Origin of the sequence: Paraburkholderia sp. RAU2J (genome assembly GCF_003634845.1) — a bacterium.
Lineage (GTDB): Bacteria > Pseudomonadota > Gammaproteobacteria > Burkholderiales > Burkholderiaceae > Paraburkholderia > Paraburkholderia fynbosensis.
This window is the reverse complement of record NZ_RBXG01000002.1, coordinates 1,261,802-1,375,366: the sequence shown is the minus strand read 5'-3', so window position 1 is coordinate 1,375,366 and position 113,565 is coordinate 1,261,802. Positions and strand designations below refer to the sequence as shown.

At 63.1% G+C, this 113,565-nt stretch carries 104 protein-coding genes, 2 tRNA genes, 3 rRNA genes and 5 pseudogenes (2 of these 114 only partly in view); 44 read left to right on the top strand and 70 right to left on the bottom strand.

Annotated elements, in window-relative coordinates; genetic code table 11:
- The 3 genes from B0G69_RS23680 to B0G69_RS23670 all read right to left on the bottom strand — a co-directional run.
- Positions 1–1,128, bottom strand: the 5' portion of a protein-coding gene (locus B0G69_RS23680) for a sugar ABC transporter ATP-binding protein (protein WP_121321522.1). The gene continues 498 nt to the left of window position 1, outside the view; only the first 1,128 of its 1,626 coding nucleotides appear in the window; it begins with the start codon at positions 1,126–1,128; its stop codon lies beyond the left edge, outside the window.
- Between the two features lie 196 nt (positions 1,129–1,324).
- A complete protein-coding gene (locus B0G69_RS23675; protein WP_121321520.1) occupies positions 1,325–2,311 on the bottom strand; it encodes an ABC transporter substrate-binding protein in 987 nt (328 codons plus the stop codon).
- 213 nt (positions 2,312–2,524) lie between these two features.
- Positions 2,525–3,124 carry an alpha-ketoglutarate-dependent dioxygenase AlkB gene (locus tag B0G69_RS23670; protein ID WP_121321516.1) on the bottom strand — a complete coding sequence of 200 codons (600 nt, stop codon included), beginning with the start codon at positions 3,122–3,124 and terminating at the stop codon, positions 2,525–2,527.
- 159 nt (positions 3,125–3,283) lie between these two features.
- On the opposite strand from B0G69_RS23670, the gene B0G69_RS23665 reads away from it, so the two are divergent.
- A complete protein-coding gene (locus B0G69_RS23665) occupies positions 3,284–3,868 on the top strand; it encodes a malonic semialdehyde reductase (protein WP_121321514.1) in 585 nt (194 codons plus the stop codon).
- Between the two features lie 58 nt (positions 3,869–3,926).
- Here B0G69_RS23665 and B0G69_RS23660 read toward each other — a convergent pair whose 3' ends face one another.
- Entirely contained in the window at positions 3,927–4,268 is a 342-nt protein-coding gene (locus tag B0G69_RS23660) for a hypothetical protein (RefSeq protein ID WP_121321513.1), read from the bottom strand.
- 373 nt (positions 4,269–4,641) lie between these two features.
- Here B0G69_RS23660 and B0G69_RS23655 point away from each other — a divergent pair, with 373 nt between their 5' ends.
- On the top strand, positions 4,642–5,805 hold the full coding sequence (locus tag B0G69_RS23655; RefSeq protein ID WP_121321511.1) for a metallophosphoesterase: 1,164 nt from the start codon (positions 4,642–4,644) through the stop codon (positions 5,803–5,805).
- A 29-nt stretch (positions 5,806–5,834) separates the two neighbouring features.
- Here the strand turns inward: B0G69_RS23655 and B0G69_RS23650 are convergent, their stop codons facing one another.
- Entirely contained in the window at positions 5,835–6,359 is a 525-nt protein-coding gene (locus B0G69_RS23650; RefSeq protein WP_121321509.1) for a hypothetical protein, read from the bottom strand.
- Between the two features lie 639 nt (positions 6,360–6,998).
- Here B0G69_RS23650 and B0G69_RS23645 point away from each other — a divergent pair.
- The gene (locus B0G69_RS23645) at positions 6,999–7,706 is read left to right on the top strand and encodes an MgtC/SapB family protein (protein ID WP_121321507.1); all 708 of its coding nucleotides are present in this window, start codon (positions 6,999–7,001) and stop codon (positions 7,704–7,706) included.
- Between the two features lie 163 nt (positions 7,707–7,869).
- Positions 7,870–8,124 (top strand): GlsB/YeaQ/YmgE family stress response membrane protein, encoded by a 255-nt coding sequence (locus B0G69_RS23640; RefSeq protein WP_111933499.1) that lies wholly within the window; start codon positions 7,870–7,872, stop codon positions 8,122–8,124.
- Between the two features lie 58 nt (positions 8,125–8,182).
- Here B0G69_RS23640 and B0G69_RS23635 read toward each other — a convergent pair whose 3' ends face one another.
- The 3 genes from B0G69_RS23635 to B0G69_RS23625 all read right to left on the bottom strand — a co-directional run bounded on the left by B0G69_RS23635 (position 8,183) and on the right by B0G69_RS23625 (position 12,451).
- Positions 8,183–9,697 (bottom strand): acetyl-CoA hydrolase/transferase family protein, encoded by a 1,515-nt coding sequence (locus tag B0G69_RS23635; RefSeq protein WP_121321505.1) that lies wholly within the window; start codon positions 9,695–9,697, stop codon positions 8,183–8,185.
- A 199-nt stretch (positions 9,698–9,896) separates the two neighbouring features.
- Positions 9,897–10,121 carry a hypothetical protein gene (locus B0G69_RS23630; protein ID WP_121321503.1) on the bottom strand — a complete coding sequence of 75 codons (225 nt, stop codon included), beginning with the start codon at positions 10,119–10,121 and terminating at the stop codon, positions 9,897–9,899.
- A gap of 152 nt (positions 10,122–10,273) precedes the next feature.
- A complete protein-coding gene (locus B0G69_RS23625) occupies positions 10,274–12,451 on the bottom strand; it encodes an FUSC family protein (protein WP_121321501.1) in 2,178 nt (725 codons plus the stop codon).
- 199 nt (positions 12,452–12,650) lie between these two features.
- Here B0G69_RS23625 and B0G69_RS23620 point away from each other — a divergent pair, with 199 nt between their 5' ends.
- Positions 12,651–13,646, top strand: a complete 996-nt coding sequence (locus B0G69_RS23620) for a LysR family transcriptional regulator (protein ID WP_121321499.1) — start codon at positions 12,651–12,653, stop codon at positions 13,644–13,646.
- 62 nt (positions 13,647–13,708) lie between these two features.
- Positions 13,709–13,966 (top strand): annotated as a pseudogene (locus B0G69_RS23615) (lipocalin family protein); the annotation flags it as partial.
- Positions 13,967–14,103: 137 nt separating this feature from the next.
- On the opposite strand, the gene rrf reads toward B0G69_RS23615, so the two are convergent.
- From rrf to B0G69_RS23540, 17 genes and pseudogenes are all read right to left on the bottom strand, one after another.
- A 5S ribosomal RNA gene (gene rrf, locus B0G69_RS23610) occupies positions 14,104–14,217 on the bottom strand.
- Between the two features lie 200 nt (positions 14,218–14,417).
- A 23S ribosomal RNA gene (locus B0G69_RS23605) occupies positions 14,418–17,298 on the bottom strand.
- Positions 17,299–17,682: 384 nt separating this feature from the next.
- Positions 17,683–17,758: transfer RNA gene (locus tag B0G69_RS23600), tRNA-Ala, on the bottom strand.
- Positions 17,759–17,812: 54 nt separating this feature from the next.
- Positions 17,813–17,889: transfer RNA gene (locus B0G69_RS23595), tRNA-Ile, on the bottom strand.
- 65 nt (positions 17,890–17,954) lie between these two features.
- Positions 17,955–19,487: ribosomal RNA gene (locus B0G69_RS23590) — 16S ribosomal RNA — on the bottom strand.
- Together the 16S, 23S and 5S rRNA genes with 2 tRNA genes alongside form the textbook arrangement of a ribosomal RNA operon.
- A gap of 545 nt (positions 19,488–20,032) precedes the next feature.
- A complete protein-coding gene (locus B0G69_RS23585; protein WP_121321497.1) occupies positions 20,033–20,593 on the bottom strand; it encodes a phosphonate degradation HD-domain oxygenase in 561 nt (186 codons plus the stop codon).
- Positions 20,594–20,597: 4 nt separating this feature from the next.
- A pseudogene (locus tag B0G69_RS42050) lies at positions 20,598–20,837 on the bottom strand (aldehyde dehydrogenase family protein); the annotation flags it as partial.
- A 9-nt stretch (positions 20,838–20,846) separates the two neighbouring features.
- Positions 20,847–21,188, bottom strand: a pseudogene (locus tag B0G69_RS42045) (aldehyde dehydrogenase family protein); the annotation flags it as partial.
- Positions 21,182–21,349 carry a hypothetical protein gene (locus B0G69_RS42040; protein ID WP_241991450.1) on the bottom strand — a complete coding sequence of 56 codons (168 nt, stop codon included), beginning with the start codon at positions 21,347–21,349 and terminating at the stop codon, positions 21,182–21,184. The pseudogene B0G69_RS42045 and the gene B0G69_RS42040, both read right to left, overlap by 7 nt.
- Before the next feature lie 89 nt (positions 21,350–21,438).
- Positions 21,439–21,696: pseudogene (locus B0G69_RS42035) on the bottom strand (alkaline phosphatase family protein); the annotation flags it as partial.
- A gap of 73 nt (positions 21,697–21,769) precedes the next feature.
- A complete protein-coding gene (locus B0G69_RS23570; RefSeq protein WP_121323846.1) occupies positions 21,770–22,531 on the bottom strand; it encodes a phosphonate utilization associated transcriptional regulator in 762 nt (253 codons plus the stop codon).
- Between the two features lie 78 nt (positions 22,532–22,609).
- The gene (phnV, locus tag B0G69_RS23565; RefSeq protein WP_121321495.1) at positions 22,610–23,473 is read right to left on the bottom strand and encodes a 2-aminoethylphosphonate ABC transport system, membrane component PhnV; all 864 of its coding nucleotides are present in this window, start codon (positions 23,471–23,473) and stop codon (positions 22,610–22,612) included.
- On the bottom strand, positions 23,463–24,413 hold the full coding sequence (phnU, locus tag B0G69_RS23560) for a 2-aminoethylphosphonate ABC transporter permease subunit (RefSeq protein WP_121321494.1): 951 nt from the start codon (positions 24,411–24,413) through the stop codon (positions 23,463–23,465). The genes phnV and phnU overlap by 11 nt, the downstream gene beginning before the upstream one ends.
- The gene (gene phnT / locus B0G69_RS23555; protein WP_121321492.1) at positions 24,391–25,491 is read right to left on the bottom strand and encodes a 2-aminoethylphosphonate ABC transport system ATP-binding subunit PhnT; all 1,101 of its coding nucleotides are present in this window, start codon (positions 25,489–25,491) and stop codon (positions 24,391–24,393) included. Before phnT ends, phnU begins: the two co-directional genes overlap by 23 nt.
- 141 nt (positions 25,492–25,632) lie before the next feature.
- The gene (phnS, locus tag B0G69_RS23550; protein WP_121321490.1) at positions 25,633–26,724 is read right to left on the bottom strand and encodes a 2-aminoethylphosphonate ABC transporter substrate-binding protein; all 1,092 of its coding nucleotides are present in this window, start codon (positions 26,722–26,724) and stop codon (positions 25,633–25,635) included.
- Positions 26,725–26,988: 264 nt separating this feature from the next.
- A complete protein-coding gene (locus B0G69_RS23545) occupies positions 26,989–27,213 on the bottom strand; it encodes a hypothetical protein (RefSeq protein WP_121321488.1) in 225 nt (74 codons plus the stop codon).
- Between the two features lie 282 nt (positions 27,214–27,495).
- Entirely contained in the window at positions 27,496–28,251 is a 756-nt protein-coding gene (locus B0G69_RS23540; RefSeq protein ID WP_121321486.1) for a DeoR/GlpR family DNA-binding transcription regulator, read from the bottom strand.
- A 198-nt stretch (positions 28,252–28,449) separates the two neighbouring features.
- Between B0G69_RS23540 and B0G69_RS23535 the strand changes: the two genes are divergently transcribed.
- Together B0G69_RS23535 and B0G69_RS23530 are read left to right on the top strand one after the other, a co-directional pair.
- Positions 28,450–30,009 (top strand): AarF/UbiB family protein, encoded by a 1,560-nt coding sequence (locus B0G69_RS23535; RefSeq protein ID WP_121321484.1) that lies wholly within the window; start codon positions 28,450–28,452, stop codon positions 30,007–30,009.
- Between the two features lie 127 nt (positions 30,010–30,136).
- The gene (locus B0G69_RS23530; RefSeq protein ID WP_121321482.1) at positions 30,137–31,006 is read left to right on the top strand and encodes a DMT family transporter; all 870 of its coding nucleotides are present in this window, start codon (positions 30,137–30,139) and stop codon (positions 31,004–31,006) included.
- Positions 31,007–31,160: 154 nt separating this feature from the next.
- Here B0G69_RS23530 and B0G69_RS23525 read toward each other — a convergent pair whose 3' ends face one another.
- Entirely contained in the window at positions 31,161–32,087 is a 927-nt protein-coding gene (locus B0G69_RS23525; RefSeq protein WP_241991449.1) for a L,D-transpeptidase, read from the bottom strand.
- A 569-nt stretch (positions 32,088–32,656) separates the two neighbouring features.
- Between B0G69_RS23525 and nadE the strand changes: the two genes are divergently transcribed.
- The gene (gene nadE / locus B0G69_RS23520; protein ID WP_121321478.1) at positions 32,657–33,517 is read left to right on the top strand and encodes an ammonia-dependent NAD(+) synthetase; all 861 of its coding nucleotides are present in this window, start codon (positions 32,657–32,659) and stop codon (positions 33,515–33,517) included.
- Between the two features lie 108 nt (positions 33,518–33,625).
- Here the strand turns inward: nadE and B0G69_RS23515 are convergent, their stop codons facing one another.
- The 6 genes from B0G69_RS23515 to B0G69_RS23495 all read right to left on the bottom strand — a co-directional run bounded on the left by B0G69_RS23515 (position 33,626) and on the right by B0G69_RS23495 (position 39,121).
- On the bottom strand, positions 33,626–33,889 hold the full coding sequence (locus tag B0G69_RS23515) for an RNA-binding protein (RefSeq protein WP_121321476.1): 264 nt from the start codon (positions 33,887–33,889) through the stop codon (positions 33,626–33,628).
- A 5-nt stretch (positions 33,890–33,894) separates the two neighbouring features.
- On the bottom strand, positions 33,895–34,053 hold the full coding sequence (locus B0G69_RS41465) for a hypothetical protein (RefSeq protein ID WP_199731324.1): 159 nt from the start codon (positions 34,051–34,053) through the stop codon (positions 33,895–33,897).
- Between the two features lie 270 nt (positions 34,054–34,323).
- Entirely contained in the window at positions 34,324–34,674 is a 351-nt protein-coding gene (locus B0G69_RS23510) for a hypothetical protein (RefSeq protein ID WP_121321474.1), read from the bottom strand.
- Positions 34,675–34,787: 113 nt separating this feature from the next.
- Positions 34,788–35,432 carry a hypothetical protein gene (locus tag B0G69_RS23505; RefSeq protein WP_121321472.1) on the bottom strand — a complete coding sequence of 215 codons (645 nt, stop codon included), beginning with the start codon at positions 35,430–35,432 and terminating at the stop codon, positions 34,788–34,790.
- Positions 35,433–35,670: 238 nt separating this feature from the next.
- Entirely contained in the window at positions 35,671–37,326 is a 1,656-nt protein-coding gene (locus B0G69_RS23500; RefSeq protein WP_121321470.1) for a peptidase S1, read from the bottom strand.
- Between the two features lie 235 nt (positions 37,327–37,561).
- Complete coding sequence (locus tag B0G69_RS23495) at positions 37,562–39,121, bottom strand: S53 family peptidase (protein WP_121321468.1); 1,560 nt, start codon at positions 39,119–39,121, stop codon at positions 37,562–37,564.
- 305 nt (positions 39,122–39,426) lie between these two features.
- On the opposite strand from B0G69_RS23495, the gene B0G69_RS23490 reads away from it, so the two are divergent.
- Positions 39,427–39,936, top strand: a complete 510-nt coding sequence (locus tag B0G69_RS23490; RefSeq protein WP_121321466.1) for a DUF1993 domain-containing protein — start codon at positions 39,427–39,429, stop codon at positions 39,934–39,936.
- Positions 39,937–40,001: 65 nt separating this feature from the next.
- On the opposite strand, the gene B0G69_RS23485 is transcribed toward B0G69_RS23490, so the two are convergent.
- Positions 40,002–40,322, bottom strand: coding sequence for a YnfA family protein (locus B0G69_RS23485; protein WP_121321464.1), 321 nt, complete (start codon positions 40,320–40,322; stop codon positions 40,002–40,004).
- A gap of 136 nt (positions 40,323–40,458) precedes the next feature.
- Between B0G69_RS23485 and B0G69_RS23480 the strand changes: the two genes are divergently transcribed.
- Positions 40,459–40,632: a DUF1289 domain-containing protein gene (locus B0G69_RS23480; RefSeq protein ID WP_121321462.1), complete on the top strand. Its 174-nt coding sequence runs from the start codon at positions 40,459–40,461 to the stop codon at positions 40,630–40,632.
- 54 nt (positions 40,633–40,686) lie between these two features.
- Here the strand turns inward: B0G69_RS23480 and B0G69_RS23475 are convergent, their stop codons facing one another.
- Positions 40,687–41,337, bottom strand: coding sequence for a LysE family translocator (locus B0G69_RS23475; RefSeq protein ID WP_121321461.1), 651 nt, complete (start codon positions 41,335–41,337; stop codon positions 40,687–40,689).
- A 155-nt stretch (positions 41,338–41,492) separates the two neighbouring features.
- Between B0G69_RS23475 and B0G69_RS23470 the strand changes: the two genes are divergently transcribed.
- Together B0G69_RS23470 and B0G69_RS23465 are read left to right on the top strand one after the other, a co-directional pair.
- On the top strand, positions 41,493–41,960 hold the full coding sequence (locus tag B0G69_RS23470; RefSeq protein WP_121321460.1) for an Lrp/AsnC family transcriptional regulator: 468 nt from the start codon (positions 41,493–41,495) through the stop codon (positions 41,958–41,960).
- 65 nt (positions 41,961–42,025) lie between these two features.
- Positions 42,026–42,259 (top strand): hypothetical protein, encoded by a 234-nt coding sequence (locus tag B0G69_RS23465; RefSeq protein WP_121321459.1) that lies wholly within the window; start codon positions 42,026–42,028, stop codon positions 42,257–42,259.
- 159 nt (positions 42,260–42,418) lie between these two features.
- Here B0G69_RS23465 and B0G69_RS23460 read toward each other — a convergent pair whose 3' ends face one another.
- Entirely contained in the window at positions 42,419–42,895 is a 477-nt protein-coding gene (locus B0G69_RS23460) for an OsmC family protein (RefSeq protein ID WP_121321458.1), read from the bottom strand.
- 99 nt (positions 42,896–42,994) lie between these two features.
- Positions 42,995–43,333, bottom strand: coding sequence for a hypothetical protein (locus B0G69_RS23455; RefSeq protein ID WP_121323845.1), 339 nt, complete (start codon positions 43,331–43,333; stop codon positions 42,995–42,997).
- A 159-nt stretch (positions 43,334–43,492) separates the two neighbouring features.
- Here B0G69_RS23455 and B0G69_RS23450 point away from each other — a divergent pair, with 159 nt between their 5' ends.
- From B0G69_RS23450 to B0G69_RS23415, 7 genes are all read left to right on the top strand, one after another.
- Positions 43,493–44,140 (top strand): HD domain-containing protein, encoded by a 648-nt coding sequence (locus tag B0G69_RS23450; protein ID WP_121321457.1) that lies wholly within the window; start codon positions 43,493–43,495, stop codon positions 44,138–44,140.
- 308 nt (positions 44,141–44,448) lie between these two features.
- Positions 44,449–46,452: a bifunctional DedA family/phosphatase PAP2 family protein gene (locus B0G69_RS23445; RefSeq protein WP_121321456.1), complete on the top strand. Its 2,004-nt coding sequence runs from the start codon at positions 44,449–44,451 to the stop codon at positions 46,450–46,452.
- 808 nt (positions 46,453–47,260) lie between these two features.
- Complete coding sequence (locus B0G69_RS23435) at positions 47,261–48,052, top strand: phytanoyl-CoA dioxygenase family protein (protein WP_121321455.1); 792 nt, start codon at positions 47,261–47,263, stop codon at positions 48,050–48,052.
- 87 nt (positions 48,053–48,139) lie between these two features.
- On the top strand, positions 48,140–48,643 hold the full coding sequence (locus B0G69_RS23430) for a hypothetical protein (RefSeq protein WP_121321454.1): 504 nt from the start codon (positions 48,140–48,142) through the stop codon (positions 48,641–48,643).
- Between the two features lie 438 nt (positions 48,644–49,081).
- The gene (locus B0G69_RS23425; RefSeq protein WP_121321452.1) at positions 49,082–50,398 is read left to right on the top strand and encodes a phospholipase A; all 1,317 of its coding nucleotides are present in this window, start codon (positions 49,082–49,084) and stop codon (positions 50,396–50,398) included.
- Between the two features lie 754 nt (positions 50,399–51,152).
- Complete coding sequence (locus B0G69_RS23420; protein ID WP_199731323.1) at positions 51,153–52,379, top strand: hypothetical protein; 1,227 nt, start codon at positions 51,153–51,155, stop codon at positions 52,377–52,379.
- A 16-nt stretch (positions 52,380–52,395) separates the two neighbouring features.
- Complete coding sequence (locus B0G69_RS23415; RefSeq protein ID WP_121321450.1) at positions 52,396–54,948, top strand: hybrid sensor histidine kinase/response regulator; 2,553 nt, start codon at positions 52,396–52,398, stop codon at positions 54,946–54,948.
- A 42-nt stretch (positions 54,949–54,990) separates the two neighbouring features.
- Here B0G69_RS23415 and B0G69_RS23410 read toward each other — a convergent pair whose 3' ends face one another.
- From B0G69_RS23410 to B0G69_RS40710, 5 genes are all read right to left on the bottom strand, one after another.
- The gene (locus B0G69_RS23410) at positions 54,991–56,121 is read right to left on the bottom strand and encodes a hybrid sensor histidine kinase/response regulator (protein WP_121323843.1); all 1,131 of its coding nucleotides are present in this window, start codon (positions 56,119–56,121) and stop codon (positions 54,991–54,993) included.
- A 439-nt stretch (positions 56,122–56,560) separates the two neighbouring features.
- On the bottom strand, positions 56,561–57,532 hold the full coding sequence (locus B0G69_RS23405; RefSeq protein ID WP_121323842.1) for an aliphatic sulfonate ABC transporter substrate-binding protein: 972 nt from the start codon (positions 57,530–57,532) through the stop codon (positions 56,561–56,563).
- 192 nt (positions 57,533–57,724) lie between these two features.
- Entirely contained in the window at positions 57,725–58,012 is a 288-nt protein-coding gene (locus B0G69_RS23400) for a CmcJ/NvfI family oxidoreductase (protein WP_241991448.1), read from the bottom strand.
- A gap of 18 nt (positions 58,013–58,030) precedes the next feature.
- Complete coding sequence (locus B0G69_RS23395) at positions 58,031–58,786, bottom strand: SDR family NAD(P)-dependent oxidoreductase (RefSeq protein ID WP_121321448.1); 756 nt, start codon at positions 58,784–58,786, stop codon at positions 58,031–58,033.
- A gap of 193 nt (positions 58,787–58,979) precedes the next feature.
- The gene (locus tag B0G69_RS40710) at positions 58,980–59,222 is read right to left on the bottom strand and encodes a hypothetical protein (RefSeq protein ID WP_147440762.1); all 243 of its coding nucleotides are present in this window, start codon (positions 59,220–59,222) and stop codon (positions 58,980–58,982) included.
- 172 nt (positions 59,223–59,394) lie between these two features.
- On the opposite strand from B0G69_RS40710, the pseudogene B0G69_RS42025 reads away from it, so the two are divergent.
- Positions 59,395–59,604, top strand: a pseudogene (locus B0G69_RS42025) (ABC transporter permease subunit); the annotation flags it as partial.
- A gap of 48 nt (positions 59,605–59,652) precedes the next feature.
- Here B0G69_RS42025 and B0G69_RS23385 read toward each other — a convergent pair.
- From B0G69_RS23385 to B0G69_RS23360, 6 genes are all read right to left on the bottom strand, one after another.
- Positions 59,653–61,308: a bifunctional aspartate transaminase/aspartate 4-decarboxylase gene (locus B0G69_RS23385; RefSeq protein WP_121321446.1), complete on the bottom strand. Its 1,656-nt coding sequence runs from the start codon at positions 61,306–61,308 to the stop codon at positions 59,653–59,655.
- 58 nt (positions 61,309–61,366) lie between these two features.
- Positions 61,367–63,109, bottom strand: a complete 1,743-nt coding sequence (gene aspT, locus B0G69_RS23380; protein WP_121321444.1) for an aspartate-alanine antiporter — start codon at positions 63,107–63,109, stop codon at positions 61,367–61,369.
- 202 nt (positions 63,110–63,311) lie between these two features.
- Positions 63,312–63,677 (bottom strand): RT0821/Lpp0805 family surface protein, encoded by a 366-nt coding sequence (locus tag B0G69_RS23375; RefSeq protein ID WP_241991447.1) that lies wholly within the window; start codon positions 63,675–63,677, stop codon positions 63,312–63,314.
- A 68-nt stretch (positions 63,678–63,745) separates the two neighbouring features.
- Complete coding sequence (locus tag B0G69_RS23370) at positions 63,746–65,512, bottom strand: SulP family inorganic anion transporter (RefSeq protein ID WP_241991446.1); 1,767 nt, start codon at positions 65,510–65,512, stop codon at positions 63,746–63,748.
- A 261-nt stretch (positions 65,513–65,773) separates the two neighbouring features.
- Positions 65,774–66,718 carry a DUF2950 domain-containing protein gene (locus tag B0G69_RS23365; protein WP_241991445.1) on the bottom strand — a complete coding sequence of 315 codons (945 nt, stop codon included), beginning with the start codon at positions 66,716–66,718 and terminating at the stop codon, positions 65,774–65,776.
- 25 nt (positions 66,719–66,743) lie between these two features.
- Positions 66,744–68,117: a DUF3300 domain-containing protein gene (locus tag B0G69_RS23360; RefSeq protein WP_121321438.1), complete on the bottom strand. Its 1,374-nt coding sequence runs from the start codon at positions 68,115–68,117 to the stop codon at positions 66,744–66,746.
- Positions 68,118–68,505: 388 nt separating this feature from the next.
- Here B0G69_RS23360 and B0G69_RS23355 point away from each other — a divergent pair, with 388 nt between their 5' ends.
- The 3 genes from B0G69_RS23355 to ydiK all read left to right on the top strand — a co-directional run bounded on the left by B0G69_RS23355 (position 68,506) and on the right by ydiK (position 70,936).
- Positions 68,506–68,931 (top strand): glycine zipper family protein, encoded by a 426-nt coding sequence (locus tag B0G69_RS23355; protein ID WP_241991544.1) that lies wholly within the window; start codon positions 68,506–68,508, stop codon positions 68,929–68,931.
- Positions 68,932–68,990: 59 nt separating this feature from the next.
- Positions 68,991–69,575 (top strand): hypothetical protein, encoded by a 585-nt coding sequence (locus B0G69_RS23350; protein WP_121323840.1) that lies wholly within the window; start codon positions 68,991–68,993, stop codon positions 69,573–69,575.
- Positions 69,576–69,790: 215 nt separating this feature from the next.
- Positions 69,791–70,936 carry an AI-2E family transporter YdiK gene (gene ydiK, locus B0G69_RS23345; protein ID WP_121321434.1) on the top strand — a complete coding sequence of 382 codons (1,146 nt, stop codon included), beginning with the start codon at positions 69,791–69,793 and terminating at the stop codon, positions 70,934–70,936.
- 54 nt (positions 70,937–70,990) lie between these two features.
- On the opposite strand, the gene B0G69_RS23340 is transcribed toward ydiK, so the two are convergent.
- The 16 genes from B0G69_RS23340 to B0G69_RS23270 form a co-directional block, all read right to left on the bottom strand.
- The gene (locus B0G69_RS23340; RefSeq protein WP_241991444.1) at positions 70,991–71,287 is read right to left on the bottom strand and encodes a hypothetical protein; all 297 of its coding nucleotides are present in this window, start codon (positions 71,285–71,287) and stop codon (positions 70,991–70,993) included.
- Positions 71,288–71,319: 32 nt separating this feature from the next.
- A complete protein-coding gene (locus B0G69_RS23335; protein WP_121321432.1) occupies positions 71,320–72,342 on the bottom strand; it encodes a hypothetical protein in 1,023 nt (340 codons plus the stop codon).
- Between the two features lie 17 nt (positions 72,343–72,359).
- Positions 72,360–72,617, bottom strand: coding sequence for an RNA-binding protein (locus tag B0G69_RS23330; RefSeq protein WP_121321430.1), 258 nt, complete (start codon positions 72,615–72,617; stop codon positions 72,360–72,362).
- Positions 72,618–72,681: 64 nt separating this feature from the next.
- The gene (locus B0G69_RS23325) at positions 72,682–73,278 is read right to left on the bottom strand and encodes a PqiC family protein (protein ID WP_121321428.1); all 597 of its coding nucleotides are present in this window, start codon (positions 73,276–73,278) and stop codon (positions 72,682–72,684) included.
- A complete protein-coding gene (locus B0G69_RS23320; protein WP_121321426.1) occupies positions 73,275–74,894 on the bottom strand; it encodes an MlaD family protein in 1,620 nt (539 codons plus the stop codon). Before B0G69_RS23320 ends, B0G69_RS23325 begins: the two co-directional genes overlap by 4 nt.
- Positions 74,878–76,170, bottom strand: coding sequence for a paraquat-inducible protein A (locus B0G69_RS23315; RefSeq protein WP_121321424.1), 1,293 nt, complete (start codon positions 76,168–76,170; stop codon positions 74,878–74,880). The genes B0G69_RS23320 and B0G69_RS23315 overlap by 17 nt, the downstream gene beginning before the upstream one ends.
- Complete coding sequence (locus tag B0G69_RS23310) at positions 76,167–77,708, bottom strand: efflux transporter outer membrane subunit (RefSeq protein WP_121321422.1); 1,542 nt, start codon at positions 77,706–77,708, stop codon at positions 76,167–76,169. Before B0G69_RS23310 ends, B0G69_RS23315 begins: the two co-directional genes overlap by 4 nt.
- A gap of 1 nt (position 77,709) precedes the next feature.
- On the bottom strand, positions 77,710–80,928 hold the full coding sequence (locus B0G69_RS23305) for a multidrug efflux RND transporter permease subunit (RefSeq protein ID WP_121321420.1): 3,219 nt from the start codon (positions 80,926–80,928) through the stop codon (positions 77,710–77,712).
- A 13-nt stretch (positions 80,929–80,941) separates the two neighbouring features.
- The gene (locus tag B0G69_RS23300; RefSeq protein WP_241991543.1) at positions 80,942–82,132 is read right to left on the bottom strand and encodes an efflux RND transporter periplasmic adaptor subunit; all 1,191 of its coding nucleotides are present in this window, start codon (positions 82,130–82,132) and stop codon (positions 80,942–80,944) included.
- Positions 82,133–82,262: 130 nt separating this feature from the next.
- Positions 82,263–82,655: a hypothetical protein gene (locus B0G69_RS23295; protein WP_121321416.1), complete on the bottom strand. Its 393-nt coding sequence runs from the start codon at positions 82,653–82,655 to the stop codon at positions 82,263–82,265.
- 211 nt (positions 82,656–82,866) lie between these two features.
- Positions 82,867–83,253: a response regulator gene (locus B0G69_RS23290; protein ID WP_121321414.1), complete on the bottom strand. Its 387-nt coding sequence runs from the start codon at positions 83,251–83,253 to the stop codon at positions 82,867–82,869.
- Positions 83,254–83,412: 159 nt separating this feature from the next.
- Positions 83,413–84,036, bottom strand: coding sequence for a response regulator (locus B0G69_RS23285; protein WP_121321412.1), 624 nt, complete (start codon positions 84,034–84,036; stop codon positions 83,413–83,415).
- Positions 84,037–84,053: 17 nt separating this feature from the next.
- Positions 84,054–85,487, bottom strand: coding sequence for an ATP-binding protein (locus tag B0G69_RS23280; protein WP_121321410.1), 1,434 nt, complete (start codon positions 85,485–85,487; stop codon positions 84,054–84,056).
- Positions 85,488–86,369: 882 nt separating this feature from the next.
- Entirely contained in the window at positions 86,370–86,537 is a 168-nt protein-coding gene (locus B0G69_RS41085; RefSeq protein ID WP_158608968.1) for a hypothetical protein, read from the bottom strand.
- Positions 86,538–86,851: 314 nt separating this feature from the next.
- Positions 86,852–87,439, bottom strand: a complete 588-nt coding sequence (locus B0G69_RS23275; RefSeq protein WP_121321409.1) for a YSC84-related protein — start codon at positions 87,437–87,439, stop codon at positions 86,852–86,854.
- Positions 87,440–87,866: 427 nt separating this feature from the next.
- Complete coding sequence (locus B0G69_RS23270) at positions 87,867–88,547, bottom strand: hypothetical protein (protein WP_121321407.1); 681 nt, start codon at positions 88,545–88,547, stop codon at positions 87,867–87,869.
- A gap of 203 nt (positions 88,548–88,750) precedes the next feature.
- Between B0G69_RS23270 and ppk2 the strand changes: the two genes are divergently transcribed.
- Positions 88,751–89,566, top strand: a complete 816-nt coding sequence (gene ppk2, locus B0G69_RS23265; protein ID WP_121321404.1) for a polyphosphate kinase 2 — start codon at positions 88,751–88,753, stop codon at positions 89,564–89,566.
- 240 nt (positions 89,567–89,806) lie between these two features.
- Here ppk2 and B0G69_RS23255 read toward each other — a convergent pair whose 3' ends face one another.
- A complete protein-coding gene (locus B0G69_RS23255; protein WP_121321402.1) occupies positions 89,807–90,328 on the bottom strand; it encodes a PH domain-containing protein in 522 nt (173 codons plus the stop codon).
- Positions 90,329–90,934: 606 nt separating this feature from the next.
- Between B0G69_RS23255 and B0G69_RS23250 the strand changes: the two genes are divergently transcribed.
- Positions 90,935–91,237: a helix-turn-helix transcriptional regulator gene (locus B0G69_RS23250; protein WP_121321401.1), complete on the top strand. Its 303-nt coding sequence runs from the start codon at positions 90,935–90,937 to the stop codon at positions 91,235–91,237.
- Positions 91,238–91,320: 83 nt separating this feature from the next.
- On the top strand, positions 91,321–92,382 hold the full coding sequence (locus tag B0G69_RS23245) for an alkene reductase (protein WP_121321398.1): 1,062 nt from the start codon (positions 91,321–91,323) through the stop codon (positions 92,380–92,382).
- A 169-nt stretch (positions 92,383–92,551) separates the two neighbouring features.
- Here B0G69_RS23245 and B0G69_RS23240 read toward each other — a convergent pair whose 3' ends face one another.
- Complete coding sequence (locus tag B0G69_RS23240) at positions 92,552–93,079, bottom strand: GNAT family N-acetyltransferase (protein WP_121321396.1); 528 nt, start codon at positions 93,077–93,079, stop codon at positions 92,552–92,554.
- A 113-nt stretch (positions 93,080–93,192) separates the two neighbouring features.
- Between B0G69_RS23240 and B0G69_RS23235 the strand changes: the two genes are divergently transcribed.
- The 4 genes from B0G69_RS23235 (at position 93,193) to B0G69_RS23220 (ending at position 96,426) form a co-directional block, all read left to right on the top strand.
- The gene (locus B0G69_RS23235) at positions 93,193–93,840 is read left to right on the top strand and encodes a VTT domain-containing protein (protein WP_121321394.1); all 648 of its coding nucleotides are present in this window, start codon (positions 93,193–93,195) and stop codon (positions 93,838–93,840) included.
- 124 nt (positions 93,841–93,964) lie between these two features.
- On the top strand, positions 93,965–94,417 hold the full coding sequence (locus B0G69_RS23230; protein ID WP_121321392.1) for a MarR family transcriptional regulator: 453 nt from the start codon (positions 93,965–93,967) through the stop codon (positions 94,415–94,417).
- Positions 94,418–94,442: 25 nt separating this feature from the next.
- Positions 94,443–95,006, top strand: coding sequence for an isochorismatase family protein (locus B0G69_RS23225; RefSeq protein ID WP_121321390.1), 564 nt, complete (start codon positions 94,443–94,445; stop codon positions 95,004–95,006).
- 67 nt (positions 95,007–95,073) lie between these two features.
- The gene (locus B0G69_RS23220) at positions 95,074–96,426 is read left to right on the top strand and encodes an MFS transporter (RefSeq protein ID WP_121321388.1); all 1,353 of its coding nucleotides are present in this window, start codon (positions 95,074–95,076) and stop codon (positions 96,424–96,426) included.
- 95 nt (positions 96,427–96,521) lie between these two features.
- Here B0G69_RS23220 and B0G69_RS23215 read toward each other — a convergent pair whose 3' ends face one another.
- Both B0G69_RS23215 and B0G69_RS23210 read right to left on the bottom strand, forming a co-directional pair.
- On the bottom strand, positions 96,522–98,045 hold the full coding sequence (locus B0G69_RS23215) for a CoA-acylating methylmalonate-semialdehyde dehydrogenase (RefSeq protein ID WP_121321386.1): 1,524 nt from the start codon (positions 98,043–98,045) through the stop codon (positions 96,522–96,524).
- A 280-nt stretch (positions 98,046–98,325) separates the two neighbouring features.
- Positions 98,326–99,282: a LysR family transcriptional regulator gene (locus B0G69_RS23210; RefSeq protein WP_121321384.1), complete on the bottom strand. Its 957-nt coding sequence runs from the start codon at positions 99,280–99,282 to the stop codon at positions 98,326–98,328.
- A gap of 251 nt (positions 99,283–99,533) precedes the next feature.
- Here B0G69_RS23210 and B0G69_RS23205 point away from each other — a divergent pair, with 251 nt between their 5' ends.
- The 3 genes from B0G69_RS23205 to aroQ are packed head-to-tail and all read left to right on the top strand — an operon-like array spanning position 99,534 to position 102,546.
- Positions 99,534–100,940 (top strand): MFS transporter, encoded by a 1,407-nt coding sequence (locus tag B0G69_RS23205; protein WP_121321382.1) that lies wholly within the window; start codon positions 99,534–99,536, stop codon positions 100,938–100,940.
- Positions 100,941–100,986: 46 nt separating this feature from the next.
- Entirely contained in the window at positions 100,987–102,054 is a 1,068-nt protein-coding gene (locus B0G69_RS23200) for a Gfo/Idh/MocA family oxidoreductase (protein ID WP_121321381.1), read from the top strand.
- Positions 102,055–102,108: 54 nt separating this feature from the next.
- On the top strand, positions 102,109–102,546 hold the full coding sequence (aroQ, locus tag B0G69_RS23195) for a type II 3-dehydroquinate dehydratase (RefSeq protein WP_121321379.1): 438 nt from the start codon (positions 102,109–102,111) through the stop codon (positions 102,544–102,546).
- Between the two features lie 73 nt (positions 102,547–102,619).
- Here the strand turns inward: aroQ and B0G69_RS23190 are convergent, their stop codons facing one another.
- The gene (locus B0G69_RS23190; protein ID WP_241991443.1) at positions 102,620–103,738 is read right to left on the bottom strand and encodes a hypothetical protein; all 1,119 of its coding nucleotides are present in this window, start codon (positions 103,736–103,738) and stop codon (positions 102,620–102,622) included.
- 227 nt (positions 103,739–103,965) lie between these two features.
- Here B0G69_RS23190 and B0G69_RS23185 point away from each other — a divergent pair, with 227 nt between their 5' ends.
- The 3 genes from B0G69_RS23185 to B0G69_RS23175 all read left to right on the top strand — a co-directional run bounded on the left by B0G69_RS23185 (position 103,966) and on the right by B0G69_RS23175 (position 106,794).
- A complete protein-coding gene (locus tag B0G69_RS23185) occupies positions 103,966–104,871 on the top strand; it encodes a LysR family transcriptional regulator (RefSeq protein WP_121321375.1) in 906 nt (301 codons plus the stop codon).
- 115 nt (positions 104,872–104,986) lie between these two features.
- Positions 104,987–105,628 carry an HAD-IA family hydrolase gene (locus B0G69_RS23180; protein WP_121321373.1) on the top strand — a complete coding sequence of 214 codons (642 nt, stop codon included), beginning with the start codon at positions 104,987–104,989 and terminating at the stop codon, positions 105,626–105,628.
- A gap of 29 nt (positions 105,629–105,657) precedes the next feature.
- The gene (locus B0G69_RS23175; RefSeq protein WP_121321371.1) at positions 105,658–106,794 is read left to right on the top strand and encodes a DSD1 family PLP-dependent enzyme; all 1,137 of its coding nucleotides are present in this window, start codon (positions 105,658–105,660) and stop codon (positions 106,792–106,794) included.
- A 33-nt stretch (positions 106,795–106,827) separates the two neighbouring features.
- Here B0G69_RS23175 and hpaR read toward each other — a convergent pair whose 3' ends face one another.
- Positions 106,828–107,235: a homoprotocatechuate degradation operon regulator HpaR gene (gene hpaR, locus B0G69_RS23170; protein ID WP_121323838.1), complete on the bottom strand. Its 408-nt coding sequence runs from the start codon at positions 107,233–107,235 to the stop codon at positions 106,828–106,830.
- 184 nt (positions 107,236–107,419) lie between these two features.
- Between hpaR and B0G69_RS23165 the strand changes: the two genes are divergently transcribed.
- The 7 genes from B0G69_RS23165 to hpaI all read left to right on the top strand — a co-directional run bounded on the left by B0G69_RS23165 (position 107,420) and on the right by hpaI (position 113,506).
- Positions 107,420–108,193, top strand: a complete 774-nt coding sequence (locus B0G69_RS23165) for a fumarylacetoacetate hydrolase family protein (protein ID WP_121321369.1) — start codon at positions 107,420–107,422, stop codon at positions 108,191–108,193.
- A complete protein-coding gene (locus B0G69_RS23160; protein ID WP_121321367.1) occupies positions 108,190–108,948 on the top strand; it encodes a fumarylacetoacetate hydrolase family protein in 759 nt (252 codons plus the stop codon). Before B0G69_RS23165 ends, B0G69_RS23160 begins: the two co-directional genes overlap by 4 nt.
- A gap of 21 nt (positions 108,949–108,969) precedes the next feature.
- Complete coding sequence (gene hpaE / locus B0G69_RS23155) at positions 108,970–110,427, top strand: 5-carboxymethyl-2-hydroxymuconate semialdehyde dehydrogenase (protein ID WP_121321366.1); 1,458 nt, start codon at positions 108,970–108,972, stop codon at positions 110,425–110,427.
- Positions 110,428–110,553: 126 nt separating this feature from the next.
- Positions 110,554–111,417 (top strand): 3,4-dihydroxyphenylacetate 2,3-dioxygenase, encoded by an 864-nt coding sequence (gene hpaD, locus B0G69_RS23150; protein WP_121321364.1) that lies wholly within the window; start codon positions 110,554–110,556, stop codon positions 111,415–111,417.
- Between the two features lie 17 nt (positions 111,418–111,434).
- Positions 111,435–111,845 carry a 5-carboxymethyl-2-hydroxymuconate Delta-isomerase gene (locus tag B0G69_RS23145; protein ID WP_121321362.1) on the top strand — a complete coding sequence of 137 codons (411 nt, stop codon included), beginning with the start codon at positions 111,435–111,437 and terminating at the stop codon, positions 111,843–111,845.
- Between the two features lie 37 nt (positions 111,846–111,882).
- The gene (gene hpaH / locus B0G69_RS23140) at positions 111,883–112,686 is read left to right on the top strand and encodes a 2-oxo-hept-4-ene-1,7-dioate hydratase (RefSeq protein WP_121321360.1); all 804 of its coding nucleotides are present in this window, start codon (positions 111,883–111,885) and stop codon (positions 112,684–112,686) included.
- 10 nt (positions 112,687–112,696) lie between these two features.
- Positions 112,697–113,506, top strand: coding sequence for a 4-hydroxy-2-oxoheptanedioate aldolase (gene hpaI / locus B0G69_RS23135; protein ID WP_121321358.1), 810 nt, complete (start codon positions 112,697–112,699; stop codon positions 113,504–113,506).
- A 43-nt stretch (positions 113,507–113,549) separates the two neighbouring features.
- Here the strand turns inward: hpaI and B0G69_RS23130 are convergent, their stop codons facing one another.
- A protein-coding gene (locus B0G69_RS23130) for a bifunctional diguanylate cyclase/phosphodiesterase (protein ID WP_121321356.1) crosses the window boundary here: on the bottom strand, positions 113,550–113,565 show its 3' portion. The gene runs 2,318 nt beyond the window's last position; only the last 16 of its 2,334 coding nucleotides appear in the window; its start codon lies off the right edge, out of view; its stop codon occupies positions 113,550–113,552.

Sequence of the window (113,565 nt, the reverse complement as noted above, 5' to 3'; positions counted from 1 at the left end):
GCCGATGCCGTGGCGTACCGCGTCGCGCGGCGAGCGCAGCCGCACGGGCTTTCCATCGACGAGAATCGTGCCGCTGTCCGCGCGGTCCGCGCCGAATAGCAGGCGCGCGGTTTCGGTGCGGCCGGAGCCGAGCAGGCCGGCGAGGCCGAGAATCTGGCCGGGCTGAACGTCGAGATCGATCGGTTGCAGCGTGCCGCGCCGGCCGACGCCGCGCAGTTCCATGAACGGCTGCGCACCCTGCGACGCCGGCACGCCCTCGTCAGACTCGTGCGCCGCTTGCGCTGCCTGCGCGTCGTGCGCGGCTTCGCGCAAACGCGCGCTCATGCGCTCGTGGCCGACCATCTTCGAGACCAGTTGATCGGCGGACAGATCGCGGGCGAGATATTCGCCCTCGCGCTCGCCATTGCGCATCACCGTGATGCGGTCGGAAATCGCATAGGTCTGTTCGATGAAATGCGTGACGAACAGAATCGCGATGCCCGATTGCTTAAGATGCCGAAGTATTTTAAAAAGCTGCGCGACTTCGCTGTCGTCGAGACTCGAAGTCGGCTCGTCGAGAATCAGCACGCGCGCGTCGACTGACAGCGCTCGCGCAATCGCCACCATCTGCTGCACGGCGATCGGATACGCGTCGAGCGAGCGTGTGACGTCGAGCGACACGTCGAGACGCGCCAGCGCAGCCTGGGCGCGCCGCTTGATGTCGGGCCAGTCGATCGCGCCAAAGCGCCTCGGTTGCCGGCCCGCGAAAATATTCTCGGCCACCGACAGATTCGGGCACAGGTTCACTTCCTGATACAGCGTGCGGACACCGGCCGCTTCGGCCTCCTGCGGCGATGCGAACGCCACCACTTCGCCGCCGAGACGGATCGTGCCGGCATCCGGCGCGACCACGCCGGTGAGCACGTTGATCAAGGTGGACTTGCCGGCGCCATTCTGTCCCATCAGCGTGTGAACCTCGCCGGGAAAGAGACGGAAATCGACGCCTTGCAGCGCCCTCACGCCGGGGAATGTCTTGCTGACGCCGGCGGTGGCCAGAATGGGTTCAGGCGCGTTCGCGGCGCCTGTTGCGCCCTTCGCGCCGTGGGCACCGATAGCCGGCTGATTCGGTTCGAAAGCGGGATGGGTCATGGACCTCGCTCGATCGGCTATGCGTGGGTTCGGCAGGCTCCGGCGGCGTCCATCTGAAAAGAGACCGCCCGCTGCCGAAGCAGCCCGGGCGGCCAGGCACCACTGGAGAAACCTGTTCGATCTATCCGTACTGCGCGTCTCCTCTTCTCCGCGCCGTGACGCGGCGCTCATCATGAGGATAGCTGAGTACTTCGTTTCAGTACTTGCGTGTCGGCAGCGTCTGCGCCGCGACGCTCATCGGGAAGACGGTTTCTTCCGTGAGGATGCGCTTGGGCAGCGGCTTGCCGGCCACGACATCCTTTACCGCCGACATCAGTTGCGGCCCCAGCAGCGGGCTGCACTCCACATCGACGTTCATCTTGCCTGCGGCCATCGCCTGGAAGCCGCCCTTGGTTGCGTCGAACGACACAACGATGACGTCCTTGCCCGGATGCATACCAGCCTCTTCCATCGCCTGGATGGCGCCGAGCGCCATGTCGTCGTTATGCGCATAAACTACATTTATTTTATTTCCATAAGTTTTAATAAACGCTTCCATGACCTGCTTGCCGCCGGCCAGCGTGAAGTCGCCACTCTGCGACGCGATGATCTTGAATTTGGGATCGTTCTTGATCACTTCCATCAGACCGGAGTGCCGGTCATTGGCGGGTGCCGAGCCGACCGTTCCCTGCAGTTCGGCGATGTTCACAGGGCCTTGGCTGCTTTTGTAGTGCTCTTCGAGCCAATGACCGCCGCGCCGGCCTTCTTCCAGGAAGTCGGAGCCGATCATCGTCACGTACAGCGACGTGTCTTTGACGTCAATGTTACGGTCGGTGAGAATCACCGGAATTTTCGCGGCCTTGGCTTCGCGCAGCACCGGCTCCCAGCCGGATTCGACGACCGGCGAGAACGCGATCACATCGACTTTCTGCGCAATATACGAGCGGATCGCCTTGATCTGGTTTTCCTGCTTCTGCTGCGCATCCGAGAATTTGAGCTTGATCTTCGCGTCCGCTGCGGCGGATTTGACCGACTCGGTGTTGGCGGTTCGCCATGCGCTTTCCGCGCCGACTTGCGCGAAACCGAGCGTGATCTGCTTGTCCTGCGCATAAGCGCCGGGCGCGGCCAGCGTCAGCGCGCCGATGCCTGCGGAAAGTGCGAGCGCGCCCAACGCACGACATGCGGCACGTCGTGTATTCGCCATGACTGTCTCCTGATGTTGTTGTGTAGACGACCCAGCGAACCTGCCCAGCCCTCGCGGCCCTCATGGTGCGTGGATCGTGATGTAGCGTACTGTGCGACGCGTTAACCGTCCAATCATATGATTCGCACCGGCGATATCAATTCTGGTATCGCGGGCGGGTTCGGCTTGCCCCGGCTATGTGAGAGTGGATCGTCAAGCAAACTGGCGGGCGAACTAGCGTGCAGCCACTCGCGGCGTGACCCAGCGGAAGGTCAGATTGATGCGCTCGCCGGCCACGCGCGGCTCCTTCGGCACGCGGTGCCGCCACTCCGCCTGGGTGGAGCCCTTCATCACTAGCAGGCTGCCGCCCTTCAGCGAGAACGACTGCACGACGCCTGTCTTGTTGTGCCGCAAGTCGAAAGTGCGTGCGACGCCCAGGCTAACCGACGCGATCACCGGCCGGGGGCCCAACTCGGGTTCGCGGTCCGCATGCCAGCCCATGCTGTCGGCGCCGCTGCGATAGCGGTTGAGCAGCACACTGTTGAAACGCGTGCCGCAGACTGCCTCGGCGGCCTCCTTCAGTTGCGCGACGGCCGGCGTCCACGGCTGCGGCACGTTGCGAATGCCCGAATAGACGTACACCGCATCCGGTTCGCCCTGCCAGGCGGTCAGCCGCGGCAGCGCGACACGGCCCGCGGGCGTGCCCATCGTGTCCTGACGCCACTGCACTTCGTCGATCAGTTGCATCAACACCTGCGCCGCCGTGGCAGGCGTGAGCCAGTCGGGATACCAGTCGACGTCGGGCGTCGGCAGGTCGTCGAAAAGATCGGTCATACCGTTACCTGAATACCTGTGCGATTGCGCGAGCAAAACCAGCGCGCGTGAAAACCCTGGCTATTATGGCGGCAACGACGCATGCGCTCACCCCGGCGCGTTGCGGTGTCATTCCAGTCTGTCACCCGTCTTTCATTTTTATTTCAACGGACCCTCATCATGACTCTTTCCGATCAGGCGCTCGATCAACTCTTTCGTGAGGCGCGCACGCATAACGGCTGGCTGCCGAAACCCGTCGACGACGCCCTCCTCAGGCAACTGATCGACCTGACGCTGCTCGGTCCGACCTCGGCCAATTCGAGCCCGGCCCGGTTCGTCTTCGTCAAGACGGCGGAAGGTAAGGAAAAGCTGCGCCCGGCGTTGTCCGCGGGCAATCTCGACAAGACGATGGACGCGCCGGTCACCGTAATCGTCGGGATGGATATGGCGTTCTACGAGCAGCTGCCGAAACTCTTCCCGCATGCGGACGCGCGCAGCTGGTTCGCCGGCAATGACCGCGCGATCGCGGATACGGCGTTTCGCAATTCGACGCTGCAAGGCGGTTATCTGATTCTCGCTGCCCGCGCGCTCGGTCTGGACACAGGTCCGATGTCGGGCTTCGACGCGGCCAAAGTCGACGACGCGTTCTTTGCCGGCACAGCCGTGAAAGCGAACTTTCTGATCAATCTCGGTTACGGCGACCCGTCGAGACTGCTTGCGCGCAGCCCGCGCTTTTCGTTCGACGAAGCCGCCCGGATTGCGTGACGTTGCCTGAGCTCGTGTAACGCGCGGCGGACAGTCCGCCCGCGCGCCCAACTTGTGTTCAGGTGAGCAACGCCACGTAGAACACCACGGTGCCGATCAACGCGCCGACAAAGCAGAAGCCCTCGTTGGCCTCGTCGTCACTCGAACTCGAGCCCGAACGCAACCAGGCACCGACGACGCCGAACAGTCCCGCGATACCCAGCGCGACGCACAGCATCACCACGCCGAATAGCGCGCTCTTGCCTAGCTCGGAGAAGTCGATGTTGCGCACGCTGACGTACACGCTGATTGCCATCAGCGAAATGACGACGAGTGGCAGCATCACGTGACTGCCTTCGTATCCGACGTGGTGCGCATGATGCGCGTGGTGTAATTGTTGGCTCGATCTGAGCAGCTTCATGATGTGCCTCCCCCCGCCCTCGCCCGGCGATAACCCATTGCTACTGAACCGCTGCGGCCCCGTTGCGACCGTCAAACGAGCCGGTTCCCTTTGAGGATACTCCACACACGAACACCATTCAAAGCCCATTTAATTAGGTTGCCCAGCGCCTTTCCACCCGCTTTCTGTAGACGTGTCGATTGCTGCAATGCACGACTCTGTGGACGCCTTCAGGCACGGGGATCGAGCGCGTCGTGCCGGGTAATTTTGCGCTGCCGGCGCGCGTCGGTACATGCCGGTAGAATGGTTCGCCCGGCCGCGAACCGCATCGCCGCCGACGATTCGCCGCCACCCTTCTGCTCCGTGTCGGCCCCTTCCCGCCCTGATCCTCTTTATGCGCCGCTCATCCTTTCTTGTTCGCATCATCCTGATTGGCATCCTGCTGCATATCTACGTCGGCTTGCGTCTAATTCCGGACATGCCGATCGACACCACCGGCCGCTGGTTGAGCGTGTTATGGCTCGTGCTGTCGATTTTCCTGATTCCGTTGGGCATGATGGCGCGCAGCATCAAGCGGCAACCGCTCGGCGACCGGCTCGCATGGGTTGGGCTGCTGGCGATGGGCTTCTTTTCGTCGCTGCTGGTGCTGACCTTCGCGCGCGACCTCGCACTCGCCTCTCTGCTGACTGTGGATGCGATCTGGCCAAACACCATCGCGATCGCACATTGGCGGACGGGCTCAGCGGCAGCGGTGCCGTTGCTTGCGCTGCTCTCGACGCTGATCGGGCTGTTCAATGCACGTCGCCGCGCGCGGGTCGTAACGATCGAGGTGCCGATCGACGATTTGCCCGCGGCGCTCGACGGCTTCACGATCGTGCAGATCAGCGATATCCACGTCGGCCCGACTATCAAAGGCCGCTATGTGGATGCAATCGTCGACGCGGTGAACCGGTTGAAGCCGGATTTGATCGCAGTGACCGGCGACGTGGTGGACGGCAGCGTGCCGCAACTGACCAAACACACGCAGCCGTTGTCACGGCTCAGCGCACGTCACGGCGCATTTCTCGTGACAGGCAACCATGAGTACTACGCCGGCGCGAATGCGTGGATCGCCGAATTCCGCAGGCTGGGATTGAACGTACTGCTTAACGAGCATGTGATCGTCGATCACGACGGCGCGCGCGCAGTGATTGCCGGTGTGACCGATTACTCGGCGGGCCATCACGACCCCTTGCACCGCAGCGATCCCGTCGCGGCGCTCGCGGGCGCGCCCGGCGACGTGCTGATCAAGGTGCTGCTCGCCCACCAGCCGCGCTCCGCCGAAGCGGCTGCGGCGGCGGGCTTCACGTTGCAGTTGTCCGGCCATACGCACGGCGGCCAGTTCTTCCCGTGGAATTTCTTCGTGCGGTTTCAGCAACCTTTCACGGCCGGTCTCGCACGTCTGAACGGATTGTGGGTGTACACGAGTCGAGGCACCGGCTACTGGGGACCGCCGAAGCGCCTGGGCGCTCCTTCCGAAATTACGCGCCTGCGGCTCGTGCCCGGCGAGCCGGACTGAGCTGAATGAGCCGAACGTGGCGGCGACCGCTACTGGGCTGGCGCCACGGCCACGCTCACTTGCGGCGCATACGTCACGGACACTTGCATGCCCGCCGCCAGATTGGCGACCGCGGCCGGCGTGCGGCTCTCGATATGGAACACCGAGCCATTTGCGCCTTTGAGCGCCAGCACACCGGCTGAACGATCCACCGCTGTGACTTCGGCCGTCACATTCTGCATCGTGTCGCGCCGCGCTCCCTGAGCGAGCCTGCCTTTACCGTCCCCGCCGTCCGTGACGCGGATCACCGCGTTGCGGATCATCTGGATATGGACCTTGCTGCCCGGCCGGATTTGCGTGAGATTGCGAGCATCCGTGACGGTGAACGAGCCTTCGCCACCTTGCGCGTCGAGCACGGTCAGCGACTGTTTCGTCTGGTCGATCGATTTGACGACGCCGTCCGCCTGCAACAGGCTGCGGCCTTCGAACGGTGCGGGCAGGCCCACGGCGAACGACACCAGCGGAGCGACCGCCAACAATGCGCCGGCAATCACACCGGAAGCTTTGACTTTCATACATTCCTCGATTGGGCTGAACAGCGGGAGAGCGCCGACGTCGTGCTGATGAATGGTCCACGCGAAACACGAAACAGAGCGACGAAAAGCAAACTTGATTTGAACAGTGCGACTACAGGACACGTTCCGAAGTGTTCAGACAGTTTGTTTTCCGGGATGGAGTCCGTCAATACTCGGAGTCCGCATTTGAGCAAGGGTTGTTCTCCGATGGCGCCGGAAATTTCAGAAAAGAACTGGCAATGGATTCGGCCGTCCCGTTCAATCGGCTTGACTTGCCTTCGCTCCGCCGCCTAAAATTCGGCCACTTCTTTTTAACCGGAATAACGATCTTGGACAGTAGCAGTCGTCCCCGAGCTGCGCTTCGCCCGCTCGCCTGATCGGCAGGATTTCCGCGTCAGTCTTTATCTGCCGCCGTCTTGCCTTCGGGGCCTGATGGCGCGCTTCGCTCACTACCCTCGCATTGGCGGGTGAATCCCAGCATGGCGCATTGCCATGCCGATGCTTCACGCCTTTACGCTTCGCGAGCCGTTGCTCGCGTACATCGCCACGACTGATCCACGCGCGTCCATGACCCATGACGCGCTGCTGTCACGCGTCGTATTCACACTGCGCGAACCTGCGCTTCAACCTTACTGAACGATGACACTCGAATTCGTCTGGCGGCTGCTTGCCGCTTTCGCCTGCGGCGTCGCCATCGGCCTTGAACGGCAGATACGTCAGCGCAATGCAGGACTGCGCACCATTACGCTGGTCGCGAGCGGCGCGTGCCTGTTCGTTACGCTCGGCGTACTGACCGGCACCGGGACGGCCGGCGTCACCCAGATCGCCGCGTATGTGGTCTCCGGCGTCGGCTTTCTCGGCGGCGGCGTGATCATGCGCGACAAAGGCTCCATTCAGGGGATCAACACCGCCGCGACGCTATGGTGCTCAGCGGCGGTGGGCGTGTTGTGCGGTGCGGGTCATTATGGCCCGGCGCTCGCAGGCACGGCAGTCGTATTGCTGACCAATACGGTGCTGCGCGAAGTTAGCCGTACTATCAATGCGACGCCGGTTTCAAACGCCGACCTGATTCGCGAGTACGTCTTGACGGTTGTCTGCCGCGAGGCCGATGAGATCCACATTCGCACCGCCATCTCCAACTCGATGTATTCGACGCCGCTGTCGTTCCAGAGCCTGACGAGCGAAGACGTCGAGAGCGATCCCGGCCGTATTCGCGTGACGGCGACGCTCAAGCTGCATCCGAAAGACCAATCGAAGCTCGAACAGATGGCCAGCCGCCTCAGCATGGAAAAGAGCGTGTCCAGCGTCAGCTGGACGGCACGCGAAGCGGAGCCGACGCCAGAGTGACGCGCGACTCGTCATGCTCCCCATGTCGGCATGCATCGTCTACACTTACACGGCAACAGATTCAAACAATGTCAATTCCGCGTCCGCAAGATGGACTGTCCCATCATCTTCGACTAAGCTCTAGCCGCGTGATTTGCTCTCACTCAACCTTGGAGTCTCGAATATGGAACACGGCATCATTGCATGGCTCATCATCGGCGCGATCGCGGGCTGGCTGGCCGGCGTGCTGGTCAAAGGCGGCGGCTTCGGCCTGATCGTCGACATCATTGTCGGGATTGTGGGCGCGTTCATCGGCGGCTGGCTCGCCGGTGTGCTGCATATCTCGCTGGGCGGCGGCTGGATCGGCTCGATCATCACCGCGGTGATCGGCGCGGTCATTCTATTGTTTCTTATCCGACTCGTGCGACGAGGCGGCTGAGCGCAGCACTTGATGTCCGAACGCGTCAGGGGCGAACGCCACCTGACGCCACATTGCTTTAAAGCACTGCTTCCATTGCCGGCAACATCGAGCCGGTGTCACGCAGCCGCGCATGCCAGGCGAAAGCCTGGTCCAACCGATGCGGCGTCTGCCCTCCTCCTTGCAACGCGTCCCGATAGTAGTCTCGCAGCAGATCGCGATACGACGGATGCGCACAGTTTTCGATGATCAACGTCGCCCGCTCGCGCGGCGCCAGGCCGCGCAGATCGGCGAGCCCCCGCTCCGTCACGACCACGTCGACGTCGTGCTCGTTGTGATCGCAATGCGGCACCATGGGTACGATGCTCGAAATGCGGCCGTCCTTCGCGGTCGACTTGGTGGCGAAAACCGCACACGACGCGTTGCGCGCAAAGTCGCCCGAGCCGCCGATGCCGTTCATCATGTGCGTGCCGCCCACATGCGTGGAATTTACGTTGCCGTAGATGTCCAGTTCGAGCGCCGTGTTCAACGCGATCAGCCCGAGCCGGCGAATGACTTCAGGATGATTGCTCACTTCCTGCGGACGCAGGACGAGACGATCGCGATAGCGTTCGAGTTCGCCGAACACCTGCGCCTGCCGCGCGGCCGACAACGTGATCGACGCCCCTGAGGCGAACGTCACCTTACCTGCGTCCATCAGATCAAAGGTCGAATCCTGCAGTACTTCTGAGTAAATTTCGAAGGCGTCGAAAGGCGAATCGACGAACCCTGCCAGCACCGCGTTCGCAATCGTGCCAATGCCGGCCTGCAACGGCGGCAACTGCCTGGGCATGCGAGCGCGCGATACTTCGTGCTGGAAGAATTCAATCAGATGACCGGCGATTAGCTCGGTCTCCTCGTCCGCCGGCAGCACCGTCGACGAACTGTCGGCCTTATCGGTGATGACGATCGCCGCAATCTTCTCGATCGGAATCTCGATGGCCGGCGTGCCGATGCGATCGTGCGCATGAACGATGGGCAGCGGCTCGCGGTTCGGCCTGCGGCCCGGAATCCAGATGTCGTGCAGCCCTTCGAGCGCGAGCGGCTGCGCGAGATTGATTTCGACGATCACCTTGTCGGCGAGGATCGCGAAGCTGGCCGAATTGCCGACCGAGGTCGTCGGCACGATGCCGCCGGTCTCGGTGATCGCGGCCGCTTCGATAATCGCGACATCGAGTTTGCCGAGCTGATTTGCGCGCAGCATCTCGACCGTTTCGGACAAATGCTGATCGACGAACATGACTTCGCCGCGATTGATCGCGTCGCGCAAGGTCTTGTCCACCTGGAACGGCAGACGGCGTGCGAGTACGTGCGCCTCGGTGAGCATGCGGTCCGCGTCGTGACCGAGCGAGGCTCCCGTCATCAACGTGATACGCAGCGGCTTGCCTTCCTCACGGGCCCGTTGCGCAAGCGCAACCGGCACGGCCTTCGCGTCGCCCGCGCGCGTGAAACCGCTGGCGCCGACGCGCATGCCGTCCTGAATCAGCAACGCCGCTTGTGCAGCCGAGGTGATCTTTCCGCGCAGCGCGGCACAACGAATCCGGTCTTCGTACATGAAACTCAGTCTCTCCATAGTCATCGATCCAGTCTACCGGTGCGCACGTCTGCGGTGTGCTTCGCTCAATAGCCGGATTGCCGCACCCGCCGCGGCGTCTCGATTGGACGGCGTCGCGGCCTGGTGTTTCATCGCGGGCGACGTGCTCGCGACGGGTCTTGCAAATACTTCAGGTGTTGCATGCGGCGCATGCCTGGCTTTAGCTGCCGAAATAGATGCTGCAGAAGCTCACAGGACCGACGCACTCCTCCAGCCTGGCCTTCGGCGCGGTGCTGCGCTTCGGTGCGACGACGTTGCTCGTGCGCGGCGCGTCGGCTTGCGCAACCTGTTGCTCCGGTGCCGCGGCTGCCGCGGGCGCAGTTTGCGCATGGGCGACGGCGGCGGACAAAGAACAGGCTATAAGGACAATCTTCAACACTTTCATCTCGTTCTCCAGTACTTACGGCGACTGCGTGGCAGTGATGAAACTATATGACCGTCACCTACGCTGATAAAGCGGCCTGCCAGAAAGTCATCCTTCCAGCTCGCGGAAGGATCAGTGGGAATCGGCGCAGCGAGCGCGTCAAAGCCCGGCGTTCAACGCGCGTTGAACGGCGCGTCCTTGTCGAGCAGTGCGGTACGAATGAAGTGCAGGCAGCTCAGGATGCGCTGCAAATCGTGGCGTCTGTCGCGATCCGCGTGCACCGTTTGCAGTATGTCCTGCGCAATCCACGTGGCCGAGCGCACGGAGGTGAGCGCACGTTCGAGCGCGCGTGTGTCTGGCCGCTCGAAGAGTTGTGCGAGGTCATCGCAGGTGCGCTCGATCGCGCTGTGCCAACGTGGATGGAGCGCGTGTGCATAGGCGGCGTACGCCGTTTCGTTGCGCAGATCGATCGCAGCGCGACCGGCTTCGAGCGTGGCGAGCATCCAGCGCAATGCATCGCGACGGCGACGGGATCGCCGCGTCAGGAGCATTCGCAGTTGCGAGGTCAGATCATGCGTGCCCGACTGGAAGCGCTGGCTGAGTCCGCGCAATTCGCCCTTGCAGGCGGACACCGCTTGCGCACGCAAGTCGCCCATGATCCGCTCGATGAGCCAAGGCATGTCGGCGGGAAAAACCACCGCAAAGACGATCGCGGCGAGCAGCATCGACGCAGTGAGCGCAATGCCGTTGTTGATGAGCAGATCCGGCGCATAGGTGACGACATTGTCCGGCCCCGCGAGCAGGCAGAAAAATACTGAGAAGCCGATGCCGTATCCGGCGGCATGCTTGCGTGTCGCGATGAACGCGCCTAGTGCGAGCAATGGTGCGAGCGTTATGCATAGCAGCGGGAAGCCATCGATGTTGGGATACACGTAGCATGTGAAGAGATAGCCGGTCATCGTCGCAAACATGGCGCCGACCGCCATCTGCAGGGCCATTTTCGTCGCGTTCGGCGAGGTCGAGGTGAGCGCGCACGCCAGCGCCGTGCCGATCACGGCAAAGCCGCCGCTCGGCCAGTCGGTTGCAATCCAGAACCAGCCGACGATGGCCATCGCCACAGCGGAGCGGACAAACGCAAATGCGACGACGAAGCTGTTCGTCCGGCTCACATAGCGGCTGAAGTCGCGCTGCGAGCCGACCGGTTTGCGCCGCGCCAGCGACGCGTAGGTCTCCGAGTAGCGAATCCATTCGTCGACGAAGCGGTATAGCAGTTCCGCTGCCGTATCGAAGTCGGCCAGCGATTCGACGAGCACGGGTTCCAGCGGCCGCCTCGTTTCGCGCACACGGCGTGGCAGGCCCGCCTGAAAGAGGCGCAAGCGCGCCGCTACGCCTGAGGCTTCAAGGGTCGTTTCCAGTCGTGGCGCCAACAGCGTGGACAGCTCATCGAAGTACGGCCTGATTGCGGCGAGCGTCGGCGCCGAGCCATTTGTGCGCAGACGTTTGAGCAGTTGATGCAGCGCGTGCAAACGCGCGCATGCATCCATGAATTCGCCGTTCAGGCGGCCGAGGTGTTGACGGCGAGAACGCATCGCGGGATCTTCAAAGGCGGCGAACGAGCGCGTTGCCTCGAAACCGACGATCTCGTCGACCATGTCCGCAAAGCGTCGCTCAAATTGACCACGCTCGATTCCGCAGCCCAGCACCTGCGCGGCGAACACCGTAAAATTCGCATACCGGATCCGCAAGGCGTGGCCCAGTGCGAGGCTGGAGCGCTGCGGCACGATCAGCGCACTCACCGCACTCGAGCAGATAATGCCGACTGCCACTTCCGCGGCACGTGTGAGCGCCGCAAGAAACAGGGCGTCCGGCGCGGTAACGTTCGGAATGCCAATCAAAGCTGCGGTGTAACCCGCCAGCACAAAACCGTACCATCTGAAATGCCGATATCGGACTGCCGCGGCAATGCACGCGCTCACCCACCCGATCATGCCGAGCATGTACAACTCGGGCTGTTGGACGAACAATGCGCCGAGCACGATGGCGGCGACTGTCCCCACCGCCGTCCCGAGAATGCGGTAGAAACCCTTGGCGAGTACCATTCCGCTGAACGGTTGCATCAGCACGAACACCGTGGTCATCGCAATGCGCGGTTGCGGCAGGTCGAGCAGCATCGCGATGCCCAGCGCCAGCAGACCGGCGGTGACCGTTTTCAGCAGATGCAGCCAGGTCAGGCCATCGCTGTTCGCCCAGTCGCGAATGGCGGGACCGAAGCTTCGCCGGCTGAACACCTGCCACAGGGTGCTCCACAAGCGGAAGCAGTCCGTCGGTTTGATCGCATGATTGCGTTTCATCTGAAGGCAATGCGCCGCGGTTGGTCGCTGAAAGAAGCGCCGGCGAAGACTGCGCACACCGGCAGGCAAGGCGCCGATTTTAGGAGCATGCTATGTGCGCATTAAGGGCACCGGCAAGGAACGTCTCTTCCAGAACGGACAACAATGCGGGTACGAGACAGGCGGACAATACGGCTTCTGCCGTGAAATAGAAGGATTGATGGATACGTTACAAAATATGCGAGTGTTCGTGCGCGTGGTTGAGGCCGGTAGCTTTACCGCGGCCGCGCAGTCGCTCAATTCGACGACGGGCGCTATGTCACGCGCAGTCTCCGAACTCGAGGCGCATCTGCGTACGCGCCTATTGAACCGTTCGACGCGACGGCTCGCGCTGACCACTGCCGGCGAGCGTTATCTGAAGCGCTCGCAGCAAATACTTGCGGATATCGACACCGCGGAAGAAGAAGCCAGTTGCGCGCACGAGCGTCCGGCAGGCGCATTGCGCATGCATAGCTTCGCGAGCATCGGTCAGCATTACTTGTTGCCGGCTATTTCGCGTTATCGCGCGCTTTACCCGGAGGTGACCGTCGAGTTGTCGTTGTCGCAACGCATGCCTGATCTTTTCGAAGGCAGCGCCGATGTCGCGGTGATCGGAGCGTCGACTCTACCGAACTCGGATCTCGTATCGCTGCCACTGGGGACGACTTTCAGCATCCTGTGCGCGTCGCCCGCCTATACGCGCGCGCACGGCGCCCCGCGGACACCGGCCGATCTGGCGCATCACGAATGTCTGATTCTGCATACGCCGGCCTTTCCGCCGCACGAATGGGTGCTGGACGGCCCGCATGGCAGTGAAACGATGGTGGTGAACGGTCCTGTGCAGGTGAACATCGCGGAATCGTTGATCGTGGCGATTCGTGAAGGCATGGGTATCGGCATGGTGCCGCTTTACTCGGCCATCTCCGGGTTGCGTGATGGCTCATTAGTGCGGGTATTGCCGGACTATACGCTGCAAAAGATGAATGTCTATGCGCTGTATCCATCGCGCAAGTTCATCGATGCAAAGACTCGGACCTGGGTCGAGTTTTTGCGAACACACCTGCCGACGGTGATTGCGCGCGATGAGGCGTTGCTTGCTGAAGTTGGGCAAGCGGAGGCTGGTGATAGTGAGTTGCCTGTTGCGGGAAGCGGCCACGGGGATATCGCGACCCAGTGAGTTGAGATGACGATGAGCGCCGTTGGCTGGATGTTGGTGTGGCGGCGCCGAAGATGTGTCCGCTCGAATTCACACCGGTGCACACCTGGCGCTCTACGCGCACGAACACGCTGTATCCCGTTTCGATGGCCGTCAGAACAGGGACGCTGAGGTGGCGACTGGATCCGCTGATGGACGATCAGGAGCTCGATTCGCGGCAGTCAACGGGCGCGGTGTACTGGGAAGGGGCGGTGAAGGTGAGTCGCGAAGGTGACGGGACGGGACGGGGCTATCTCGAGCTGACCGGTTACGCGGATGCGCTGCGGATCGGGAAACGCTGAGGGGCTGGCGTGCCGGTCCGGAGCAACGCGCGAAGCGCCTGCCCGGGCCGTTGTCCTCTATTCCGTCCGGTGCCCTGCCGCGCCGTAAACGCAGAAACCCCACCTTTTGGGGGTGGGGTTTCTGTTGCTGCTGGGGAGCCTGACGATTACCTACTTTCACACGGGTAATCCGCACTATCATCGGCGTGGAGTCGTTTCACGGTCCTGTTCGGGATGGGAAGGGGTGGGACCGACTCGCTGTGGTCATCAGGCATGACTTGTTGTCGTGCTGCTCGCGGAGCAACACAACCAATCGGGAAGAAGTAGTGTCTGGTGATGCTCACCAGAGGAGGCGGGCTGTGTTGTTCGAGGCACAACACTGATCTCAACCTGGGTGTCTGTTACCCCTTTCGGGGGTGGGATGTCCATAAGTGCCGAAGCACTGACGGTCATCGCAAAACACACCTGTTATAGGATCAAGCCTTACGGGCAATTAGTATCAGTTAGCTTAACGCATTACTGCGCTTATACACCTGACCTATCAACGTCCTGGTCTTGAACGACCCTTCAAGGGGCTCGAAGCCCCGGGGATATCTCATCTTAAGGCGAGTTTCCCGCTTAGATGCTTTCAGCGGTTATCTCTTCCGAACATAGCTACCCGGCGATGCCACTGGCGTGACAACCGGTACACCAGAGGTTCGTCCACTCCGGTCCTCTCGTACTAGGAGCAGCCCCCTTCAAATATCCAGCGCCCACGGCAGATAGGGACCAAACTGTCTCACGACGTTTTAAACCCAGCTCACGTACCTCTTTAAATGGCGAACAGCCATACCCTTGGGACCGGCTACAGCCCCAGGATGAGATGAGCCGACATCGAGGTGCCAAACACCGCCGTCGATATGAACTCTTGGGCGGTATCAGCCTGTTATCCCCAGAGTACCTTTTATCCGTTGAGCGATGGCCCTTCCATACAGAACCACCGGATCACTATGACCTGCTTTCGCACCTGCTCGACTTGTCGGTCTCGCAGTTAAGCACGCTTATGCCATTGCACTATCAGCACGATTTCCGACCGTACCTAGCGTACCTTCGTACTCCTCCGTTACACTTTGGGAGGAGACCGCCCCAGTCAAACTGCCTACCATGCACTGTCCCCGACCCGGATCACGGGCCAAGGTTAGAACCTCAAACAGACCAGGGTGGTATTTCAAGGTCGGCTCCACGCAGACTGGCGTCCACGCTTCACAGCCTCCCACCTATCCTACACAGACCGGTTCAAAGTCCAATGCAAAGCTACAGTAAAGGTTCATGGGGTCTTTCCGTCTAGCCGCGGGGAGATTGCATCATCACAAACACTTCAACTTCGCTGAGTCTCGGGAGGAGACAGTGTGGCCATCGTTACGCCATTCGTGCAGGTCGGAACTTACCCGACAAGGAATTTCGCTACCTTAGGACCGTTATAGTTACGGCCGCCGTTTACCGGGACTTCAATCAGGAGCTTGCACCCCATCATTTAATCTTCCGGCACCGGGCAGGCGTCACACCCTATACGTCCACTTTCGTGTTTGCAGAGTGCTGTGTTTTTATTAAACAGTCGCAGCCACCAGTTTATTGCAACCCCTTCACCCTTCTGGCGCAGGCCAGTCAGGCTACCGGGGCGTACCTTATCCCGAAGTTACGGTACCAATTTGCCGAGTTCCTTCTCCCGAGTTCTCTCAAGCGCCTTAGAATACTCATCTCGCCCACCTGTGTCGGTTTGCGGTACGGTCCTGTTAAACTGAAGCTTAGAGGCTTTTCTTGGAACCACTTCCAGTTGCTTCTTCACCGAAGTGAATGGCCTCGCACCCTTGAATTACGCGCCCGGATTTGCCAAAGCGCCTTCTCCAATGCAAGGACCGGGACTTCCAACACCCGGACAACCTTCCGCGATCCGTCCCCCCATCGCATTTAACAATGGTGCAGGAATATTAACCTGCTTCCCATCAGCTACGCATTTCTGCCTCGCCTTAGGGGCCGACTCACCCTACGCCGATGAACGTTGCGTAGGAAACCTTGGGCTTACGGCGAGGGGGCCTTTCACCCCCTTTATCGCTACTCATGTCAGCATTCGCACTTCCGATACCTCCAGCACACTTTCCAGTGCACCTTCGCAGGCTTACGGAACGCTCTCCTACCATGCACATAAATGTGCATCCGCAGCTTCGGTATATTGCTTAGCCCCGTTACATCTTCCGCGCAGGACGACTCGATCAGTGAGCTATTACGCTTTCTTTAAAGGATGGCTGCTTCTAAGCCAACCTCCTGACTGTTTTAGCCTTCCCACTTCGTTTCCCACTTAGCAATATTTGGGGACCTTAGCTGGCGGTCTGGGTTGTTTCCCTCTTGACACCGGACGTTAGCACCCGATGTCTGTCTCCCGTGATTGCACTCTTCGGTATTCGGAGTTTGCTATGGCGTAGTAATCCGCAATGGACCCCACAACCATGACAGTGCTCTACCCCCGAAGGTGATACACGAGGCACTACCTAAATAGTTTTCGGAGAGAACCAGCTATTTCCAGGTTTGTTTAGCCTTTCACCCCTATCCACAGCTCATCCCCTAACTTTTCAACGTTAGTGGGTTCGGACCTCCAGTACGTGTTACCGCACCTTCATCCTGGCCATGGATAGATCACCTGGTTTCGGGTCTACACCCAGCGACTGAACGCCCTGTTCGGACTCGCTTTCGCTACGCCTGCCCTAATCGGTTAAGCTTGCCACTGAATGTAAGTCGCTGACCCATTATACAAAAGGTACGCCGTCACCCCCTTGCGAAGGCTCCGACTGTTTGTATGCATGCGGTTTCAGGATCTGTTTCACTCCCCTCCCGGGGTTCTTTTCGCCTTTCCCTCACGGTACTGGTTCACTATCGGTCGATCACGAGTATTTAGCCTTGGAGGATGGTCCCCCCATCTTCAGACAGGATTTCACGTGTCCCGCCCTACTTCTCGTACACCCAGTTCTTCCTCGCTGTTTTCGCTTACGGGGCTATCACCCGCTATGGCAGCACTTTCCAGAGCCTTCAGCTAACAGTGAAGATAAAGAGTACAGGCTGGTCCCATTTCGCTCGCCACTACTCTGGGAATCTCGGTTGATTTCTTTTCCTGCGGTTACTTAGATGTTTCAGTTCACCGCGTTCGCTTCGCATGACCTATGGATTCAGTCATGGATACTCCATTCGGAGTGGGTTTCCCCATTCGGACATCTTCGGATCAAAGCTCGTTTGCCAGCTCCCCGAAGCTTTTCGCAGGCTACCGCGTCCTTCATCGCCTGTGATCGCCAAGGCATCCACCACATGCACTTGTTCGCTTGACCCTATAACGGGTGTGTCTTGCGGCCCGCGTTAGCGCTTTAGCGCTTACGCGGGGCTCATCCCCGAAGGGGACAAGGTTCCCGAAGGACTCTCCAGTTCACATTCCGCTACAGGTTGAGTATTCGTGTTGCGCCGTATTCCAAAGCAATCTTTCGATCACTTAAAAAATACATTGATACAATCACAACCCTGATTCACCTACTCACCTCCCCATCTCCAGGCAGGCTTTCGTGAATCTCTTTACTACTTCTTCCTGATTGTTAAAGAACGACAGCCGATCGCGCAATCCCTGATTGCGTATCGCTCTGACTGGCTCAATCGCCAATGCTTGTTTCACTACACCGCCAACTCCCGTTAGCGCATGCAGACAAACCAGCATTGAGGATTGGTGGAGGATGACGGGATCGAACCGACGACCCCCTGCTTGCAAAGCAGGTGCTCTCCCAGCTGAGCTAATCCCCCAGTCATGCAGATACCCCAGAGGTTTTTAGCCGGTCAGCTCACCAGACAAGACTTTGGTGGGTCTGGATGGATTCGAACCATCGACCCCCGCCTTATCAAGACGGTGCTCTAACCGGCTGAGCTACAGACCCCTGAGTCTGTCTTTTTCACAGCCGATAAGCGTGAGCGCTCAACACTTCTGACGCGCGAGCTCGAGAAAGGAGGTGATCCAGCCGCACCTTCCGATACGGCTACCTTGTTACGACTTCACCCCAGTCATGAATCCCACCGTGGTAAGCGCCCTCCTTGCGGTTAGGCTACCTACTTCTGGTGAAACCCACTCCCATGGTGTGACGGGCGGTGTGTACAAGACCCGGGAACGTATTCACCGCGGCATGCTGATCCGCGATTACTAGCGATTCCAGCTTCACGCACCCGAGTTGCAGAGTGCGATCCGGACTACGATCGGTTTTCTGGGATTGGCTCCGCCTCGCGGCTTGGCAACCCTCTGTTCCGACCATTGTATGACGTGTGAAGCCCTACCCATAAGGGCCATGAGGACTTGACGTCATCCCCACCTTCCTCCGGTTTGTCACCGGCAGTCTCCCTGGAGTGCTCTTGCGTAGCAACTAGGGACAAGGGTTGCGCTCGTTGCGGGACTTAACCCAACATCTCACGACACGAGCTGACGACAGCCATGCAGCACCTGTGTTATGGCTCCCTTTCGGGCACCCCGGCCTCTCGGCCAGGTTCCATACATGTCAAGGGTAGGTAAGGTTTTTCGCGTTGCATCGAATTAATCCACATCATCCACCGCTTGTGCGGGTCCCCGTCAATTCCTTTGAGTTTTAATCTTGCGACCGTACTCCCCAGGCGGTCAACTTCACGCGTTAGCTACGTTACCAAGTCAATGAAGACCCGACAACTAGTTGACATCGTTTAGGGCGTGGACTACCAGGGTATCTAATCCTGTTTGCTCCCCACGCTTTCGTGCATGAGCGTCAGTATTGGCCCAGGGGGCTGCCTTCGCCATCGGTATTCCTCCACATCTCTACGCATTTCACTGCTACACGTGGAATTCTACCCCCCTCTGCCATACTCTAGCCCGCCAGTCACAAATGCAGTTCCCAGGTTAAGCCCGGGGATTTCACATCTGTCTTAGCGAACCGCCTGCGCACGCTTTACGCCCAGTAATTCCGATTAACGCTTGCACCCTACGTATTACCGCGGCTGCTGGCACGTAGTTAGCCGGTGCTTATTCTTCCGGTACCGTCATCCCCCCAGGGTATTCGCCCAAAGGATTTCTTTCCGGACAAAAGTGCTTTACAACCCGAAGGCCTTCTTCACACACGCGGCATTGCTGGATCAGGCTTGCGCCCATTGTCCAAAATTCCCCACTGCTGCCTCCCGTAGGAGTCTGGGCCGTGTCTCAGTCCCAGTGTGGCTGGTCGTCCTCTCAGACCAGCTACAGATCGTCGCCTTGGTAGGCCTTTACCCCACCAACTAGCTAATCTGCCATCGGCCGCCCCTTGAGCGCGAGGTCCCGAAAGATCCCCCGCTTTCCTCCGCAGAGCGTATGCGGTATTAATCCGGCTTTCGCCGGGCTATCCCCCACTCCAGGACACGTTCCGATGTATTACTCACCCGTTCGCCACTCGCCACCAGACCGAAGTCCGTGCTGCCGTCCGACTTGCATGTGTAAGGCATGCCGCCAGCGTTCAATCTGAGCCAGGATCAAACTCTTCAGTTCAAACCTGTTACTGTTTTTCGGTCTCTTTCGAAACCGGTCGCTCACTCAACGTACTGACGAAGTGTCCGACCATCTCCCGATGGTCAAACCTTCCTTTCATTACTGTGTGAGACTTGATACTTCCGCTTTTACGGCAGATTCCGCAGAATCCACCGTCGCGTCCCGCATCAAGCGCCCACACTTATCGGCTGTTAATTTTTAAAGATCGATCCGCTCACGCACAGCACCCACTTCAACCACCCGGCACCGCGTCGTTCTGCGTCGCTGCATCCGCAGCAGAGAAACGAGATTATGGAGAACTTTCGCAGCAGCGTCAACAGGTTTTTATCACTTGCCCAACCTGCCCACCGCGCTGGAAGCCTTGCCACTGCTGGCTTTCCCGCTTCTCCGTGCCCCGGCATCCGAAGCACGAAAGAGCGGAATTCTAGCGAGCCCCAGGAGGACTTGCAAGCGTTATCTCAAACTTTGTTCAAGGCGTCTTTTCTATGCGGCGCGGTTCCTCGACCGCAGGCTCCTTCAGATCGAGTGCAAGCAGAAACACCGACTCACGCATCCACATGTTTGCGCATCGCCCGCTCGACCACATCCAGATAATGATCGATACCCGGCGTCGCGCGATTCTGTTCTTTTGCGCGATCGTCCCATCTCCGCAAACGTAGCGCATCTTCCGCGTAGGGCTTCCGCAAAAACGCCTCGGCCTCCTCCTTGCTGAAGATGCCACCCTGCAATTCCAGACTCCGCACCGAATCGGCCGAGAGCTGGCCCAAATACGTCTCGTCGATCGCGCACAGGCAGCGCTTCGCGTCGACGTGCAAGCGGATCGGCTCCAGCACCGCATCCGGCAGCACCGGCCGCAAGAACGGCAGCGCGAAATACTGATGCAGATCGTCGATGCCCCGCTCGGTCGGCGTCTCGCCTTGCAGATTCAGCAAATGCCCGAGGTCGTGCAAGAACGCGGCGGCGATCAGCTCGTCGGCAGCGCCCTCCGCCTCGGCCAACGCACCGCTCTGCAACGCATGCTCAAGTTGCGTCACCGGTTCGCCGCTATAGGCCAGTTCTCCGTACCGCTCGAACAGCAAACGAATGTCGTTCAAACTCAATGCCACGCTGTCACTCCCACGGTAATAAAAAGTTCTTCAGATTGGTGAAGCTCTTCATCGCTTCCGAACGCCTTCCTTGTAGCCAAGCCCTGCGACCTTGATGCCGACGCATGGCGTCAGCTCGATCCGGCAGCCCGGCACTTCCCACACGTTGACCGCCCCCGCGCAATTCGTTGATGAGGCGCGTGATCGCACCCTACCGGTTCGTACACATACGCGTGCGCAACCCGAACGACGTTCCATTCCGGATGCGACCCTGAACATCTGCCACACGGCCGATCTCGTACCGCGAACCCTGCTTCGACAAACCCGATTCGAGCGAATTCAGATGCGACGCATCCTCCGTGCGCTCACGCAGCAGCGCGGCCGCGCGCTCGAGAATCTGCGAACGCCCGTAGCGCGTGAGTGCCGGCTGATAGAGCGCCGCGTAGTCGAACGCGGCACGCTCGTCGTCGACACTCCTGCGGCGACCGTGCCCACGCGCGTGCCCGTATAAGGATCGAACACGTCGAACGTGCGCGTACGGGTCGCGCGTCCACCTTCGAGCCGCAGCGCTTCCGCCCGGAAAAGCAGGATGGTCCCGCAGCGTCGTGCTCACAATATCGACACGCGCTTCAACGCGAGCTCGAAGATATCGACGTTGCACAGCCTCTTGCCGTCGGCGCCGCCAGCACCGTCGCCGTTCGGCCCCGCTTGAACTCGCCGGTTGAACAGCAGCGGCACTTCCTGCTCGGAAATCCCGCCGTGCGAGCGCAACGGCACGGTCAATCCGGACAGGTCATGTTCCGCGCGCCGCGTGCCGAGCACGACGTGTCTCGTGCTGGCCACGACGACATCGCCCACGCGGTCCTCAGGCCGTGCACCGACGGCGGCACGCCGCATACGATCGACAGGTTGTTCCGGTTGGTGAACGACGGGATCACGCAGTCGCCCTTGAAGGCCGCGCCGCCTGCGAGCATCTTGCCGATGAACGGTGCGACGCCGGCCGCCACCGCAGAGTCGAGATAATCGGACTCGCAGCCGTCGACGCGTACCACGACCGTCGCTTGCAAAGGCAGCCGGTAGCTGCGGCCGTTGACTTCGATCGTGCGTTCGCCTGAGCCTGCCATCGTTGCCTTCCATGCGTGCGCGGCACGCTTGCTGTCATCAATCCGTTGCAGCCGCGCCTGAGCGAACAATCATTCAATTGTTCAGCAGCGGCGCGGGCGGCAATTTCGCCGGTGCTGCGGCAACCGCTTTGCTCGCCGCGCTACCGGCCACCGCGCACGTCGCATGCGCACGCTGCAAGCCGCCGTTCACATGCGCGCGCATCAGCGTCGCGGCATGCTCCGCGTCGCGCGACGCGAGCGCCGTCAGAATCGCGCGGTGCTCGGCCAGCGAACGCTCCATCGCGCCGGCATGCATCGCCAGCGCAGCGCAACGAAAGAGGCTCAACTCGCTCACGAGCCTGCGATACGTCTCATACAACTTCCGGTTTCCCGACGCCACCACCAGCGCGTCGTGAAACGCCATGTTCGCGCGCGTGTACGCATCGTGATCGCGCGAGTCGGCTGCGGCGCGCATCGCATCGAACCAGTCACGCAACACCGCCAGTTGGCCCGCGTCGATGCTCGCAGCCAGCATCCGGCACGCGGCTTCTTCGAGCACCGCGCGCACCGCGTAGATCTCGCCAGCTTCCGCCAGCGACACCGTGCGCACGAAGACGCCACGGTTCTTCTCGGTGCGCACGAGCCCGGCCTGCTCCAGCGCGCGAAACGCCTCGCGCACCGGCCCGCGCGACACCCGCAGACGCGTCGCCCAATCGGCTTCGTTGAGCTTGTCGCCAGGCGCGAGCATACCTTCGACGATATGCCGCTCGATCTCGTCGCGCACCAAGGTGGTTAGCGAATGCCTACGCACCATCTCGATTGGATCGGCAGAAGCCGTGCGCATATATTCGGTCATTTTGACAAATTTTGCCACGTCGATCGAAAGATGCCCGCGCGCGGCCACGGCGCGCCCACCCAGGCATGGAAGCGGGCGTCAGTCCACCCGACGGCGCGGAACGCGCGCGGCGATCAACACCAGTGCGGCCAGCGAGACCAGCAGCAGAATCAGCGACAGCGCGGAAGCCGGCAGGTAATAGCCGCGCTCCACCTGGCCGACGACGACGATCGGCACCGTCGCGAAACCCGGCGGGTACACGGTAAGCGTGGCGCCGAGTTCGCCGAGCGACAGCGCGAAACCGAGCGCGAGACTGGCGCGGATCGCCGGCACCAGTTGCGGCAGCACCACGCGGCGCAACACCATCGACGGCGGCGCACCGAGGCTCGCCGCCGCTTCGCGCAGCACCGTCAGCTCCGGGCGCAACGCCGCGGCCGCGCAGCGATAGCAGAACGGCAGCACGAGCGCGAGCTGCACGAACACGACGATCGCCGCCGAACTCGACAGATCCACCGGCCGTTTGTGATAGGCGATTAGCACGGCGAGACCGAGCACCACGCTCGGCACGCCGTTGGGCATCATCGCGACGGTATCGACGATGGCGCCGAGGCCCCGCCGGTCGCGACCTTCGAGTGCGAGCGCGAGCCACAATCCGAGGATCGTGCCGAGCACCGCGACGCCCATGCCGATTTCGAGGCTGGTCGTCAGCGCGTCGAAGTCGCTCGAACCGAGACGCTCGAACCAACGCATGCTGAAGCCGTCGGGCAGGATCGTGCCGGACCAGTGCGCGGCCACGCTCGACAGCGCGACCACCAGCACCGGCAGCACGAACAGCCAGAAGCACAGCAGCGCGGCGAAGCCGAGAAACAGTCCGCCGAGCATGCGCACCAGCAGACTGTGGCGCACCGGCCGTGCCTTCTTGTGCATGACCGGCAATACTGTCGGGTCGAGTTCAACGGCCATGGCCCGCTCCTTTCGCCTTGCGACGGTTGACCTGGCGATACAACGCGTACAGCGACAGGGACATCATCAGCATCACGACCGCGCCGGCGGCGGCGGTCGGCAGATCGAGGTCGACGGTGGCGGCACTGTAGATCGCCACCGGCAGCGTGATCAGATGCGCGCTGCCGAGCACGAGCAGAATGCCGAACTCGTTGAGCGTCAGCAGGAAACAGAGGATCGTGCCCGCCGCGATGCCCGGCCACGCAAGCGGCAGGATCACCTTGAACGCGACCATCAGGCCGTTCGCGCCAAGGCTGCGGGCGGCTTCGATCAGCCGTCGGTCGAGCATCGCGAACGAGGCCAGCGTCGGACGTACGACGAACGGCGCGTAGAACACCACTTCCGCGAGAATTACGCCGCCGATGCCAAACAGGAAGTCGAGCGGCGGCGCCTGCAGATTGAAGAGCCGCTGCAAGCCGATGCTCACCGAGCCCTGCGAGCCGTACAGAAAGATCAGCGTGAACGCGACCAGAAACGACGGGAACGCGACGAACAGTTCGAGAAAACGCGTGATAAGCCGCGCGCCGGGAAACGGCTTGAAGAACAGGATCGACGCGAGCGCCACCCCGAGCAGCGACGCGAGACCCGCGCTCGCGAACAGGATCCACAGCGTCGTGCCGATCACGCCGCGCGTTTCGGGGTTGCCGAAGAAGGTGGCATAAGCCTGCACGCTCGGACCGTGCGCGCCGGTCAGACTCAACATCACCAGCCGCACGAGCGGATAGATGACCAGCGGTCCGAGCACTACTACTGCGATGAAGAGCAGATGCCATTGCGCCGCGCGCTCGCGCCGCTTCACCGCGGCCGTATGCGCCGCCGCGCTCGCGATTCGGCGCGCGGCGGCAGCGGCGTCGGCCGCGCCGAGCGCAGCGGACGTATCAGGGGTTGATAAGGACGACATCGTCAGCCTCGTAACGCAGGGAAACACGCGCGCCCTTCTCCGGCATCATGCCGTGGCCGCGCTGCATGGTGACGAGCACCGGCTCGTCGGGCAGCGCGTCGAGCACGACCGAGACCGACAAAACCGCGCCGTACCATTCGACCGATGCGATCGCGCCATGCAGCGGCCCCTCGCCGAGCGGCACGATGCGCAGCGCCTCGGGACGCAAACACGCGACGCGATCGCGCACGTTATGACGCACGTCGTCCATGCCGAACGCGATCTGCGGCGGCAACAGATTGGCCGCGCCCAGATAACGCGCGACGAAGCCGTCGGCCGGTGTGTCGTACAGTTGCTGCGGCGTGCCCAGTTGCGCGATGCGGCCGTCGCGCATCAGCAGCGTGCGGTCGGATAGCACGAGCGCGTCGTCCTGATCGTGCGTCACGCAAACGATCGTCAAATTCGGCAAACGCTCATGCAGCGACTTGAGTTCGGAACGCACCGACGCACGCAGATTGGCGTCGAGTGCGGACAGCGGTTCGTCGAGCAGCAGCACGTCGGGCTCGATCACGAGCGCGCGCGCGAGCGCCACCCGCTGCTGCATGCCGCCCGACAGTTGCGCGGGCATCACGTGGCCGGCGTCGCCCAGTTGCACGAGCTTCAACGCCTCGGCGACGCGCCGCGCGATGTCGCGCGCCGGCGTGCGGCGCGCGCGCAACCCGAAGGCCACGTTCTCGAACACCGACAGATGCGGGAACAGCGCATAACTCTGAAACAGCAAACCAAGATTGCGCTTGTGCGGCGGCACGTGCGTGAGATCGTGGCCAGCCACGGTCAGCGTGCCGGCGAGGCCGTCCGCTTCGATGAACCCGGCGATGAAACGCAGCAACGTCGTCTTGCCGCAACCGCTGCGGCCGAGCACGGTAAGCAGTTCGCCGCGCTGGATGGTCAGCGACAGATCGTCGAGCACCGTGCGCGAGCCGAAGCGCACCGTCAGATGATCGATCTGCACGCCGCCCGGCGTGTCCGAATGGGCAGCGCCGAGCGCGCCCGGTGAGGCGTCGAGCGCGCCGGGGTGAGCAAGACTGGCCGTATTCACCGGGTTGATCCTCCAACAAGATTGCTACTGACGCGGCGCCTCGCGTTTTTTCCTGCAAGGCGCCGCCTGATTCTTTGCGTCATGCAGTTGCATCGCTGCATGACGTTACTCCGTGACGTGCAAGCCGCCGGGACCGACGGCTTACTTCGGCTTGACCACTTCGATCTGCTTGCCCGACGAACCGATCACCTCGTTCTTCCAGCGCGCGGTCCAGTCGGCCTTCTTCGCCATCACCTGGTTCCAGTCCACCGGAATCAGCTTCACGCCAGAAATGGCCTGCTTGACGGTTTCGCCGTTCTTGCCGGCGAGCGGCACGTCGGTGCGGGCCGGAATGCCGAAGATGTCCGGCACCTTGGACTGCACTTCCGTCGACATCAGATAGTCGATCAGCTTCTTGCCTTCGTCCTGGTTCGGACCGTTCTTGATCAGGCCGATCGCGTACGGCAACTGGAAGGTAGTCGGCTGACCGCCGGGCGCGGCCGCAAGGAACACCGGCTTGAGCGACAGGCCGCCGTTGGCTGCGTCGTCCAGATCCATTTGCAGGTCGCCGTTGGCAACCGCGATTTCATTGCGCGAGAGCAGCACGTCGAGGTAGCCGGTGCCCTTGGTGTGGAACTTGGCGCTCTGTTCGAGCTTCTTCAGATAGTCGAACGCCTTGTCTTCGCCCATCAGCGACGAGGTCAGGATGATCACCGCCATGCCGTCGCCCGCCGTGGCCGGGTTCGAGTACGCGACCTTGCCGCTGTAATCCGGATGCAGCAGATCGGCGAGGGTTTTCGGCTCGTTCTTCGTGACCTCGGGGTTGATCGCGAACGAGAAGTAGTTGTTCACGAAAGTCGCCCACGCCCCGTTCGACGCCTTCGCGATCGCCGGCACGTTCTTGTAGTTGGCGCTCTGATAAGCCTGCAGCAGACCGGCTTGATCAGCTTGCTGGATGAACGGCGGCAGCGTGACGAGCACGTCGGCCTTCGGCTGATCCTTTTCGATGGTCGCGCGATTCACCACTTCACCACTGCCCGCCGTGACGATGTTGACCCTCACGCCTTCCTTCTTTTCGAAGGCCGGCAGCACGTCCTTGTAGAGATTTTCCAGGCCGTCGGCGGTGTACAGCACCACGGCGCCGGCTGCGTGCGCCTGCATGGCCGCGCCGCCGAATGCCGCCGCGGCGACCAGCGCCGGCAGCAGTTTGCGAACGAGGCCTGCACTCGCGTGAAGGGAATTCGTCTTTGTCATGTCGCTTTTCTCCGAAAGGCAAAAAACCAGACGGTCGGGAAGTCCCGATACCTGTTGTGATTAAACGGCGCCGCGCGCCGTGCCGCTTGCGTGTTGCGTGTTGCCCGCGGCCAGTTGTCGTGCCGGTCTGCGCGGATTGCAGATTGCCGACAACTTTGCCGCTTCTTCCCCAGCCTGTCTTACAGCCCATCTACGACGCTCGCGCTGCCAGCCATGCCTGAACGGGCACGGCAAGAATCACAGGTTTCAATGACAACGCCGTGACTATTCTGGTGAATTCCAAAAAACGACACAATTTGCCAATAAAGTCCAAGCGCCGAGGTCGTTACCTTGCTGACGCGGCGAACCGTCGACGTCGAAAGAGGCTTGTTCTGCGATTGAAATTTGCCCGATCCGGCTGAGCATCGAGAAGCCCTGCGGCGCTTTCTCGCCGATGCGCGAAGCGATATGGCTCCAGCCTGGTTCGTCGGACGCCGCGTTCGATCGCATGCGGCGGCGCCTCTGTGGCGGGCTCGCGAAAATCGTACACGGTGAAAATGACGCTGTATGCGTCTCGCTTCAAACTCGGCGGCATTGGCGCGCCCCGGAACGGCTACGATTGACTCGCGCGTGGCCCTCGCTGTGTGCTGGTTCTGGACAACGGCGCGTATTGTGCCCTCCCGCTCGGGATCTTGCAGCGAATCAGGGGTCTATATCGACGAGGCGTTTTGCGCAGGGAGCCAAAACAATCCCGCATTCGCATGACAACAGCACTGCCCCATTCCGATGCCTTCAGGCAATCAGAATTTCCGGCCCATGCGCGGTAATCGCCTTGCCGAGCGCACGCTCGGGCGCGAGCTCGGTCACCAGATAGCGCGCCGATTCGATGCCGTTGATCCGCACCGGCGTCACGCGGCCGAATTTCGAATGGTCGGCGACAATCACCACCATGTCGGCGGCGGCGATCATGCGGCTGCGCACTTCGGCGGCCATGCGGCTGTAATCGCTCAGATAGCCGTCCGGCGAAATCCCGCCTGCGCCGATGAACGCGAAGTCCGCGTGGTATTGCGTGAGCTGATGGACCGTGTCGAGCCCGAAGGTGGCGTCTTCGATATCCGACAGTTCGCCGCCGAGCAGCGTGACGCGGTTCTCGTTGCGCCGCCCGAGCAGCAGTGCGATGCGCCAGTCGTTCGTATAGACCACCAGCCGATGCCGGTCGAGCAGCGCGCGCGCCACCGCCTGCGTGGTGCTGCCCGAATCGATGATCAGCGACGCGCCGTCCGGCACGAACTCGGCCGCGCGCTCGCCGATCGCCCGCTTCGCCCCCGCGTTGGCGGCTTCGCGCGTATCGAGGTCGGGCTCGCGCCGGTCGCTCGACAATGCGCCGCCGTGCGTCGTGACCAGCAGGCCCCGCCCGGCCAGCGCGTTCAGATCGCGGCGGATGGTCTCGCGCGACACGTTCAGTTCGCGCACCAGCTCGGCGACCGAGAGCGCGCCGGTTTTAGCGACTTGCGCCAGGATGTATTGGTGACGTTGTTCTGCGAGCATCTGTGGAAGGCCGGCGAGCCGGCACGCTTGAGGTTTCGCCACGGTTGGAGAAGGCCGGCGTATTGTAGTACGCGGTGCACGGCGATGCGCCGGCCGGCGCGCTCATCTGCGACTTACCTGCTAACCTTGGTGCCCTGGCCGCGTGCCGACGCCAGGCCGATGCCTGTCGTTACCGCTGGTCCGTCAACCGAACTACCGATGCCACCACTGTTTCGCCGTCTACTCCTGCTGTTCCATGCGCTGCGTTACGGCGCGCGCCTGATCTGGCTCGCAGCGCCGCCCGAACACAAACTGCACTGGATAATCCAGCTGGTCGGCCGCGTGCAGGCGTCGGGACACAGCGGCCAAAGCCTGCACAACGTGTTGCCGGCGCTCGGACCACTCGCTAGCCGTTTCGCGCAAACGCTCGCCGAACGCCCCGAACTCGCGAGCGCAACCCTGCACGAGGCGATCGACGCGATCGATCACCTGGAAGCCCCGCTGCCGCCTCACGAATCCGCCGAGGCGCTGGCGCGCGCGTTCGGCCAGCCGCTCGCCACGCTCTTCAGCGCGGTCGACCTCACGCCGGTGCGCGGCGGCTTTGCCGAGCAGACGCATCTGGCGCGGCTCGTCACGCCGGTCAAAGGCCATCACGAAGTGGCGATCAAACTGGTGCGCGCCGATCAGTTGCAACAGATCGGCGACGAACTCGCGCTGCTGCGCTGGGTCGCGCGCTGGCTGGAAAAACTCTCCGGCACGGCACGCCGCCTGAAATTGCGCGCGCTCGCGCAAAGCTTCACCGACGACATCCTGCGCCGCTTCGATCTGCGCGCCGAAGCCGCCAACCTGAGCCAGACCGGCCATCATTTCGACGGCGACAAGCGCATCGCCGTGCCGGACGTGATCTGGGAACTGTGCACCGCGCACACGCTGACGATGCAGCGCATCAGCACCTTGCCCGCGAACGACCTGCCGGGCCTGCACGCGCATCACATCAAGCTCGCGCCGCTTGCCGCGCATATCGTCGAAGTCGTGTCCGAGCAAGCGTTCGAACATGGCTTCTTCCACGCCACGCTCGATGCGCGCCGAGTGCGCGTGAGCATCGAGCCGGACACGCTGGGCCGCCTCGTGCTGGCCGAGTTTTCGATCATGTCGACGCTCTCCACCGGCGAGCGCGAGTTCTTCGTGCACGGCGCGACCGCACTGTTCGACCAGGACTATGGGCGCCTCGCCGACCTGCATCGCGATGCCGGACACCTGCCGCCCGATACGCGCACGGAAATGCTCGAAGCCGAGTTGCGCACGCGCGCCGAAGCGCACTTCGCGGCGGTGCCGGAAGACCGTTCGGCGGGTTCGCTGTTTCATCATCTGCTGCACGCGGTGCAGCCGTTCGCGGGCGCGGTGCCCGCGCGCCTCGCCGCCGCGCAGCGCTCGTTCCAGCAGGCGGAGATGCTGGCGCGCGCGTTGCATCCCGGTGTCGATACGTGGAATATCACGCGCGGCGTGCTCGCTGACATCGCGCGGCGCGACGTCGATCATCGCGGCTGGATCAAGCGGATCTCACGCGAACTGCCGCATCTCGCGCATATGCTGCCGCGCATGCCGCAACTGGCGGTCCGCTATCTTCAGCAGGAACACGCCCGCGCGCGCACGCCGCAGCAGAACGCGCAGCTGATCGCGGATATCGGGCGCGAATACCGGCGCACGCGAGCGCTGCTGTGGGCGTGTGTGCTGTGCGGCGGAGCGCTCGGCGCGGGAACGATCCTGCTGATGTGGTGATGCGGCCGGGACTGACATCCGCGAGACGTGCGACGCGCGGCAGGATCGCCCAAACCGATTGCAGCTTCGAACAAGACACGCCATACATTTGCCGACACGATGACGGCTTTTCCCGCTAACCGTTCCGATGCTCGCTTCCTTCATTGCCGCTGTGTTCGTCGTGCTGTGGTCGACCGGTTTCGTGGTCGCCCGCGCGATTACCCCATATGCCGATCCCAATCTCTTTCTGCTCGCGCGCTTCGGCGGCACCGCGCTGATCTTCGCGCTCGCCGCCGTGCTCGCGCGCGCGGCATGGCCGACCGGCCGCGACTTCGGCAAGCATCTGGCGGCGGGCGCACTGCTGCAAGGCGTCTATCTCGGCGCGGGCTATTGGGCTGTCGCGCAAGGTCTGAGCGCCGGTGTGATGGCCTTGCTCGGCGCGCTGCAGCCGCTCGCGACGGCCGCCGTCGCGGCGCCGCTGTTCGGCGAGCGGCTCTCGCGGCGCGGTTGGAGCGGGATGGCGCTGGGACTCGTCGGCGTCGTGCTGGTGCTCGAACCGAAGCTCGCATCGGCCACGCCGCCAACCCATGGCAATGCGCCGGGCTGGCTCGTCGTGTTCATCTCGGTCATCGCGGTCGCCGCGATCACGGCGGGCACGCTGTTTCAGAAAACCTCGCTGGCGAAGTCCGATATTCGCAGCGCGAGCGCGGTGCAGAATCTCGGCGCAGCGCTCGTCGCGGTACTGCTGGCGCTCGCGCTCGGCGAGCATCGCTGGATTGCGTCGACCACCTTATGGGTCTCGCTGGCCTGGGGCATCGTGATGCTCTCGGGCATCAGCGTCACCTTGCTCGTGTGGATGGTCAGGCGCGGCGATGCGGCGCGCGCTACCGCGCTGTTGTTCCTCGCGCCGCCGCTCGCCGCCCTCGAAGGGTATGTCGGCTTTGGGGAAACGTTGATGCCGTTGCAGATCGCTGGATTTGCCGTCGCCTTGGTGGGGGTGTTGCTGGCGCGTTCGTGAAGGTGGTTTGGGGGCGATGGGCGGCAGGGTTTGGGCTGGTGGGCTTGGGCTGGTGGGCTTGGGCTGGTGGGCTTGTGCTGGTGGCTCTAGTGCCGGTGCTCTTGCGCAGACGCCTTGGCCGCGGCGCTCCTGATCAACCACTCGCCGCCACGCCTCAGTCAGCCGTATCCGCGCCCGCCGGCACCTTGGCGCGCGCCTTTCCACCTGGCGCCGGGGCCCACGCGGGTCGGCTCTTGCGCGCCGAATCCACCACGACGATGTAGCGCCCGGCCCACGGCGTGATCTGCCGGTCGCTCTTCAACACCCACAGCGATTTACCCGAGTCGATCAGCGTCGCGTATTCGGCATCGAGAATGCCGTAGTGGTCGAGAAATGCATCGAGCGACGCGGGCATCCGCACGCAGCCCTTCGAATGGCGTATCCCCAGCAACGGTTCAAGCCGGTCGGGATCGGTGGCATGCATCTGGAAGCGCATCTGCGATACGCCGCCTTTGCCCCACCCACGCTCGCCCTGCGCCCAGCCAAGATCGAAGATGCGCATATCCCGCTTGCCGTAGCCGCGGATATGGTTTTCGTTCTGCGTGCCCTCGGAGCGAAAATCCATGTTGGCAGGCGTATGTTCGAACACGCCGAGCGGCGTGATGAAATGGTCGAATTCACCGGGCCGGCCGGTCGCCACCGGCGACGCGCCGATCATCTGCCAGGCGTCGGCCGGGACCGCGCGAAAGTAGATCAACAGCGCCTGCACATTGGCGTTGCGATCGACCAGCACGACGTATTCGCCCGACAGACTGCCCAGCGTGTTCGCTTGGAGCGCTGTTTCCAGGCGGTCGGAATAAGCGCGCTGCTCGGCGGCAGGCACCTTCAGGCGGCGCGTCACGTTACGCGCGAACACGTCACGCAGAAGAAACGCACGGCGTGGATCGACGACGCCCGCGGCGTCGGGCGCGGCAAGCGTGGTCGCATCGATGTCGGGTGGCGGACGGCTTGCGGCGATCGGCGCCGGCTTCGACGCCAATGTCAGTGCCGTCGACGATGCCGTCCCGTGGACCGGCGCAGCCATCGCGGCAACGCACGACATTGCGCACACGACGGCGCGCACTGCGCGCGTCAGAAACCGGCAAGCTCGCGTGACGCAAATAACTTGGGAAATAAGCTGGGAGATAACGTGGGAAGCAGGCGTGCCACAGTTGACGCACGCCGCGAACCCCGCGCGCGCCGCACACGGCATACCACACCGATGCACGACCCACGCGGAAGTCAGGCGGTCCAATACAGGCTGGCCAGGCCGATCTGGATGATTCATCGCGTATTAGGGCAAACCTGATTATTATTGGCTGCTCGCCGGGTCACGCGGCGCTCGGAACGACGATGTTACTCAGCACATTGCATTTTGTCGATGAAGATACCGTCAATTCGTCAATTCAATCGAAATAGGCCGAGCCTCTTTAACAATCTCGCGACAGTTTAAAAATAGATGCAATAGGGATTTAAGGCCACTATCAGTGATTAAAACCCAGGACCGATTCATCACTTCATTGCAGCAGTAACCGTGCCGCGATCGCCCGCTTGTCGTTTCGCTATTTATCTTACTGGCGCGCGAGCGTTCGTGGCCGACACCATGTCAGCGCGCAAGGAGCCAGGAAAATCATGACACAGCACGACAAAAACGCCCGTCAGGCGGGCATCAGCGCCGAAATGCACGTCGGCGCCAAGTTTGACGCCGAGCAGGAAATCGAGCGCCGGGTCGCTTTTCTGGCGAAGTACCTGCGCAGCGGCCGCCTGAAAACTTATGTACTTGGCATCAGCGGTGGCGTCGATTCGACCACTGCCGGGCGCCTTGCACAACTTGCGGTTGAACGATTACGCGCCGATCATTACGACGCGCATTTCGTCGCGATACGTTTGCCTTACGGCGAGCAGAAAGATGAAGCCGACGCGCAGCAAGCATTGCGCTTCATTCGCGCAGATGAAAATCTCGCCATCGACATCAAACCCGCCGCCGATGCGATGCTTGCCGCACTGGATAAAGGCGGCGTGCCATTTAATGACGAATCGCACCAGGATTTCGTGCACGGCAATATCAAGGCGCGCCAACGCATGATTGCGCAATACGCGGTAGCGGGCGCGCGGGCCGGCGTGGTGATCGGCACGGACCACGCAGCCGAGTCGGTAATGGGTTTCTTCACCAAGTTCGGCGACGGCGGCGCCGACGTGCTGCCGCTCGCCGGGCTGAGCAAGCGCAGGGTGCGGGCGGTGGCCAAGGCGCTGGGCGCGCCCGAAGCATTGGCGCACAAGGTGCCGACCGCTGACCTCGAAATGTTGCAGCCGCTGCGCCCCGACGAAGACGCGTACGGTATCCCCTACGACACGATCGACGACTTCCTGGAAGGCAAACCCGTCAGCGATGCGGCGCGCGACATCATCCTGCGTTTCTACGACGCGACGCGTCACAAGCGCGCGTTGCCGTACACGCCGTTCGACTGGCCACCCCAGGATGACGGGCAATAAAAGCGCGGAAAAGTGACGGCGGGAAAGCGCGGCAAGCATGCGCGGCGTCAGGCTAAACCGGCGCGCGTTCTGCCGCGCGCCGTGTTCATAAGTCTGATCCGGGGAGGATTACTGCGCGGGCGGCTCGTCAGTAAACAGGTCGGCGCTCGCTTCGAGCGCCTGGCCGCCCAACTGCTTGCCGTGAATCTGTCGCGCGATCACATCACCGACATAGGGCACGTTCGCGTCGAGTTCGACCGTGGCGTACGCGCCGGGTGTGCCGGCGTCGGTCACCTCGACGCTTTTCGCATAGTGTCCGAGTTCGCGCTTGAGGAACTCAAGCACTTCCTGCTCGCTGCACGATTGGGCAATGTTGCGCACGATCAGATTCATACGGCCTACCCTCGACGCGCGTGACGACCCGTATGTCGATCCGCGTCCCGTATGCGCACGGGGCGCAGTGCGGCGCGCTGTTTCGTCTGGGCGGCGGCGAGTTCGCGGACCACTGCAACACCGGCGGCGCCCAGGGCGACCAATGACAGATAGAAGGCAATCATTTAAATCTCCTCTGCGAAATTCGTCCTGCAATCTGAATAGCCACAGTCGATAGTCGAAAACACGGCGATGCGACACGGTACATAAAAAACGGACTGAAACTCTCCGTCAATGCACTGTACCTGAATAAGCAGACTCAGAAATAGCAAAACATCTGCTCATTTGACGCAGTGCGGGGTCGGGGCGACGCGTCGGCAGCAAAACGGCGATTGCAAAAAACGGGCCGCGGCGCCCCGCGGGGGACCTGCGCGAGGGCCGGACTGATCGCAGGATCAGTTCGCCGCCTCCACGTTGGCCGCACTTACCCACCACGCGTTCTTGCCCTGCGGCAGTTGAACCAGCACTGCGGACGGGTCGTCGACACCGTCGTCGGCAATCTGGCAAACCGGCAGGCCATCGGGCAGGTGCTTCACTTCTCCGGCAGCCTGGAACAACGCGATGCGCTGCGCGCTGAGCGGTCGCAGTTGGCGGTACACATCGAAGCTGATTGCCGCGGGTACATCGCCGCGAATCTGCAACGCATCGGCATTGCCACAGCGGATCGGGTCGGCCGCGAGCGCTGCGGCGCTGCCAGCGAGGCAGCCGACAGCGAGCGCCGCTGCGGCAAGACGTGAATGGGTCATGGTGATTCTCCGAAAAAATGAGGACAGCAGGCTGCGGGAGCGGCAAGCAGCGCGCCTGAACAAGCGCAGATGAACGATGAACGCAATTCGGCCGCAGAGGCCGAGGTGCGGCCTCAGTGCGCGCCGCCCTGCCCGTCGTCGCCACCGGCGACGACGTCGAGGCGGCTCACGTCGCAGGAGGTCTGGCCGAAGCCAGAATAAACCATCGACCAGTTACCGACGATCGCGGCTTGCGCCTGGGCGAGGCTCAGCTTGCCTTCACAGACGCAACGCTTGAGCATGACCGCCGCACGCGCCTTGCGACGTTCGCCCCCGCGGCCCGCCCACGGCAGAAGATCGAGGTTGGCGGGCGCGTCCGGCGAACCGCCGAGTACGAGCGGCACACGCCGGTCGAGCGCGAAGGCGACGCCGTCGTCCTTATCGATGCCACGCTCGGCCAGCATCTGCTCCTTGCGCGCCATCCATTCGTCGAAAGGCGGCGCGACGGCGTCCGCATAGCCGGGGCGGCAGATCGTTTCGCCGATCGATTGCTGCGTCACGCGTTCATCGAGCATCCCGCTGTCCAGCGCGTAGGCATCCGTGAAACGCAGAGCGAGCATCGCGGCGAGGCCCAACAGAAGCGCCGCGCGCCGTGTTTTGCGAACGGGATGCGTCGAGCCGCGCTGGACCACGAGTGCCAGCGGCGGCGCCCCATTCGCATTGCGGGTTGGGTCGCCGGAAAGGTGGGTAAAACGCGTGTGTGCAAGGCCTGCGTTCATTCGTCGGCGCGCCGGCTGCGGCGCGCAATAGTTCAATTCGCAGACCAATTAAAACACATTCAATATACATATGTACAAAAGCGCCCCACGGCGGCCAAGGCGCGCGAGGCTTGCGCGGCGGCTCGGTGGAGGTCGGTGCGAGCGTATTCCCGTGATTGCGTGAGGGCGTCGGGCAAGGTCGCAGCCACCCTGCCCAACGCCCGCACCACTTCTCTCGCACGCGCAACACTTTGCCTCGCTATGACTTCACCACTCGCGCCTGCAAGGCGCGAATCCGTCCAAGCGCCTGCTCGTTGGACACGGTCGCGTCATACATCTGCGCGAGGTCCGCCTTCAGCGCGGTGCGCGAACCGCCGTCGAGATAAATCATGTGCCCCGACGGATAAAACCGCGCGGACAGATTCTGCCGGACCTGCTGGCTGAGCAACGGCATCTGCTGCAGATCGAGCACGGTCTGATAAAACGGCGTCACGTAATCGAAGAAACCGTTCGCCGACAGCACCTTCAGATCGGGATTGAGCGCCATCACCGCGGCAAGATCGCCTGCGGTGTACAGAACGATGTTGCCCTTCGAGTCGAGCCCCTTCTGCGCGCCGGTTGGATCGATGTGGCCGAAATCCCAGTACTTGAAGGCCTGATCGTTCAGGTCGGTGAACGACGAATTCGACGTGTACTTCAACTGCTCGTTCAGATACACGTTCCACATCGTCGTATAGACGCCGGTGACCGCCGTCATGGTCGGATCGTTGCCGCCGGAGTTCGGATCGATCTTGCCCGCAATGCCCGTGTCGATTGCCGTCACGCGGCCGTCGTACTCGCCGAGGGCAAGGCCTTGCGACTTCAGCAGCGTGGTCAGGAAGAGCGAATTGCCACGGCTGTCATATGCGGCGATATCCAGGCTCCACGCGAGCAGCGTAGTTTTGTCGATGCCGGTGTACTCGCTCAGTTTCTCGACCGTCGCCGTGTCAGTGGTCGGAAACTTGCGCAATGCCGCCAGGTAATCGGTGCGCGCGAATTGCGCGACCTCCTCGGCGAACACGCCGAGATCGGTCGGCCGCGGCGCGAGTCCGAGTTTCTTGTGATACCACGCGTCCGCGGCCGCCGTGGGCAGTGTGCCGACCGGATTGCCGGACTGCGTGTAATCGAGAATCGACGATTGCAGCGTGATGCCGTTCAGATCCACGCCGTCTTCGTGCAAGCGGTACGCCAGCACGCAACTGCGTGCCGTGCCATACGATTCGCCGAACAGGTACTTCGGCGAATTCCAGCGGTTGTTCTTCGTCAGAAAACGCTTGATGAACTGCTTGATCGAGTCCGCATCCTGGTCGACGCCCCAGAAGTCGCGGTTCTTCTTCGGCGCGATCGCCGCCGAATAGCCGGTGCCGACCGGATTGATGAACACGAGGTCGCTGCGGTCCAGCAGGCTGTCCGGATTGTCTTCTATCGAGTACGGCGCAGGCGGCGTGAAATCCGGCATCGACGTCTTGATGCGGCGCGGCGCGAACGAGCCCAGCAGCACGAACACGGACGACGACCCCGGCCCGCCGTTATAGAAGAATGTCAGCGGACGGGCTTCTTCCTTCTGGTTGTCCTGCGTGAACGCCACGTAGAACATCCGTGCTTCCGGCTGCGAACTGCTCGGGTCGACGATCACCAGATGACCCGCCGTCGCCGTGTAGTTGATCTTGCGTCCGCCGAGCGTCACCGAATGATGTGTCACCGCCGCGGTTTCGGCGACTTCGGTGACGGAATCGTCCGGCCCGTTGCCATAGGCGACCGGGTCGAAGAACGGCTGATCGCCGGCTTTGCGCGCGGCGGCGGACGCCGATGTGGTCGAAGCAGAAGAATTGTGCGGCGACTGCGGACTAACGGAAGCTGACTCTGTGTTCGTCATGATCGCTCCATGGGTTCGTTCACGCCTGGTTGTACGTCGCCCTGTGAGGGGCGCTTTCTTCGGGACGTCTCTACAGGGACTTCCTTTCTACGGCCTTCGACAACGAAGCTTCCTCCGGGCGCGCTCAATGAGGATGCCTCATCAGTTGTCCCCGGGGAAGCCTCCTTCGGGGTGTGCCGAAGGAGTTCCGGAGGGACGCGCCTGGGGCCATCCATTGGCCCCGGCAACTTGCTGACTATAGTGCGGCCGCGACCTTCTGACCATTGGGACTGCCGAGCCCAGTGCAGGCATCCCAACCGGCGGCCGCCGCGAAGCTGCCGTTGTTGCCTTGGGTGATGTCGTTGCACGCATCCGGCGCCTTGTACAGCTTCGGATTAACGAAGCCGGCCGGCTGACCTTTTGCCGCGTTGACCCGCGCAATCAGCGCAGCCCACAGCGGCGCGACCGCGCTGGTGCCGCCAACCACCGTCTGCGTGCCGTCAATCAACACGCTGTAGCCCGTGATCGGCGACGCGTCGCCCGCCACGTCGGGCACGCCGCGCCCGCTGAGCGGCTTGCTCCCGCCGCCCGTCGACTTCGCCGACAAACCCTTTTGCCACACCGGTACCGGGAACGCCCGGCTCACACCACCGCCGCCCGCGCCGCCTTCCGCGCCATCGTTCCACACCACCTCGTGCGAGATCGACGTGCCCGCCGCGGTCAGGCTCGTGCCGCCGCAAGCCAGCATGTAGGGGCTCGACGCCGGGAAATCGACCTGATCGCCGCCGCTCGCGCCGTCGCTCGAACCGCTGTCGCCGGAGGCCGCGCAGACCGTCACGCCGAGCGCCGCCGCATTCTGCAAGACGCTGTTGAACGCCTTCAGCGACTGGCTGGTCCAGATCGACTCCGGGCCGCCCCAACTGACCGAGATCACCGACGGCTTGTTGACCGTGTCGTGCACCGCGCGGCTCACGGCGTCGATGAAACCTGCGTCGCTGTTCTGCGTGAAATACACGGCGATGGTCGCGCCGGGCACGATCGCACCGACGATTTCGATGTCGAGCGTGACCTCGCCGTCCGGCCCGTTCGGGTCGCCGCTCGGATGATTGCCGCCTTGATCGACACCGACCGATTTCACCGTGGGCGACGCCACGCCGAGGCTCGCAAAATAAGCGTTGAGATCGCTGGTGTTATAGCCGCCGCCGAGTTCGATGATGCCGACGCACTGCCCTGCGCCATCGCCTTGCGGAAACTGATAAAGCGACGCGAGTTGCGGCGGCGTGAAGGACGCCTGGTGCGCTTTGGCCGGCACGAACGGCGGCCGGATGCGAAAGTGCGGCCGCGCCTGCGGCCGGTTGTCGAGCCCGAGCACCGCTTCGACCACGTCGTGCAGATCGTCCGGCACGCTGATCGCGCCGGTGCGCCCGCGGAACTGGCCGGCCGTGTGGTGTTCGTAATGTTCCAGCTTGACCTCGAACGCGCTCTGGAATTGCGCGATCGTGCCGCTCAACAGAACCGAGCGCGCCGCCGCATCCTCGCGCACGACCGTCAAGCCGTGCGCGGTGGCGAAATCCTTGACCTTCGCGATGTCGTCCGGCGCGGCGCCGTAATCTTTGGCGAGCGTCTCGCGCGACAGCGGCTGGACGCCGGGGTCGCCGGCTTCGATCCGGCTCATCAGCGCATCGAACTGCGCCTGCTGCTGACGGCGCAGCATCACGAAAACCTCGATCCGCTCCGCCGGATCGCATTGCCCAACGACCTTCGAACCGAGTACTTCCGTTCGCTCGCTTCCCGGCAACGGGTGCTTGTTGACCATAGTGTCGACTCTCCTGTAAGCGTGACGGCGCGGGCCGCAAAGTGGACCCGAGCACAGCGCGCGCCTGCCCAACCTGATGGCATGGCGCACGGGGGGCCGCTTGCTGATTCAACGGTTTCCTCAAACCGTCCGACCCGAGCATTCGACCACAGTTCCGGCGCGAGCGGCAGTTATCCGGATGGCCAATGCGCGCTGCGTCAATGCGCACCCGGCACCGCTCGCGCTATGATGCTGCAGCGGCAATCCAGCCGTTACATTGCCTCGCGCGCCGTCCGCGCGCCCGATCGAAGAATCAGAGGAACCCCATGTCAATTTCGATGTATCAAGCATCCCTGCCCGTGCTGATTCGCGGCCTGACGAACCTGCAAGCCATCCTTGGCAAAGCCGAAGTGCACGCTGCCGAGAAGCAGATCGAGCCTTCGGTGTTCACGAACGCCCGGCTCGCACCGGACATGCTCCCGCTGGTCCGCCAGGTCTATATCGCGAGCGACACCGCCAAGGGTTGCGCCGCGCGTCTGGCCGGCGTCGAAGCGCCGAAATACGAAGACGTCGAACAGACCTTCGACGAGCTCCAGGCCCGCCTTCAGAAGACGATCGACTATCTGAAGGAATTCACTGCGGCGCAGATCGACGGCTCGGAAGAGCGTCCCATCACGCTGAAGATGCGCACGGGTCCGGTCGAGTTCACGGGGCTGTCGTATCTGCTCGGGTTCGTGCTGCCGAACTTCTATTTTCACGTCACGACCGCGTACGACATTCTGCGTCACAACGGCGTCGAACTCGGCAAGCTGGACTACCTGGGCGGCATCAAGTAAAGCGAACACCCTGGCCTCGGGCGCGGCATGCGTTAGACGTGCCCCCGCGATGCGTCGTGCCGCGACTAGATGCGCGGCTGAAACGCGATGACTGCCATGCCGGCCAGCGTCAGCGCCGCGCCGGCCGCGTCCCACAGCGTGGGCCGCACCTTGTCGACGCTCCACAGCCACGCAATCGCCACCGCCACGTACACACCGCCGTAAGCCGCATATACGCGGCCCGCGGCGGTGCCGTGCAGCGTCAGCAGCCACGCGAACAGGGCGAGGCTGAGCGCGCCGGGCAATAGCAGCCACGCCGAGCCGCCCTCTTTGAGCCAGCGCCACGGCAAATAGCAACCGACAATTTCGGCAACGGCAGTCATGACATACAGCAGGAAAGTTTTCATCGATGGGTGCAAGCAAACGGTCGTGTCGCCGCGTACGGATGCGCGGCCCTATCGGCTTTACTAACACAATCACTTGGCGAAGCGGGCATGCCGCGTGCGACCGTCCTCGTTCCCTGTTTCCTGCTGGCTATTAGTCATGAGCGTCGCGTCGCCCTGTATGGACATCTGCAAGTTCGACAGCAAAACCGGCTTCTGTATCGGCTGCATGCGCACGCGCGACGAATGCAAAAGCTGGAAGAAGATGAAGGACAAGCATCGCCGGAAGATCATCGAGGACCGTCCGCGCCGCGAGCACAAGCTGAAGAAGTGAGCGGCTCGCGGGACCATCACAACGAGCCGCTCGATGAATCGCCGGGCGGCCCCGTCAGTCGATTGAAAGCCGCAGCGCGAAGCCGATCAATGCGGATGAAAATGCCCAGCGCTGCAAGGTCTGCGCAAGCGGATGGGCGCGCATCCAGTTGGCAATCCGAGCGGCGCCGATTGCGTAAAGCCCATCGAAACACGCGCCGATGGCCAGCAGCACCACGCCGAGTTCGATCATCTGCCAGGCGACCGGCCCCGCTTCTGGACGCACGAATTGCGGCAACAACACCGAGCAGAACAGCAACGCCTTCGGGTTCAGCAGATTTGTCAACAAGCCTTTGACGAACGCAGCCCGCAGCGGACGCGCCCCGGCGTTCGCGGTCTGCGCAGCGCTGCCTTCATTGCCGCCCTCGGGCAGCGCGAACACCGGCGAGCGGAAAATCTGAATCCCCACCCAGGCGAGATACACCGCGCCGCCATAGCGCACGACGTCATACAGCCACGGCGCGCTGCGCAATAGCGCCGCCACGCCGCACGCCGAGAGCGTCACGTGCGTGGCGCGCGCCAGACCCAGCCCGCCGGCGGCTGCGAAACCGCTGCGCACGCCGCGTCCGATGCTGGTTTGCAGGACCAGCGCCATGTCCGGCCCCGGCACCGCGTAGACGACGACCAACGCCGCGATATAAACCGCCAGCAGGTGTGCGGAAATCATCTGAGCCTCCTGTTCTCAAGGGCTCTATCTTGCTATCGTCGGCGGAGGGTTTGCTGGCGAATGTCCGGTCTCTCACTCGCATATTTGGAGGAATACGCTAAGATTCTTACTTCAAAGCAGATTTTCCACTATTTCAGCGCAGCCCCGCCCAAGCCATGACAGCCGACCTCGACAAGACAGACCGCGCGATCCTCGCCGCGCTGCAGAATGACGGCCGCATGTCGAATGCGCGGCTCGCCGAAACGGTCGGCTTGAGCGAGACGCCCTGCGCGCGCCGTCTCAAGCGTCTCGAAAGCGACGGCTATATCGACCAGTACCGTGCGATGCTCTCGCGCTCCGCGCTCGGCTTCGGCGTCGTCGCGTTCGTCTATGTGCGCTTCGCGGTGCACGACCGCACGGTGGCGACCCGCTTCGAGCGCGAGGTGCAGGCGATCCCGCGCATTCTCACGTGCCATAACGTGTCGGGCAGCGCCGATTACATCCTGCAGGTGGTGGCGCGCGACCTCGACGATTACGGCAGCTTCATGCGTGACGAGATGCGCAGCCTGCCTGGCGTGACGTCGGTGGAGTCGGCGTTGTCGTTGCGGGAAGTGAAGGCCAACGGCGGCTTGCCGCTGTCCTGAGCACGAACGTGGCATAGTCACCCCTTTGAAACGGCGTGAGCCGACCAGACGAACTCGGAGTTTTCATGGACCACGAAAAGGCGCGAGCCGAAGAATCAGCCGCGATGGAGCGTGTATTGACCGCGACCCAAAGGGTGCAGTCGGCCTTTGCGTCGCTGCAATCGCAATTCCCGCCCGCTGGCAGCGGCAAGCCCTCACAGTTCGCGTTGCAAACGTTCGACGCCGCGTTGCAGGAACTCGAAGACGCCCAGGCGGCATTCGACGAATTGCTCGGCGACCTGCTCGACGGCAATCGCTGAACGGCAAAAACCGGCCGCCTGTTGCGCCGTGGGCACGGCGCTTTGCGCCAGGGTCGGCGAAAGAATGCTTCGTTTAACGAAGCATTCCGATGTCTGGCTGCGCATGCGCCGCGCTATCGGGGCCCACGCAACAGCACGGGTGAATTGCAAATACCCGCGTCAACGCGCGTGCGTTTCGACAACCGGCTCACAAAGAATCGGGAAGTTGACCGAATTCGCGATATAGCACTTTTCGTGCGCCACGTGATGCAAATGCGTGGCCTGTTCGACATCGCCTCCTGCCTGAATCACGACATGCGGACGCAGAACGATCTCTGCAAAGCGGCCTTGCTGCGCACTGTCGAGCATGGTGCCTTCGGCGTCGTCGCGATACTCGAGCACCACGATGCCGGCATCCGCGCAAAGATGCAGATACCAGAGCTTGTGGCACGCGCAAGCCGAAGCGACCAGCAGGTCCTCCGGATTCCATCGGTTGGCGTCGCCGAGAAAAGCCGCATCCGACGACCCCGGGATGGCCGGCTTGCCGCCTGCTGTAATCAGATGATCGCGGCCGTAATCGCGGTAGCCCGAGGTGCCGCTGCCGCGGTTGCCTGTCCATTGCACCGTTACTTTGTATTTGTGCTCGCCGTATGCCATGCCTCGCTCCTTGTCGTCGGAAAACCGTGCCGGGATGGGCATTTTATACGCGGTGTTCACGACAACCGGCGCGACATACGCGAGCGTGACGAAACCGGTCTAGCGACGCGGCGCCGCCTTGCCGGTCACGTTCGGCGCACGCGGATCGGGGTTCATGTCGAGGCTCGTGCCGTTTGCCCGCATGTTGTTGAGCGCCGGACCCGAACTGCTGCGGGCGGTTACGCCCGCGGACATGCCAACGCCCGGCGTCGGGCTGAGACCCGTCCCTGCGCCCGCCCCCATGCCCGCAGCAGCGGCGCCGGTGGTGTTGGCGCCGCTCGACTGCGCGCCGCTCATACCGGCGCTGGTGTTGCCCGACTGCTGAGCATGGGCGGCGCCCGCGATACCGACCAATAGCGCTACCAATGTCACCGCCATACTGCCCGTTACGATCTTCATGGCCCACTCCGTCACATCATTGAATTGCGCGAGCGCAATGCCGCGCAAAGCGGCGTGCTCACTACGTATGACGACGCGCGCCCTGCTTCGTTCAAGTGCGCACGATCACGGTCCGGCACGCGATGCGATAATCGACAGCTTTTTTCACCCGCCACGCCGATGACGACAGCCGCCTTCGCCCCCTTCCAGGATCTCGCCCGCACCCTGCTGCCGCACGCCTTCGACAAGGACAACGGCGACGGCTCGCACGACAGCTCGCATCTGCAGCGGGTCTGGAAGAACGCCGCGGCGATCCACGCAAAGGAAGGCGGCGATGCGCAGGTGCTGTTCGCGTCGACGCTGCTACACGACTGCGTGGCGGTGGAGAAGAACTCACCTTTGCGCGCTCAGGCGTCGCGCCTGTCCGCCGACAAGGCAGCCGGCGTGCTGAAGTCGCTCGGCTGGCCGGCCGCGAAAGTCGAAGCCGCCGCGCATGCGATCGCGGCGCACAGTTTTTCCGCCGGCATCGCGCCGGCTACGCTCGAAGCGAAGACGTTGCAGGATGCCGACCGGCTCGACGCAATCGGCATGCTGGGCGTGGCGCGCTGCTTCTACGTGGCGGGCCGGCTGGGCCGCGCGCTGTACGACCCGGCTGATCCGCACGCACTGCAACGTCCGCTGGACGACGCGCGCTACACGCTCGATCATTTTCGTACCAAGCTGCTCAAGCTCTCGTCCGGTTTTCAGACAGCGACCGGCGCGCATATGGCCGCCGTTCGGCACGCGCGGCTAAACCGTTTCGTCGACGAATTCGCGGAAGAGATCTGAGCGTGGAATGACGCGTGCGCGAATGGATGGATGAAGCGTCTCGCTGAACGGACGCTCACGGCTACCAGGCGCGCGGCAAACCAGGCATCGGCAAGATCGTCCGGCACGTCGCATGAAGGGGCAAAGTTACCGCGACCTGGAGCGCGCAAGCAGCCAGTCCCGCGACCACGAGACCCTCGCCGTCGCCCCTCGCCGAACGCTTCATGCATCTCCGTCCGCCTTTCACCCACCCACCCGCCAAAAAGCAATAACACCACCCTGCCGAGCGTTATGATCGATCGTTACGCCAGCACGGCCGATCGCGCACGATGGAGCACGCCTACATCCACCTTCTGCACCAGTTAGCCGGCCACTCGGCGTGGATGCTCACGGTCGTCTTCCTCGCAGCCTTTCTCGAAGCCCTTGCCGTCGTCGGCACGTTCGTCCCCGGCAGCACCGCGATGTTCCTCGCCGGCGCGCTGACCGGCACCGGTTCGCTGAGCCTCGGCTGGGTATTCGTGTGGGCAATCGTCGGCGCAATCGCCGGCGACGGCATGAGCTTCTGGCTCGGCGGCCGCTACAAGGAGCGGATCGTCCAGCTGTGGCCGTTCCGCAAACACCCCGAGCTGCTCGACGCGGGCCACCGCTTCTTTCACAAGCATGGCGTGAAGAGCGTCGTGCTCGCGCGTTTCATCGGGCCGTTGCGGGCCATCGTGCCGGTCGTCGCGGGCATGCTCGGCATGCCGCCGCTGCGCTTCTACGCGATGAACGTGCTGTCCGCGCTGCTGTGGGCGCCCGCCCATATCCTGCCGGGCGTGGTGTTCGGCGCGTCAGTGCTGCTGGCCGGCGCGGTGTCGTTCCGGCTCGTCGTGATTCTCGCGCTGCTGGTATGCATCGTCTGGCTCAGCTTTCGCGGCGCCGGCTTCCTGCTCTCGCACGCGAACGCGTGGTCGAGCGCGGCGGGCCGCCATCTCGGCGATTGGGCGTGCCGGCATCCCGGGCCGCTCGGCCGCGTCGCGCGCAAGATGCTCGATCCCGAGACGCCGGACGCAACCTACATCCTCGTGACTTCGCTGATCGTGCTGGTGGCCGGGGCGCTTTTTATCGGCGTGCTTGGCGACGTCATCAACGGCGATCCGCTGACGGCCGTCGATCTGTCCGTCTATCACTTCCTGCAGTCGGTGCGCACGCCGTGGAGCGACAGCGTTCTCGCCGGTCTCGAGACGCTCGGCAGTGGCGCCACGCTGACGGCGCTGATCGCGATGGTCGTGGTGTGGATGCTGTGGGAGCGGCGCTGGCGCACCATCGGCTACTGGCTCGCGGCGGTGGTGTTTTCCCAATTGTTGATCTTTGGGCTGCAGTTTGCGATGCACCGCGCGCCGCCCAACGAACTGATGAGCGCTCACTACGTGTTTCCGAGCAACCACGTTGCCGCGACGGTCATCGTGTATGGCTTTCTTTCGTTCCTGCTGGCGCGGCGGGTCGGCATGCTGATGGGCGTTCTGGTGGCGGCCGTCAGTACGATCGTGGTGATCGTGGTCGCGCTCGCGGGCGTGTACTTCGGGCGCTACTGGCTCTCCGATGCGATCGGCGGCGCCGCGCTCGCGTACGCGTGGGTGGCGCTCGTCGCGCTGACGGCGATGTGGCGGCATCCGCAGCCGCCGCCGCGGCGCACATTCATGCCCGCGGTGGTGCTGGCGGTCATACTGTTCAGCGTGGGGGTGCAGTTCGGCGTCAATCCGCCGGCGCCGCCTGCCACTGCGCAGCGCGCGGCGCCCGTGCTGGTCACGCAGGCCGAGTGGACGCTCTCCGTGTGGAAGCGCCTGCCGTGTTATCGCTCGGATATGGGTGGCGACCGCGAGGAGCCGCTCACGCTGCAGTGGGTGTCGGACCTTGATTCGATCCGCGGACAACTGCGCGCCCAGGGATGGGTCGAGGGCACCGACGTGTCCGCGCACAGCCTGCTCTCGCTCGCATCGCCCGATGTCGCCGCGGTCTCGCTGCCGGTCTTGCCCAAGCTCAACAACGGGGTGCCTTCGTCGCTGGTCGTCATGCGCCCCGGCGATACGCGCGCCGAACGCGACGTGCTGCGCTTCTGGCCAAGCGGTTATGCAGTGGCGAACGGCAACACCGCCACGCCGCTGTGGGTCGGCGCGCTGGCGCACGAGCGGCTTTCGCGGCGGACGTGGCCCATCAACATTCTGCGAGTCGACAGGCAGGCGGCTGCTTTCGACGCGCGCGGAAAACCGGGCGCCGGATTCGGCGCCGCGATTCTCGCCAAGGTGGATTGTCATGGCGTGCCGGTGTCGTTGCTGGCGTCGCCGGTGGAATGAGCCGTTCGGGGCAGCCGTTTGGTGCGGGCGCGCACAGTCCGCACGTTCGCTGGACCACCTGACAATTCGCCTTGCGCTCAATGAGTTAGGGCAATTGGCCAGGACTTGTCCACAAGGATATGAACATTTTCTGTGGATAAGCCGGGCAGTGCGGATGGCATTCTTTTGTGCCGTTGCCCGGTGCCTCGATGGCGGCAAGCATGCCGAAGCGTTCGGACCGCGGACGTCCCACGCGCTCCACCAAGTCCCCGCCGAAGTCCATTCCTGTCGATAGCTGCCGACCGCCAACCCGCCCACGCAGCCGACCATCCAGCCATCCCCGCATCAGCTTCGCGCCACCTTCCATAGGCATGCCGGGACCATGCGATTCCAGGAGCAAGACATGGCGTCCTTCCCGATGTTCGTCGTTGGCTCGCCCAGGTCAGGCACGACCTTTCCGTGCGGCGTCCTCAATGTGCACCCGCTAATCCAATTGGCCAACGAGTGCCGCGTCTTTGCACTGCTCAAAGACACACTGGAGGTAGGCAGCAACCGATCTATATGTGATCCCCACAGAGGCGGCCGGCGGCGGCAAACTGCTGGCGCTTGCAGGAAGAGCCGCGACCCATCTGGGGTATGCGGCTGCGTAAACCTGGCATGCCTACGAATCGGGCGGCACCAGCAACACCTCCCTCGCACGCTCGCCCCTCCCCCCGCTCGCAAACCGGAAAGCGTTCACACCAGTCATCCACCTGTCGCTCGCATCGTCGGGAGAAGCTAAGATAAGCGCTGGCCTGGCGGGCCCGACGACGATATCAAGGAGACGACGATGGAACGCTTCACGCCCGGACAACTCGACGAATACGCCGCGACATTCGAGCGAGACGGCATGGTCATCCTGCGGCGCCACTTTGCGAAGGCCACGCTTCAGGGGTGGCGCGCGGCGTTCGCCCCGTTGCTCGAAGAACGCATTGCGTCGAATGCGACCGCCGTGCGCGGCGCGAACCGGCATTACATCACGCTGCCGTTTAGCGGCGTGTTCGCCGATGAAAGCATCTTCTGCGATCCGGACGTGCTCGGCATTGTCGAGCGAGTCGCGGGCGACGACCCCGTGATGTGCCAGCTTGCCACCGACACGCCGCTGAACGGCTCGACGTATCAGGCTATCCATCGCGATACACCGGCCCTCTTCGATGGGATGCCGGAAACGCCTTCCTTCCAATTGGCTGTCAATTTCCCGCTCTGCGACGTCACGCCGGAAAACGGTCCATTCGAGACCACGCTCGGCACGCATCGTATGCGCTCGGAGGACGCGATGAATGCCTGGCACGAAGGCCGCCTGCCGTTGCATGCGATTCCGATGGAGCTTGGCGATGTGATGATCCGCGATGTGCGCGCACTGCATCGCGGCACCCCGAACAGGACCGACGAGCCTCGCCCGATGGTGGTGATCGGCTACAGCAGGAGCTGGTACTTCCGTCCCGAGGTGCACGTCGACGTGCCCGTCACGGTCGATGAACGATTGAGTCCGCGCGCGAAGCGGCTGCTGCGCTACATGCCGCGGGTCGATCAGGCGGACGGCGCGTCGGCGCCCGAGCAGTACCGCAAATTCGCCTACTGATCGCGCTGGAGTACCGTCTCGGGCCGCCGTTCAAAGCGGCGGAAATGCCGAGCGGGACTGTGACAGCCATCCTCTGGAGAAGCGTGTATGCCCTCACGCCCCGACCCGCTCTTCGCCGTCGCCGAACGGCTGATATTGAGCCTGTACGATGGCGGGATATTGTCGCCCGCGGTGCTGGAACGTGTGATTGCCTCGCTCGCCGGGACCCGATGGGAGACTCGTTCCGACTCGCGTGCGAATGACCAACGCTCGTTGCCGGAAGTCGTGGTCTCGGTCATGATGCCCGGCAAGGCACTCGACAATGTCGATCAGGATTACGCGGCTGTGATCGACCATATCGTCGGAGCGGCGAAGGAAACTGCACGGCCGGTCAGCAGCGACGACAGACGCGCTACCGGCAAGCCGCGCAAACGCTCTGCGGCCCCGCCAATCGGGAACGACGATGCCCCGGAGTCCGAACTGCTTGAACAACTGGCAGGGACACGCGCTACGTCGAACAAGAAAGCGAAGCCATCTCGCGCCGGTCGCAATACTCAGGCGGGTTCCGGCTTCAACCCTCTGCAAAACGCGGCGCCCCCGAAGAAGCGGTGACGATGTCGACTGAAGCGCCTGTCGACCCGACGCTCGCACTGGCGATCCTCAAAGGACATCCCACCATTCGTTCGTTGCAGAAATGCAACGGCGATCAGATTCAATAGCGCACCCTTGCGGTTCGGTAGAAGAAGTTCCGCGCAATTTTTTCCGCTTGCGCAATTCATCAATCCGGCTGGCAGAATCAGCGAGTACGCACGCCCGGAGAAGACACCGATCAATCGATCGACGGACGCCGCAAAAAACACATCGCCGCACGAGAACTTTGGACTACTGGCATTTGAAATGCAGGAGAGCCTCTCACCAGCATGCGCGGGCGCTTCTGTCATCGATAACACATGCCTCGTTTTTTTTTACCCAACGGTCCGCTTTAACGCTATCGTCTCACTGCAACCTGTATTCGTAGATCAATGGGAGTTCCATGTGTGGAATGGATTGATGTTTCGAGTAAGGAAACGCCGCAAGGTCATCGTCGGCGGCAAACACTCATATGTGCCCGGATTATCTCTAGGAATAAGCGCGCTGGTGTTGTGCTATCCGGCGACCAGCTTTGCCGGCGTTGCGGTCCTGCGCCCGCCGCGCGAGGCGCTCTCCAGTGCCCCACTCGAAGTCACGATTCTCTATTCCGGTGATCAGCCGGACGGCTCGGAATACAACGTTCCCGCCCAATTGAAAGTCGCCGTTAGCAACATCGACGTCATACCGACTCCGTTGACGCTCACTCGCGATAGCGGCACACCCGATCACATCAAGCTGGCAACCGGCGACCTCAAAGCGGTCCGCTATAGTGGCACGTGGCCCAAATGGGCTCGCGGCGCGATGAAGATCGATATTCCCGATCTCGATGCTTCGCCCTCTTTCGTCATGCTCACCCGTCCGCCCAACTCCGGCAAAACGACGGAACTGGCTCAGTCGGCGGGCGCACCGGGCACGCCGGGGCAGGTGTCGACTATCGCGCAACAGCCCGCGAGCGCCTTCCCTGTTTCACCCGCGCCGGCGCCCGCCCGCGCCAATGCACCCTCGCCGGAGGTGACCAGTTTCCTGAGCCGTTTCTCCGCATTCGAACCGATGTATTTCGCCGATGGGTCGAATGGTGAGAACCTCGCGAAGTTTCAGTTGAGCTTCAAGTTCCGCATGGTCATACCGGACGACCCGCGCTCGAAACGTTTCGTCGACAACCTGTACTTCGGGTACACGCAAACTTCGTTGTGGGATCTCGGCGTGTACTCCGCGCCCTTCCGGGACACGAGCTACATGCCTCAATTGTTCTATTCTCTGGACGACACGGGTTGGAAGAGCTCGCTATTCAGCAAGATGGGCCTGATGGCCGGCTACGGTCACGAATCGAATGGCCGCGACGGTCCGGAATCGCGTGGCATCGACATTTTATTCGTGCGCCCCACGTGGGAATTCGGCGACCTGAATGCCAACCATCTGACCGTGTCGCCGAAGTTCTATTACTACGTGCATATTGCGGGAGAGAACCACGATATCGCGGACTACCGCGGCTACGTGGATCTATTGCTCAAGTACGGCAGTACCGATGGCTGGCAACTGGCCGCCACGTTGAGAAAAGGCACGAAGTCCACCAAGGGGAGTATCGATACGCAGTTCACCTACCCGTTGGCGAAGCTGATCAATAGCGCCTGGGGTGGCTATCTGTGGGTCGGGTTCTTCACGGGTTATGGCGAGGATATTCTCGACTACAACCAGCATCGGTGGATTGCGCGAATCGGGTATAGCATCACACGGTAGTGAGCGGGTGAATGAGAGCGTTCTGTCAGTAGAGAAACGCAGTTGACCGGCTTCGGTTTCGGCCACACGTGCATGGCTATGCGAAAGAAAGGCCGCTCGATGAAGCGGCCTTTCGTATTGATAGGGATGCCAATCAAAAGAAACATAATCGGCGGTTCACTGAGTCGGTCTCGGCGTCAGTCACGGCGGCGTTCGCGGCGCCTGCCCTCGTGGCTTGCGCGCTGACGTCGGAGCCGCATGCGCCGACCGCTTGCAGGCCAATGTGGAGACCGCCAGCTCGAGTGCGAGGCAGCGTGAATCCGAAAGTGGGACGGATAATTTCATAGCGGCGGCCAGGGTGAGCAGTGACGGTGTGAGACGAACGCCCCTGAACCGCGCTACGCCCAAGCCCCCGCAATCGCGAGTTCCACCACACAGGCTCGCGCGGCGGGTTGCGCGTTAACGTTCGGTCATTTATTCCGCTCGGGTGCGATGCCATTTGCATCGAAGGCATGGCGCTATTGCCCACGAGCATGTCAAAAAACCGGGCCTCGACATGCCCCGCCACCCCGTTCCTAGTCAATTCATCTCCGCTTGCCGGTCCACCGACAACAACTCCGACGCGCAAACTCACTGAACGCCGGACTCAATGCTCTGTGAACGAACAGACGGGCACACAACAGCACTTTTCTCTAGAGTTGAAGGGTTGCCCGTCAATCCTGACCGGCGACATTCCGCTGATTTTGCAGCGTCATTTCAACATTAGGGAAAACCAATGAAAACTTCTGTTCTCAAGGAAGTGTCGACTAATTCCGAACAGCACGCCGGTCTGAATTTCCATCTGAATTGTGCACCGCTGGCACTCAAACACACGATCCACCCGGAACAGATCCGGGATAACCTGCCCGGGGGTCATGGCGGAGTGGGTTTTTTGTTTCACGCTACGGATTGGGATACGCTTTCATTTTCTTTTCACAATGTCAAGCATCGAAACGCATCATTTGAAGAGGAGCTTTGGAATACCAAGCCTTTTATTGCATCGCCGATCTATTCCGGATCCCAGGTCATCGGAGCGAATATCGCCTGTCCGGTGCCGCTCGAAATGTGGCTTGGCAGCCCGCGCGGCATCAAGCGGTTCCGGGAGACGCAATTTTTTCCGGCTCTGGAACTGGCGCGGCAAGCAGGGCTGAACATGGTGGCGATGGGCGCGTCCACGCCCTACGCGTGCAACTATGGCGCCCTGCCGCGCCATACGAAGCCGCCCCACATCACCACGGGCCACGCGGCCACCGCGGCGATGCTGAAGGACTGGGCGATCCATTGCTGCAACGAACTCGACCTCGAATTCGGCAACACCAGGCTCGCCCTTTTCGGTGCGGCCGGACGGCTCGGCACGACGGTGGCCAAGTATCTGCTTTACAGGGATGCCCCGAAAGAGCTGGTCCTGATCGACCTGCCGGACAAGCTGAATCTGCTCACCGAACAGGCCAAAGAACTGCTGGCGTCGGACCTGCTGGGCAAGTCGCGCGTGTCGGTGCACACCTTCAGCCCGGATACGCCACTGCCGCAGTTCGACGGCGCGATCCTCGCGAGCAGCACCAGCGTGCCCTACCTCACCGCGTCCGACCTCAGACGCGCGCAGTTCTGGATCGACGACTCCCATCCCCGGGCGGCGAGCGTCGAGGCCGAACTCGCGTCACGCGGCCAGACGCTATATATTGAGTGCTTCGCCCGTGGTCCCGCCGGACTCGACACCACCTTCCCGTTCAGGCTGCCGTCCGCGCGCGACTGCTATACCTGCTTCGCCGAAGGCTACTCGGCCTGGCAGGAAGGCATTGCGTCCGATTTCATCATCGGCAGCCCGCCCGTGTGGTCGGTCTCTTATACTCACGGTCTCTTGAAGAAGTACGGGTTTTCGGTCGGTCCTTTCCACGGGAAAAACGGCTCGCCGATCAGCCTCGAAACACAACAACGCAGCGACCCTGAACTGATGGGGCCGTAAAATCAACGGAGGCCTGATGGCGATATCGCGCGAAAGCATGCGGGATATGCTTGAACGAAGCAGGTTTGCAATTCGATGGGGGGGCGCACTCGGCCTCCTGTGCCACCCCATCTATTACGTCGTGTGGACCTATATCCTGCCGCAGCCATACGACAATCTTCTGCTCCGGTTGAGCGCGGCGGTCATCTGTATTCCATTGCTTTTCCAGACGTACTGGCCAAAGCGGTTTAATCATTACCTGCTGATTTACTGGCATTGCGCGCTGATCTACGTATTGCCATTCGTTTGCACATTCCTTACGGTCAGGAATTCATTCTCCACGATGTGGATGATGACCGAAGTGATGATGATCTTCATTCTGGCGCTTTGTATCGACAATCCGCTTTTGCTGATCGCGTGTATCGGCATTGGCGCGCTGTCCGGCACGCTGGCGGCGGTCATCTCCTCGCCGGAGCCGATCGTGCTTGCGGCGGACGACAAGTCGAATCTCGCGGTGATGCCGGTGGTCGTTCTGTGCAGCATGGCCTTCAGTCACGCGATCAGCAAAGGACGCATCTTCGTCGAAAAGAACCGCGCGCTCCAGGCGCTCGCAGGTTCCATCGCGCATGAAATGCGCAATCCTCTGAGCCAGTTGCGGCACGTTCTGGATCGCGTGGAAGAAGCGCTGCCCGTCGCCTCGGAATCCAGTCGCGCGCCAGCCTTGTCGCACGAGAATGCGGCCTCGCTGTATGGTCATCTCGCCCAAGGGCAGTTGTCGATCGAGCGCGGCCTGCGCATCATCGCCATGACGCTCGACGAAGTCAGCGCAAAGTCCATCCGCGCGGACCGCCTGGTCTATCTGAATGCGGCGGCCACCACGCGCAAGGCGCTGGAAGAATACGGCTTCGACGAGGACAAGGCGCGCGACAAGGTCAGCCTCGTGGTGAAGGAGGATTTCGTCTTCAAGGTCGACGAAACGGTCTACCTGTTCACGCTGTTCAATCTGATCAAGAACGCGCTCTATCACATCGCCGCGCATCCGCTCGCGACGCTCACGCTCACCGTCGACAAGCCATCCGTGATCGTTCGTGACACGGGCGCCGGCATTGCGCCCGAGATCCTGCCGCATCTGTTCGAGCCGTTTCGCACGGCGGGCAATTCAGGCGGCACGGGGCTGGGACTTGCGTATTGCCAGCGCGCGATGCGCGCGTTCGGCGGCACGATCTTCTGCCGCTCGGAGCTCGGCAGGTTCACGGAGTTTGCGCTGCGCTTTCCGGTCGTCTCGAAGGACGAAGCCGACGACTACGAGCGCAAGATTTTCGAGCGCGCGGCGCCGGTCTTCCAGGGCAAGCGCATTCTCATCGTCGATGACGACGCCGGCCAGCGGGCAAGAACCTGTCGCGCGTTGACGAAGGCGGGCGCTTATGTGAGCGAGGCGGAAAACGGCGAGATCGCGTTGACGACGCTGCGGCGCTCATCGCCCTACGATCTCGTGCTGATGGACATCAGCATGCCGGTGCTGGACGGCTATGCCGCCACTGAGCGGATTCGCGCCGACCACGCGTGTCCGAACCGCAGCGTGCTGATTGCCGCCTATACGGCCGAGCCCGGCAACGCGGTGCGCGTGCAAGCGCGGCGGGCCGGCATGGATGAAATCATCGGCAAGTCGGCCAGCGTGCAGGAATTGATCAGCGGGTTGCAGGCACTCTTCGAGAACGGCAACCGCCACCACCTGAGCCAGCGATCCGACAGCTTCGCCGGCAAATCGATCCTGATCGCCGACGACGACACCTACAGCCGCCTGGTCTCCAAAGCGTATCTGGAACGCTGCGGGGCGACCGTCGTCGAGGCGGAACATGGTCAGGCCGTGCTGGCCTGTTTGCAGGAGGACGGCGTGATCGACGCGATCCTGATGGACATCAACATGCCGGGCATGAGCGGCGTCGAAACCGCCGCGTCGATTCGCGCGCGCACCGACGCGTATGCGCAGGTGCCGATCATTGCATTGACGGGCCAATCCGGCATCGAGTCCGTGCAGGCGTGTCTCGCCGCCGGCATGAACGAAGTCATGATCAAACCCGTGCAGGCGGGCTCGCTTTACGCGTGCCTGACGAGACAGTTCGCGCTGCGACGCGCATCGGACGCGCCGCATGCATCGGCGCAGCAGGATCTGCCGGCAACATCGGAGTCTTCCGGCCAGCTTGCGCCCATCCCCGATGACGATCTGCTCGACGAGGAACACCTCGAAGAACTGGTCGCGCTCGATCTGCTCGACGAAACGTTCCTCAACGGCATCGAGCAGATTCGCTCGCTGATTGCACGGCTCACCACCACCGTCGCAACGCTCGACATCAAGGCGACGCACAGCGCATTGCACGTCCTGCTAGGCGTCAGCGGCAATATCGGCGCCAAGGCGCTGCATCGATTCGCGCGGCAAATCTATCCGCGTGTGATTGACGGCGAATGGCCGTCGGAGCCCGACTGGCTCGCGCACATCGGCACGTTGGGCGGGCGTTCGGCCGACGCGCTGCAGAAGTATTATGCGTCGGCCAAAGCACGCCCCAATCATCGGGATGCGTTGAGCGATTAACGGGGTGGCGCGAGTAGAAAGCCGACTGCGCGCGCCGCCTCACTAGTCGCCGTCTTGCAGCCGCCCTTTCGGTTGGGGAAAACCCATGGTGACCGTGGTCCCCTCGCCGAGCGTGGACTCGATCCGCAGGCAGCCGCCAAAAGACTGCATGATGCGGTTGCAGAAGATCATGCCCATGCCGTGACCGCCCGCGCCCGCGTAAGTCGTGACGGGGTCCAGCAGCAGCCGCGCCTTGATCTCCGGCGCAATGCCGGGGCCGTTATCGCACATGCGGATCTCGGGCTCGGGGCTGTCCACCACTTCGAGGCGCAGTGAGGGAGCCGCCGCGCCTTCGAGCGCGCGCAGCGCATTGGACAGCAGCGAAGACAGCACGAGCGCCACGCAATTGGGCATCGCGCGCACCACGAAATCGCCGCGCACGTCGACCTGTATCCAGTCGCGCTGCGACCCGACGAACGGATAGGTGTCGAGCAGCGTCGCGATCAGGCGGGTCGCCCTGACCTCCCGAATGGCTCCCTCCTGCGCGGATTGCTGGCCGCCGCTTTTGTGCACCGTCTCCCAGAACGACGAGATGAGCGTGAGGCAATACTGTGCATTGTTCAGCATCGATCTGGCCGCGTGACCGATCTCCTGCTGGCGTTGCGGATCGTATTGCTCGGCCACGTCGGTTTCGACGGAGCGCGCAAACAGCGAGATCGTCGCGAGCGGCGTATTCAGTTCGTGCGCGAGGAACGCCAGTGTCTCGTCCATCGCCATGAGCCGCTGGTGGCGGGTTTCCCGCTCGGCGTAGCGTGCAATGGCCAGTTGCAGGACTTCCCGAACCTTTTCCGTGCGCAGCGGTTTTTCGAGGATACGGAACACCTCGCCGTTATTGACCGTCTGCAACAGCATGTCCTTGTCGGCGTACGCGGTCACGAGGATCCGCACGATCTGCGGATATTCCTGCGCCACCTGGCGCAGCAGGTCGTCGCCGTCGCGGCCGGGCATGCGGTAGTCGGTCACGAGGACGGCAATCTCGGCGCCGTGCTCGCTCAGCACGGCAATCGCCTCGTCCGCGCTCTGCGCGACGTGTACGCAGTAGTCCGCGCGGATCGCGCGGGCGAAGTGATTGCGCGACAATTCCTCGTCATCGACGAAGAGGATGGAAAACGGGGGCTGCGTGGTATCGCTCATTGCATTCTCGGCGGATCGCGGCAGGTAAAAATTGAAGCAGGCAACCTGGCGGGTGATGAAAACGAAGTTCGCCCGGATCATAGCGAAAGCTTGAGCACCTGAGGGTTTCCGTTGCTGATTCGCACAGTCCGATTTGCGCTGCAATCCTGCGCATTGTGCCTGAACCGCCATGCGATGCGGGGCATGCTCGCGCGCGGTGAACGCGAGCGTCAACTGAGCGTCATCGAGCAGCTCAATGTGTCTATGCGTGTTGGGTTGTGTGATGACAGGAGCGCGGCGCGACCGGTTTGGAAAGGCTGCGGCTCGTGAGTCCTCGAGCAGGCACGCAGGGCGTGCTGCGACCGCCGGAGTCGGCGGTTCATGTGCGGCTTTTCAATGCTCAGGCTGTTGCCCGTTTGCGTTCACGTTGAAGCGAAGCGCGCGGTGTCGGGATTGACCCCTATCCCCCCGGCGACGCGGATGCGGTAGTCGAAGCGCCCGCCGCTTCGGCCCGCTTCGTCGTGAAGTTCCAGCGCAGGGCCGTGGCCGTATCGACCGGCGCGGGCAGAAGACCCGCGCGATAGAACGTGTCGGCGATCTTTTGCTGCTCGCCGAAATTCTGCCCATCCACGGCGCGCACGGCGTAACTGCGGCGTTCGTTCGCACGTTCGATCGTGGCCGCGTCCAGCCCCCAGACCGGCGCGAGCAGCTTGGCGGCGGCGTCGGGATGGGCTCGAACCCACACGCCCGCCGACGTCAACTGCGCAAAAACCGTGCTGATCACATCCGGGTGCGCCGCGGCGAAACTGCTCGACGCGAGGTAGTACCGTTGATACGACGCGAGACCTTCGCCATTGGCGAGAATGCGCACGTCGGGCGCCTTATCGACCGACGCGACGTATGGGTCCCACGTAATCCACGCGTCCACGCTGCCGCGTTCGAACGCGGCCCGTCCATCGGCGGGCGTCAGATAGCTGATATGCATGTCGGCCGGCGTCAGGCCCGCTTTGGCGAGCGCGGCCAGCAGCAGATAATGGCTGCCCGCCGCCTTGGTCACCGCGATGCGCCGGTCCTTCAGATCGGCAAGCGTATGTAGCGGCCCGTCGCGCTTCACGATGATCGCCTGAGCGCCCGGCGACGGCGCTTCCTGCGCGACATACACGAACCGCGCATGCGCGGCCTGGGCGAACACCGGCACGGTATCGGCGACATCGGCACTGAAGTCGACCGCGTCCGCATTGAGCGCTTCGGTCAGCGGCAAGCCGCTCGCGAACTCGTTCCAGCTGATGGTCACGCCGAGCGGCGCCAGCGCCTGCTCGAGCGAGCCGCGCGCTTTAAGGATCGTGATGAGCGTCGACGACTTCTGATAGCCGATCCGCAGTTTCACCGGCGCCGGAGGATGAGCGGCGGTTTGTGCGTGGGCGGCGCTCATGACGAGCGCCGAAGTCAACGCCGCGCGGGCGAGCAAACGAAAGAGTGAAAATGTCACGGCTCGAAATTCCGGTGTGGTCAATCCGACAAGACCTCGATCGTAGCAATGCCGGATCGCACGGATAAGCGAGCGTTTTTTCTATGCTTAGCAGGCAACGGCATAACGACGCCGGCCTGCTTTGCACGCAGGAACTCAGAAGAACAGCAGTGAGCGCAATTCGATGCTGCGGCGCGGCGGCGCATCCGCGGCGGACGTCGGATCGTCGAATGCCGAATGCGCGCTGAGCCGCGCAAGCGAATCGCCCGCGCAATCGTAGATTTTCAGCAGCAGGAATTCGTCGGGCGTCATGTGCGGGAAGCAATACCAGCGGTGCCGCGGATTGAACACCAGCGCATAGGTCTCGCCGTTGAATTCGAGGTAGTTCAGCTCTGCTTCGATCGCCGCGGCCGACGCAGGCGCATCGATGCCGATATCGCTCATGTTCGCGTCCCCATCACGCTAAAACGATTCATTGAAGGGCCGCAGATCGATTTCCTGCGACCACGCACTGCGTCCCTGACGATGCAAATACCAGTAAGCCTCGGCGATATCCGCCGGATCGAGCAGGCTATCCGGGCCGCGCTCGGCAACCCGCTGCGGCGCGGAAGCGCGCAGACGCTCGCCGTCGATGCCGCCATCCACTACCACATGCGCGACGTGGATGTTGCGCGGACCGAATTCGCGCGCAAGACTCTGCGTGAGAGAACGCAAGCCAGCCTTGGCCGAGGCAAATGCCGCAAACGGAGGACGTCCCCGCAGCGACGCGGTCGCACCGGTAAAAAACAGCGAGCCGCGCCCGTTCTCCAGCAACGGCTGCAGCGCCGCGCGGGCAAACAGGAAAGCGCCGAACGTCGTGACACGCCAAGCCGCTTCGAACTGCGCCGGCGTGAGTTCGAGCGTGGGAGCGCGAGTCGCGCCGGCTGCGTTGAAGACGGCGACTTCGAGGGTGCCTGCGTCGGCGAGTTGCCGGGTGATCGCGGCCAGATCGCTTTCGCTGGTGACATCGCCGGGCAATGCGAGCGCGTGGCCGCCTGCGCCGCGAATTTCGCCGGCCAGCGCGTCGAGCCGCTCGCGCGAGCGCCCGGTCACGCCGACCGTGAAGCCCTCGCGGGCGAAGCGGCGCGCGAGCGCGGCGCCGAGTCCGCCGCTCGCGCCGACACCGGCTATCCACGCGAGACGCGTGGGGTCACGTTTCAACTCAAGAGGCTCGGTCATCGGAATCTCCATCGCAGCGGGCAGCGGGCAGCGGGCCGCGGCACGCGGCGCGTGGCGGCAATGGGCATGGGTCGCCCTTCGTCTCAGCGTAGGCGATCGCCGTGCGCGAGGGAAATAAAGAATCGTGGAAACGAATCGCGGGAAATGCATCGCGGGAAATGCATCGCCGCAATGACGCGTCGGAATCAGATCGTCATTCGGGCGGAATTTCGAGCGGCACCACGAACATGCCGGCCGTGTACTCGGTATGGAAGTAGCCGCAACGTGCATACGCCGCGATGCGTTCAAGCCGCTCAGGCGAATTGCCTGCCCGCGCCGACGCCATCCTCGCCTCGTACGAGCGCAAGCGCGCCGCCGACGAGTGTCTGACCCAATCCCGCAGAAAAGTGCGCGGGTGCCGGAATCCATCCCAGATAGCTGCCGCCGAGCTGGCCATGATGCACGCTCCGTCGATTCGATACGCTGCAAACCAATCTAGCCAGCAGGACCGCGAATCACAAACAAGCTTTTGTGGAATGGTTTTCGCGGAACGGGTGGATAGCCGGAAAAGGCCATAGTGATCGCGTAAAGAACAAACGCCGATAACGATCCGAGGATTCGTTATCGGAGTGCGCCGCGGCACGTTCCTATATTCGATTCCGGTCAGCACTGCACTGCGACGAGTGCCCCACGCGGCGCTGGCGCCCGTCACGCTCAACACCTTGCAGGGTTTTCGCCAGTCGCCTCACGAGCTGGAAGAAGTGGCGCGCGGGTACAGCTATAGCCCGTGGCAGCGGATCGTCCACGTGGTGCTGCCCGCGGCCGTGCCGACGCTTGCGACCGGTGTGCCGCCGTGCGCGGCCGTATCGCCCCCGGTCCTTCACGAGCTACAGAACCCTGTCCTTGTCGAGCTTCTTGCCAGCCGCGGCGTTGTAGCGCTCGACATAGTCGGCAAGCAATGCCCGAATGGCGCGGCCTATCTTCCGATAGTCGGACTCGTTCAGGTTCGCGAGCGACACGCGCCCGGACGGATGCGCCGTGCCGAAGCCGCGCCCCGGCAGGAGCACCACGCGCGCTTCCCGTGCGAGTCTGAAGAGCAATTCGGACGGCTCCGTATTCTTCAGGAGCCAGTCGACGAACTCGCGTCCATACGCACGTTCGCCGAGGAACTCCAGGTCGAGAATCGTGTAGTAGTCCACCTGATTCGTGTCGTCGTCCTCGAACGAGATGCCGACCTCTTCGTAAAGCGCGCGCTTGCGGCTGCGGATCAGGCGCTTCAACGCGTTCTTGTAGGCGTCGGGCGTGTCCATCAGCGAGAACAGCGAAAACAGCACCATCTGCACCTGCTGAGGCGTCGACAAACCCGCTGTATGGTTCAGCGCGACGGTGCGGCTGTCGGCCACGAGACGGTCGATGAACTTGAGCTTGTCCGGCTCGGTCGTGATCGACTCGTAACGCTCGTGCAACTGCTTCTTCGCGTCTTTCGGCAACTCGGCGATCAGCCTGTCGAGCACGTTGTCGCGATGCGTGGCGATGGTCCCCAGACGCCAGCCGGTCGCGCCGAAATACTTCGAATACGAGTACACGAGGATGGTGTTCTTCGGTGCGAGCGCGAACAGCGACACGAAGTTGTCGGCGAAGGTGCCGTACACGTCGTCGGTGAGCAGGATCAGGTCGGGCCGCTCTTTCACGATGTCGGCAATATATTTGAGGCTCTCGTCGCTGATCCGCACGGAGGGCGGGTTGCTCGGATTCACCAGGAAGAACGCCTTCACCTTCGGGTCACGCAGCTTGTCGAGTTCTTCGTTCGAGTATTGCCAGTTGTTCTCGACGCCGGCATTGAGATTGACGACATTCAGCTGATAGTCGTTCAGACGCGGAATCTCGATGTACGGCGTGAAGATCGGCATGCCGAGCGCGATCGTGTCGCCCGGCTTGATCAGGTGATTCTCGCGCATCGTGTTGAAGATGTACGTCATCGCGGCCGTGCCGCCTTCCACCGCGAAGATGTCGAACTCGCCGATGAACGGCTGATCGCCGATCATCTCGCGGCGCAGATACTGCCCGACGATCAGTTCGGACAGCTTGAGCATGCGGTCGGGCACCGGATAGTTCGACGCGAGAATCCCCTCGCACATTTCATACAGGAAGTCGCCGGCCGAGTAGCCCAGCTGATCGCGCACATACGACACCGCACCGCGCAGGAAGTCGATGCCCGCGACGCCCTTGTTCTCGCGCAGGAACAGATCGAAGCGTTCCGTCAGGCCTTCGCGCTTCGGAAACCCGCCGATGCCTTCCGGCATAAACGCAAATGAGCGCTCCGATTCGCGCATCGCAAAGAGGCCGAGTTGCCAGAACCCATGGCGCGGAATGGTCGCGAGAAAGTTCGGATTGCCGCGCCCGGCGTTGAGCATCGCGAGGTTCGCCGCTCGCTCGACCGCACCGCCACCGGCCGCCTTGATCAATTCGTCTTTCAGTTCGAATGGACTGAGTGCGGCCAGCTTCGCCGCCTTGCCGGCATCCTGCTTTTCCCGCTTGCTCATTTGTGCTCTCCAAAATGAAGTCTCCCGGATCGGCGCCGCCCGTTGCGACGCCGCGGGCTCAAGCCAGAATCATGACGATGATCATCCCCCAGATCGTCAGGAGCGTATTGCCCACCGCGTAGGTCACGGTGTAGCCCAATCCCGGGATCTGGCTTTTCGCCGCGTCGCAGATCATCCCCAGCGCCGCGGTCGTGGTTCTTGCGCCGGCACACACGCCAAGCAGAATGGCCGGATGAAAATGAAACACATAGCGCGCGATGAACATGCCAAGGATCAGCGGAACAGTCGTCGCAAAGATCCCCCACAGGAACAGACCCACGCCGAGGCTCTGTAGCCCTGCGACGAACCCCGGCCCCGCCGTCAGACCGATCACCGCGATGAACACGTTCAGGCCGACCGAGTTCATGAACCACACCGTGGGCTCCGGAATCCGGCCGAAGGTCGGGTGAATGGCGCGCAGCCAGCCGAACACGAGACCCGCGATCAGTGCGCCGCCGGCCGTCGACAGCGTAAGCGGAATCCCCGCGACATTGATGACGATCGCCCCCACCATTGCGCCGACCGTGATCGCGAGGGACACGAAGGCCACGTCCGTCATGTTGGTCGGCCGGTCCAGCACGCCGAGCACTTTGGCGGCGGCGCTCGTGTCCTGAGTGCGCCCGACGATCGTGAGCGTGTCGCCGCGATGCAGTTTCGTGTTGGGCAGCACGGGAATCTGCGTTTCCGTGGGGCCCCGCTTGATTTTCCGAAGATAGACGCCGCGCGCGAGTGGCATGCCGGCAAGCTCGTGCAAGGTCTTACCATCCACCGCCTTGCTCGTGACGTAGACGTCCACGCCTTCCGCCGGCACTGACAGCAGTTCGGCGTCGTCCACTTCCACCGCGCGCCCCGTGCGAACCGGAATCACAGGGTCGTCGACATCACGCCCGCTCGTGCTGGTCCCGAGCACCGAGACCAGTTGATCGCGCGGACCCGCAATCGCGACGACATCGTCCGCCTCCAGAACCAGATCGAGGGTTGCCTCCTGGATCGTGCCGCCACGCCTGACGCGCTCGATAAACAGGCGCGTGTTCTCCGGCTGGAGCGCTTCGACCTCACTGACCCTTTTGCCGCATACCCGGCTGCCCGGCGCGATCCGATACGCACGCAATTCATACCGATGCCAAGCCTGGCCTGCGCCCCCCAGTTCCGCGGTGCCGCCAAGGCTCGCCTCGTACTCCTTGCATGCCGCAACCAGGTCGATGCGCAGCAGCCTGGGCCCAAGTGTCGCGAGGATCAGCGCGGAGCCGACCGTGCCGAAAATGTACGTGATGGCGTAAGCGGTCGGCATCGCGTCGAGCAGCGTTTTGGCCTGATCGGGCGGTAAGGCGAGCCGGTTGATGGCGTCCGTCGCGAGCCCCATCGAAGCTGAGATGGTCTGCGATCCGGCAAAAAGTCCCGCCGCGGAACCGATGTCGTAGCCCGCCAGTTTCGCCGCGAGAACCGCCGCGCCCAAAGACAGCAGACATTGCACGACGGAAAACAGCGCCTGCGGCAAGCCGTCCTTGGCGATGCCGCGCACGAACTGCGGCCCGACCCCATACCCCACGGCAAACAGAAACAGCAGGAAGAACACCGATTTGACGTTGGGCGAGACGGTGATATGAAGCTGCCCGATTGCAATCGCAGCCAACAGGGTTGCGGTGACCGCGCCGAGACTGAAACCCTTGAAGCTCTTTGCACCGACCCAATAGCCAATGCCGAGTGAAAGGAATATCGCGATCTCGGGATAATGCTGGAGCGTTGCAGCTATCCATGCCATCTTAGCCCTCGTCTGCGGTTCACCCGTCGACACCGATGTGCGTGCGGGTGTGTTGTCGATGAATCGTAGCCGCCGACTTTCATCCGGAGATGTTCAATCTCCCGAATCGGTCTCTCTCCGTTCTGACAATGATTCTTTTCCCCGCGACCGACAATACGACCTTGGTCCCACACACCGCGGGCAGTTCACCGAGACCCGTCGCTCATTGCCTGAGGATCTTCCAGGGTCCGTTGCCCTGTTTGCAGACGGTCGGCGTCCAGCTTTGGGTCTGGCCTTTGGCCATCGCGACCAGCGTTGCGGTGCGGCAGGTTTTATCGCCCTCCTTCGTCGTGTCGTGCGGCGTAATCGTGCCGGTGATCGAAACGGAGTTACCGGTGCCGGCATTGCTCCACGCCAACGATTCGTCATCCTTCTTTGTTTCGAGCGCAATTTGCGCCGCATCGTTAAGCGCCTTACGGTCGGCGTCCCTCATATAGCTAACGGGCGTGTTCTTCAAAAAATTCAGGTTCGCGGCATGGCTGAAGCTCGCGCCGGCCAGCAGCGCGGCACCCGCGATCCACTGCGGCAACCGGCGTACGGCCATACGAAATCGGGCTGGCATAGGTCATCTCCGTTAATAGCTGCTGCGGCCGCACGCTACGTCGTAGTCCTAGGTGCCGCATCGGGATCATCGGCAGCGTTCCGGTTCGCCTCGAACTCGTCGACGAGGTCCGCCACCGAACTGCGTCGGCCGATATGGCCAAAGCGCTCTTCGAGCCCTTCGGCGCGCAGGATGTCCCGCACCTCCGCATGGGCGGCCACCACTTTCATGACCCTGCCGGACGCCTGGAGCGCGTCGTGTAACGCCTTGAGCATCCGGGCCCCCGCGAGGTCGACAACCGGCGACGCGGACAGGTCGCAGATCACCAGCCGGACCGGCTCGGGCGCCGCGCGAATCAGCCGCCAGATCGTCTCGCGCACGTGCTCGACATTGAAGTAAAGCAGCGACGCCTCGACGCGCACCGTCAGCACATGCGCAATCGCCTCGTTCTCGGCGTGCCGCTGAAGGTCCGAGAAAACGCGTGTGCCGGGGATGCGCCCGAGCACCGCCACATGCGGGTGCGCGGCGCGCCGGATGATCAGCAGCATCGACACCAGCACAGCGACAATCACGCCGTTCAGGATTCCCAACATGAGCACCGCCGCAAACGCGACCATGGAGATCGCGAACTCGAAGCGGTTGACATGCCAGACATGGCGCAATTCACCGGTATCGACGAGCCCCTTCACGGCCACTAGCACGATGGCGGCCAGCACGACGTTGGGCAGATTGGCCAGCAACCCGGTCAGGAACATCAGACAGAATCCGATGGCAATCGACGCGAATACGAGTGCAAGCGGGGTCTTCGCCCCGGCCTTGTCGTTCACCGACGATTGTGAGAGTCCCCCTGCGACCGGGTAGGCCTGGAACAGTCCCGCGGCCAGATTCGCCGCGCCTAGGCCGAGCAGTTCCTGGCGGGCGTCGATCTCATAGCCGTTTTGCTGGGCGAGCGCGCGCGCTGCCGAGACGCTCTCGACATACGCGAGCAGCAGACACGCAAAGGCGAGCGGGATCACGCCATCGACATCGCGCAACCGCAACCCCGGCAGGCGGAACTCGGGCAAGCCTTGCGGCAGCGCGCCCACGACCTTGAATCCAGCGCCCGCGAGCGGCGTGATGGACAACACCACGATCGAAGCCGCGACGACGACCAGCGCAACCGGGCGCCCCGGCAGGAATTTCTCGCCGAGCACCAGCAGCGCCACGCACACGAGCCCAAAGGCGAGCACGGCCAGGTTGGTCTGCGAAAGCTGGCCGCCCAGCACGGCAATCCGCTCGAAGAACGACTCGCCGCCGCCCTTCACGCCGAACAGTTTGGGCAATTGCGTCATTGCGATGGTGAGCGCCGCCCCCGCCTTGAAACCGAGCAGAATCGTCTCGCTAATGAAATTCACCAGCGAACTCAGGCGCAGCAGCCAGGCCACCAGACACATGCCGGCGATCAGCACGGCCGTGAGCGCCGCGATCGAAGCCCAGCGCGCCGGATCGCCGCCGGCCATCCCCGCGACCGTCACGCCGACCAGCATCGAGATCGCCGAAGTCGGGCCGATCGCCAGCTGGCGCGACGAGCCGAACAGCGCGTAGAAGAGTCCACCAACCAGATATCCGTAGATGCCGTATTGCGGCGGCAAGCCGGCCAGCGACGCGTAGGCGAGCGAAACCGGAATGCCATAGGCGGCGAGCGTCACGCCGGCTATCGCGTCGTGCGCGAGCCATCGGGGCTGGTAGCTCCGCAGCCACTGCGCAGGAGGATACGCATGGCGCCACCCGCGTGCGGGCGGATCGGCCGTCACCGGATCGGTGACGCTGGATTCCCTGGTCAACGTAGCGCCTCGCATGCAGAAGCCTACTCGATGGAAAGACGGGCGCACTTTCGTCGTGTGATCGAAGGCATGACAATGCCCCGGGCCGCCCGTTCGGTTTCTCAAGCGTAGCCGGTGGGCGGCGCAATCCACATCGGACCTTGGTCCTAGGTGCTTTCGTGCATGCATGCGCGCGCAGCCGCGGCGCCCGCTTCAAAGCGCTCTCAACGCAGATTCATGGCGCGTCGTTCGAAGCGCATCCGTCGCGCATACCTGGCCGACTCAGAATGGCTCCTTGACGCGCTGCCACGTCTCGTCCGGATCGAACACCGTGACAGGCGCCGCATGCTCGCCGCGATTCTTCTGGTAGATCACGCCGTTGTTGCTGACCACGAAAGTCATCACGCCGCTCGTGCCATATCGGGCCGGGTACGCAACCATCGCGAAGCCGGCGATCATGTGCCCGTTGATGACATAGCTAAAGGCCCCGCCCGGGGCGCTCTTGCCTTGCCTCGTGAGGATGCGGAAGTGATAGCCGCGATAAGCGTCGCCTGCCTTGTGCCCTTTCAGATATGCCGAACTGGCCGCGATCAGCGGTCCGAATGGACTGGCCTCTTCGTCGCTGCCCTCATCCGTGCGCCAGTAGAGGCCATCCTGCTTGCCGGGCGTACTGGCCAGCTTCTGCGCGTATTCGAGCACTCCATCGTTGTTTCGATCACGCGATGCGTATTCGCGCTGCGCGTCGAGATAGGCGCGCAGCACTGCGATCGCTTCGCGCTCGTTCGCGCCGATACGGCGGTTCGTGATTTCTTCTTCGCCCTGTTCGGTGGCGAAACGCCAGTCGCCGTTCTCCTTCACGAGGGGAATCGGCATCGGCCAGGCTTCGTCGCCGACCAGCAGAATCCGGCGGTTCGCTCCGGCGTCCTGCAGCACGTGAAAGGCGTCGAGGTCCGCGCTCGCCTTGGCCCAGTTCGCGGCATTCTCCGCCTGATCCGGCGACACGACCAGGTTCTTGTGCGCCTCGCCGAAAATCGCGACCAGCGTCGCCTCATCGCGAGCCTTCAGCGCTGCGGACAGCGCCGCCACCGCCGCCTCCGGTGTGGCAAAAGTTCGTTGCGCCGCCGCGAGCGCGCCGAACGGAATCGACAGCGCGACGATCACGGCGCACAACCCGCACCGTGCGGCGAGGCGCCGCCGCCAGTCGGCGCGTGGGGTCTTGCCAGTCATGCTACGGCCAGTCATGGTCATCCCCCTAGCGCCGTCCACCACCGCGACCGCCACCACCACGGCCTGAAAATCCGCCACCGCCACCGCGACCGCTAGCGCCCGAAAGTCCGCCGCCGGAATGCGCCGCAGCGGGGGCGGTTCGTGCGGGCGATTGGGAGATCGACTGACGGCTCGCCGCGCCTCTCGAACTATTCGCCTGGGCGTCACGCGCCGAACCGTAGCCGCTGAACGCGTCGCCCCGGGGCGTTTGCGAGGCCCGCGCGCCCGAGTCCCGCGCACCGGCTTCGCGTGTGGCCGACTCCCGCGCACCCGCTTGCCGTGTCGCTGGCGTGGCGGGGCGCTGAGCGGCCTGGTCCCGCCCGCCGGCCGCCGCATTGCCGCCTCCCGCGCTGCCGCGGGCCGGGGGATCGCCGACTCGCGGCGTGCTGGTGGCGCGGCCTGTCGTGCCGCTCACCTGGCCGGGCTTCTTGTCGGATCGCCATGCGGACGATTGCCCTGTCCCCGATCGCGAGCGGTTGACGTCGCCCGTATTGATGTTGCCTCGTTCGACATTCCGTTCCCGGTTGATGTTGATGTTGTTATTGCCGCCGCCTCCGTAATGCGCTTCATAGTGTCCGCCGTGCCAGACCGCGGCCATCGCCGCGCCCCAGACCAGCCCCGTCGCGAGCGCCGCCCCCGGCGGGTACGGATAGTAGTAGACCGGATAGGGAGCAGGCAGGTATCCATAGGACGGTGGTGCGCCGCTGACCACGACGGTCGTCGGGTTGTATTGCGGCACGTAGATCACCTGCGGATCGGCCGGAACGATCTTGATCACCTCTTTTTCGACCACCACGACCTGCTTGTCGTCGGACTTGAGCTGACCCGCCGACTGCGTTTGACGCCGGAAACGCTGAACCGCCTCGAGCACCGCGCCCTGATCGGTGACGACGGCTTCGCCGAGACCGATCGTCCAGTCGAGATCGGCGCTCATTTTCTTGACGACTTCGGGGTAATTCAGCAGCGCCTTGACCGGGTCGTGCCAGCTTTCGTTGACGGTGAGCGCCTTGTCGCTCTTCCTCTGCTCGAGGAAGCGATCCGCCTGCACGATCTCCACCGGGTAAGTCGCCGCCGGGAGAATGATGGCGATGAGGTCGTCCGGATACAACGCAATGGGGCCCACGAGTTTGTCGAGGGTCGCGGCGGGAATGGCCGCGGGTGCGCCGCCGCCCGCGGCCGGCGCCTGCGCTAGCGAGGAGGTCGCGCAAAACACGGCGCAAACCGCCAGCATCGCGGCAATCAGCGCATGGTTCGCTACCCGGGCGCGCGTCGAAACGTGAAGCATCGCCGCGCGCCGCCAGCGGCCAGCCGCCCTCGCAAACAGGATGATCCGTTCAAAAGCACGCGTAATGCGGTCCATTGATGCTTCCCCTCACGCTTCGCCATTCGACCCGGACAGCAATCTTCAAAAGACAGTTATCCGAAACAATGGAAACGGAACGCACACCTGGTAGTGCACAGATACAGTCTGGACCGCGGACGTGCCACATTGCAAATACGACCTTGGTCCGATTGCGCGCCGCACGCCTGTGACGCAATCATGAGAGCGAACCTGCCATTGCTGCAGGCACACCGCCTCGCGGCCGACTCTGACAGGATCGCAATGATCGGCGCCGGTTAGTACGTCACGTTCGCGTTCATGTTCGCGCGAACCGGCAACCGGCGATCTGCATTCGCGTGAGCTCACGCAAGGAGTCACCGTGACTACATTGACAAAGTACTGCCTGATCGCCGCTCTAGCAGCGTCGATGACGCTCGACGGCATGGCGCAGGGTAAACCCATTGCGTACCCCGCCAAGGGGCAAAGCCCGCAAAAGCAGCAGCAGGATGACGGCGCATGTTATTCGTGGGCAAAAAGCAATACCGGCGTGGACCCGGCCGCGATGGCCAATGCCCCGCCCCCGCCTTCCGGACCCGCCGTGGGCGGTGGTGAGCGCGTTCAGGGCGCCGCGCGTGGCGCCGCAGGAGGCGCCGTGATCGGCGCGATCGCGGGCGACGCGGGCAAGGGCGCGGCGATCGGCGCGGCGACCGGAACGATGGTCGGCGGATCGCGGGCGCGCCAGAACCGGCGCGCGGCTGCGGCATCGTCGCAATCCCAGACGCAGGGTGCCATGGACACCTTCAATCGCGCCTATGGCGCGTGTATGGAAGGCCGTGGCTACACGATCAAATGAAGCACAGCGGCCAGCCTCGCCGCGAGACAACGCGCACGCAGGCGTTCAGGGAGAACAGGATGAGAAGCAGCAAGTTGATCGTCGCGGCGGCGCTCGTGTCTTTCGCGACTGCCGGTTTCGCGCAGACGGAGCCGAAAGTGGCCGTCAAGAGCGCGCCGGGCCAGGTCACCATGACGGGCACGGTGAAGACGACGTCGACCGTGGTGGGTATCGAGCCGGCCACGCGAACCGTGTGGCTGAAGAACGCCCACGGGAAAGTCGTCCAGGTCGTGGTCGGCGAGGAAGCCCGCAACTTCGACCAGTTGAAGGTCGGCGACGTCGTCAACGCGGAGTATTCGGAGGCTATGACCATCACGCTCAAGAAGGGCGGCGCGCCTTTGGGCGCCAGTGAAACTCAGAGCATGGAGCGCGCGCCGATGGGCGCCAAACCCGGCGGCACGGCCGGCCGGGAAGTCACGATTCTGGCCAATGTCACCGCCGTCAATCACCAGAACGGCGTCGTCACGTTGAAGGGTCCGCAAGGCAATTCGGTCGACATGGTCGTGCAGGACCCCGCCCAGCTCAAGTTGATCAAGAAAGGCGATCAGATGGAGGTGCTCTACACCGAGGCCGTGGCCATTTCCGTCGAACCTAAGGCCAAATAGCCGCGCGGGCGGCGTAGGGAGAACGCCGGCCCATCATCGTCCTCGCCGCAACGTGTGTCGCTCGCGTGCCGATCGGGTGCCGCTTGCCCGGCTTGCCGTCGGCGGTTGCGCTCGATCGTGCCGTGACGCACACACGGCGAGCGCTCGGCCCGGCCGTTTCGGCGAGACCTGTGCACATGAGTTCCTTGCGCCGTTCCTCTGGATCCGCACAGACCATGGATGACGTCGCCCAACCCGCCCCGCAATCGCAGCCACCGCAGCAGCCCGTTCGACCCACCGTCGATCTAGCGCGGATCGTGCTGGCGGTCAGTGCGCTTGTCCTGCTTGTCGGCGGCAGCCTCTACATCGTGCATCCGTTCGTGCCCGCGTTGATCTGGGGCGGCACGATCGTCGTCACGACCTGGCCGCTCATGCTCGCGATCCAGCAGCGGCTAGGCGGCCGACGCGGCCTCGCCGTCGCCGTGATGCTGTTGCTGGAGATCGTGGTGATCTGCATCCCGACCTACGCGGCCGTGTCCACGCTTGCCGATCATTCGACCGAGATCATGAAGTTCGTCGAAGGCCTGCCCAACTATGCGCTGCCCTCGCCCCCTCGCTGGCTCTCCAGCATGCCGCTGACCGACCGCCTCACGCAGGAGTGGCAACGCCTGTCCGATGCGGGACCGGGGGGCATCCTCGCCAAAGTGGAGCCGTACGCCGCCGTCGTCGCGAAATGGCTGCTGGTTCAGATGGGTCTGGTAGGCGCGTTCGCCGTGCACCTGATACTGATGCTCATCGTGTGCGGCCTGCTCTACGGCAAAGGCGAGGCCACGGTCGGCCTCGTGACCGCATTGGCGCTGCGCGTCGCGCCGGGAAACGGCGCCAACATCGTGCACCTCACGGGCCAGTCGATCCGCGCGATCGCACTCGGCGTGGTGGTCACGGCGCTCGTCCAGGCCTCGCTCGGCGCGGCGGGAATCTGGCTGGCCGGCATTCCGTTCGCCGGTGTGCTGAGCGCGTTGATGCTCGTGATGTGTCTCGTACAACTGGGTCCACTGCTGCCGATGCTCGGCTGCGTAATCTGGCTGTTCATGCATGATTCGCAGCTGACGGCAATCGTGCTATTAGTCTGGACCGTCTGCGTGTCGGGGCTCGACAACGTCCTGCGGCCGCTCCTCATTCGCCGGGCCGTCGCGCTGCCGCTGGTGCTCATTCTCTCGGGCGTGCTGGGCGGGCTGATCGCCATCGGCGCCGTCGGCCTGTTCATCGGCCCGGTCATTCTCGCCGTTACCTACCATCTGCTGCTGGCGTGGATCGATCAGCCGAACCGGGCCGCGGCGCAGGACAATCAGGCTGGCATCGCCCCCAAAAGAAGCGATTGACGCGAGACCGCGCGCGGCTGAACCTGCGCAGTGACATCGGCGATCGTGAAAAGCTCACGGAAAATCACCTGCCGTGAGCCGGATGCGCTCGCCATGCCGTGGCCGTGCGGCCCGGCACACTGCAGTGCGGATTCTGGCGTGTCCCATACCGAACGCCAGCAGGATCTGCCTGGGCGACGGATCGACGCTCCCGAGCGCCTCATGCGCGACGCCGGCGTCCAGCGAAAAAGCGCAATATCCCCAACCGAATCCGTAGGCGGAAAAACATAGGGTATCGTCGTGGCCGAAAAACGGACGGCCGATTCGAATGAACGTCGAGCCTGGCGCATGATCGCTTACGACGATGCTCACGACGCGTCCTCCACTGGTGCGAACGCCTTGCGTCAAATCAGCAGGCGCCCAGCTTCCTTCAGCATGTCTCGCGCGGGCAGAAGATCGCCGCGTTTGAAGCGCACCATCGAAAAGGCACGCATCGCATGAGGACTCGCCGGCAACTGCACCATCTGGAATACTACTTCTCGCGCCGCGCGGGCGTCGCCGTCTTCGACGACGACGTTCATACGGTCGAGCAGAAACGTTTTCTGCCGCACGTACACCTGTGTCTCCGGCGACGAGAGTACGTTGCACACCATCTCCAGCGCACGCGCCAGCGCCTCGGTTTTCAGGCCCAGATTCGCCAGTGCCCGATCGTTCTCGTCAATTTGCGTCTGCAGCCGCGTCACTTCCGCGAAGCTGCACGATGCCTCGCCCCCCGTCAGCGCGCGTACCCCTGTGCCCTGCCGTTCGAGGATCTTCAGGCGCGTCTTCAGCAGCGCCCGTTCGTGCTCCAGCGAATCGCGCTGCAGCGTGTCCGACTCGATCGCGCCTAGCCCTTCGAGCGCGAGCTGATCGACGACCCGCAAAATGATTTCCTCTCGCAGCGTCGCCTCCGACAAGGCACACACGCGCACCTGGTGGTCGCTGAAGTTGACGGTCGTCTGGGCAACGTCGGTGCGCGTCGTGGCGCCATATTGTGCGGCGCCGAGCGTGTGCCGTTCGTTGACGGCCATGCCGAGTACGGCGAAAACCTCGGCCGCCGCAGGATGATCGTTGAAGCACTGGCGCAACGGCTCGGCGTGGCTGAAAACCGCAGCGACGTCCTCAGGCGTGGCAAAGAACGCATGAATGTACGGGTCCGTCGCCCATGCCGCCGCGCTGGCCTCGCGCGCCGCCGGCGCCTGCGCGACGAGGCCGCGCAGGTAGCCGAGCGTGCGCTGCACGGCGGGCGCCATACGCGCCTCGTAATCGGGCGCGAGGCGCAACTGCGGGTAGAGCCTGACGATCCGCTCGACGATCTGCTTCGTCTGTTGAGAATCGCCTGCGTCAGACGCGCGGCGCCTGCCCGACCACCACGACAGCAGACCCATGCCCGGCTCCCCGCGCTCTAAGATTCGTCGCGCTCCGGAAGCAGCAGCGCCGTGATCGTGCGGCCCTTCCAGAACAGGTTGTGAACGCGCGGCTGCAGGTTGCGCAGCCCGTCCGCCGTGACGTCGTCGAAAATCACCAGCGCGGCGGGCCGGGAGCCCGCGCCTGGAATACGCCGGATCGTACTGAATTGGGGGAACCCGTACCGTACCAGGAATTCGCCGATTTCTTCATCGGAGACACTTTCCTCCACGTTGCCAAGCATCAGTTCTGCCATGATGGTTGCTCCTCGACTGTTACCTTGCACGCGGCGCCGCAGCACGATGTCGACGCAAGCCGCGTCACTGAACCGGATTCGCTTGCAGCGCTGCCGCGATATCGCGGCTGACAGACGCCAGCGCGCGATCGTGCGCGGCGACCATCGGTTCGAAGCCCGCACCGGACACCGGCTCGCGCGCAACGGAGCGGCCCGTAACGATGCGCCCTTTCGCAGGCGGGCGCACGGCCCATAGCACGTCGACGGTGACGTCCCGCCCCGGCGCGGACTCGAAGCGCATGACGTCGATGCGCACATGCCAAACGCCCAGCGGATCGCGCGTCGTGTCGTACACCGAAACCTGCGGTGAATTGAGCAGCACGGCCAGGTCTGCGGCAATCACGCGGCCAACGTCGCCGCTCAACGGTTGCGCCCAACGGGCGAACTCGTTGACTTCGACCTCATTATCGCCGAGCCGGGTCACGATCTGCGGCCGATCCACGATGTCCGGTATCGTGACAGGACCGATCACCACGGCGATCGAGCGGGTCGCGCCCGAGCTGGCGAGCGACCGGTCGGGGCTCAGCGTGTAGAAACTGGTCGAGGGCGACTTGCATCCGCCGAGCCCGCCGACGACGAGCGCAATTAACAGACATCGGAAACATGCCGCCGCGTACCTCATGGTTTGTCCTCCGACTTGCCGCGCACGAGCGCTTCCGGATGCCGCGACAGATAGTCGGCCAGCGTACGCAGCGTCGCGGCGGTGCGAGTCAACTCGTGCATCGCCTCTTCTGTCGATTGCTGTAGCGACGAATCCGGTTGCAGCGCGCTATTCGCGGAATCGAGCGTGGATTGCGCGGACGTGAGTGTGTCACGCGCCTTCGGCACGACTTCGTTATTGAGCTGGGAGATCATCGTGTTGGTCGAGCGCAGCATCGTGCGCGTGTCGGTGCCGATCGCCTCGAACGGAACATTGTTGAGCTTGGCCAGCAGGCGCGTGACCGAGTCCTGCAGCGACTGAAGCGTGCGCGGTATCGCCGGCAATTCCGGCGGCGTCTTGTTCCAGTCTATCGTCGCCTTGGGCGCATCCGGGAAATAATCCAGCGCGACGTAGAGCTGGCCGGTCAGCGGATTGCCGCTTCTAAGCTGGAACCGGAAGCCGTGTTCGACCAGATAGTTCGCCATGCCGCGCGGGTCGTTGCTGATCCGCCCTCCTGTGTCGCCGCCCTGGTAGCGTGACGTGAAGCGCTCCGGATAGATCTGTACTTCGACGGGAATGCTGAAGCGATTGTGCGCCGGGTCGAAGCGCGTATAGATGGCCGTCACTTCGCCGATCACGACACCGCGGAAATCGACCGGCGCGCCAACCGTCAAACCGCGCACCGAGTCTATGAAATTCACGATGTATTTATCGACGATCCGATCGTGCTGTCTCATCGCGTCGGCACGCGTGGCGTACAGTTCGAACCCCGTGCCGGCCGGGGCGTTGGCCCCTTCCTGCGAGCCCGGCGGCGACTCGAAAGCCACGCCGCCGATGATGATGGAGACGATCGACTGGGTTTCGATGCGCACACCGCTGGTATCGATCGCCATGTCGACCCCGCTTGCGTGCCAGAAGCGCGTATCGGTTTTCACGAACTGGTCGTAAGGCGCATTGACGAACACCTTCAGCGTGACGCCGCGACCATCCGGGTCCAGCTTGTAGGAGGCGATCTGACCCACGCGAAGTCGGCGGAAAAAGACGGGCGTGCCCACATCGAGCGAGCCGAGCCCCGTGCTCTTCAACGTGAATTCGCGCCCCGGCACGTCGCTCGCGAACGCCGGGGGCTCTTCGAGTCCGACGAAACTGCGCCGCGCTTTCGTCGCATTGCCGACATCGACATCGACGTACGATCCGGAGAGCAGCGTGCCGAGCCCCGAGACCGTACCGCCCGAAATACGCGGTCGCACCACCCAGAACCGCGTGTTCTCCACCATCAGACTCGCGACGTCGCGAGCGACCTCCGCCTGCGCGACCACGTTCTTGTGATCCGGCGACAGGTTCACGGCCTCGACCACGCCGATGTCCACGTCCTTGAACTTGAGTTTCGTCTTGCCGGCTTCAAGCCCCTCGCCGGTCTTGAAGCTGATGGAGATTTTCTCGCCGCGTTCCAGTACCGCCTTCGTGGCAAGCCATCCGCCGATCAGCACGGCCACGATCGGCACGAGCCACACCAGCTGCATGCGCCAGCGCGAGCGCGGAACCGGCTCCGCCGCGGGCAGATCAGGCGCATCGGACTCGTCATTTGACCCGGACATGATCCCTCTCCGCTGCGTCCCAGATGAGACGCGGGTCGAAAGCCATCGACGCCAACAGTGTCAGCACGACGACCGCCCCGAACGCGATCGCGGCCGGGCCCGCCTCGATCGTCGCCAGCGCGTGGAATTGCACCAGCGCAACGAGCATCGTGATCACATAGATATCGAGCATGGACCAACGCCCGACCAGTTCGATCGTGCGATAGATGCGGGTGCGCTGCACGGGAAGCCATTGCGAATGAAGCTGGGTCGAGACCGCGAGATACGCGAGGCCCAGAATCTTGAGCATCGGCACCACGATGCTCGCGACGAACACGAGCACGGCGAGCGGCCATGAGCCGGAGATCCACAGATAGACCACGCCGCTCATGATCGTGTCTTTCTGCGCGCCGAAAAGCGAACTCGTGTTCATCACGGGCAGCACGTTGGCGGGGATATACAGCACCATGGCGGCGGTCAGAAACGCCCAGGTCCGCGACAGACTCGCGGGCTTGCGCCGATGCAAATGCGCTTTGCAGCGTGGGCACGCGTGCACGCCCGAGCGCGCCGGATCGCGCAACAGCAGTCCGCACTCCTCGCACAGCACGAGCCCATACGCGGATGCCGTCACCGCGCGGCGCCGCAGCTTCAGAGGCGGCGGCCGCCACGCGCCGTTACCGTTTTTTCCGGCGCTGATGCGCGACCATATCTCGTGCGGATCGAATGCCGCCGATGCCGCGGCGAGCAGCAGCATCAGCACGACGAACGACCATAACGCGGTGCCCGGCACGACCTTCGCGATGTGCGCGAGCTTGACGAGCGCGACCAGCAGACCGAGGATCAGCACCTCGGTCATGCCCCACGGCCGCGACAGTTGAAACAGCCGGAAGCCCTCGACCGCGCGCCACGGCACGCGCCCGAAATGCATGGGCACGAGCAGCCACAGCATCGCCAGCGTCTGCAACACCGGCATCAGGATCGTCGTCATGAGAACCAGCACCGCGAGCGGCCAGGTGCCGTGCGTGTAAAGCATGCGGACCGAGCCCGCCAGCGTCGTCTGAACGAGATTGCCGTTGATCGACAAACCGACGATCGGAAAGACGTTCGAAATGACGAGCAGCACGGCGGACGCGAGGCTAAAGGCGAGCGCATATTCGGGGCCGTTCGTGCGTCCCCTGCCGAGCTCGGCGCGGCAACGGCGGCAACGCAACGCGCTGCCGGGCGTGAGCGGCGCTCCAAGCTGAAGCAGGTCGCACTCCTCGCACGCGATGATCTCCCGCTGCGTCGTCTCGCTCATCTCGCCTCCAGAGCAACCGCCGGGTCGCGCGCCGGAGCCGCGCCGCGCGCGATGGGTGCCTCGGGGGCCGCGGGGGCTGCCGGTGCGCTATCCGGCGACGCGGCCGATGCGGGCTGCGGATACGACAGTTTTTCCGCGGCGAGAACCCAGCCGCCGCCCATCGCCTTATAGAGGTTGACGAACGACGTCAGCTCGGCGCCCTGCGTCTGCGCGTAGTTCAGCTGTGCGTTGAACAGGCTGCGCTCGGCGTCGAGCACTTCGATGTAGCTCGTATAACCGCCCTCGTAACGCAGACTCGCGAGCCGCGCGTAGGTGTGCAGCGCCTCGACCTGCTTGCCCACCACGGCCAGCTGCTCGCGTGTCTTCTGCACGGAGATGAGCGCGTCCTCGACTTCCTGGAACGCCACCTGAATCGACTTCTCGTACTGGAACAGCGCTTCCTGCTGGCGTGCCTCCGCCTGGTGCACCTGGCCCGAGATATTGCCCGCCGTGAAGATCGGCTGTGCCACGCTGCCGGCAAACGACCACACCCGCGCGGGCCCGGTAAAGAGATTCGAGAACTGCGAGCTGACCGTGCCGAACATCCCCGTCAGCGAGATGGATGGAAAGTAAAGCGCCTTGGCCGCGCCGATCAGCGCGTTTTCCGACACCAGGGTCTGCTCGGCCTGCAGCAGATCCGGACGGCGTTCGAGCAGGTCGGAGGGCAATCCGTCCGGAATCTGCGGCGTGCCCAACGTCGACAGTTCGCGGCCGCGCAGAATCGCGCCCGGATTCTTGCCGATCAGCACGGACAGCGCGTTTTCCTGCTGGCCGATCTGCATCTCGATCTGCGGAATGGTGGCTCGCGCCGCCTCGGACTCGGACTGGCTTTGCGCCAGTTCCATTTGCGACACCTCGCCGCCCTTGAAGCGCAACGTGAAGACCCGCACCGACTCGTCGCGGCTTTCCACGGTTTCCTTCGCAATCTCGAGCTGCCGGTCGAGATCGCGCAGGTTGATATACGCGGAGGCGACTGAGCCGACCAGCGTCAGAATGGTGGCCCGGCGGCCCTCCTCGCTCGCCAGCAGGTTCGCGCGGGCCGCCTCGGTCTGACGGCGAACCTTGCCGAACAGATCGATTTCCCACGAGACCGACGCCGTCGCGTCGAACTGGTTGTAGATGGGGCTGACACCGTTCGGTATCGGTATGCCGGCCGCCGCCGACGCACGCTGGCGCGACGCGTCCGCGCCCGCGCTGATCTGCGGAAAGAGCGCGGAGCGCGTCGTCACGAACTGGGCCCGAAACTCGTCGACGCGGGCCGCGGCCATCTTGACATCGCGGTTCTCCTGCAGCGCGGTGGCAATCAACTGGTCGAGCACGGGGTCCTGAAACTGCTCCCACCAAGCGACGTTGGCAATCTCGGCAGCCTCGCCCTGCGCGAACCGGTATGTTGCAGGCACGTCCACCTTGGGGCGCGCATAGTCGGGGCCGAGCAGGCACCCGCTCAGCGCAAGCAGCGCAGCGCAAGCCGACAAACGCCCCAGTAGCGTCCCGTCCATGTCAGTTGCTCTCTTGCGACGGCGCTTGCGGCGGCAAGCCGGGCTCCGCCGCTGTCGCGCCCGGCCCCGCTCCGGCCGCGCCTTTGTCCGGCGTCGGCTTGCCGCCGCGCGAGCGCGACGACATCGTTTCGAGCAGGTAATAGAACATCGGAATGAAGAACACGGCGATGGCTGTCGCGCCGATCATCCCGCCGATCACGCCGGTGCCGATCGAATGGCGACTGTTGGCCGACGCGCCCGTCGCGATGGCGAGCGGCACGCAGCCGAGAATGAACGCGAGAGACGTCATCACGATCGGACGCAAGCGCTCTTCCGCGGCCGTCATGGTGGCATCGATCACGGACGCGCCGGTTTCCCGGTTCAACACGGCGAATTCGAAGATCAGGATCGCGTTCTTGGCGGCGAGCGCCACCAGCATCGTCAGCCCGATCTGGAAGTAGACGTCGTTGCTCAGGCCGCGTAGCAGAACGGCGAGCAATGCGCCGAAAAGCGCGAACGGAACCGCCATCAGCACGCCGACCGGCAAGCTCCATTTCTCGTACTGCGCGGCGAGGATGAGGAACACCATCACGAGGCCGAACACGAAGACGAGCCCCGACGTGCCACCCGATTGCCGTTCCTCGAAGGCCTCTCCGCTCCAGGCCACGCTATAGCCGGGCGGCATCTGCGCCGCCAGTTCCTCCAGGGTGGAGATTACCTGCCCGGAACTGTATCCGGGCGCGGCGTTCGCCGTGATCTTGATCGCCGGGAAGTTGTTGAAGCGCGTGACCAGATCGGGCCCGACGACGAACCGGTAGGTCGCCACGGAGGTGACCGGCAGCATCGTGCCGGACTTGCTGCGCACGTAGATCTGATCGAGGTCGGCGGGCGTCAACCGGGCCGACGGTTCGGCCTGCAGGATCACCTGCCAGAGCCGGCTCGAACGGTTGAACTGCGACACGTACAGCGAGCCGAACATCGTCTGCATCGTGCTATACGCGTCTTCGACCGGCACGCCGAGCGTTTCGGACTTATCGCGGTCTACCTCGACCAGCAATTGCCTCGACGACGCGTTGAACGTCATGGTCACGCCGGTCAGCTCCGGACGCTGCCGCGCTTTCTGCACGAACTGTTGCGTCACCTCCGCGAGCTGCGCGATGCTCGCATCGCCCGTGCTCTGAATCCACATTTCAGTGCCGCCGGTCGTGCCGAGCCCCGGAATCGACGGCGGGTTGACGGGGAACACCACGCCTTCCTTCACGTCCGCGAAGTGGCGGTACGCGTCGAGCAGCACCGTGCGCGCATTCTGCGTCCTGATGTTCGCCGACGTGTAACGATCCTCGAAACTCTTCAGGCCGACGAAGAACGTGCTCGAATTGTTCTTGTTCTGGCTATCGAGCAGGCTGAACCCATCGACCACCGTGATACTCCCGACCGCCTCCTGTTTCATGAAGTAGTCGGTCACCTTCTGCGAGACCTCTCCGGTCCGGTCGAGGCTCGCCGCGTCGGGCATGATCACCGCGCCGAGCAGGTAGCCCTGGTCCTCCGGCGGCAGGAACGCCGACGGAATCGAGCGCACCATGAGCACCGCGAGGACGATCATGCCCACGAAGAACAGCAGCCCGAAAATGAACCGCTTGATCACCAGCTTGACCGCGCGCGAGTAGCCCGCCGTCATCCGGGCGAACTGCCTGTCGAACCAGCGGAAAAAGCCCTTTTTCTCGTGATGGGTGCTCTTGAGCAGCAACGCGGCGAGCGCGGGCGACAAGGTCAGCGCCACGATGCCGGACAGCACGACCGAGATCGCAATCGTAATGGCGAACTGCTTGTACATTTGCCCCGTGATGCCGCCGAGGAACGCCACCGGCACGAACACCGCGCACAGCACCAGCACGATCGCGACGACCGGTCCCGCCACCTCGTCCATCGCCTTTTTGGCGGCGTCTTTGGGATTGAGCTTGTACACCGTCATGTTTCGTTCGACGTTCTCGATCACGACGATCGCATCGTCCACGACGATCCCGATCGCGAGCACCATCCCGAACAGGGTCAGCATGTTGATCGAGAAGCCCAGCAGCAGCATGAACATGCAGGTGCCGACAATCGAGACCGGCACGGCGACGATCGGGATCAGCGTCGCGCGCAGGCTTTGCAGGAACACGAACACGACGATGACGACGAGCACCAGCGCTTCGAAGAAGGTGTGAATCACGTCGGAGATCGACGCCCGGGTGAACTCGGTCGTATCCATGGCGATTTCATAGGTCAGCCCTTCCGGAAACGACTTGTTCAACTCCGCCAGCGTCGCGCGGACCTTCTTCGAGACTTCGAGCGCATTCGCGCCCGGCTGCTGATAAACGGCGAGGACGGTCGCGGGCTTGCCCTGGAACCGGCTGCGAATGGAGTAATCCTTTTGCCCCAGTTCGGCCCGCCCGATGTCCCTGATCCGCACGATCGCCGCCCCGCCGCTCGCCGCGCGCACGATGATGTTTTCGAACTCGGAGGGCTCGGCGAGACGGCCGGTCGTCGTGACGGCGAACGACTGTTCGACGGATTTTCCCGTCGGCGACTGCCCGATGCTGCCCACCGCGAACTGCTGGTTCTGATTGGCGACCACCCGCTGCACGTCGGCGGCCGTTACGCCCAGTTGCGCCATCCGGTCGGGTTTCAGCCAGATCCGCATCGCGTAGTCCGGATTGCCGAAAATGCTGGACTGGTTCGCACCCGGAACGCGCTTGATCGCATCGAGTACGTAGATGTTGGTGAAGTTCGCGATGTAGACCGAATCGTACCGGTCCGTTGGCGAATAGACCGCGATCACCATCATGAAAGCGGACGACTTCTTCTGCACCTGAATGCCCTGCGCCTGGACCGACTGCGGCAGCTGCGGCAGCGCGAGGTTCACGCGGTTCTGCACGTCGACCTGAGCCAGTTCCGGGTTCGTGCCGATCTCGAAGTACGCGTTGATGGTCAGGTTGCCGGTGGATGAACTCGACGAGTTCATATAGATCATCTTGTCCGCGCCGTTGACCTGCTGCTCGATCGGCGCGGCGACGTTGTTCGCCACGACCTCCGCATTGGCGCCTGGATAGGTCGCGGAGATGGTGATCTGCGGCGGCGTGATGTCCGGATATTGCGCGATCGGCAACGCGAACATCGCCAGCGCACCACCTAGCGTGATGACGATCGAAATGACCGACGCGAAAATCGGACGATCGATGCAGTAGTGCGAGATGCTCATATCGGCGGCCCTTTCATTGGGTCGTACCGCTGTGGGTTCCTTGCGCCGTCCCCGATGCCTGCGCGGAAGGCGGCGGCGCGGCACTGCCGGAGGCGGCCGCCGCGGCGGGCGCTGCGCCTGGCACCGGGCCCGGGACAATCTTGAGCTGCTGTCCAGCCGAGACGCGCAGCGCGCCATCCACCACGATGCGTTCGCCCGGCTTGAGCCCGTCCGATATGAACCAGTCATCGCCCTGCCAATCGCCCACTTCGACCACGCGCTGCCGGGCCTTGGACTCGTTGTCGACAACCCACACGAAGTGGCTCTTCGAGCCTTGCAGGACGGAGCGTTGCGGCACGAGAATCGAGTTAGGCCGGAGCGCCCCGGAGATCCGGGCCTTGACGAACTGGCCGGGGCGCAACGTCCCATTCGGATTGGCGAAAACCGCCCGCACGAGGAACGTCCCGGTTTCTGTGTTGAAGGCCGGATTGGCAAAGTCGATGCGCCCCGAGTGCTCGAACATCGAGCCGTCGGCCAGAACGATGTGCACCACGAAATCATTGTTCTGCGGGAATTTCAATTGACCGGCGGCAATCTCGTCGCGGTACTTCAGCATCATGTTTTCAGAGATGCTGAAGTTCACCCACATCGGGTCGAGTTGATAGACGTAGGTCAGCAAGCTGTTGGAAGTGGCCGTGACATAGCTGCCGTCCTGCTGACGCGCGAAGCTCGACAGCCCCGTGAGCGGCGACTTGATCGTCGTGTAGCCGAGATTGAGCTGCGCCGTCTGGACCTCTCCCTGCGCGGCGATGACCGCTGCGGCAGACTGCTTTTCGTTGCCGATCGCGTCGTCGAGGTCTTTCTTGCTCAATGCGTTCTGGGCGGCCAGAGGCTCCACGCGCGCGAGATTCGCCCGGGCCACCTGCAGCCGCGCTTGCTGCTGCGCCAGTTGCCCCCTGGCGGTTTGCAGCGCGGCCTCGAACGGCTTGCTGTCCATCTGGAACATGGTCTGGCCTGTCTTGACCACCTGCCCTTCGGTATACATGCGCTTGTCGAGAAAGCCATCCACCCGCGCGCGAATCTCCACTTCGCGAGAACTCTGGGTTTGAGCGGTAAAGTCGAAGTCGACAGGCGTATCGCGCTGGACCACGGTCGTGACGGTCACTTCCGGCGCGGCGGCCGCCGGCGCGGCGGGATGCTTCTTGCAGGCGACCAGCAGGGTCATGGCCGCTGCCAGCAACAGCAGCGCGCGCCCCGAACGATGGAAACGGCCGGAGGGCTCCGCGGGTCCGCGAAGATGCCGCCGCTGCTCGGTGTGGAGGACGGAGACGGTTTTCATTGCGCGACCCGCCTGATCATAAGGCCGTACAGTTGCCGAACAGCACCATGGCGTCCTGGCTATTGACGATCGTCAGGGTCATCGATCCGTCTGTCGAATCGACGACGAGCGTCCACCCGAAGCCCATCTCGGTGCCGTCCATGATGATCTGGCTGGCGTCCTTGCTGGCGATATGCATGGGCGTCGTTCGCGCGGGTCCGGTGATCACTTTCTTGTCGAAATCGAGCGACAGAAACCGGGGGGCGCCGATGTCGTCCGGCAACGAACGGGTGCAGGCGATGCCCGGATCGCACGCGTGCGCGTCGATCGTCGCGCACAGGAGCGGCTTGCTGCCATCGAAGCCGGCGGCCCATGTATCGAGTGCGACGACGCTGAGCAGAATCGTGAGTAAAACGGACCCGGATTTCATCGCGTACTCCCGCGTTTTCTTTGAAGGCTGCGCGCACAGTGAACCCGCGCACGCGCCGTCACCCAGCGAACGCGTCGGGTCAGGTAGCCGCGCCTTCGGTTCGAAGCGGCCGACCGCCCGGTTGACGCGCTGACTTAGGTCAGTTTGGTTGTAGCCATACGGGGAGACAATGGGACTTTAGTCTCATATCGCCAGGTGGGGTGAGCGTGCTTCAAGGGCGCAACGGACCGTTTATCGCCAGTTCCACCGCCTTGAGCAGAATCGCCGCATTGAAAGGTTTGCGCAGATACGCTGCGGCGCCCGACGCCAGCGCCGCCTGTCGAACGGCGAGTTCGTCGTGAGCCGTGATCATGATGATCGGCAAACCGAGCGGCGCAAGTTGACGCTGGACTTCCAGGCCGCCGGTTCCCGGCATCTGGATGTCCAGAATGACACACGCAGGCCGATATGACGGAATCGCCGACAGCGTATTCAACAGTTCGTCGCCACTTGAGAACGTCTCCGCCTCGATCCCTGCGGAGTGCAGCAGACGCTTGATGGCCCGGCAAACCGATTCGTCATCGTCGACCACAGCAACGATTTGGTTGGGGTTGACCATATGGCGACGCGAACACGCTGTCGCTCCATGAATAGATCATTGGTGCTTCAGACTAACGGCAGACTGGGAAATGAGATATAGGACTTTGGTCCACTAGCGGCAGCTAGCGGGGACCGAAGACGATGAACGTTCCCCGGTCCCTGATCGGACCATGCAGGACTACTTGTCGTCGGCCGGGTACAGGCCGGCTTTTTCCGCGAGCCGAACGAGTTCGACGATCGATCGGGCTTTCATCTTCTCCATCACGCGCGCCCGATGAATCTTGATCGTCTTTTCGGCCGCGCCAAGATCGCTGGCGACCTGCTTGTTCAGGCGTCCGGTCAGCACGAGCACCATGACCTCGCGTTCACGGCGCGTGAGATGGTTGACCCGCTCCTGAAGCTCCGCCGCTTCGTTTCTTTTCGCAAACTCGATGCAAGCCCGTTCGAGCGCGCGATCGATCGCGGCCAGCAATAGCGACTCGCACACCGGCTTGGGCAGAAAATCGAGCGCACCGCCCTTCATGGCTTCGACGCTCGTGCTGACGTCGCCCCGCCCTGTCAGAAAGACGATGGGGAGCAACTGCTTGAGATTGCGCTGCACGTCGAGCCCGGTCATGCCTGGCATCTGCAGATCGAGAACGAGACAGGCGGGCGTGCTCGCCAGATCGGCCCGGTCCAGAAAAGCATCCGGGCTCTCGAAGGATTCGACGTGATAACCCGACGCGCGCAGCAGTCGGGCGAGCGCGCATCGCACACGCTCGTCATCGTCGACGATGAAAACGCGGGCGGCGGCCTGACTCACGACGGCCGGAGGCGGCCCTATCGCAGGTCCGCGCCCCGCGGCAGCGCTATGTGAAAGGATGCTCCCTTGCCCTCGTTGTTCTCCGCCCATAACCGGCCTCCGTGCGCCGTCACGATCGTGCGGCTGATAGACAGACCCAGTCCGAGTCCTTGAGGTTTGGTCGTGAAAAATGGCCTGAATATTTTGCTCATCTTGTCGGCGGTCAATCCCTGACCCCGGTCTTTCACCGTAATCCGCACGCCTGTGCCGGATTCTTCGCGCACCGTCGTTTCGATCAGGCGGTCCTTCGGGTCGCATTCCTTCACCGCGTCGAAGGCGTTCAGCAGCAGATTCAGTACGACCTGCTGCAATTGAACCTTGTCGCCGAGCACCATCGACAGATTCTCGGCAATGTCGAATGTCGTGCTGACCTCGCGCGCCATCGCATCGCTGTGCACAAGCAGCGCGATGTCGCGCACCACACCGCCCACATCCACCGGTTGCAACTCCATGTCGCCTTTTCGCACCATCGTGCGGATCTTCTTGATCACTTCGCTCGCGCGACAGCTATCCAGGACGATGTCATCCACCGCCTCACGCAGGTCTGCCGTATTGGCCTTATCCGATTCGATGAATTTCTGCGCGGCCTGTGCGTTGCTCAGGATGGCTGTAAGCGGCTGGTTCAACTCGTGGGCAAGAGAACTCGCCAGTTCTCCCAACGAAGCGACGCGCGCCAGATGCATCAGCTCCTTGCGGTTTCGATCGACTTCGCGGCATGCATTGCGACTCGATATCGCGATGATCCGCACTTGCTCATTGCCCGCGCCGTATTTCGTCGTATTGGTTTCGACGTGAAAACCTTCACCGTCGCTGCGCCGCGCGAAGCGCATCTGGGTGGTTTTTCCGTTACTCGTGCTGTTTGCAACGTCATCGTCCGCGCCCGTGGACTGGCAATCGCGCAGGCTCCGGATCGGAAATAGCATCTCGGTCGATGCACCGATCAATTGTTCTCTCGTGTAGCCGAACAGTTCGATCGTGCTCGCGTTCGCAAAAGCGATCCGATTCTGCGGATCGACCGTGAGGATCGGGACCGGCAACATGTCGAGCGCGTCGCGCCACGAAATTCGCTGGTCCAGCATCTCGCGTCTGAGCCGCCCACCTGCGCGCAGCCACGACACGCATGCGCCCGCGTAGCTTCGCCATCCCGACCTGGAACCGGCAAGCTCACGCTCGTCGGCTGCTACGGGCAGCCTGAACCGGTCCGCAGCGTCGCGAATGAAAGCGGCCGATTCGGCTTCAGGCGTTCCCAAACGCGGATCGCCCCGCTCGTGAGTCGAACTGGTGTTGAGAATGAAGGCGCCTGCATCCCGATGGGAGCCTGGGGAAGGACGGCGCGGTTGCACATAGAGGGTCATCGCAAATCCAACCACGCCTTGCATCAGGTCCTTGCCCTGCACGATCAGGTTGATCATTGGAATCTCCGTCACCAGCGTCAAGTGCATGTATGGAGTCAGTCAACACCACCGCAACGCCTGGTCTGCCGGATTACAGCGCTTACGCCGATTCCGTGGCCGATCACGTCGTACACCAGTAACTTGGAAACAGTATAGGATCATCAAGCGGCGATTTCATGAGAAAAAGATGCAATTTTCCAAATTCACGTGCCCACTGTAGGCCAAGGTTTCTGGTCCTTTCTGACATACATTAGTTGTCGTCGGAATAATGGCACACAGCTGATTTCATACCGGGTTAATTATCCATACGCTTTTCCAGAAGTGCGAAAACTTGACTACGGGCGTCTTTTTCTAATATGCAGCCGGCATTTATCTGTGGTGGCGGCTCGCTGGACGCACTGCAGAGGGATTTCGCGCGTGACAAACCTTCCACACGAACTCTCCGGCGAAACGATTTTCGCCACGGATTTCGATACTATCAAGCGCGCTTCCCGGTTTTCCATGATATTTTTTTGCCTACAAATAGCATGCCGAAATTTATAACGACACGATCCACTCGTGGTTAACCCGTCCGCCAAAAACCGACATATTTAGAAAATGTTTAATTTTTGTTCAGCGCATTCGATGTCGCTCTTATCGCGACGCAGCCGTTTTCTAAAATGCATCCCGATCCGGCACTATAATTCGCGGCGATGCTCGTGCGAATTCAGTAGCGACTTCCAATGAATACGAACGCCGGTAGCGACGAAGACATAGCCTGGACTGCATCAAGAATGACGAGTCATGGCGCTGGCCCGCCGGATAGAGATGACCGCGGCCGGCCCGGTCGGGGCGACGCCGGACTTATGCGCGGGAAGGACGACGATCCGGAGAACGGTGAAATGGCATCGCCGAAGGCCATCATTCGTTGGCCACGGCTTCGATTCGCCCATCCCGGATCGCGCCCACGAACGCGCGATAAAACGCGAACGCAGACGCCGACATGCGCGCGAAGCAGATCGTCATCAACGCCGGAATGCGGCCCTCATTGGACTTGATGAGCCAGTCCACCGGATCTTGACGATCCACGGGCGCCGGCCATCCGGCCGCGACACGCGTGGCACCGTGTCGGGCAGGAGCCGGCCGTCGCGGGCCCGTTCATCGGCGGTCAGATACGTGCGCGCGCTCTGCGACGCCGCGATCATACGCGGAGAGTCGACGGCCTTGCGCATGGTTACGCCCCGTTGTCCGGCTCTCGCCCAACCACGTGATCCATCACGACGCTTTGCGCCGGTCTTATCGCACTCCGTCGCGCGCGCTGACGGGTTCGCGACGCAACGGCGCCGCCGTCGGCTACGCCGGTTGATTCAGCGTGGCGGAACGGTCCAGCATGTTTTGCTCGCTTACAGGTCGAGCCGGTTCACCTTCGTTCCGGAGAGCGACAGATCCGCCATCAGACCGACATTGGTCAATACCAGCGCCACGACCTGCGAATTCACGGACGACGTGTCCAGTGCACCGTTGGCGCCGACTTTCGCAATCGAAACACCCGCGTCGGCGCCGGCGGACCAGCCGTTCGAGTTGCGGAACGTGTCCAGCGCGTCCTTCGTCATGAAGAGGAAGATGATCGCGGTCGACTGAACGCCGGCCTGAAATCCAAATGAAGCGGCGGTCGTACTGTAGTAACCGACGGTCGCGCCACCGACACGCAACGCCCCATCGCCGTGCGAGCCGCCCACGATAAAGGCCGCTTTTTTCACGTCCGGAAAAACCAGAATCCCCTGGGCCTTCGCCATGAGCTCATGCGAACCCTGGACCTCCGTGGTCAGCCGCGACAACGTGCCGTTCACAGCTGCATCGATCTCATGCCGCTTCGACGCGGCAGTCTCGGGACTCTTGCCACCACCCGATGTCGTGGTGCAACCCGTCAAAGCCAAACTCGCGGCAGCGCCTGAAATCGCGATCGTTTGCACAAAGTTCCGTCTGTTCATTATCTAGCTCCGTTGTGGTTACAGTGCGAATCGCCGGCCGCTGTGTCCGGCCGCTTCGGTCCCTTGCTCTATCGCAATCCGGCAGGTGGCTGCCGTGCAACCCGGCTTGCCGGTCCCCCCACGCGCAGCGCGGCGGGTGCGCGACGACACCCGTGAAGCTCTCACCCGGCCTCACACTTCTGTCCACACGGCGCAGGCGTCCGGATTGCGCCGGACATATCGAGCCGCCATGCCTTCGATGACCCAGGACCGCGACTGCAACGCCTCCGCTTACATGATGTCACGGCGCGGCAATTGGGAAATCGGACCTTGGTCTTACAGGGCGCCCCCCTGGAGGCGCCGCGTGAGCGTTGGACAGACCGATCGCCCGAAGGCACCATGTCGCCCCTTGCTTCGTGAATGCGCTATGCACAATCGCCGCCCGTCATCAACCGCCCAGCGCAATGATCGCCATGGTCAGCACGACGCCGAGCGCCGCCATCGCCAGTCCCGCTCTCCATCCGCCGAACCCGGCGTGGTGGCCCAGCGCCATCCCGCTGCCGAATAGCATGGCAATCGTCAGCACGCGCGAAACGATCAACGCCGTCGAGACGTCCGCGAACAGCACGAACGGCAATGCCACCGGGAAAGTCGACACAACGACAATCACGAAGATGCCCACCGCGCCAACGACGTCATCGCGCAAAAAGCGCGGACGGCCCGGCCAATCGGGGATCGTGGCGATGCGCGCCCGGATCGGCTCCAGTTCCGTATCGGCGATCAGCGGTGTGATCCATGCCGGCAATGCCTTGCGAAGCGCACGAACGCCCGCGGCCGCGTCCTGCTCGTGTTTGATGTTCAACGCGAGGGTCAGCCGGCGGCCGCGATTCGTCAGCGTGCGCACGAGGAACATCACCGCGTCCGCCAGACCCCACGCGAGGTTGCAGCCGAGTGCCGTATAGAACATTTTGCGCCCGGCGCCTTCGCCCGCCGTCGCGGCCGACACGGCCCCGACAAACGTGAGCGCCATGAAGAGGCCAAAACACAGTTCCGATACCCGATCGACGGTATCCAGAATCGGCTCGCGAGCGCCGATGTCCTGCTGATCCATTAGACCGGTAAAGCCCATGAGATCTCCCGCCGCGGTTAGCGTGTGATCGTTCTCACCATCTGGCCGAACGCGCCGATGCCATTGAACATCATGCAGCATACGGCTCGCGATCCGGCGCCGATATTGGACCAAGGTCGTATGGTCTTCCCGCGCGCCGCGCACTACATTGCAAAAGGATCGTTGGCTAATGACTCAGCTCATCTACGCGCGGAGACAGGGCAATGGCGAAGACCCAGGCGAAAGGGGGCCCGTCCGTCGAGGGCAAGGCACTCTCATACAAGGAGTACCGCAAGGCGTTGTTCGATCTGCATGTCGAACTCGTCAAGCTCCAGGAATGGGTGGTGCAAACGGGCAGCAAAGTCTGCATTGTTTTCGAAGGACGTGATGGCGCGGGCAAGGGCGGCACCATCAAGGCGCTCACCGAGCGCGTGAGTCCGCGCGTATTTCGCGTCGTCGCGCTCCCCGCGCCGACCGACCGGGAAAAGAGCCAGATGTACGTGCAGCGCTATCTGCCGCACTTGCCGGCCGCGGGGGAAGTCGTGATCTTCGATCGTAGCTGGTACAACCGCGCGGGCGTCGAGCGGGTGATGGGCTTCTGCACCGACGCGGACGCCGTGGCCTTCCTCAAGGCGCTGCCGCTGGTCGAGCGGGCGATCGTCGAGTCCGGGGTGATTCTCCTCAAATACTGGCTGGAGGTCAGCCCCGAGGAACAGACCCGCCGTCTCGAAGCCCGCATCCACGACGGGCGTAAGGTCTGGAAGCTCACGGATATGGATTTGAAATCGTATAGCCGATGGTATGACTACTCGCGTGCGCGCGACGCGATGTTCGAAGCGACGGACACCGGGATCGCCGCGTGGCACGTGGCGAATTCGAACGACAAGCGGCGCGTGCGACTGAACATCATCAGCGATGTACTGAGCAGGATTCCCTATACGGCGATGCCGCGCAAGAAAGTGACGCTACCGAAAAGGCAGAAACCCGACGGCTATAAGGAACCGGACCATCCGTTCAAATACGTCGCCGAGCGATTCTGAGCTTGGTGGGATCGCGGTGGCGCAGCCAAGGTCTCTCTGCCTGAGTTGGCTCTTGCAAAACCCGCTTATCTTGCCATCGTCGATGAACGCCTCCTCGAGAACTTGGATCGGCACGATATCGGTCGGCCGGACGGCCCAATCGACCACGTAGATCGCACGTAGGCGTGACTCGGGCATCGCCATCTGCAGCCCGAAATGCAGTCAGCAAAGATCTGGCATGTGCGAACTGATGTCGCCGGTTCACATACCGTGCACCTGAGAGTAACCCGGCGCGTTTGGATCATTCGTGTACGCGGGAACAAGCCGTTCCTGATGCAGGGCCACCGCATCCTCAAGTTTCTTGCAGAGCTGATCCGCATTGCTGATGGCCGGCAAACGCCTCACGGGATGAGCTGCATCGTTGGTCATCAGGATGATCGTGCCGGTGCCGAACAGGCGTTGCCACCATGGGTGGATCGAGGTGATGCACTGAATCCGGGAAAGTTCGAGAGTCGACACACGGCGATGCAAAATGCCCTGCGTCCAGGAAATTCGTGCGGTATCGATGACGATTCGGGTGAACGCGGTCTTGACGACCGGCAAACCGACACCGATCAAAACCGCGCCGGCTTGTGCAAGCAGCACATTCCACTGAAACGGGAAAGCGTTCGACGTGCAGAGATGTACACCGCCAATCATTGCCATGACAACGCCCCCCTTCAGGAGCGCTGGAAGATTGCAGGCCTGCGACGGCGCGCCGCTGAAAATCACCTGATTAGCCATCGCGTTTATTCCTTTTTTGACCGACGGCCCGAGTCGTCCGTCGAAAAAGGCGGCGCTGCCCGATTGGGCTGCGCGTCGGCGAACTGACTGCTGACCGGTGACAATGCCATGACCGTTACGCCAAGCACACTGACATAGGGCGATTGTAGCGCAGTGATCGTCGCAGACCGGCCCACGGCCTTTTTCGGCGCGAGGAAGTGTCGTTGGGCGGCCTGCTGCGAAACACCGCTGGGGAATGAAGTGAGGCGGTCGTCATCCGTCCGGGTTTAGTCCCATGCAACGATCGAGACCATCCCGAGAAATATTTGAAAAGCGAGGTTTTCGCGGAATACCAGCCATGCGAGCACCGCAGTGAGTACGCCTTCCATTTTTGGCCGCTTTAGCGCGACCCTGCGGCCATTGCGGCCGTTGCGGTCCGATGCGTGAACGTCGCAAGAGGGTCGGGCGCGCTTTTTTGTATGTCGATAACGCGATCGCCCCATCGCCAGTAGTGCTTTCAAACATATCGCAAGATTACGATATATACTTCGCGATGTAGCGATGCAGATGCGTCGACGCCTTCCGGCGTCCCGGCTGCCTGTTGTCGAATAGCTTGAACGAACCCAGATGAAACCCGATATCGACGCGATCCACAAAGCGCTTGCCAACCCGGTCCGCCGGGAGATTCTCGGCTGGCTGCGGGAGCCGCACGCGCATTTCGCCGATCAGGAGTTGCCGCTTGATCACGGCGTATGCGCGGGCAAGATCGACGCGCGCTGCGGCCTGTCGCAGTCCACCGTGTCGGCGCACCTCGCGGCCTTGCAGCGCGCGGGGCTCGTCACGTCGAAGCGGGTCGGTCAATGGGTCTTTTTCAAGCGCAACGAGCCCGTCATCCAGGCGTTCCTCGATCATATGAACTCCCGGCTCTGAACGCTTCGCTCGCATCGCCGCGCTACCTTCATCACGCAGTTTTTTCAGGCTCGGGCCGCGCCCGCCGCCAAAGGTGAACTCTTATGCCGACTCTTTTCGATCCGCTGCAAATTGGCGACATCACGTTGTCGAACCGCATCATCATGGCCCCGCTGACGCGTCAACGCGCCGAAGAAGTCCGCGTGCCGAACGCGCTGATGGCACGCTACTACGCCGAGCGCGCAACGGCCGGCCTGATTATCAGCGAGGCCACTTCGGTCACGCCGCAGGGCGTCGGCTATGCGGAAACGCCGGGCATCTGGTCGCAGGAACAGGTTGAAGGCTGGAAGCTCGTCACGAACGCAGTGCACGCCGCGGGCGGCAAGATCTTCCTGCAACTGTGGCATGTGGGCCGCATTTCGGACCCGCTGTTCCTGAACGGCGAGTTGCCGGTTGCGCCGAGCGCGATCGCGGCAAAAGGTCACGTGAGCCTGGTGCGTCCGGAACGTCCGTACGTGACACCGCGCGCGCTGGAACTCGATGAAATCGCCGGCGTGGTCGAAGCGTTCCGCCAGGGCGCGGAAAACGCGAAGGCGGCGGGTTTCGACGGCGTCGAAGTGCATGGCGCGAACGGCTACCTGCTCGACCAGTTCCTGCAGGACAGCACCAACAAGCGTACCGATGCCTATGGCGGCCCGATCGAAAACCGTGCGCGTCTGCTGCTCGAAGTGACCGACGCGTGTATCGACGTGTGGGGCGCGAACCGCGTCGGCGTGCATCTCGCACCGCGCCGCGACTCGCACGCAATGGGCGATTCCGACCCGGCCGGCACCTTCGGTTATGTGGCCCGCGAACTCGGCAAGCGCAAGATCGCGTTCATTGCCGCCCGCGAATCGCTCGGCGAAGACCGCCTCGGCCCGCAGTTGAAGAAGGCATTCGGCGGCCCGTACATTGCGAACGAGAAGTTCACCAAAGAGACCGCACAGCAGGTGCTCGACGCGGGCGAAGCGGACGCGGTGGCATGGGGTCAACTGTTCATTGCCAATCCGGATCTGGTGCGCCGGCTCGCGACGGATGCGCCGTTGAACAAGCCGAATCCGGCGACCTACTATGCGCGCGGAGAAACCGGCTACGTGGATTATCCGGCGCTGGAAACGGTGGAATAAGCGGCCGCGTGTGAATCGCGGGTCGCTGTAGAAACCGTGCGGCGGGTGATGAGCGAACAATATTCGCTCATCACCCGCCGCGCTTTCTTGCGCGTTGCCCCTTCACCATGTTCGCCACGGCCCGCTCGCGCTGAATCAACCCGACAGCACACGCCGACACCCCAAAACGTCATCCCAGATCACGCCGCATGAACACGCGCTTCGATTCGTCGAGTCCTCGCGCGATATGCGCGTCGCGCCGCGCGATCAATACCGCATCGAGCTCGGCTTGCTCGATGTCGCGAAACCCCAGTCGCCGATAATACGGCGCATTCCACGGCACCTCACGATACGTCGACAGAATGAGTTGTGGCAATTGCCGCGTGCGCGCGAGTTGCGCGACCTGCTCGATGAGCGAAGCACCGATGCGCCGCCCCGCATACGCGGTGAGCACGTCGAGTTCCTGGACATAGAGACGCGCGGGCTGCGGCTCGAACATCACGAAGCCGGCGCATGTTGCATCGGCGTCCACCGCGACGATGATCTCGCTCGCGGCGATCTTGCGCTCGACGAGTTCCGGCGCCATCGGCGGCGCATCGGCAATCCCGGCCATGCCGACACTGACGAAGCGCTGGCCTGCTTCGAATTCGATCTCGCGAATCACGCTCGCCTCGCGCGGCGCGGCAAAACGGAAAGTGACAGTAGGTGCAGGCTGCATGGCGTTCCGAACCAAAAATATCGCCCGATATTGACATCTCAACAGACAAATACACAAGTGCTCGCGCTACCGCGGGACTACACTCCTGACATCTGACTCCCCTTCGGCCCAAGATGGATCTCCTGAATGTGTTGCAGGTCGCGCTGCATCTCGACCAGCACCTGGGCGCACTGATCACGCAGTTCGGCAACGGCGCATATGTGCTGCTGTTTGTCGTCGTGTTCGTCGAATACGGTTTCCTGCCGCTGTTTTTCCTGCCAGGCGATCCGCTGATTTTCATCTGCGGCGCGCTCGCGGCCACGGGCGCCCTCAATGCCTGGATCGTGGCGCCCGTGCTGTTCGTGGCGACGGTGGGCGGCAGCATCGTGGGCTACGCGATCGGACGCGCGGTCGGCCAGAAGGTCTATACCGCCGACTATCGCTGGCTCAACACGCGCGCGCTGCGTAAAGCGCACGATTTCAGCGAAGCACGCGGAGGCCTGACCTTTCTGCTGTCGCCGTTCATCGCCGTAGTGCGCACGTTCGCGCCGTTCGTCGCCGGCGTCTCGCGCATGACGTTCTCGCGTTTCGTGTGGCTCGTGAGCGCCGGCGCGGTCCTATGGGTCGTCTCGCTGATGACGGCCGGTTTCCTGTTCGGCAACGTGCCGATGGTGCGCGATCATATAAGTGCAATCGTCCTGCTGGGCATTGCGCTCGGCGGCGCTATGCTGATCGGCGGTACGGTATGGCGCGTGGTCCATCGGCGCTTGCGCGCTCCCTGAACTTCCGGGCGCGGCATGCTTCGCATCAGCTGCATGGCCGCCGTTCGCCACGGCGTCCCGGCTTGACTCGAACGAGATGTGAAGGTAACCTTCTCAGGTAACCTTCACATCTGGCTGTCATCGCATGAGCAGGAATACCCCTTCGCCTACCCCCGAAGCGCTGCACGCATTGGCTGAAGATCTGCGCGTGGTGGGTGTGAAGCTGCGCCGCCGTCTGCGCGAAGAGTCCAATGTGGGCGACTTCACGCCTTCGCAGATGCAGGTTCTCGCTCTGCTGGAGCGCGAAGGTCCGGCTACGGTCACGGCGCTCGCACGGGCGCGGGGCATGCGCCCGCAATCGATGGGCGAAACGCTTTCGACGCTGAAAGCCGCGGGATTCGTCAACGGCGCACCCGATCCGACTGACGGCCGGCAGACGGTTCTCTCCCTGACTCCGGCCTTTCGCAAGAAAATCAAGGCCGCCCGGGCCGCACGCGAAGACTGGCTGTTTCGCACCATCCAGACCCACTTCTCACCGGCCGAGCAGCAACAGCTCGCTATCGGCGTCGACTTACTCAAACGCCTGATCGACTCGTAACGACTCGTTCCCCCTGGAGCACACCATGGCACTCACCACCCTCGATCCAAAGACTGCGCTGATCGTGATCGATTTGCAGCACGGCATCGTCGCACTGCCCGTCGTTCACCCGGCGAGCGAAATCGTCCAACGCTCGGTCGCCGTCCTCGACGCGTTTCGCCGCCACGGCCTGCCCGTGGTACTCGTCAACGTCGCGGCCGGCGCACCGGGCCGCACCGACCAGGGCACCCGCACCGGCGACTTCCCCGCCGAATTCGCGGAGCTCGTGCCCGAACTGAACCCGCAGCCGTCGGATCATCTGGTGACCAAGCGGACCTGGGGCGCGTTCACGAACACGGACCTCGAAGCCTATCTGCGCAAGGAAGGTGTGACGCAAGTGGTGCTAGTGGGTATTGCAACCAGCATCGGCGTCGAATCCACCGCGCGCTACGCGAGCGAACTCGGCCTGAACGTCACGCTCGTGGTCGACGCGATGACCGACATGAACGCGGATGCGCACATCAACAGCATCACGCGCATCTTCCCGCGTCTGGGCGAAACCGGCACGACGCAGGAGGTCCTCGCCCTGCTCGACAGCACGCGCGCATGACCATGCACCTGATCGCGCGCTCGCGGCTGCACACGGCATGGTTCGCCGTTCAGACGGGAATCATGCTGTGACAGGCACTTTCCGTTCGCTGCGAAATTTCAATTACCGGGTCTGGGCGAGTGGCGCGATCGTCTCGAACGTCGGTACGTGGATGCAGCGCACGGCGCAAGACTGGCTCGTACTCACGGAACTCACGCATCACAATGCGACTTCCGTGGGTATCGTCATGTCCTTGCAATTCGGGCCACAAATGCTGTTGCTGCCGCTCACCGGCTATGCGGCCGATCATTTCGACCGCCGCAAGCTGCTGTTCGCCACCCAGGCGGCGATGGGCTCGCTGGCACTAGCGCTCGGTCTTCTCACGATCACCGGGCTCGTGCAACTCTGGCAGGTCTATGTTTTCGCGGGGCTGCTCGGCTGCGTCACCGCGTTCGATTCTCCGGCGCGTCAAACCTTCGTGTCGGATCTCGTCGGCGAAAGCGATCTGGCGAATGCGGTCGGCCTCAACTCCACCTCGTTCAACGCGGCACGCATGATCGGGCCCGCTGTGGCGGGGCTGCTGATCGCGTCGGTGGGCACCGGCTGGGTGTTCCTGATCAACGCGCTGTCTTTCGTCGCGGTGCTCGGTTCGCTGCGCATGCTGCGCCTGCACGAACTGCATCTGAAGCCACGCGCCGTGCGCTCGCGCGGCAGTTTCGTCGAAGGCTTCAAGTATGTGTGGACGCGTCCCGATCTGAAAGCGGCCTTGCTGATGCTGTTCCTGATCGGCACGTTCGGACTGAACTTCCCGATTTTCATCTCCACGATGTCGGTCACGGCCTTTCACGCGGGCGCCAGTCAATACGGCGCGCTGAGCTCGACAATGGCGATCGGCTCGGTCACCGGCGCACTGCTCGCCGCGCGCCGCGCGCGCCCCCGGATGGCGCTGCTGCTCGGCGCGGGCGCGATTTTCGGCGTGGGCTGCACGGTGGCCGCGCTGATGCCGAACTACGTGCTGTTCGGCATGGCGCTCGTCGTGATCGGCGTATCGACGCAAACCTTCACCACTTCCACCAACAGTCTCGTGCAGCTCACCACGGAGCCCGCGATGCGTGGCCGCGTGATCGCGATCCTGCTAGCGATCGCGCTGGGGGGCACGCCGCTCGGCGCACCGGTGGTGGGCTGGGTCGCGGATCGTTTCGGCCCGCGCTGGGCGCTCGGCGTGGGCGCCGCTTCGGGCTTCGCTGCGGCGCTCGTCGGCCTGCTTTATCTCGTGAAGTACCGGCAGTTGCGCGTGTATGTCGAAGGGCGACGGTTGCGCTACAGCATCGACGACGCGCGTCCGGTTGCGACTTCGGCAACGTCTTACGTCGGTCCCGTCGCCGCGGTGCAAGACGCCGCCGTGAGCGAAGCGGAGGAAGACGCTTCGTCGGGCGTTTAGACGACCCCGCCGATTCGATGCAATGCAAAAAAGCCGCGCCTGAATCGATCAGGCGCGGCTTTGTCTTTACCGCCGTACTGGCGCTGCGCGGCAGCTTACTTTGCGACCGGCATCGTGAATTCCGCGCCCTTCGCAATGCTGTCCGGCCAGCGCTGCATGATGCTCTTGTAGCGCGTATAGAAGCGCACCCCCTCTTCGCCATACGCATGGTGATCGCCGAATAGCGAACGCTTCCAGCCGCCGAACGAGTGCCACGCCATCGGCACCGGAATCGGCACGTTGATGCCGACCATGCCCACCTGAATCTGCCGGCCGAACGCACGGGCAACGCCGCCATCCGAGGTGAAGAGCGACACGCCGTTGCCGAACTCATGCGCGTTGATCAACTCGACGGCGCTCGCGAAATCGGGCACTCGCACCACCGCCAGCACCGGGCCGAAAATCTCTTCCTTGTAGATCTTCATCTGCGTGCCGACGTGGTCGAACAACGTGCCGCCGATGAAGAAGCCTTCCTCCGTCGCCACCGGATGCGCGCGACCGTCGACGATCAGCTTCGCGCCTTCCGCCTCGCCCGAGGCGATATAGCCGGCCACCTTGGCTTTATGTTCGGCGGTAACCAACGGTCCCATCTCGGCGTCGAGGTGTTCGCCATTCTTGATGACGAGCGATTTGACGCGCGGCACCAGCTTGTCGATCAACCGGTCGGCGACATTGCCCACTGCCACCGCGACCGAGATCGCCATGCAACGCTCGCCCGCCGACCCATACGCGGCGCCGATCAGCGCATCGACGGCCTGATCGAGATCGGCGTCCGGCATCACCACGAGGTGATTTTTCGCGCCGCCCAGCGCCTGCACGCGCTTGCCGTGCTTCGACGCTTCCGTGTGAATGTATTCGGCGATCGGCGTGGAGCCCACGAACGACAGCGCCGTGACATTCGGGTGTTCGATCAATGCATCGACGGCCACCTTGTCGCCGTTCACCACATTGAATACGCCGTCCGGCAGCCCCGCTTCCTTCAGCAATTCGGCGATCCGCAGCGACGCCGACGGATCGCGCTCCGACGGCTTCAGCACGAACGTGTTGCCGCATGCGAGCGCGACCGGGAACATCCACATCGGCACCATCACCGGGAAATTGAACGGCGTAATGCCCGCCACCACGCCGAGCGGCTGGCGCAGATTCCAGTTGTCGATGCCACCGCCGATCTGGTCGGTGAAGTCGGTCTTCAACAGGTTCGGGATTCCGCACGCGAACTCGACCACTTCGATGCCGCGCACCACTTCGCCTTGCGCGTCCGTGAACACCTTGCCGTGTTCGCGCGTGATCAGCATCGCGAGTTCGTCGTGATGCTGATTCAGCAGTTCCTTGAATTTGAACAGGATGCGGGCGCGCTTGAGCGGCGCCGTTTCGCTCCACGCGGCAAACGCGCCCTTCGCAGCTTTGACGGCCGCGTCCACCTCTTCGACCGAAGCCAGCGCGACCGAACCGCTCACCTTGCCTGTCGCGGGATTGAACACGTCCTTGAAGCGCCCGCTCGTCGGCTCGACCGGCGCACCGCCGATGTAATGACCCAGTTGCCGCACCGACAGTTGCGCTTCTTTGTTCGCTACATTCATGTTCTGACCTCGTGTTCGGGATAGGCCACGGCGCTTCGCCCTCGGGCCGTGAGCAAGAAATATCGGGCTGCGTCGCACAGCGTATGAAAGCGGCGGGCCGCCCCGCCGCGCTGGCTTTATGAAGACCCGCCAACTGTATCGACGGCGCCGACCATATTCCCGATACAGCGCGATAGAACCGCGCCTCACTGTATTGTTTTTGGCGCCGCAACTGTCATGGAGCCGCACGCGCGGCAGCGAAGCGATACGCAAACGCGGACTGCCCGCGACGCGCAGAGCGTCAAAACCCGCCCACACCCCGCGTGACGAGCGCATACGGCCCGCACGTCAACTGCTCCCTGAGGAATTCGATGCACACCTGAATCTTCGCCGACGACGACAGCCGCTCCGCCGTCACCGCCCACACGTCGGCGGGCTGCTGGTAGTCCGGCAGCACGCGCACCAGTTCGCCGGCGCGCAGACTCTCGGCCACATCCCAGATCGACACCATCACCACGCCGTAGCCGTCCTTGGCCCATTGCACGACGATATCGCTGAGATTCGACGCGACCGTGCCCGTCACCTTCACGCTCTTTTCGCCATCCGGTCCGGCCAGACGCCAGACGCCGAAGCGATCGTCGCGCCCGCGAAACAGCAGGCAGTCGTGTTGCGTCAGTTCGCCCAGCTCGGCCGGTGTGCCCCGCCGCTCGAGATACGCGGGCGACGCGCAAAGAATCCGCGCGCTCTCCACCATCTTGTGCGCAATCAGATGGGGTTCCTGCACTTCCCCGACGCGAACGTCGATGTCGAAATTCTCGCCAACCAGATCCGCGCGCCGGTCCAGCAACTCCAGCCAGATCTCCAGATTCGGATGACGCTCGCGCAGCATCGCGAGAATCGGCGACACGTGTTTGCGGCCGAGCCGCAGACTCGTGCTGATACGCAGCAGCCCGCTCAACTCGGTACGACGATCGGCGAACGCATCGGCCATACCCTGCACGTCATCGAGTATTTTCTGCGCCCACTGCAAAGCGGCTTCACCATCGCTCGTCACGCTGACGCGCCGCGTGGTGCGCTGAAACAGCTTCACGCCGAGACTGGCCTCCAGCATCGCGATCCGTTTGCTCACATGCGAGGGCGACAAGCCCATCTCCGTCGACGCCGCAACGAAGCTGCCTCGCCGCGCGATGTTGCAGAACAGCTGAAGATCACGCAGAAAGGACTCATTGCTGGCTGTGAGCGCATTCTGATTTTTCATCTGGTCGCATTGTGTCCGTGCAGAAGCACATTACCCTAGCCTCAACGGATTGATCGGGCAAGCCAGGGCAGACCGGGCGAGATGTTCCGTACACCCAGGCACTGGTTAACCCTGTACCGCGGTGCGGCAACGACTGGCAACGGACCGCCGGCCAGCCGGCCAGGAAAGTCCTGGCTTGCATAGTTTTGATTTCGGCGCGCCAATGAGTCAGCCATAGAAGCTGACAAAAACATTTCTGTTCAGGAGACGATATGGAAACGAACGCATCGGCGAGCACCCACGGGCATGGCTCGCAGGCTCGCAAAGCAACCGCCAGCGGCTGGATCGGCTCGGCGCTCGAGTACTACGATTTCTTCATCTACGCTCAGGCGGCCGCCCTCATCTTCCCTCAGCTGTTCTTTCCATCCGGCAACCCGAAGATCGCGATCGTCGCCTCGCTCGCAACCTATGGGGTCGGTTACGTCGCGCGGCCGATCGGTGCGGTCGTGCTCGGGCATTGGGGCGACACCCACGGCCGCAAGAACGTGCTGCTCGTGTGCATGTTCCTGATGGGCTTCTCGACGATGGCGGTCGGCCTCCTGCCCACCTACCATCATGTCGGCATGCTGGCGCCGACGCTTCTGGTGATTCTCCGGCTGATTCAGGGCTTTGCCGTCGCCGGTGAAATCTCGGGCGCAAGCTCCATGATTCTCGAACACGCGCCATTCGGGCGACGCGGCTACTACGCGAGTTTCACGCTGCAGGGCGTGCAGGCGGGCCAGATTCTCGCCGCCGCCGTGTTCCTGCCGCTCGCCTACTTCATGGATGAAAGTTCGTTCAACTCGTGGGGCTGGCGGATTCCGTTCCTGCTCAGCGCGCTGGTGCTGGTCGCCGGCTACTACATTCGCCGCGAGGTGGAGGAAACGCCCGCCTTCGCCAAGGAAGACGCGAGCGGCAACGTGCCGAAGTCGCCGATCGTCGAAGCCTTCCGCTACAACTGGGGCGATATGCTGCGCGTGGTCGGCTGCTCGCTGATGAACGTGATTCCCGTCGTCGCCACGATCTTCGGCGCAGCGTATGCGGTGCAGCAGTCTTACGGTGTCGGCTTCTCCAAGGGCGTCTATCTGTGGATTCCGGTGGTCGGCAACATAGTCGCGGTGCTGGTGATTCCGTATGTGGGCAATCTGTCGGACCGCATCGGGCGGCGCCTGCCGATCATCGTCGGGGCGCTCGGCGCGGGCCTGCTCTCGTTCGCGTATCTCTACGCGATCAGCATCCGCAACGTGCCGCTCGCCATGGTCATGTCGGTCCTCATGTGGGGCATCATCTATCAAGGCTATAACGCGATCTTCCCGAGCTTCTATCCGGAACTGTTCCCGACCCGCTCGCGCGTGTCCGCGATGGCGATCGGCCAGAACATCGGCACGACGATCACCGCACTGCTGCCGGCCCTGTTCGCCTACGTCGCGCCGCCCGGATCGAACAACATCCCGCTCACCATCGGCGCGATCACGTTCGGCATCACGGTCATCGCGGCGGTCACGGCATGGAGTGCGCGCGAGAACTTCCGCGTCAAGCTGAGCGATCTGGGCCAACCCGACGCGGTGCCGATCGACAAGCACAGCTATGAAACGCTGCGCGCGCAGACCATGGCCGACGCAAAAAAAGCCGTCGCGTGAGCGCCGACGCTCAGGCATCCGATCGCAACCGCAGAGGACCCGATTCATGAACAGGACGCGGATCGCCGTGGCTGGCGCGGGCTATATCGGCCGCGCGCATATGGCCGTCGCACAACAGAGCGGCACGTGCACGCTGTCGGCGATCGTCGACCCTTCGCCGGCGGCCGGGCCGATCGCCGCCCAGGCCGGCGTGCCGCTCTACCGCACGCTCGACGAACTGATCCAACGGGACCGTCCGGACGGTGTGATTCTCGCCACGCCGAACCAGTTGCATGTGGAGCATGCGTTGGCCTGCCTCGCGGCCGGCGTGCCGACGCTGCTCGAAAAGCCGATCGCGCCGACCGTCGATGAAGCCGGGATGCTGGTCGGCGAAGTCGAACGCAGCGGCGTGCCATTGCTGATCGGCCATCACCGCGCGCATAGTCCGATCATGGCGCGCGCGCGGCAACTGATCGACGAAGGCCGCCTCGGCAAACTGGTCGCGGTGATGGGCAGCGCGGTGTTTTTCAAACCCGACCAGTACTTCTCCGACGCCGAATGGCGGCGCGAGCCGGGCGGCGGCCCGATTCTGCTGAACATGATTCACGAGGTGCACAACCTGCGCATGCTGTGCGGCGACATCGTCGCCGTGCAGGCTTTTTCATCGCATGCCACACGCGGCTTTCCGGTCGAAGACACCGTCGCGATCAATCTGCGTTTCGCGAGCGGCGCGCTCGGCAGCTTCATGCTGTCGGACACTGCGGCAAGCGCACGCAGCTGGGAACAGACTTCGCAGGAAAACAAGGCCTACCCGTCGTATCCGGACGAAGATTGCTATGTGATCGCGGGCACGTTCGGTTCGTTGTCCGTGCCGACCATGCGCCTGAAAACGTACGGCAAAGCCGAGGACCGGTCGTGGTGGAAGCCGTTCGAGGTGAGCGTCGCCGCCATGACGCGCGACGATCCGCTCAAGCTGCAACTGGCGCATTTCGAACGCGTGATTCGCCGCGAAACGGAGCCGCTCGTAAGCGCCCGGGATGGCTTGCAGAATCTGCGCATTACCGAGGCCATCGCCGAAGCCGCGAGCGCGGGCTCGGTCGTGGACACCGCGCCTGCCGTCGCGTCGGCTCGTTGAATCCGTGCGGCGCGCGCCGCGTCGCGCCGGCAAACTCATTCTTCAGTATCCCAGATGAAAACTTTCGTGATGCTGCATGGCATCAACCACAACATGTTCGGCAAGCGTGATCCGGCGCAATACGGCACCATCACGCTCGCTGAAATCGACAGCAAGCTGCAGACGTTGGGCAATGAACTGGGCGTTCACGTGCAAAGCTTCCAGACCAACAGCGAAGCCGCCATGTGCGAGCGCATTCACCAGGCGTTCACCGACAACGTCGACGGCGTGCTCATCAACGCCGGCGCATGGACGCACTACAGCTACGGGATTCGCGACGCGCTCGCCATTCTGGTGGTGCCGGTGGTCGAAATCCACATGTCGAACATTCACGCGCGCGAAGCGTTCCGGCATCAGTCGGTGTTCGCGGAGATCGTCAAAGGGCAGATTTGCGGCTTTGGCGTCGACAGTTATCTGCTCGGGCTACGCGCGGCCGTGTCGGCGGCGGCCTAGATCGCGGCGAGTGCCCGGTGTTGCGTGAAGATTCTTTTCACGTACGCAACGCCACGCCGTGTCTACTGCGCCGTTAGCGCCATTGTTCGGTCAGTTCGTTGGCCAGCACCATCTTCTCGCGCACCACGTCGACCAATGCGGCATCGACGCCGCCCTGCGCTTTCAGGAACTTCAGCGCGGCGGAATGCAACGTGCGCATCGCGCGCCCGTCGATCCCCGCCATACGCGCCGCGCTGCGCCGCGTTTCTTCGACCAGATCGCGGGCGCTGCCGAAGTCGGGCGACAACCCGCTCTGCGCCTCGAACGCTGCGCGCAATCCGGCCGCATAGTCGCGCGACTGGCCGAGCCGGTCGATGTCGATCAGCAGATCGACACCTTCGGCCATTCGCAACGCGCAGAGAATCCACAACGCGACGAACGCGCGATAGGCGTTATTGCCTTCCGCCGTGCGCGCGTATTGCTCACACGCCATCGCATAGGCGTCGTCGGGCATCGATCCTACAGGCGGCAAGCTCGCGCCGCAAACGTCGATCGCCTGCCTGACCAGCGGGTCCGACTGATTCAGACCGAGTACACGAAACGGCGCGGCGACGAAAAACGGATTGCTCCATTGCTGACTGAGGAGCCATCCCGATGCGAATTGCGACGCGGGATTGCGCAGCACGCCCACGTGCATCGTTTCTGGAAAGGCCTGCTTCAACCAGGGCAGCCGGCCCGACGAGCGGCAAAACTTGAAGACCGGCACGCTGCCCTGTCCGACGGTGCGTTCGCACAGATTGCGCAAATAGGCCTGTAAAGCAGGGAACTCCGCATCCGGCGCGCTCGCGAATCGATCGATGCTGAAGCGTTTGCGATAGCCGGCCACGCCGCGCGCGCTGTCCAGAAGAAACGGGCGGTACTCGTCGAAGTACGGCGCGGCGAGCGGCGGATGCCCCGAGGTCAGCGTGGGACGGGAAGCGGCCACCTCGGCGAGGCTCAGTTCGGCCAGCACGTTGCTGAGCGGTTCATAAAAGCCGGTTGCCGCGTCGAGCTCTCGCAGACGCGACCAGACCCACGTGCCCGCGCTGCGCCAGCCCGTGTGCAGAAATACCGCCTGTTTCTGTGCACTTTTCTGCACGGCATCGTTCAATCGGGAAACCGGTTCGTTAGCGGCGTTCGACGGACTGTTCGACGGCCCTTGTGACAACGGCATGGGACTTCTCTTCTGAAAGCGACAACGATTCGATGGAAAGTGGACGCTGCCCTCGGCGCTTCATGGCGCCTCGTACTTTAGCGGGCCGACCTGTCCGCTTCGTGACGGAAACATCACTTTACCTTGCGACGCCGTGCCGCGTTCGCCTGCATGCATAGTCGACGCTAATGGAACGGCGCAGCCAAACGCATTATGCTGCCAGACTTGGGCACTCTTCCATTGCTAACATGAACGATTCGGCCGATATCCGGTTCCTGCTCACCCTCCGCGAAAGCGGCAGCCTGATCGCCGCGGCGCGCAAACTGGGACTGTCGCCGTCGGCTGTCACGCAGCGCCTTCAGCAACTCGAAAAGAAGCTGGGCGCGCAGCTGGTGAACCGCAGTGCGCGCCGCCTGCAATTCACCGACGAAGGCGCGCTACTGTGCGAACGCGGCGCCGAACTCGTCGAACAGTTCGACGCGTTGTTCGACGACTTGCAGATGCGCCGCGGCGGCCTCGTCGGTACGCTGAAAATCAATGCACCGCTGGGATTCGGGCGGCGCCATCTCGCGCCCGTGATCGGCGAGTTCCAGCAACAGAATCCGGATATCGATGTCGCGCTCACGCTCTCCGACCGGCCTTTGACCGACACGCCGGATCGTTTCGACATCGTCGTGCACATTGGCGAGTTGCCGCTTTCGAATCTGGTCGGCCATATGATCGCGCCGAATGCACGCTTCGTCTGCGCAGCGCCCGCGCTGCTCAGGCGGCTGGGTGCGCCGCAATCGCCGGACGAGTTGTGCAGGCTGCCGTGCATCCTGCTGCGCGAGAATAACGAAGACGTGTCGCTGTGGCAGTTCAGCAAGGGCCGTATGCGCCGCAGCGTGCGCGTGTCAGCGCACCTGAGTTGCAACGACGGAGACGTGATCCGCGAGTGGGCCTGCCAAGGACGCGGTGTGATCCTGCGCTCCGAATGGGACGTCGCCGACGATATCGCCAAAGGAAAGCTCGTGCGTTTGCTGCCGGGATGGAAAGCGCCGGACGCGAATGTGATCGCGCTCACCCATCAGCGTGCGGGGCTGCCGGCGCGCACACGTCATTTCATGCAGTACTTGCAGAGTCGATTCAGGCCGCTGCCGCCGTGGCGGCGATAGTTGCCGCAGGCCATGTGGACAATTCAGTTTCACTGAATCTATGAATTATTTAACCTAAACGCCCGACCACCGACGAAACTTTATAATCGACTCACCGTCCACCGCCGGTTCGATCATGATGCCCGCCGCCTACCCCAAAGCCGTCCTCTTCGACCTTCTCACCGCGCTGCTCGACTCGTGGACTTCATGGAATCACGCGGCGGGCTCCGAACAGGCGGGCCGCGCATGGCGAGCCGCCTATTTGCGCCTGACTTATGGCTGCGGCCGCTACGTCGCATATGAACAACTCGTGCGCGAAGCCGCCGCGCAAGTCGGCCTGCACGACGGCGCCGCGCATGCACTCGAGGCGAACTGGCTCAACCTGACGCCCTGGCAAGGCGCACTCGACGCGCTGCGCGCACTCGAGCCGCACTGCAAGCTCGCGGTCGTCACCAATTGCTCTACCCGCCTCGGCACTCAGGCAGCCGACCTGTTCCCGAGCCGCTGGGACGCAATCGTGACCGCCGAAGAAGCCGGTGTCTACAAGCCGGACCCGCAACCGTACCGGCTCGCGCTCGCGAAACTCGGCGCTCAGGCCCACGAAGCCGCGTTCGTGGCCGGCTCCAGCTACGACATGTTCGGCACCGCCGCCGTCGGCTTGCGTACATACTGGCACAACCACGTCGGCCTGCCGCTCGTCGCGGGGGCGCAGGCGCCCGAGATCGAAGCGCCCACGCTCGACTCGCTCATCCCGTGGCTCGGCCGTTTCGGCCTGTGAACCCACCTCACTTCAATCCCGGTGACAGCATGAAACTCGAACAGATCGAAACCCCTGCCGCGCTGATCGATGTCGCGCGCATGCAGAAGAACATCGCGCGCATGCAGGCATGCATGAACACGCTGGGCGTCGCGTTCAGGCCGCACGTGAAGACCACCAAATGCATCGACGTGGTGCGTGCGCAGATCGCCGCCGGCGCGCGCGGCATCACGGTGTCGACGCTGAAGGAAGCGGAAGCATTCTTTGCCGCCGGCATCCATGACATTCTCTACGCGGTCAGCATGGCGCCCTCGAAATTGCCGAGAGCGCTCGCGCTGCGCCGCCAGGGCTGCGATCTCAAGCTTGTGGTGGACAACCCGAACGCCGCGTCGGCGCTCGCCGCATTCGGCGACCAGCATGGCGAAACCTTCGAGGTGTGGATCGAAGTCGACACCGATGGACACCGCTCGGGCATCACGCCCGAAGAAGACACATTGCTCGAAGTCGGGCGAATTCTGCATGAGAACGGCGTGAAAGTGGGCGGCGTGATGACCCACGCGGGTTCGAGCTACGAGCTCGATACGCCGGCCGCGCTCGCGGCGCTCGCCGAGCAGGAGCGCGCGGGCTGTGTGCGCGCGGCGCAACGGCTGCGCGAGGCCGGCATCGCGTGCCCGGCGGTCAGCGTCGGCTCGACGCCCACCGCGCTCGCCGCCGCGCAACTGGACGGCGTCACCGAAGTGCGGGCCGGTGTCTATGTGCTGTTCGATCTGGTCATGCACAACGTCGGCGTGTGCGCGCTCGACGACATCGCGCTCAGCGTGCTCGCCACGGTAATCGGTCATCAGACAGACAAGGGCTGGGCGATTCTCGACGCAGGCTGGATGGCAATGAGCCGCGATCGCGGCACGTCGAAACAGTCGCACGATTTCGGCTACGGCCAGCCGTGTCTGCTGAACGGCACGCTGCTGCCCGGGTATGTGGTGAGCGGCGCGAATCAGGAGCACGGCATTCTGTCGTCGACCGAAGCAGGCACGCAGACCGACGATATCGTGGAGCGCTTTCCGATCGGCATGAAGCTGCGCATTCTGCCGAATCATGCGTGCGCGACGGGCGCGCAGTTTGCCGAGTATCATGCGGTCGCGCCGGACGGCAACAGCGTGGAGTGGCGACGCTTTCACGGCTGGTAGCCAAACGCGGCCCCAGGCCTTCAGCAGCCCCGCTCACTCATCCTCTTCGCCCAACCCCGCCAGCAGATCGTCGACCGCCCGATACACGCGCTCGACGATCTCCGGCCCCACCTTGCGCTCCAGCTCGCGATAGTGCGCTTCGAGATCCTTCGAAATCACGCGCACCAGCTCCACGCTCGTGTCCGTCAGCGACACCAGCACGCGCCGCTGATCCTCCGCAAAGCGCTCCTTGATGACGAGATCCATGCTCTCCATGCGTGCGAGCACGCCGGCCATGCTCGGGCTCGAAATCGTGCAGATATCGGAGATGTGGCGCGGCTCCATCGGGCCGTGCTCGTCGAGCGCGCGAATCACGCGCCACTGCTGTTCGGTCAGTCCGTGAGCGGTAATCAATGGACGGAAACGCTCCATCATTTTTTCTCGGGCGCGCAACAACAGCATCGGCAGGTTGCGGTGCAAAACTCGGGTGGCAGCGGACATGTTGGAAAAGGAATAAGGGCAGCCGGTGAAGCTTAAGGGAAAACCCGCGATCAATCGACAGCCTATTGACCGTGAATCATATCAAGCGCAATACTACTAACATGTTAGTGTTTTCGCTGAGTTTTTTTTCCGAGAGTCTGCCTTTATGTTCGCCCTTGCCGATCACCTGCTGCATCCCGAAGGCGAGCCACTGCCTCGCGACGTGGACGCTTGCACCGCGGCCGCGTTGCTTGCACGCGGCATCGCCTGCCGCGCGCCGGTGCATGGCGCGGTGTACGGAACCCTGCTGAACGACCGTGCCGCGCTGGATGCGCTAGGCGACGCGGTGCACGCGGCTCCGTATAAAGCGCCGCCGGCAGCGCCGGTTCTTTATCTGAAGCCCCGCAACACGCTCGCCGGACATCGCGCGAAAGTTGTCGTGCCGGACGATGCGCTGGGGGTCGAAGTCGGCGCGTCGCTCGGTATCGTGATTGGCCGCACTGCAACACGCGTCGATGCGAATCGCGCGGCGGACTACATCGCCGGCTATACGCTGATCGCCGACCTGAGTGTGCCGCATGCGAGCATGTACCGGCCTTCGGTGCGTTTTCGCGCGCGCGACGGCTTCTGTGTGATCGGACCGGCCGTGGTGGCAGCGCGCCATGTTGCAACGCCGGACGATCTTGCCATCGCGGTCTCGCTCAATGGCGCCGCGGCCTTTACTGCAAGCACGGCGTCGTCGGTGCGTAAGGTCGCGCAATTGCTCGCGGACGTCACCGATTTCATGACCTTGAGCGCGGGCGACGTCATCACGCTCGGCGTGCGCCAGGGCTCGCCGGTCGCGCATATCGGCGACACGGCCACGCTGACGGTCGGTGCCATGCCGCCACTTATGGTGTCGTTTGTCGGCGCACCGGAACACGATGGAGAACAACGATGATGCGCGGCCGTGTTGCGTATGCAGGCGCGATTCATGAAGCCTATCCCGACGCCCATGGCGTGCGCCTCGCGGACGGTCGCGTGCGTCGCGAAGATGAAGTGGTCTGGCTTGCACCGATCGAAGTCGGCACGATCTTCGCACTCGGGCTGAACTACGCCGAGCATGCGAAGGAATTGCAGTTCAACAAACAGGAAGAACCGCTCGTCTTTCTCAAGGGGCCGGGCACGGTGCTCGGTCATCGCGGCGTCACGCGCCGCCCCGCCGATGTCACGTTCATGCACTACGAGTGCGAGCTGGCGGTCGTGATCGGCCAGAGCGCGCGGAACGTGACGCGCGAAAACGCACTGCAGCATGTGTCCGGCTACATGATCGCCAACGACTATGCGATCCGCGACTACCTCGAAAACTACTACCGCCCCAACCTGCGCGTGAAGAATCGCGACGGCGGCACGGTGCTCGGCCCCTGGTTCGTCGACGCGGCCGACATCGGCGACGTCACGCAGCTGGAATTGCGCACGTTCGTCAACGGCACGCTCCAACAACGCGGCAACACGCGCGATCTCGTGACCGGCATCCCGGCGTTGATCGAATACCTGAGCGGCTTCATGACGCTCGCGCCCGGCGACGTGATTCTCACCGGCACGCCGGAAGGCATCGTCAACGTGAAGGCGGGCGACGAAGTGGTCTGCGAAATCGACGGCTTGGGCCGTCTCGTCAACACGATTGGCTCGGACGCGGACTTCGGCCGCGCCTGAGCGACAGCAAAAGGACTACCCATGCGAATCGACCATCTGATCAACGGCCAGGCGTGCGCCGCGAAAGACTATTTCGAAACGGTCAATCCGGCCACGCAGGACGTGCTCGCCGAAGTGGCCCGAGGCGGCGCGCAAGAGGTGGATGCCGCCGTGCGCGCGGCCAAGGACGCGTTTCCCGCGTGGGCCGCCAAGCCCGCCGCGGAACGCGCGAAGCTCGTGCGCAAGCTCGGCGAATTGATCGCGAAGCATGTGCCGGCAATCTCGGAGACCGAAACGAAGGACACCGGCCAGACCATTTCGCAAACGCGCAAGCAGCTCGTGCCGCGCGCCGCCGACAACTTCAGCTACTTCGCCGAGATGTGCACGCGCGTCGACGGCCACACGTATCCGACCGACACGCATCTGAACTATACGTTGTTTCACCCGGTCGGCGTCTGCGCGCTGATCTCGCCGTGGAACGTGCCGTTCATGACCGCCACGTGGAAGGTCGCGCCCTGCCTCGCATTCGGCAACACGGCCGTGCTGAAGATGAGCGAACTGTCGCCGCTCACCGCGTCAATGCTTGGGCAACTGGCGCTCGAAGCCGGCATCCCCGCCGGGGTGCTGAACGTGGTGCACGGCTTCGGCAAGGAAGCCGGCGAGCCGCTGGTCGCGCATCCCGACGTGCACGCGGTATCGTTCACGGGATCGACGGCGACCGGCAACCGCATCGTGCAAAGCGCGGGGCTGAAGAAGTTTTCGATGGAACTCGGCGGCAAGTCGCCGTTCGTCATTTTCGACGACGCCGATTGCGAACGCGCACTCGATGCCGCCGTGTTCATGATCTTCTCGAACAACGGCGAACGCTGCACGGCGGGTTCGCGCATTCTGGTGCAGCGCTCGATCTACGCGCGTTTCGCCGAGCGCTTCATCGAGCGCGCGAAGCGTTTGACCGTCGGCGATCCGCTCTCGGACAGCACCATCGTCGGCCCGATGATCAGCCAGGGCCATCTGGCGAAAGTACGCAGCTATATCGAACTGGGCCCGAAGGAAGGCGCCACGCTCGCGTGCGGCGGCCTCGATACGCTGGACCTGCCCGACGCGATGCGCAAGGGCAACTTCGTCATGCCGACGGTATTCGTCGATGTCGATAACCGCATGCGCATTGCGCAGGAAGAAATCTTCGGCCCGGTCGCGTGCCTGATTCCATTCGATGACGAAGCCGACGCGATCAAGCTCGCCAACGATATCTCATACGGACTCTCGAGCTACATCTGGACCGAGAACACGGGCCGCGCGCATCGTGTCGCCGCCGCGGTCGAAGCGGGCATGTGCTTCGTCAATAGCCAGAACGTGCGCGATCTGCGCCAGCCGTTCGGTGGCACCAAGGCATCGGGCGTGGGCCGCGAAGGTGGCACCTGGAGCTACGAAGTGTTTCTCGAACCGAAGAATGTCTGCGTATCGCTCGGCTCGCATCATATTCCGCGCTGGGGTGTGTGACACCGCTCACGCGACGAGAATGGACACGCGCATGCAACGTGCCTCGCGCCGCACGGAACAGCAACTATCTAGCATGGGGTCGCAATCAGCGCTAACGCGCTAACTGCAGCCGACACGGAGACCACAATGGGCAAACTCGCATTGGCGGCAAAAGTGACTCACGTCCCGTCGTTATATCTGTCTGAACTCGACGGTCCGCACAAGGGTTGCCGTCAGCCTGCGATCGACGGTCACCATGAAATCGGCCGGCGCTGCCGCGAACTGGGCGTCGATACGATCGTCGTGTTCGATGTGCACTGGCTCGTGAATAGTGAGTACCACATCAATTGCGCACCGCAATTCGAAGGTGTGTACACCAGCAACGAGTTGCCGCATTTCATCAGGAACATGCCGTACGCGTATCCGGGCAATGTCGGGCTCGGGCATCTGATCGCCGAAGTCGCCAACGAAATGGGCGTGAAGAGCCGCGCGCACAGTGAAACGACGCTCGAACTCGAATACGGCACACTGGTTCCGATGCGCTATATGAATAGTGATCAGCATTTCAAGGCCGTATCGGTGGCGGGCTGGTGCATGTGGCACGACCTGGACACGAGCGCGCGCTTTGGTCTCGCGGTACGCAAGGCGATCGAGGAGCGCTACGACGGCACCGTCGCGATCCTCGCGAGCGGCTCGCTCAGTCATCACTTCGCCAACAACGGTACGGCCGAGCAATTCATGCACAAGGTGTGGAACCCGTTTCTCGAACGGATGGACCGCAGCGTCGTCGAGTTGTGGGAAGCCGGCGACTGGAAGACCTTTTGCGCCATGCTGCCGCTTTACAACGAGAAATGCTGGGGCGAAGGCGGCATGCACGACACCGCGATGCTGCTCGGCGCGCTCGGTTGGGACCGGTATGACGGCAAGGTGGAGGTCGTCACGCCGTATTTCGGCAGTTCGGGCACCGGCCAGATCAACGCGATCTTTCCGGTCACGCCGCTGCCCGCCTGAATAGTGAGGAGATCGACGTGCCGCATCTGACACTCGAATACAGCGCCAATCTGGCCGGCCCGGAGCGCATCGGCCAACTGTGCAACGCGCTTGCGCAATGCCTCGATGCGCAACGCGAAAACGTCAACGAAAGCGAACAGCGGGTTTATCCGCTCGGCGGCATTCGCGTGCGCGCTTTGCGCTGCGAGCAGTACTGCATCGCCGACGGAGGCCCCGACGCCGCATTCCTGCATGCGAATCTGAAGATCGGCGCAGGTCGCTCCGACGCCACAAAAAAAGCAACTGGCGACGCGCTGTTCGCCCTGATCAAACAGCACTTCGCGGTCGAGTTCGAACAGCAGGGCCTGGCGCTGTCGCTGGAAATCGGTGAGTTCAGCGAAGCCGGCACATGGAAGCACAACAATCTGCACGCGCGACTCAAACGCTGACACCCGAAGCCGCGCTGCGGTCCATAGAGAATCCATCATGCTAGACGAACAGACTATCGGCGAGCTCGCGGCGCAACTCGATCACGCCGAAAAGACCCGCACACAACTGCGCCACTTCTCCGCGCAATATCCGCAGATGACCGTACAGGACGGCTACGCGATTCAACGCGAGTGGGTCAAGCTAAAACTGGCCGAGGGCCACGTGATCAAAGGCCGCAAGATCGGGCTGACGTCGCGCGCGATGCAGCGTTCGTCGCAGATCGACGAGCCTGATTACGCGCCGCTGCTCGACAGCATGTTCATCGAGAACGGCCAGGACATTCGTGCGGACCGCTTCATTGCGCCGCGCGTCGAGGTGGAACTCGCGTTCGTGCTGGGCAAACCGCTAAAAGGTCCCGGCGTCACGCTGTTCGACGTGCTCGACGCCACGGCCTACGTGAGCCCCGCGGTGGAAATCATCGACGCGCGCATCGAACAGTTCGACCGCGAGACCAAAGCGCCGCGCAAGGTCTACGACACGATCTCGGACTTCGCCGCGAATGCGGGCATCGTGCTCGGCGGCCGCCCGGTGCGGCCGCTCGATCTCGACCTGCGCTGGGTCGGCGCATTGCTCTATAAAAACGGCACCGTCGAAGAAAGCGGTCTTGCCGCGGCGGTGTTGAATCATCCGGCAACGGGCGTGGCGTGGCTCGCCAACAAGATCGCGCCGTACGACGAAGCACTGAACGCGAACGACGTGATCCTGAGCGGCTCGTTCACGAGTCCGATCGCGGCACACGCAGGCGACACGTTCCACATCGACTATGGCCCGTTGGGCGGCATCGGTTTGAATTTCATCTAAGTGGAGCGACATGTCTTTACCGCACAACCCATTTAAACGCGCGCTGGCGGAAGGCCGGCCGCAATTCGGCCTGTGGGCCGCGCTCGCCGACGCGTATGTGACCGAACTGCTGGCCACCGCCGGTTTCGACTGGCTGCTGATCGACAACGAGCATGCGCCCAACGACGTGCGCAGCACGCTGTCGCAATTGCAGGCGGTGGCCGCGTACGCGTCACATCCGGTGGTGCGCCCGGTGCGCAGCGACAGCGCGTTGATCAAGCAGTTGCTCGACATCGGCGCGCAAACCCTGCTGCTGCCGATGATCGACTCAGCCGCGCAAGCCGTCGACGCCGTGGCGGCCACGCGCTATCCACCGCAAGGCATTCGCGGTGTAGGCAGTGCGTTGGCGCGGGCATCGCGCTGGAACCGGATACCGGACTATCTGACCACCGCCGCCGATGAGTTGTGCGTGCTGGTGCAGGCGGAAACCGTACAAAGCATGGAGAACCTCGCGGCGATTGCGCGCGTCGAAGGCGTCGACGGCGTGTTTTTCGGGCCGTCGGATCTGAGCGCGTCGATGGGCCTGCTCGGCAGGCCGGGCGACGCGAGCGTGCGCGCCGCAATTTGCCATGGCATCGACACCGTGCGTCATGCGGGCAAAGCGGCGGGCGTGCTGGCGCCCGATCCCGCGATTGCCGCCGACTATCTCGCGGCGGGTGCGAGCTTCGTCGCGGTCGGAACGGATACGGGTTTGTTGAGCCGCGCGGCGGCAGAGCTGGCTGCGTCGTATAAGACAACGGCGCAAGCGGCTGCGCCGATCAAACACAAAGGCGGTTATTGAAGCAGGCCGCGTCCACGCCCCACGTCGTGTCCGCGGCAAAGCACTACTCCCCCGCGGGC

Bases quoted from the DNA above. Each gene is read 5' to 3' on its own strand.
- B0G69_RS23410 (WP_121323843.1), bottom strand. From the start codon at position 56,121: ATGAGCGATACCACGCAGCCCCCGTTTTCCATCCTCTTCGTCGATGAC.
- B0G69_RS23270 (WP_121321407.1), bottom strand. From the start codon at position 88,547: ATGGGCTTTACCGGTCTAATGGATCAGCAGGACATCGGCGCTCGCGAG.
- B0G69_RS23415 (WP_121321450.1), top strand. From the start codon at position 52,396: ATGGCGATATCGCGCGAAAGCATGCGGGATATGCTTGAACGAAGCAGG.
- B0G69_RS23660 (WP_121321513.1), bottom strand. From the start codon at position 4,268: ATGAAGCTGCTCAGATCGAGCCAACAATTACACCACGCGCATCATGCG.
- B0G69_RS23325 (WP_121321428.1), bottom strand. From the start codon at position 73,278: ATGAGGTACGCGGCGGCATGTTTCCGATGTCTGTTAATTGCGCTCGTC.
- B0G69_RS23545 (WP_121321488.1), bottom strand. From the start codon at position 27,213: ATGCGATCGAACGCGGCGTCCGACGAACCAGGCTGGAGCCATATCGCT.
- B0G69_RS23280 (WP_121321410.1), bottom strand. From the start codon at position 85,487: ATGATCAACCTGATCGTGCAGGGCAAGGACCTGATGCAAGGCGTGGTT.
- phnV (WP_121321495.1), bottom strand. From the start codon at position 23,473: ATGGCCGTTGAACTCGACCCGACAGTATTGCCGGTCATGCACAAGAAG.
- B0G69_RS23305 (WP_121321420.1), bottom strand. From the start codon at position 80,928: ATGAGCATCTCGCACTACTGCATCGATCGTCCGATTTTCGCGTCGGTC.
- B0G69_RS23235 (WP_121321394.1), top strand. From the start codon at position 93,193: ATGGATCTCCTGAATGTGTTGCAGGTCGCGCTGCATCTCGACCAGCAC.
- B0G69_RS23450 (WP_121321457.1), top strand. From the start codon at position 43,493: ATGACGACAGCCGCCTTCGCCCCCTTCCAGGATCTCGCCCGCACCCTG.
- B0G69_RS23350 (WP_121323840.1), top strand. From the start codon at position 68,991: ATGAGAAGCAGCAAGTTGATCGTCGCGGCGGCGCTCGTGTCTTTCGCG.
- B0G69_RS23460 (WP_121321458.1), bottom strand. From the start codon at position 42,895: ATGGCATACGGCGAGCACAAATACAAAGTAACGGTGCAATGGACAGGC.
- B0G69_RS23250 (WP_121321401.1), top strand. From the start codon at position 90,935: ATGAAACCCGATATCGACGCGATCCACAAAGCGCTTGCCAACCCGGTC.
- B0G69_RS23255 (WP_121321402.1), bottom strand. From the start codon at position 90,328: ATGGCTAATCAGGTGATTTTCAGCGGCGCGCCGTCGCAGGCCTGCAAT.
- B0G69_RS23175 (WP_121321371.1), top strand. From the start codon at position 105,658: ATGAAACTCGAACAGATCGAAACCCCTGCCGCGCTGATCGATGTCGCG.
- B0G69_RS23165 (WP_121321369.1), top strand. From the start codon at position 107,420: ATGTTCGCCCTTGCCGATCACCTGCTGCATCCCGAAGGCGAGCCACTG.
- B0G69_RS23475 (WP_121321461.1), bottom strand. From the start codon at position 41,337: ATGATTTCCGCACACCTGCTGGCGGTTTATATCGCGGCGTTGGTCGTC.
- B0G69_RS23530 (WP_121321482.1), top strand. From the start codon at position 30,137: ATGCTCGCTTCCTTCATTGCCGCTGTGTTCGTCGTGCTGTGGTCGACC.
- B0G69_RS23425 (WP_121321452.1), top strand. From the start codon at position 49,082: ATGTTTCGAGTAAGGAAACGCCGCAAGGTCATCGTCGGCGGCAAACAC.
- B0G69_RS23335 (WP_121321432.1), bottom strand. From the start codon at position 72,342: ATGGGTCTGCTGTCGTGGTGGTCGGGCAGGCGCCGCGCGTCTGACGCA.
- B0G69_RS23455 (WP_121323845.1), bottom strand. From the start codon at position 43,333: ATGAAGATCGTAACGGGCAGTATGGCGGTGACATTGGTAGCGCTATTG.
- aspT (WP_121321444.1), bottom strand. From the start codon at position 63,109: ATGGCATGGATAGCTGCAACGCTCCAGCATTATCCCGAGATCGCGATA.
- B0G69_RS23505 (WP_121321472.1), bottom strand. From the start codon at position 35,432: ATGAACGCAGGCCTTGCACACACGCGTTTTACCCACCTTTCCGGCGAC.
- hpaR (WP_121323838.1), bottom strand. From the start codon at position 107,235: ATGCTGTTGTTGCGCGCCCGAGAAAAAATGATGGAGCGTTTCCGTCCA.
- B0G69_RS23650 (WP_121321509.1), bottom strand. From the start codon at position 6,359: ATGAAAGTCAAAGCTTCCGGTGTGATTGCCGGCGCATTGTTGGCGGTC.
- B0G69_RS23355 (WP_241991544.1), top strand. From the start codon at position 68,506: ATGACGCTCGACGGCATGGCGCAGGGTAAACCCATTGCGTACCCCGCC.
- hpaH (WP_121321360.1), top strand. From the start codon at position 111,883: ATGCTAGACGAACAGACTATCGGCGAGCTCGCGGCGCAACTCGATCAC.
- B0G69_RS23625 (WP_121321501.1), bottom strand. From the start codon at position 12,451: ATGAAACGCAATCATGCGATCAAACCGACGGACTGCTTCCGCTTGTGG.
- B0G69_RS23180 (WP_121321373.1), top strand. From the start codon at position 104,987: ATGATGCCCGCCGCCTACCCCAAAGCCGTCCTCTTCGACCTTCTCACC.
- B0G69_RS23540 (WP_121321486.1), bottom strand. From the start codon at position 28,251: ATGCTCGCAGAACAACGTCACCAATACATCCTGGCGCAAGTCGCTAAA.
- B0G69_RS40710 (WP_147440762.1), bottom strand. From the start codon at position 59,222: ATGGCCAGCTCGGCGGCAGCTATCTGGGATGGATTCCGGCACCCGCGC.
- B0G69_RS23395 (WP_121321448.1), bottom strand. From the start codon at position 58,786: ATGACCGAGCCTCTTGAGTTGAAACGTGACCCCACGCGTCTCGCGTGG.
- aroQ (WP_121321379.1), top strand. From the start codon at position 102,109: ATGAAAACTTTCGTGATGCTGCATGGCATCAACCACAACATGTTCGGC.
- B0G69_RS23210 (WP_121321384.1), bottom strand. From the start codon at position 99,282: ATGAAAAATCAGAATGCGCTCACAGCCAGCAATGAGTCCTTTCTGCGT.
- B0G69_RS23330 (WP_121321430.1), bottom strand. From the start codon at position 72,617: ATGGCAGAACTGATGCTTGGCAACGTGGAGGAAAGTGTCTCCGATGAA.
- B0G69_RS23445 (WP_121321456.1), top strand. From the start codon at position 44,449: ATGGAGCACGCCTACATCCACCTTCTGCACCAGTTAGCCGGCCACTCG.
- B0G69_RS23185 (WP_121321375.1), top strand. From the start codon at position 103,966: ATGAACGATTCGGCCGATATCCGGTTCCTGCTCACCCTCCGCGAAAGC.
- B0G69_RS23640 (WP_111933499.1), top strand. From the start codon at position 7,870: ATGGAACACGGCATCATTGCATGGCTCATCATCGGCGCGATCGCGGGC.
- B0G69_RS23620 (WP_121321499.1), top strand. From the start codon at position 12,651: ATGGATACGTTACAAAATATGCGAGTGTTCGTGCGCGTGGTTGAGGCC.
- phnS (WP_121321490.1), bottom strand. From the start codon at position 26,724: ATGACAAAGACGAATTCCCTTCACGCGAGTGCAGGCCTCGTTCGCAAA.
- B0G69_RS23515 (WP_121321476.1), bottom strand. From the start codon at position 33,889: ATGAATCTGATCGTGCGCAACATTGCCCAATCGTGCAGCGAGCAGGAA.
- B0G69_RS23525 (WP_241991449.1), bottom strand. From the start codon at position 32,087: ATGTCGTGCGTTGCCGCGATGGCTGCGCCGGTCCACGGGACGGCATCG.
- B0G69_RS23295 (WP_121321416.1), bottom strand. From the start codon at position 82,655: ATGAAATCCGGGTCCGTTTTACTCACGATTCTGCTCAGCGTCGTCGCA.
- B0G69_RS23495 (WP_121321468.1), bottom strand. From the start codon at position 39,121: ATGGTCAACAAGCACCCGTTGCCGGGAAGCGAGCGAACGGAAGTACTC.
- nadE (WP_121321478.1), top strand. From the start codon at position 32,657: ATGACACAGCACGACAAAAACGCCCGTCAGGCGGGCATCAGCGCCGAA.
- B0G69_RS23385 (WP_121321446.1), bottom strand. From the start codon at position 61,308: ATGAGCAAGCGGGAAAAGCAGGATGCCGGCAAGGCGGCGAAGCTGGCC.
- B0G69_RS23365 (WP_241991445.1), bottom strand. From the start codon at position 66,718: ATGACTGGCAAGACCCCACGCGCCGACTGGCGGCGGCGCCTCGCCGCA.
- hpaI (WP_121321358.1), top strand. From the start codon at position 112,697: ATGTCTTTACCGCACAACCCATTTAAACGCGCGCTGGCGGAAGGCCGG.
- B0G69_RS23465 (WP_121321459.1), top strand. From the start codon at position 42,026: ATGGACCACGAAAAGGCGCGAGCCGAAGAATCAGCCGCGATGGAGCGT.
- ydiK (WP_121321434.1), top strand. From the start codon at position 69,791: ATGGATGACGTCGCCCAACCCGCCCCGCAATCGCAGCCACCGCAGCAG.
- B0G69_RS23535 (WP_121321484.1), top strand. From the start codon at position 28,450: ATGCCACCACTGTTTCGCCGTCTACTCCTGCTGTTCCATGCGCTGCGT.
- B0G69_RS23670 (WP_121321516.1), bottom strand. From the start codon at position 3,124: ATGACCGATCTTTTCGACGACCTGCCGACGCCCGACGTCGACTGGTAT.
- B0G69_RS23160 (WP_121321367.1), top strand. From the start codon at position 108,190: ATGATGCGCGGCCGTGTTGCGTATGCAGGCGCGATTCATGAAGCCTAT.
- B0G69_RS23655 (WP_121321511.1), top strand. From the start codon at position 4,642: ATGCGCCGCTCATCCTTTCTTGTTCGCATCATCCTGATTGGCATCCTG.
- B0G69_RS23275 (WP_121321409.1), bottom strand. From the start codon at position 87,439: ATGAACAGACGGAACTTTGTGCAAACGATCGCGATTTCAGGCGCTGCC.
- B0G69_RS23675 (WP_121321520.1), bottom strand. From the start codon at position 2,311: ATGGCGAATACACGACGTGCCGCATGTCGTGCGTTGGGCGCGCTCGCA.
- B0G69_RS23665 (WP_121321514.1), top strand. From the start codon at position 3,284: ATGACTCTTTCCGATCAGGCGCTCGATCAACTCTTTCGTGAGGCGCGC.
- B0G69_RS23420 (WP_199731323.1), top strand. From the start codon at position 51,153: ATGAAAACTTCTGTTCTCAAGGAAGTGTCGACTAATTCCGAACAGCAC.
- B0G69_RS23645 (WP_121321507.1), top strand. From the start codon at position 6,999: ATGACACTCGAATTCGTCTGGCGGCTGCTTGCCGCTTTCGCCTGCGGC.
- B0G69_RS23310 (WP_121321422.1), bottom strand. From the start codon at position 77,708: ATGGACGGGACGCTACTGGGGCGTTTGTCGGCTTGCGCTGCGCTGCTT.
- B0G69_RS23320 (WP_121321426.1), bottom strand. From the start codon at position 74,894: ATGTCCGGGTCAAATGACGAGTCCGATGCGCCTGATCTGCCCGCGGCG.
- hpaD (WP_121321364.1), top strand. From the start codon at position 110,554: ATGGGCAAACTCGCATTGGCGGCAAAAGTGACTCACGTCCCGTCGTTA.
- B0G69_RS23405 (WP_121323842.1), bottom strand. From the start codon at position 57,532: ATGAGCGCCGCCCACGCACAAACCGCCGCTCATCCTCCGGCGCCGGTG.
- B0G69_RS23205 (WP_121321382.1), top strand. From the start codon at position 99,534: ATGGAAACGAACGCATCGGCGAGCACCCACGGGCATGGCTCGCAGGCT.
- B0G69_RS23225 (WP_121321390.1), top strand. From the start codon at position 94,443: ATGGCACTCACCACCCTCGATCCAAAGACTGCGCTGATCGTGATCGAT.
- B0G69_RS23400 (WP_241991448.1), bottom strand. From the start codon at position 58,012: ATGAGCGATATCGGCATCGATGCGCCTGCGTCGGCCGCGGCGATCGAA.
- B0G69_RS23435 (WP_121321455.1), top strand. From the start codon at position 47,261: ATGGAACGCTTCACGCCCGGACAACTCGACGAATACGCCGCGACATTC.
- B0G69_RS23360 (WP_121321438.1), bottom strand. From the start codon at position 68,117: ATGGACCGCATTACGCGTGCTTTTGAACGGATCATCCTGTTTGCGAGG.
- B0G69_RS23215 (WP_121321386.1), bottom strand. From the start codon at position 98,045: ATGAATGTAGCGAACAAAGAAGCGCAACTGTCGGTGCGGCAACTGGGT.
- B0G69_RS23630 (WP_121321503.1), bottom strand. From the start codon at position 10,121: ATGAAAGTGTTGAAGATTGTCCTTATAGCCTGTTCTTTGTCCGCCGCC.
- B0G69_RS23430 (WP_121321454.1), top strand. From the start codon at position 48,140: ATGCCCTCACGCCCCGACCCGCTCTTCGCCGTCGCCGAACGGCTGATA.
- B0G69_RS41465 (WP_199731324.1), bottom strand. From the start codon at position 34,053: ATGATTGCCTTCTATCTGTCATTGGTCGCCCTGGGCGCCGCCGGTGTT.
- ppk2 (WP_121321404.1), top strand. From the start codon at position 88,751: ATGGCGAAGACCCAGGCGAAAGGGGGCCCGTCCGTCGAGGGCAAGGCA.
- B0G69_RS23500 (WP_121321470.1), bottom strand. From the start codon at position 37,326: ATGACGAACACAGAGTCAGCTTCCGTTAGTCCGCAGTCGCCGCACAAT.
- B0G69_RS23470 (WP_121321460.1), top strand. From the start codon at position 41,493: ATGACAGCCGACCTCGACAAGACAGACCGCGCGATCCTCGCCGCGCTG.
- B0G69_RS23635 (WP_121321505.1), bottom strand. From the start codon at position 9,697: ATGTACGAAGACCGGATTCGTTGTGCCGCGCTGCGCGGAAAGATCACC.
- hpaE (WP_121321366.1), top strand. From the start codon at position 108,970: ATGCGAATCGACCATCTGATCAACGGCCAGGCGTGCGCCGCGAAAGAC.
- B0G69_RS23245 (WP_121321398.1), top strand. From the start codon at position 91,321: ATGCCGACTCTTTTCGATCCGCTGCAAATTGGCGACATCACGTTGTCG.
- B0G69_RS23315 (WP_121321424.1), bottom strand. From the start codon at position 76,170: ATGAGCGAGACGACGCAGCGGGAGATCATCGCGTGCGAGGAGTGCGAC.
- B0G69_RS23240 (WP_121321396.1), bottom strand. From the start codon at position 93,079: ATGCAGCCTGCACCTACTGTCACTTTCCGTTTTGCCGCGCCGCGCGAG.
- B0G69_RS23300 (WP_241991543.1), bottom strand. From the start codon at position 82,132: ATGACCCTGCTGGTCGCCTGCAAGAAGCATCCCGCCGCGCCGGCGGCC.
- B0G69_RS23490 (WP_121321466.1), top strand. From the start codon at position 39,427: ATGTCAATTTCGATGTATCAAGCATCCCTGCCCGTGCTGATTCGCGGC.
- B0G69_RS23290 (WP_121321414.1), bottom strand. From the start codon at position 83,253: ATGGTCAACCCCAACCAAATCGTTGCTGTGGTCGACGATGACGAATCG.
- B0G69_RS23480 (WP_121321462.1), top strand. From the start codon at position 40,459: ATGAGCGTCGCGTCGCCCTGTATGGACATCTGCAAGTTCGACAGCAAA.
- B0G69_RS23230 (WP_121321392.1), top strand. From the start codon at position 93,965: ATGAGCAGGAATACCCCTTCGCCTACCCCCGAAGCGCTGCACGCATTG.
- B0G69_RS23190 (WP_241991443.1), bottom strand. From the start codon at position 103,738: ATGCCGTTGTCACAAGGGCCGTCGAACAGTCCGTCGAACGCCGCTAAC.
- B0G69_RS23200 (WP_121321381.1), top strand. From the start codon at position 100,987: ATGAACAGGACGCGGATCGCCGTGGCTGGCGCGGGCTATATCGGCCGC.
- B0G69_RS23510 (WP_121321474.1), bottom strand. From the start codon at position 34,674: ATGACCCATTCACGTCTTGCCGCAGCGGCGCTCGCTGTCGGCTGCCTC.
- B0G69_RS23570 (WP_121323846.1), bottom strand. From the start codon at position 22,531: ATGACCGAATATATGCGCACGGCTTCTGCCGATCCAATCGAGATGGTG.
- phnU (WP_121321494.1), bottom strand. From the start codon at position 24,413: ATGTCGTCCTTATCAACCCCTGATACGTCCGCTGCGCTCGGCGCGGCC.
- B0G69_RS23485 (WP_121321464.1), bottom strand. From the start codon at position 40,322: ATGAAAACTTTCCTGCTGTATGTCATGACTGCCGTTGCCGAAATTGTC.